The organism is Azohydromonas caseinilytica, assembly GCF_012927045.1.
Taxonomy (GTDB): Bacteria; Pseudomonadota; Gammaproteobacteria; order Burkholderiales; family Burkholderiaceae_C; genus Azohydromonas; species Azohydromonas caseinilytica.
Genome location: NZ_JABBFW010000008.1, coordinates 1 through 115,343, shown reverse-complemented (window position 1 = coordinate 115,343; position 115,343 = coordinate 1). Strand labels below are relative to the sequence as shown.

At 70.0% G+C, this 115,343-nt stretch carries 91 protein-coding genes, 1 CRISPR repeat array and 1 riboswitch (1 of these 93 running past the window's edge); of the genes, 39 read left to right on the top strand and 52 right to left on the bottom strand.

What is annotated here, in order from left to right:
* The 16 genes from cobJ to HHL10_RS13525 form a co-directional block, all read right to left on the bottom strand.
* On the bottom strand, positions 1–909 hold the 5' portion of the coding sequence (gene cobJ / locus HHL10_RS13600) for a precorrin-3B C(17)-methyltransferase (RefSeq protein WP_169160912.1). It extends 120 nt beyond the left edge of the window; the window shows 909 of its 1,029 coding nt (coding positions 1–909); its start codon is at positions 907–909; its stop codon lies off the left edge, out of view.
* Between the two features lie 10 nt (positions 910–919).
* Positions 920–1,318 (bottom strand): cobalamin biosynthesis protein, encoded by a 399-nt coding sequence (locus tag HHL10_RS13595; protein WP_169160911.1) that lies wholly within the window; start codon positions 1,316–1,318, stop codon positions 920–922.
* Positions 1,315–2,064: a cobalamin biosynthesis central domain-containing protein gene (locus HHL10_RS13590; protein WP_169160910.1), complete on the bottom strand. Its 750-nt coding sequence runs from the start codon at positions 2,062–2,064 to the stop codon at positions 1,315–1,317. The genes HHL10_RS13595 and HHL10_RS13590 overlap by 4 nt, the downstream gene beginning before the upstream one ends.
* On the bottom strand, positions 2,061–2,885 hold the full coding sequence (cobI, locus tag HHL10_RS13585; RefSeq protein ID WP_169160909.1) for a precorrin-2 C(20)-methyltransferase: 825 nt from the start codon (positions 2,883–2,885) through the stop codon (positions 2,061–2,063). The genes HHL10_RS13590 and cobI overlap by 4 nt, the downstream gene beginning before the upstream one ends.
* Positions 2,882–4,195 (bottom strand): precorrin-6y C5,15-methyltransferase (decarboxylating) subunit CbiE, encoded by a 1,314-nt coding sequence (cbiE, locus tag HHL10_RS13580; protein WP_169160908.1) that lies wholly within the window; start codon positions 4,193–4,195, stop codon positions 2,882–2,884. The genes cobI and cbiE overlap by 4 nt, the downstream gene beginning before the upstream one ends.
* Positions 4,185–5,294, bottom strand: a complete 1,110-nt coding sequence (locus HHL10_RS13575; protein ID WP_169160907.1) for a cobalt-precorrin-5B (C(1))-methyltransferase — start codon at positions 5,292–5,294, stop codon at positions 4,185–4,187. Before HHL10_RS13575 ends, cbiE begins: the two co-directional genes overlap by 11 nt.
* A 247-nt stretch (positions 5,295–5,541) precedes the next feature.
* The gene (locus tag HHL10_RS13570) at positions 5,542–6,225 is read right to left on the bottom strand and encodes a precorrin-8X methylmutase (RefSeq protein ID WP_169160906.1); all 684 of its coding nucleotides are present in this window, start codon (positions 6,223–6,225) and stop codon (positions 5,542–5,544) included.
* Entirely contained in the window at positions 6,222–7,184 is a 963-nt protein-coding gene (locus HHL10_RS13565) for a sirohydrochlorin chelatase (protein WP_169160905.1), read from the bottom strand. The genes HHL10_RS13570 and HHL10_RS13565 overlap by 4 nt, the downstream gene beginning before the upstream one ends.
* The gene (cobM, locus tag HHL10_RS13560) at positions 7,181–7,987 is read right to left on the bottom strand and encodes a precorrin-4 C(11)-methyltransferase (RefSeq protein WP_169160904.1); all 807 of its coding nucleotides are present in this window, start codon (positions 7,985–7,987) and stop codon (positions 7,181–7,183) included. The genes HHL10_RS13565 and cobM overlap by 4 nt, the downstream gene beginning before the upstream one ends.
* Before the next feature lie 28 nt (positions 7,988–8,015).
* Complete coding sequence (locus tag HHL10_RS13555; protein WP_169160903.1) at positions 8,016–8,648, bottom strand: energy-coupling factor ABC transporter permease; 633 nt, start codon at positions 8,646–8,648, stop codon at positions 8,016–8,018.
* A 41-nt stretch (positions 8,649–8,689) separates the two neighbouring features.
* Positions 8,690–9,979 (bottom strand): cobyrinic acid a,c-diamide synthase CobB, encoded by a 1,290-nt coding sequence (locus tag HHL10_RS13550; RefSeq protein WP_310734593.1) that lies wholly within the window; start codon positions 9,977–9,979, stop codon positions 8,690–8,692.
* A 179-nt stretch (positions 9,980–10,158) separates the two neighbouring features.
* A complete protein-coding gene (locus HHL10_RS13545; RefSeq protein ID WP_169160901.1) occupies positions 10,159–11,016 on the bottom strand; it encodes an ABC transporter ATP-binding protein in 858 nt (285 codons plus the stop codon).
* Complete coding sequence (locus HHL10_RS13540; protein ID WP_310734592.1) at positions 11,013–11,966, bottom strand: FecCD family ABC transporter permease; 954 nt, start codon at positions 11,964–11,966, stop codon at positions 11,013–11,015. Before HHL10_RS13540 ends, HHL10_RS13545 begins: the two co-directional genes overlap by 4 nt.
* Positions 11,963–12,865, bottom strand: a complete 903-nt coding sequence (locus tag HHL10_RS13535; protein ID WP_169160900.1) for an ABC transporter substrate-binding protein — start codon at positions 12,863–12,865, stop codon at positions 11,963–11,965. The genes HHL10_RS13540 and HHL10_RS13535 overlap by 4 nt, the downstream gene beginning before the upstream one ends.
* A complete protein-coding gene (cobU, locus tag HHL10_RS13530) occupies positions 12,862–13,416 on the bottom strand; it encodes a bifunctional adenosylcobinamide kinase/adenosylcobinamide-phosphate guanylyltransferase (protein ID WP_169160899.1) in 555 nt (184 codons plus the stop codon). Before cobU ends, HHL10_RS13535 begins: the two co-directional genes overlap by 4 nt.
* Positions 13,417–13,624: 208 nt before the next feature.
* A riboswitch (cobalamin riboswitch) is annotated at positions 13,625–13,862 on the bottom strand.
* A 255-nt stretch (positions 13,863–14,117) separates the two neighbouring features.
* Positions 14,118–15,620, bottom strand: coding sequence for a methyl-accepting chemotaxis protein (locus tag HHL10_RS13525; protein ID WP_235971439.1), 1,503 nt, complete (start codon positions 15,618–15,620; stop codon positions 14,118–14,120).
* A 911-nt stretch (positions 15,621–16,531) separates the two neighbouring features.
* Here HHL10_RS13525 and HHL10_RS13520 point away from each other — a divergent pair.
* The 3 genes from HHL10_RS13520 to HHL10_RS13510 all read left to right on the top strand — a co-directional run bounded on the left by HHL10_RS13520 (position 16,532) and on the right by HHL10_RS13510 (position 20,475).
* Positions 16,532–17,179 (top strand): pentapeptide repeat-containing protein, encoded by a 648-nt coding sequence (locus tag HHL10_RS13520; protein ID WP_169160897.1) that lies wholly within the window; start codon positions 16,532–16,534, stop codon positions 17,177–17,179.
* A 104-nt stretch (positions 17,180–17,283) separates the two neighbouring features.
* Entirely contained in the window at positions 17,284–18,561 is a 1,278-nt protein-coding gene (locus HHL10_RS13515; RefSeq protein WP_169160896.1) for a phospholipase D-like domain-containing protein, read from the top strand.
* A gap of 105 nt (positions 18,562–18,666) precedes the next feature.
* Positions 18,667–20,475 carry a site-specific integrase gene (locus tag HHL10_RS13510; RefSeq protein WP_169160895.1) on the top strand — a complete coding sequence of 603 codons (1,809 nt, stop codon included), beginning with the start codon at positions 18,667–18,669 and terminating at the stop codon, positions 20,473–20,475.
* 1,381 nt (positions 20,476–21,856) lie between these two features.
* Here the strand turns inward: HHL10_RS13510 and HHL10_RS13505 are convergent.
* Positions 21,857–22,858 carry a ParB/RepB/Spo0J family partition protein gene (locus HHL10_RS13505; RefSeq protein ID WP_169160894.1) on the bottom strand — a complete coding sequence of 334 codons (1,002 nt, stop codon included), beginning with the start codon at positions 22,856–22,858 and terminating at the stop codon, positions 21,857–21,859.
* Between the two features lie 71 nt (positions 22,859–22,929).
* Positions 22,930–24,123 carry an AAA family ATPase gene (locus HHL10_RS13500; RefSeq protein WP_310734590.1) on the bottom strand — a complete coding sequence of 398 codons (1,194 nt, stop codon included), beginning with the start codon at positions 24,121–24,123 and terminating at the stop codon, positions 22,930–22,932.
* A gap of 654 nt (positions 24,124–24,777) precedes the next feature.
* Between HHL10_RS13500 and HHL10_RS13495 the strand changes: the two genes are divergently transcribed.
* From HHL10_RS13495 to HHL10_RS13470, 6 genes are all read left to right on the top strand, one after another.
* A complete protein-coding gene (locus tag HHL10_RS13495; RefSeq protein WP_169160893.1) occupies positions 24,778–26,160 on the top strand; it encodes a replication initiation protein in 1,383 nt (460 codons plus the stop codon).
* A 214-nt stretch (positions 26,161–26,374) separates the two neighbouring features.
* The gene (locus tag HHL10_RS13490; protein ID WP_169160892.1) at positions 26,375–26,989 is read left to right on the top strand and encodes a PEP-CTERM sorting domain-containing protein; all 615 of its coding nucleotides are present in this window, start codon (positions 26,375–26,377) and stop codon (positions 26,987–26,989) included.
* Positions 26,990–27,126: 137 nt separating this feature from the next.
* Positions 27,127–28,386: an MFS transporter gene (locus tag HHL10_RS13485; RefSeq protein ID WP_169160891.1), complete on the top strand. Its 1,260-nt coding sequence runs from the start codon at positions 27,127–27,129 to the stop codon at positions 28,384–28,386.
* Positions 28,383–29,429 carry a TolB-like translocation protein gene (locus tag HHL10_RS13480; RefSeq protein ID WP_169160890.1) on the top strand — a complete coding sequence of 349 codons (1,047 nt, stop codon included), beginning with the start codon at positions 28,383–28,385 and terminating at the stop codon, positions 29,427–29,429. Before HHL10_RS13485 ends, HHL10_RS13480 begins: the two co-directional genes overlap by 4 nt.
* Before the next feature lie 130 nt (positions 29,430–29,559).
* The gene (ocd, locus tag HHL10_RS13475) at positions 29,560–30,642 is read left to right on the top strand and encodes an ornithine cyclodeaminase (protein WP_169160889.1); all 1,083 of its coding nucleotides are present in this window, start codon (positions 29,560–29,562) and stop codon (positions 30,640–30,642) included.
* Between the two features lie 79 nt (positions 30,643–30,721).
* On the top strand, positions 30,722–31,150 hold the full coding sequence (locus HHL10_RS13470; RefSeq protein WP_169160888.1) for an Xre family toxin-antitoxin system antitoxin: 429 nt from the start codon (positions 30,722–30,724) through the stop codon (positions 31,148–31,150).
* A gap of 424 nt (positions 31,151–31,574) precedes the next feature.
* On the opposite strand, the gene HHL10_RS13465 is transcribed toward HHL10_RS13470, so the two are convergent.
* The gene (locus HHL10_RS13465; protein ID WP_169160887.1) at positions 31,575–33,218 is read right to left on the bottom strand and encodes an acyl-CoA synthetase; all 1,644 of its coding nucleotides are present in this window, start codon (positions 33,216–33,218) and stop codon (positions 31,575–31,577) included.
* A gap of 299 nt (positions 33,219–33,517) precedes the next feature.
* On the opposite strand from HHL10_RS13465, the gene hcp reads away from it, so the two are divergent.
* Together hcp and HHL10_RS13455 are read left to right on the top strand one after the other, a co-directional pair.
* Entirely contained in the window at positions 33,518–35,188 is a 1,671-nt protein-coding gene (gene hcp, locus HHL10_RS13460; RefSeq protein ID WP_169160886.1) for a hydroxylamine reductase, read from the top strand.
* Positions 35,189–35,202: 14 nt separating this feature from the next.
* Positions 35,203–36,237, top strand: a complete 1,035-nt coding sequence (locus HHL10_RS13455) for a 2Fe-2S iron-sulfur cluster-binding protein (protein WP_169160885.1) — start codon at positions 35,203–35,205, stop codon at positions 36,235–36,237.
* Between the two features lie 607 nt (positions 36,238–36,844).
* On the opposite strand, the gene HHL10_RS13450 is transcribed toward HHL10_RS13455, so the two are convergent.
* Positions 36,845–37,876, bottom strand: a complete 1,032-nt coding sequence (locus tag HHL10_RS13450) for an NAD-dependent epimerase/dehydratase family protein (RefSeq protein ID WP_169160884.1) — start codon at positions 37,874–37,876, stop codon at positions 36,845–36,847.
* A gap of 104 nt (positions 37,877–37,980) precedes the next feature.
* On the opposite strand from HHL10_RS13450, the gene HHL10_RS13445 reads away from it, so the two are divergent.
* The 8 genes from HHL10_RS13445 (at position 37,981) to cas6f (ending at position 48,739) form a co-directional block, all read left to right on the top strand.
* Positions 37,981–38,925, top strand: a complete 945-nt coding sequence (locus HHL10_RS13445) for a LysR family transcriptional regulator (protein WP_235971437.1) — start codon at positions 37,981–37,983, stop codon at positions 38,923–38,925.
* A 138-nt stretch (positions 38,926–39,063) separates the two neighbouring features.
* Positions 39,064–39,849 (top strand): enoyl-CoA hydratase/isomerase family protein, encoded by a 786-nt coding sequence (locus tag HHL10_RS13440; protein ID WP_169160883.1) that lies wholly within the window; start codon positions 39,064–39,066, stop codon positions 39,847–39,849.
* Between the two features lie 105 nt (positions 39,850–39,954).
* Complete coding sequence (cas1f, locus tag HHL10_RS13435) at positions 39,955–40,962, top strand: type I-F CRISPR-associated endonuclease Cas1f (protein ID WP_169160882.1); 1,008 nt, start codon at positions 39,955–39,957, stop codon at positions 40,960–40,962.
* On the top strand, positions 40,959–44,390 hold the full coding sequence (cas3f, locus tag HHL10_RS13430) for a type I-F CRISPR-associated helicase Cas3f (RefSeq protein ID WP_169160881.1): 3,432 nt from the start codon (positions 40,959–40,961) through the stop codon (positions 44,388–44,390). Before cas1f ends, cas3f begins: the two co-directional genes overlap by 4 nt.
* Before the next feature lie 400 nt (positions 44,391–44,790).
* Positions 44,791–46,080 (top strand): type I-F CRISPR-associated protein Csy1, encoded by a 1,290-nt coding sequence (gene csy1, locus HHL10_RS13425; RefSeq protein ID WP_169160880.1) that lies wholly within the window; start codon positions 44,791–44,793, stop codon positions 46,078–46,080.
* Positions 46,070–47,104 (top strand): type I-F CRISPR-associated protein Csy2, encoded by a 1,035-nt coding sequence (csy2, locus tag HHL10_RS13420; RefSeq protein WP_169160879.1) that lies wholly within the window; start codon positions 46,070–46,072, stop codon positions 47,102–47,104. Before csy1 ends, csy2 begins: the two co-directional genes overlap by 11 nt.
* 25 nt (positions 47,105–47,129) lie before the next feature.
* Positions 47,130–48,170, top strand: a complete 1,041-nt coding sequence (gene csy3, locus HHL10_RS13415) for a type I-F CRISPR-associated protein Csy3 (RefSeq protein WP_169160878.1) — start codon at positions 47,130–47,132, stop codon at positions 48,168–48,170.
* Between the two features lie 5 nt (positions 48,171–48,175).
* Positions 48,176–48,739, top strand: a complete 564-nt coding sequence (cas6f, locus tag HHL10_RS13410; protein ID WP_169160877.1) for a type I-F CRISPR-associated endoribonuclease Cas6/Csy4 — start codon at positions 48,176–48,178, stop codon at positions 48,737–48,739.
* 130 nt (positions 48,740–48,869) lie between these two features.
* Positions 48,870–57,686: direct repeats of the CRISPR family, unit length 28 nt; unit sequence GTTCACTGCCGAATAGGCAGCTGAGAAA.
* A gap of 62 nt (positions 57,687–57,748) precedes the next feature.
* On the opposite strand, the gene HHL10_RS13405 is transcribed toward cas6f, so the two are convergent.
* The 5 genes from HHL10_RS13405 to lhpI form a co-directional block, all read right to left on the bottom strand.
* Positions 57,749–58,033, bottom strand: a complete 285-nt coding sequence (locus HHL10_RS13405) for a YdcA family protein (RefSeq protein ID WP_169160876.1) — start codon at positions 58,031–58,033, stop codon at positions 57,749–57,751.
* 124 nt (positions 58,034–58,157) lie between these two features.
* Complete coding sequence (locus HHL10_RS13400; protein ID WP_169160875.1) at positions 58,158–60,764, bottom strand: bifunctional diguanylate cyclase/phosphodiesterase; 2,607 nt, start codon at positions 60,762–60,764, stop codon at positions 58,158–58,160.
* A gap of 154 nt (positions 60,765–60,918) precedes the next feature.
* Positions 60,919–61,326 (bottom strand): DUF2784 domain-containing protein, encoded by a 408-nt coding sequence (locus HHL10_RS13395; RefSeq protein WP_310734589.1) that lies wholly within the window; start codon positions 61,324–61,326, stop codon positions 60,919–60,921.
* Between the two features lie 30 nt (positions 61,327–61,356).
* Positions 61,357–62,505, bottom strand: coding sequence for a CaiB/BaiF CoA transferase family protein (locus tag HHL10_RS13390; RefSeq protein ID WP_205833030.1), 1,149 nt, complete (start codon positions 62,503–62,505; stop codon positions 61,357–61,359).
* 44 nt (positions 62,506–62,549) lie between these two features.
* The gene (lhpI, locus tag HHL10_RS13385) at positions 62,550–63,488 is read right to left on the bottom strand and encodes a bifunctional Delta(1)-pyrroline-2-carboxylate/Delta(1)-piperideine-2-carboxylate reductase (protein WP_169160874.1); all 939 of its coding nucleotides are present in this window, start codon (positions 63,486–63,488) and stop codon (positions 62,550–62,552) included.
* Between the two features lie 95 nt (positions 63,489–63,583).
* Between lhpI and HHL10_RS13380 the strand changes: the two genes are divergently transcribed.
* Positions 63,584–63,790: a hypothetical protein gene (locus HHL10_RS13380; protein ID WP_169160873.1), complete on the top strand. Its 207-nt coding sequence runs from the start codon at positions 63,584–63,586 to the stop codon at positions 63,788–63,790.
* Positions 63,791–63,851: 61 nt separating this feature from the next.
* Here the strand turns inward: HHL10_RS13380 and HHL10_RS13375 are convergent, their stop codons facing one another.
* On the bottom strand, positions 63,852–64,127 hold the full coding sequence (locus HHL10_RS13375) for a type II toxin-antitoxin system HicA family toxin (protein WP_169160872.1): 276 nt from the start codon (positions 64,125–64,127) through the stop codon (positions 63,852–63,854).
* Between the two features lie 119 nt (positions 64,128–64,246).
* Entirely contained in the window at positions 64,247–64,843 is a 597-nt protein-coding gene (locus HHL10_RS13370) for a M48 family metallopeptidase (protein ID WP_169160871.1), read from the bottom strand.
* A 144-nt stretch (positions 64,844–64,987) separates the two neighbouring features.
* Here HHL10_RS13370 and HHL10_RS13365 point away from each other — a divergent pair, with 144 nt between their 5' ends.
* Together HHL10_RS13365 and HHL10_RS13360 are read left to right on the top strand one after the other, a co-directional pair.
* Positions 64,988–65,665 carry a hypothetical protein gene (locus HHL10_RS13365; protein WP_169160870.1) on the top strand — a complete coding sequence of 226 codons (678 nt, stop codon included), beginning with the start codon at positions 64,988–64,990 and terminating at the stop codon, positions 65,663–65,665.
* The gene (locus HHL10_RS13360) at positions 65,662–66,309 is read left to right on the top strand and encodes an RES family NAD+ phosphorylase (protein ID WP_169160869.1); all 648 of its coding nucleotides are present in this window, start codon (positions 65,662–65,664) and stop codon (positions 66,307–66,309) included. The genes HHL10_RS13365 and HHL10_RS13360 overlap by 4 nt, the downstream gene beginning before the upstream one ends.
* Positions 66,310–66,316: 7 nt before the next feature.
* Here HHL10_RS13360 and HHL10_RS13355 read toward each other — a convergent pair whose 3' ends face one another.
* The 3 genes from HHL10_RS13355 to HHL10_RS13345 form a co-directional block, all read right to left on the bottom strand.
* A complete protein-coding gene (locus HHL10_RS13355; RefSeq protein WP_169160868.1) occupies positions 66,317–67,525 on the bottom strand; it encodes a pyridoxal-phosphate-dependent aminotransferase family protein in 1,209 nt (402 codons plus the stop codon).
* Positions 67,526–67,601: 76 nt separating this feature from the next.
* Positions 67,602–70,484 carry a sensor domain-containing protein gene (locus tag HHL10_RS13350; protein ID WP_169160867.1) on the bottom strand — a complete coding sequence of 961 codons (2,883 nt, stop codon included), beginning with the start codon at positions 70,482–70,484 and terminating at the stop codon, positions 67,602–67,604.
* Between the two features lie 225 nt (positions 70,485–70,709).
* Positions 70,710–71,723 carry a TRAP transporter substrate-binding protein gene (locus HHL10_RS13345; RefSeq protein WP_169160866.1) on the bottom strand — a complete coding sequence of 338 codons (1,014 nt, stop codon included), beginning with the start codon at positions 71,721–71,723 and terminating at the stop codon, positions 70,710–70,712.
* Between the two features lie 335 nt (positions 71,724–72,058).
* Between HHL10_RS13345 and HHL10_RS13340 the strand changes: the two genes are divergently transcribed.
* Positions 72,059–75,694 (top strand): hydantoinase B/oxoprolinase family protein, encoded by a 3,636-nt coding sequence (locus tag HHL10_RS13340; protein WP_169160865.1) that lies wholly within the window; start codon positions 72,059–72,061, stop codon positions 75,692–75,694.
* Positions 75,695–75,772: 78 nt separating this feature from the next.
* Entirely contained in the window at positions 75,773–76,648 is an 876-nt protein-coding gene (locus HHL10_RS13335; protein ID WP_169160864.1) for a phytanoyl-CoA dioxygenase family protein, read from the top strand.
* A 7-nt stretch (positions 76,649–76,655) separates the two neighbouring features.
* Here HHL10_RS13335 and HHL10_RS13330 read toward each other — a convergent pair whose 3' ends face one another.
* The 4 genes from HHL10_RS13330 to HHL10_RS13315 form a co-directional block, all read right to left on the bottom strand.
* On the bottom strand, positions 76,656–77,726 hold the full coding sequence (locus HHL10_RS13330; protein ID WP_169160863.1) for a polysaccharide deacetylase family protein: 1,071 nt from the start codon (positions 77,724–77,726) through the stop codon (positions 76,656–76,658).
* 231 nt (positions 77,727–77,957) lie between these two features.
* Positions 77,958–79,478 (bottom strand): DUF3482 domain-containing protein, encoded by a 1,521-nt coding sequence (locus HHL10_RS13325; RefSeq protein WP_235971434.1) that lies wholly within the window; start codon positions 79,476–79,478, stop codon positions 77,958–77,960.
* Position 79,479: 1 nt separating this feature from the next.
* Complete coding sequence (locus tag HHL10_RS13320; RefSeq protein WP_169160862.1) at positions 79,480–80,898, bottom strand: DUF2868 domain-containing protein; 1,419 nt, start codon at positions 80,896–80,898, stop codon at positions 79,480–79,482.
* A 132-nt stretch (positions 80,899–81,030) separates the two neighbouring features.
* Positions 81,031–81,723 carry an SGNH/GDSL hydrolase family protein gene (locus HHL10_RS13315; RefSeq protein ID WP_169160861.1) on the bottom strand — a complete coding sequence of 231 codons (693 nt, stop codon included), beginning with the start codon at positions 81,721–81,723 and terminating at the stop codon, positions 81,031–81,033.
* Between the two features lie 118 nt (positions 81,724–81,841).
* Between HHL10_RS13315 and HHL10_RS13310 the strand changes: the two genes are divergently transcribed.
* The gene (locus tag HHL10_RS13310) at positions 81,842–82,765 is read left to right on the top strand and encodes an oxygenase MpaB family protein (RefSeq protein WP_169160860.1); all 924 of its coding nucleotides are present in this window, start codon (positions 81,842–81,844) and stop codon (positions 82,763–82,765) included.
* A 49-nt stretch (positions 82,766–82,814) separates the two neighbouring features.
* Here HHL10_RS13310 and HHL10_RS13305 read toward each other — a convergent pair whose 3' ends face one another.
* The 10 genes from HHL10_RS13305 to HHL10_RS13260 form a co-directional block, all read right to left on the bottom strand.
* Positions 82,815–83,351, bottom strand: coding sequence for a DUF3617 domain-containing protein (locus HHL10_RS13305; RefSeq protein WP_169160859.1), 537 nt, complete (start codon positions 83,349–83,351; stop codon positions 82,815–82,817).
* A gap of 26 nt (positions 83,352–83,377) precedes the next feature.
* Complete coding sequence (locus HHL10_RS13300; RefSeq protein ID WP_169160858.1) at positions 83,378–83,620, bottom strand: hypothetical protein; 243 nt, start codon at positions 83,618–83,620, stop codon at positions 83,378–83,380.
* 73 nt (positions 83,621–83,693) lie between these two features.
* The gene (locus HHL10_RS13295; protein WP_169160857.1) at positions 83,694–83,921 is read right to left on the bottom strand and encodes a DUF7661 family protein; all 228 of its coding nucleotides are present in this window, start codon (positions 83,919–83,921) and stop codon (positions 83,694–83,696) included.
* A gap of 87 nt (positions 83,922–84,008) precedes the next feature.
* Positions 84,009–84,287 (bottom strand): hypothetical protein, encoded by a 279-nt coding sequence (locus HHL10_RS13290; protein WP_169160856.1) that lies wholly within the window; start codon positions 84,285–84,287, stop codon positions 84,009–84,011.
* A gap of 200 nt (positions 84,288–84,487) precedes the next feature.
* On the bottom strand, positions 84,488–84,862 hold the full coding sequence (locus tag HHL10_RS13285; protein ID WP_169160855.1) for a hypothetical protein: 375 nt from the start codon (positions 84,860–84,862) through the stop codon (positions 84,488–84,490).
* Positions 84,823–85,395, bottom strand: a complete 573-nt coding sequence (locus HHL10_RS13280) for a tlde1 domain-containing protein (protein WP_235971428.1) — start codon at positions 85,393–85,395, stop codon at positions 84,823–84,825. Before HHL10_RS13280 ends, HHL10_RS13285 begins: the two co-directional genes overlap by 40 nt.
* A 98-nt stretch (positions 85,396–85,493) precedes the next feature.
* Positions 85,494–86,114 carry a DJ-1/PfpI family protein gene (locus HHL10_RS13275; protein ID WP_169160854.1) on the bottom strand — a complete coding sequence of 207 codons (621 nt, stop codon included), beginning with the start codon at positions 86,112–86,114 and terminating at the stop codon, positions 85,494–85,496.
* 6 nt (positions 86,115–86,120) lie between these two features.
* Positions 86,121–86,729 (bottom strand): alpha/beta fold hydrolase, encoded by a 609-nt coding sequence (locus tag HHL10_RS13270; protein ID WP_169160853.1) that lies wholly within the window; start codon positions 86,727–86,729, stop codon positions 86,121–86,123.
* Between the two features lie 55 nt (positions 86,730–86,784).
* Positions 86,785–87,186 carry a hypothetical protein gene (locus HHL10_RS13265; RefSeq protein ID WP_169160852.1) on the bottom strand — a complete coding sequence of 134 codons (402 nt, stop codon included), beginning with the start codon at positions 87,184–87,186 and terminating at the stop codon, positions 86,785–86,787.
* Positions 87,187–87,216: 30 nt separating this feature from the next.
* On the bottom strand, positions 87,217–89,241 hold the full coding sequence (locus HHL10_RS13260; protein ID WP_169160851.1) for an NAD(+) synthase: 2,025 nt from the start codon (positions 89,239–89,241) through the stop codon (positions 87,217–87,219).
* A gap of 271 nt (positions 89,242–89,512) precedes the next feature.
* On the opposite strand from HHL10_RS13260, the gene HHL10_RS13255 reads away from it, so the two are divergent.
* The 3 genes from HHL10_RS13255 to argP all read left to right on the top strand — a co-directional run bounded on the left by HHL10_RS13255 (position 89,513) and on the right by argP (position 92,065).
* Positions 89,513–90,172, top strand: a complete 660-nt coding sequence (locus tag HHL10_RS13255) for a hypothetical protein (RefSeq protein WP_169160850.1) — start codon at positions 89,513–89,515, stop codon at positions 90,170–90,172.
* A 97-nt stretch (positions 90,173–90,269) separates the two neighbouring features.
* Positions 90,270–90,866, top strand: a complete 597-nt coding sequence (locus tag HHL10_RS13250; protein WP_169160849.1) for a DedA family protein — start codon at positions 90,270–90,272, stop codon at positions 90,864–90,866.
* Between the two features lie 191 nt (positions 90,867–91,057).
* Positions 91,058–92,065 (top strand): HTH-type transcriptional regulator ArgP, encoded by a 1,008-nt coding sequence (gene argP, locus HHL10_RS13245; RefSeq protein WP_169160848.1) that lies wholly within the window; start codon positions 91,058–91,060, stop codon positions 92,063–92,065.
* A gap of 89 nt (positions 92,066–92,154) precedes the next feature.
* Here argP and HHL10_RS13240 read toward each other — a convergent pair whose 3' ends face one another.
* From HHL10_RS13240 to HHL10_RS13230, 3 genes are all read right to left on the bottom strand, one after another.
* Entirely contained in the window at positions 92,155–92,784 is a 630-nt protein-coding gene (locus HHL10_RS13240; protein ID WP_169160847.1) for a LysE family transporter, read from the bottom strand.
* On the bottom strand, positions 92,781–93,527 hold the full coding sequence (locus HHL10_RS13235) for a HalD/BesD family halogenase (RefSeq protein ID WP_169160846.1): 747 nt from the start codon (positions 93,525–93,527) through the stop codon (positions 92,781–92,783). The genes HHL10_RS13240 and HHL10_RS13235 overlap by 4 nt, the downstream gene beginning before the upstream one ends.
* A 181-nt stretch (positions 93,528–93,708) precedes the next feature.
* On the bottom strand, positions 93,709–94,701 hold the full coding sequence (locus tag HHL10_RS13230) for a fatty acid desaturase (RefSeq protein WP_235971426.1): 993 nt from the start codon (positions 94,699–94,701) through the stop codon (positions 93,709–93,711).
* 403 nt (positions 94,702–95,104) lie between these two features.
* On the opposite strand from HHL10_RS13230, the gene HHL10_RS13225 reads away from it, so the two are divergent.
* Positions 95,105–96,466 (top strand): MBL fold metallo-hydrolase, encoded by a 1,362-nt coding sequence (locus tag HHL10_RS13225; RefSeq protein ID WP_169160845.1) that lies wholly within the window; start codon positions 95,105–95,107, stop codon positions 96,464–96,466.
* Positions 96,467–96,471: 5 nt separating this feature from the next.
* A complete protein-coding gene (locus HHL10_RS13220; RefSeq protein WP_169161074.1) occupies positions 96,472–97,992 on the top strand; it encodes a thymidine phosphorylase family protein in 1,521 nt (506 codons plus the stop codon).
* A gap of 291 nt (positions 97,993–98,283) precedes the next feature.
* On the opposite strand, the gene HHL10_RS13215 is transcribed toward HHL10_RS13220, so the two are convergent.
* The 3 genes from HHL10_RS13215 to HHL10_RS13205 are packed head-to-tail and all read right to left on the bottom strand — an operon-like array spanning position 98,284 to position 101,234.
* Entirely contained in the window at positions 98,284–99,237 is a 954-nt protein-coding gene (locus tag HHL10_RS13215) for a 2-hydroxyacid dehydrogenase (RefSeq protein WP_169160844.1), read from the bottom strand.
* Between the two features lie 16 nt (positions 99,238–99,253).
* Positions 99,254–100,228: a tripartite tricarboxylate transporter substrate binding protein gene (locus tag HHL10_RS13210; RefSeq protein WP_169160843.1), complete on the bottom strand. Its 975-nt coding sequence runs from the start codon at positions 100,226–100,228 to the stop codon at positions 99,254–99,256.
* A gap of 22 nt (positions 100,229–100,250) precedes the next feature.
* Entirely contained in the window at positions 100,251–101,234 is a 984-nt protein-coding gene (locus HHL10_RS13205) for a Bug family tripartite tricarboxylate transporter substrate binding protein (protein WP_169160842.1), read from the bottom strand.
* A 158-nt stretch (positions 101,235–101,392) separates the two neighbouring features.
* On the opposite strand from HHL10_RS13205, the gene HHL10_RS13200 reads away from it, so the two are divergent.
* From HHL10_RS13200 to HHL10_RS13165, 8 genes are all read left to right on the top strand, one after another.
* Positions 101,393–102,295 (top strand): LysR family transcriptional regulator, encoded by a 903-nt coding sequence (locus HHL10_RS13200; protein WP_375138952.1) that lies wholly within the window; start codon positions 101,393–101,395, stop codon positions 102,293–102,295.
* A 267-nt stretch (positions 102,296–102,562) separates the two neighbouring features.
* A complete protein-coding gene (gene kdgD, locus HHL10_RS13195) occupies positions 102,563–103,474 on the top strand; it encodes a 5-dehydro-4-deoxyglucarate dehydratase (protein ID WP_169160840.1) in 912 nt (303 codons plus the stop codon).
* Between the two features lie 155 nt (positions 103,475–103,629).
* Positions 103,630–104,961: a glucarate dehydratase gene (gene gudD / locus HHL10_RS13190; RefSeq protein WP_169160839.1), complete on the top strand. Its 1,332-nt coding sequence runs from the start codon at positions 103,630–103,632 to the stop codon at positions 104,959–104,961.
* 33 nt (positions 104,962–104,994) lie between these two features.
* Complete coding sequence (locus HHL10_RS13185) at positions 104,995–106,434, top strand: aldehyde dehydrogenase family protein (protein WP_169160838.1); 1,440 nt, start codon at positions 104,995–104,997, stop codon at positions 106,432–106,434.
* Positions 106,435–106,566: 132 nt separating this feature from the next.
* Entirely contained in the window at positions 106,567–107,985 is a 1,419-nt protein-coding gene (pyk, locus tag HHL10_RS13180) for a pyruvate kinase (RefSeq protein ID WP_169160837.1), read from the top strand.
* 92 nt (positions 107,986–108,077) lie between these two features.
* Positions 108,078–109,181: an SMP-30/gluconolactonase/LRE family protein gene (locus tag HHL10_RS13175; protein WP_169160836.1), complete on the top strand. Its 1,104-nt coding sequence runs from the start codon at positions 108,078–108,080 to the stop codon at positions 109,179–109,181.
* 215 nt (positions 109,182–109,396) lie between these two features.
* Complete coding sequence (locus tag HHL10_RS13170) at positions 109,397–110,125, top strand: FadR/GntR family transcriptional regulator (RefSeq protein ID WP_310734588.1); 729 nt, start codon at positions 109,397–109,399, stop codon at positions 110,123–110,125.
* Between the two features lie 99 nt (positions 110,126–110,224).
* Positions 110,225–110,620 carry a DUF305 domain-containing protein gene (locus HHL10_RS13165; RefSeq protein WP_235971422.1) on the top strand — a complete coding sequence of 132 codons (396 nt, stop codon included), beginning with the start codon at positions 110,225–110,227 and terminating at the stop codon, positions 110,618–110,620.
* 32 nt (positions 110,621–110,652) lie between these two features.
* Here HHL10_RS13165 and cueR read toward each other — a convergent pair whose 3' ends face one another.
* Together cueR and HHL10_RS13155 are read right to left on the bottom strand one after the other, a co-directional pair.
* Positions 110,653–111,075, bottom strand: a complete 423-nt coding sequence (gene cueR, locus HHL10_RS13160) for a Cu(I)-responsive transcriptional regulator (RefSeq protein WP_169160834.1) — start codon at positions 111,073–111,075, stop codon at positions 110,653–110,655.
* Positions 111,076–111,118: 43 nt separating this feature from the next.
* Positions 111,119–113,539: a heavy metal translocating P-type ATPase gene (locus HHL10_RS13155; protein ID WP_169160833.1), complete on the bottom strand. Its 2,421-nt coding sequence runs from the start codon at positions 113,537–113,539 to the stop codon at positions 111,119–111,121.
* Between the two features lie 607 nt (positions 113,540–114,146).
* Here HHL10_RS13155 and HHL10_RS13150 point away from each other — a divergent pair.
* Positions 114,147–115,220 (top strand): YsnF/AvaK domain-containing protein, encoded by a 1,074-nt coding sequence (locus HHL10_RS13150; protein ID WP_169160832.1) that lies wholly within the window; start codon positions 114,147–114,149, stop codon positions 115,218–115,220.
* Positions 115,221–115,343 lie beyond the last annotated feature (123 nt).

Here is a 115,343-nt window from a genome sequence, read left to right as displayed (position 1 = left end):
GTGGCCCTCGGTGTGTTGCGCCTGCAAGGTCTCCAGCCAGCCCAGCAGGCCGGTACTCAGCGAGCGCCCGGCCTTCTCGCCGTCGCGGGTCTCGAAGCCCTGCTCCACGTCGTACTTGTTGGCGTAGCCGCGCGGCGTGACCATCAGCCCGTCGCGCACGAAAGTGCTGCTGTTGCCGATGAGCACCGTGCTGAGCATGCCGATGTCGCTGTCGGTCATCTTGTCCAGCGTGGTGAACTCGATGTGCTGCCGGCGCCGGTACGCGCTCTTGACGATGGCCACCGGCGTGTCCGGGCGGCGGTGGCGCAGGAACAAGCGCTGCGCCTCCACGATCTGGCGCGTGCGCCGGCCGCTCTTGGGGTTGTAGAGGGCGACCACGAAGTCGGCATAGGCCACGGCATCGAGCCGGCGCGCGATCACGGGCCAGGGCGTGAGCAGGTCGCTCAGCGAGATGGCACAGAAGTCGTGCGTCAGCGGCGCGCCCACCAGCGCGGCGCAGGCATTGAGCGCCGAGGCGCCGGGAACGATCTCCAGCTGCACCGGGTCGTCGGGCGTCCAGCCGGCCTGGAACAGCACCTCGTAGGTCGGGCCCGCCATGCCGTAGACGCCGGCGTCGCCCGAGGAAATCAAGGCCACTTTCTTGCCCGCGCGCGCGGCTTCCAGGGCGTGGACGGCGCGGTCCAGCTCCTCGGTCATGCCCTTGCGCACGACTTCCTTGCCGTCGAGCAGGTCGGCCACGAGCTTGATGTAGGTGACGTAGCCCACCACCACGTCGGCCTCGGCGATGGCGTCGCGCGCGCGCTGCGTCATGTGCTCCACGCTGCCCGGGCCGATGCCCACCAGCATGATCTTGCCCACGGGGCTCGCTTCGGCTTCAGCAGCGGCAACGCCGGTGTCGATCTCGCTCATTCCTTGTCCTTCACTGATGGATGCGTGCCACCGACACGGTGGCGTTGCGGCCGTCCGGGCCGCGGTACTTGTGTTTCTCGACCAGCAGCGCCGTCATGTCCGCGCCGGCCGCCAGCAGCGCCGCGGCCTCGCTCACCGAGGGCGTGCCGGTGTAGCGGCGCACGGTCTCCGAGGGGTTCGGCACCGCCACCCCCGCCAGCTCGGCCGCGGCGTAGAAGCGCAGCGGCCAGCCGTGGCGCCGGGCCAGGCCCAGCAATCCCACCTCGTCGGCCTTGAGGTCGATGCTGGCCGCCGCGGCGACCGCCTCCAGCCCCACGCCGGCCTGCGCCAGCGCCTGCGTCACGGCGTCTTCAATGGTTTCCAGCGGCGTGCCGCGGTCGCAGCCCAGCCCCAGCGCGACACGGGTCATGCCGCGGCGCCTTCCAGCGGCGGGCGGTACACCACCAGGCGCTCGTTCAGCTGCTCCCAGGTGTCGGCGCCGATGTCGCGCTGCGTCACCCACAGCACGGCGCGGAAGCGCGCCAGGTCCACGTCCTCGAAGCGGCTGAAGCGGTGGATGTTCTCGGGCAGCGGCGTCGGCCGTGTCCACCAGTGCGGGCTGCCCGCCTCCTGCACGAAGGCGATGGGCTCGCCGTTGACGACATGAGCCGACACGCGCGTCACGTTGAGCTTGGGCGCCTCCACGCGCCAGCCGAGCTCGCGGCCGAGGATGTCCACGGGAATGGTCTTGACCACGTCCGACGCGGTCGTCACCACCGGCGTGGCGCCCAGCAGCGCCGCCACTGCCTCGGCGCAGGCGTTGGCGCCGCCCACGTGACCGGACAGCACCGGGATGACGAAGCGGCCGGCGTCGTCCACCACCGTAACGCCCGGGTCCTCGTCCTTGGATTTGAGGTGCGGCGCGATCAGGCGCACCACCGCGCCCAGCGACACGAAGAACACGAGCTGGTCGAAGCCCTCGAACAGCGCGCCGATCTCGTCGCGCAGCGCGCCGCCGTAGGCCCGCACCGGGTTGGACAGCCCGGCAAAGGTGGATGCGAACTTCTCGCTGGTCACGACCTGCGCCTGCGGCAGCTTCGAGGCCAGCTCGGCCGCCTGCTGCGCGCCATGCCTGGTGATGGCGACGATCGCCAGCCGGGGGTCATTGCTGCTCATTCCTCGATCTCCGCGGGTTGGGCTTCAGGCGCCGGACTGTTCTTCTTGAGGCAGCCGCGCACGCGTTCGCCGCGGATGCGGTGCGGGTTGTGCACCAGCATCAGCGACAGGTAGCTCACCTTCTGGCCGCACAGGCTCAGGATCTGCTCGCCGCGCAGCACGCGCTCATCCGGCGCGCCGCAACGCTCGATGAAGGCCGTGCCGGCCAGCAGCCCGCGCCGCTCCAGCCAGTCCAGCAGGTCCTCCATCAGCGGCTTGACCTTCAGCAGCACCAGGGTGTCGAAGTCCTTGAGCAGCCGGTCCACGGCCGCGACGCCATAGGCGGCGGGCACCACGGCGATGGTGTCGTCCTGCTCCGACAGCGGCCGGCCCAGCGTGGCGGCCGCCGCCACGAAGGCGTTGACGCCGGCGATGGTTTCGACTTCAACCGCCGGCTCCAGCGCCCGCAGCGTGCGGGCGAGGTGGCCGAAGGTGGCGTAGGTGCTGGCGTCGCCCTCGACCAGGAACAGCACGTCGCGCCCGGCGCGCAGCACGGGCAGCACGGTGTCGGCGGCGCGCTGCCAGCTGCGCAGCAGCTTTTCCTCGTCATGCGTCATCGGGAACAGCAGCGCCTGGTGGCCTTCCGGCGGCTCCAGCCCGGCGCGCTGCACGATGTCGAAGGCGTAGCTCGGCGTCTTGGTGCTGCGCTGCGGGTAGGTCCACAGCGCGTCGCGGCGCTGCAGCTGGGCCCAGGAGGCGCGCGTGATCAGCCCCGGATCGCCCGGGCCCAGGCTTACGCCGATGAGGCGGCCCATGGGAAACGTCTTGGTCTTGTCGTTCATGCGGCTTCTCCGCGTTGGGCGCACACGATCCACACCGGGTTCTCGGCCGCCATGCGGTGCATCTGCAGGATGGGCTTGCTGCGCGAGGCCTGCAGCATCACCACGTCCCAGGCGGCGCCGGCGGCGCGCAGGGTTTCGGTGGCCAGCGCCAGGTTCTCCAGCGTCACGAAGTTCATCACCAGCGTGCCGCCGGGTTTCAACCGGCGCAGGCACAGCGCGATCAGCTCGGCCAGCTCGCCGCCGGAGCCGCCGATGAACACCGCGTCCGGGTCCAGCCAGCCGTCCAGCCCCTCGGGCGCCTTGCCGTGCACCAGCGTGTGGTTCGAAAGGCCGAAGGCGCGTTGGTTGCGCCCGGCAATGGCGAAGTCGTCGGCGTTCTTCTCGATGGCATAGACATGCCCGGCCGGACACAGCCGCGCCGCTTCCAGGCCCACCGAGCCGGAGCCGGCGCCGATGTCCCAGACGATGCTGTCCTCGCGCAACTGCAGCCGCGCCAGCGACACCGCCCGCACCTCGTGCTTGGTGATCAATCCCTTCTCGGGCTGGCGCTGCTCGAAGGAGGCATCGGGCAGCCCGAAGCGCACCGCGGCCGGCTTCGGCGCCGTGCGCCACAGCAGCAGCACGTTCGGGTCGGCAAAGCGCTGCTCGGCGGCTTGCGCCACGCTCAGCCCGGTGACGATGCGCTCCCCGGCCTGCAGCAGCCGCTCGGCCACGGCGAGCTGGAAGTCATCACCCAGGCCTTCGGCCAGCAGCAGCCGCGCGACGCGGTCGGGCGTGTTGTCCGGGCTGGTCAGCACCGCCAGGCGCTCGTGCCGGCGCAGCGCCTGCGCCAGCGCGTACAGGCCGTGGCGCGGGTCGGCGCCCACAGTCCACTCGCCCGCGTCCTTGGCGTGGATGCTGGCGATCTTGAGCTCCTGCCACACCAGGCCCACGCGCGCGCAGGCGAGCTGGATGGTGGAGAGATTGGGCAGCACCTCGATGGCCTCCAGGCACAGCCGCGTGGCCAGGTAGCCGGCAATGCCGTGGCACAGCGGGTCGCCGGTGGCCAGCACCACGCAGCGCTGGCCGGCGGCCTGCGCCGCGCGCACGTCCTCCACCACGGCCGACAGCGCGCCCAGCTCGCGCCGCTCCGCCTCCGGGTTGAGCCGCGCCTCCAGCAGCGCCAGCGTGCGCTTCGCGCCGATCACCAGGTCCGCATCCGCCAGGGCCTTCAGCGCCTGCGCGCCCAGGCTTGATGGTCCGTCGTCGAGCACGCCGACGATGCGGCAGCGCGGCGGGCGCTGGCCGTGTTCGTTCCCTTCATCCTGCATGGGACGATGCCTCCGCAATCTTCTTGCCGTCGAAATCGCAGACCAGCACGTCGAGCCTGAACTGGCCCGGGTAGCGCCCGGTCACGGTCTGCACCACCCTGCGCGCCAGGGCGGTATGAAAAGCTTCCAGCAGCCCCAGCGCCTGCATGCGCTCGGCCGCGAAGCGCGCGGTCTCGGCTGCGGCGATGGCGGCGCATTCCTCGGCCGGCGCGCCGATGCCCGCGGCCAGCTCCGCCAGCAGCGCGGTGTCCACCTCGGCGCGGTTGGCGTGGGTGATGGTTTCGCCCTGCGCGATCTTGGTGAGCTTGCCCACCATGCCGCCGATGACCACGCGCGTCAGGCCCACGGCCACGGCCGTGTCCAGCGCGTAGCGCAGGAAGTCGCCCATCTGCACGAAGCAGGCCTCGGGCAGTTCCGGCAACTCGGCGAAGGCGAATTTCTCGGTGCGCCCGCCCGTGGTCAGCACCACGGTGCCGGCGCCGGTGGTGGCGGCCACCTCCACGCCCTGCACCACGCTGGCACGGTAGGCCGCGGTGCTGTAGGGCTTGACGATGCCGGTGGTGCCCAGGATCGAGATGCCGCCCAGGATGCCGAGCCGGGCATTGAGCGTCTTCTTGGCCATCTCCTCGCCCTGCGGCACCGAGATGGCCACGGCCAGGCCGTCGCGCCGCAGCAGCTCGCCGGCAGCCTCGCGCACGTTGTCCTCGATGTTGCGGCGGGGGACGGGGTTGATGGCGGGCCCGCCCACTTCCAGGCCCAGGCCCGGCAGCGTGACGGTGCCCACGCCCACGCCGCCACGCAGCTCGAAGCGGCCGGCCGCGCCGGGCAGCCGCTGCACGTCGGCGGTGAGGTGCGCGCCGTCGGTGCAGTCCGGGTCGTCGCCGGCGAACTTCACCACCATCGCATGCGCGTGCGTGCCGTCGCAGCGCCCGTCGTGCACGGCGAAGCGCACGCGCTGGCCGTTGGGCAGCAGCGACTCCATCTCCGCCGGCACCTGGCCCGTGACCAGGCCTTCCACCGCCGCGCGCGCGGCGGCGGCGGCGCAGGCGCCTGTAGTGAAGCCGGTGCGGGTGCCGCGCTTGACGGTCTTTTCCATCATGGCTGGGCTCCTGGGAGTCGGGTCATGCGGGCACTCCGTCGGCAAACCGCCGTGCAGCGCCGTCAGCCACTCCGTCGTCATGCCCGCGTACGCGGGCATCCATGTTGGGCCGTCCGCCAGGACGGCGGCTTTCGGCTGGCGCTGCGTCAGGCTGCAGAACTTGGATGCCCGCGTGCGCGGGCATGACGACGTTTCTTCTGCGGCCTGCGTGAAGGTTCAACGGAAACGACATCACCCGCCCCTTCCCTTACCCCACCTGCCCCGCGCGCTGCCGCGCCTCGGCCAGCGACAGCAGCGCGTGGATGGCGGCCACCACCAGCGTGGAGCCGCCCTTGCGCCCGCGGATCACGATCCAGGGCACCTCGTTCACCTCGGCCATCAGGTCCTTGGACTCGGCCGCCGAGACGAAGCCCACCGGCATGCCCACCACCAGCGCCGGCCGCACGCCCTCCTCGCGGATCAGGCGCACCAGCTCGATCAGCGCCGTGGGCGCGTTGCCGATGCCCACGATGGCGCCCCGCAGCAGGCCCAGCCGCGCCGCCTTGCGCATGGCCTGCACCGCGCGGGTGGTGTCCTCGGCCTTGGCGGCCTCGATCACGTCGGGGTCGCTGATGAACTGGTGCGTGCGCACGCCGAAGTGCGCCAGCCGCGGCTGCGACAGGCCCGAGCAGATCATCTCCACGTCGGCCACCACGGCGCTGCCGCCGCGCAGCAGGGCCTGGATGCCGGCCTCCACCGCGTCGGGATGGAAGTCCGTCAGGCCGTTGAACTCGAAGTCGGCGTTGGCGTGGATCATGCGCCGCACGATCGGCCACTGCTCCGGCGCGTAGCCATGCGGGCCGACCTCGGCGTCGATGATGGCGAAACTGTCGTGCTCGATGGCCTGCCCGGCGCGGGTGAGCTGCTCGGTGACGGTGTTCACGCTGCTCATGCGCTCACCTGCTCGTGATGGTGCTCGTGGCCGTGAGCGTGGTCATGGCCGTGGTGATGGCCGTGTACGTGCACCACCTGCCCGTGCGCGTGCTCCTGCGCCGGCGCGGCATGGTGCGCATGCGTGTGCTCGTGCGAGTGGCCGTGGCCCAGCTCGTGCGCGATCTCGCGGAAGCGGCAGCCGTCACAGGGCAGCTTCGCCTCGGCCACGCCGCCGCGCAGGTCCGCCACGCGCTGCTCCAGCAATTCGAAGATTTCCTTCTCGAAGCCGAAGTGCGTGGTGCAGGTGAAGCGCATCTGCGGGTACTGCACGCGCAGGTGCTCGACCTGGCGGTGGATGCGCTGCATCAGCGTGCCGGTGTAGAGGTAGTAGGGCAGCACCACGACCTGGCGCATGCCCAGTAGCACCTGGCGCTGCACCACGCGTTCCAGGCGCGGCCAGGTGATGCCGGTGAAGGCGAGGTCCACCAGCTCGTGGTCGCCCTCCTCCATCAGCCAGCGCGCCATCTTGGCCATGTCGCCGTTGGCGGCGCGATCAGACGAGCCGCGGCCCAGCAGCACCACGCCGGTGGTGGTGGGGTCGGGCATGTCCAGCGCGGCCATGGCCTTGCGCAGGCGGCGCTTGAGGATGGCCAGGATCGGGTCGCACGCCGTCAGGTGCGGCCCGTACAGGAATTCGGTGCCGGGGCAGTGTTCGCGCGCGTGCTCGATGGCCTCGGGAATCTCCATCTTCACGTGGCCCGCGGCATTGAGGATCAGCGGCAGCACCAGCACGCGGGAGGAACCTTTGGCTGCAGTGAGCAGGCCGTCGTGCAGCGAGGGCGGCGCGAACTCGATGAAGCAGACCTCGATGCGCCAGCCCGGCTGGCGCGCGCGCCAGAGCTCGACGAACTCGCGGATCTCCTGGTTGCCGCTGTCTTCGCGCGAGCCGTGGCCCACGAGCAGGATGGTGTCGGTCATGGGGCCTCCGGGGCCGGCGTGCCGGGCACGCTGGCCCGGCGGAAACGGTGGGTGAAACTGGGGTCGTACAGCCGCGAGCGCGTGAGCTCGGGCCAGTGCCGCGAGCCCAGCGTGGGGCTGACGATGACCATGGACTGGCTGACGATGCCGGCGTCGCGGCACTGCCGCTTGATGGTGGCCAGCGTGCCGCGCAGGATGCGCTCCTCGCCCGGCCAGCTGGCCTTGTGGACCACCACGACGGGCGCGTCCTCGGGCCAGCCCGCCGCGCGCAGCTCGGTTTCCACCTTGTGCAGCAGCGTGATCGACAAAAAGATGCACAGGGTGCAGCGGTGCGCCGCCAGCTCGCGCAGCGACTCGCCTTCGGGCATGGGCGTGCGCCCTTCCACCCGGGTGAAGATCGTTGTCTGCGTGACTTCCGGCAAGGTGAAACTTTCCACCGCGGCGGCAGCGGAAGCCATGGCCGAGGACACGCCCGGCACCACCGCCACCGGGATGCCGGCGGCGTCCAGCGGCTGCACCATCTCGATGAGCGTGCCGTAGAGCGCCGGGTCGCCGGTCTGCAGCCGCACCACGGTGGCGTGGCGGGCGGCGCGCTCGATGAGCCAGGCGGCCATCTGTTCCAGCGTCATGTCCTTGCTGTCGGCGATCTCGCAGCCCGCGGGCGCCCAGCGCGTGGCCGCCTCGTTGACCAGCGATCCGGCAAACAGGATCGCCCCGGCCCGCTCGATCAGCGAGCGGCCCTTGACGGTGATGAGCTCGGGGTCGCCCGGACCGGCGCCCACGAACCAGACGGTGCCGCGCATCGTTGCTGCTCCCTGTGCGTCAGTGGAATCAGGCCGAGGCCGTCAGGCGCTCGTCCAGGCAGGCGCGGGCCCAGGCCTGGTCCCGCACGGTGGCCACCCCGCGCACCAGGGCGAAGGTGAACACCGGCTCCAGCGCGGCCACGCTCAGGTACGAGGCAGCGAACACGGCCCAGTCGGACAGCGCCGTGGCCTGCTCGCCCAGGGCCAGCCAGAAGCCCACCATCAGCGTCACGCCGGCGTAGTACACGGCGTCCAGGCGCACGATGCGGCGCAGGCTGCCGTCGGCGGCGCGGCCCAGCGTGTGGTGCACCACCATCAGCGGCACGATCAGCGACAGCGCGTTGACGGCCAGGTGCATCAGGTCCTGCGGCTCGAACACCAGCCCTTGCAGCAGCAGCCCGGCCACGAAGCCGAACATCGTGGGCAGGAAGCCCAGCAGCAGGTACATCGGCATCGCGCCGATGAGGTGCAGCTCCGAGGGGCCGACAGGCATGTGGAAGCTCTGCATCAGCACCGAGAAGAACAGTGCGGCGATGGCGGTGCGCAGCCACAGCGCGGGGCGGCGCAGCAGCGCCGGCGCGTGGGCGGCCAGCACGGCCACGGCCGCGACGTTGGCGAACATGAGCTTGCCCTGGGCCAGCAGGCCGGGTTCGATGTGCATGGAAGATCTCCTGAAGTTTGGGTTGAGGGGCCGGTGGCGGTTCAAGGACCCAGCACCCGGGCCACCGCGCCGGGGTTGGACGGGAAATAGGCGTGGAAGTAGCTGGCCGTGAGTCGGCCCACGCGGTACACGGCCTCGGCCGCGCGTCCGCCCGTGGGCGAGACGCCGCGCGCCACGGGCTGCAGCGGCGTGTCAAAGCTGGAGTAGTGAAAGCTGTGGCCGCGCAGCAGGCCTTCGGGCAGGGCCACCGACTGCATGCCCAACGCCTGCAGCCGCGGCTTCATCGTGGCGGTGCCGGGCAGCAGGCCGGCCATGGCGTGGCGCCCGCCCTGCACATCCACCAGCGCCTCGGCCAGCACCAGCATCCCGCCGCACTCGGCCCACAGTGGCTTGCCGGCGGCGTGGTGGGCGCGCAGCGCGTCCAGGAAAGCGGTGTTGGCCGACAGCGCCGCGGCATGCAGCTCCGGGTAGCCGCCGGGCAGCCAGAGCGCGTCGCAATCCGGCAGCGGCTCGCCGGCCAGGGGCGAGAAGAAGAGGACTTCCGCGCCCAGCTCGCGCAGCGTCTGCAGGTTCGCCGGGTACATGAAGGAGAAGGCGTCATCGCGCGCCACGGCAACACGTTGCCCACGCAACAGCGGCGCCGGTGGCTCCATGCCCGCTTGGGGCTCGAAACGCACCACGGGCGCCTGGTAATCGGCGCCGCCGGCCTCGGCCCAGGCCTGGGCCCAGCGGTCCAGCCGCGCTTCCAGGTCCGGCACCTCGGCGGCCTGCACCAGGCCCAGGTGCCGCTCCGGCAAGGCCAGCTCCTCATGGCGCCGCAGCGCCGCGACCAGCGGCCATTGCGACGGCAACGACTCGCGCAGCATCGCCGCGTGGCCGGGGCTGCCCACGCCGTTGGCGATGACGCCGGCGAGTTGCAGTCCGGGGCGGTAGGTGGCCAGGCCCTGCGCCACGGCGCCGAAGGTCTGCGCCATGCCGCCGGCGTCGATCACGGCCAGCACCGGCAGCCCGAAGGCCTGGGCCAGGTCGGCGCTGCTGGGGTTGCCGTCGTAGAGGCCCATCACGCCCTCGACCAGCACCAGGTCGGCCTCGGCCGCGGCGGCGTGCAGCAGCGCGCGGCAGTGCTCCAGCCCGCCCATGAACAGGTCGAGCTGCTGCACCGGCGCGCCGCTGGCGCGCGCCAGCAGCATCGGGTCGATGAAGTCCGGCCCGGTCTTGAACACGCGCACGCGCCGGCCCTGGCGCAGGGCATGGCGCGCAATGGCGGCCGTGACGCTGGTCTTGCCCTGGCCCGAGGCCGGGGCGCTGATCAGGACAGCGGGGCAGTCCACGGGGGATTTAGACAAATCCCAAGACGGTTCTGAACCCGTATTCCGTTCGTCCTGAGGTATCGAAGGATGAACGGCCCTCACCATGGTGCCGCCATCGCAGCCTGTCGGATTCGTACTTCGATACCTCAGTACGAACGGATCGGGGTTCAAAAGCTTGGTGCGAGGCGGGTGGGACTTCGTCATCGCGGGTTCTCCTGAGCCGAGCCATCGGCCCGGCCCTCATCGGGCAGGACGCCGCGCGGCAGCGCGATCCAGCGCCCGCGCAGGTTGAGGATGTCCAGCCGGTGGTTGAAAGCCTGCTGCAGCGCCCGCTGCGTGGCGGCCTCGCCCGGCGCGCCCTGGTGCAGCAGCCGCCCGCCGGCCAGCACGATCAGCTCGTCGGCCTGCAGCGCGATGGACAGCTCGTGCAGCACGCTCGCCACCGCCGTGCCCTGCGTCCGCAGCGCGCGCACCAGCTCGACCCAGTCGGCCTGGTGCGGCGGGTCCAGGTGCGCCAGCGGCTCGTCCATCAGCAGCACCACGGCCTGCACTGCCAGCGCCCGCGCCAGCAGCACGCGCTGGCGCTCGCCGCCGGAGAGCGCCGACAGGCGCCGCTCGCGCCAGGCCCAGCAGCCGGTGGCCTCCATCGCCTGGCGCACGGCGGCGTGGTCCGCCGCCGAGGCCGGCGCCAGCCAGGCGCGGTGCGGGGCGCGGCCCAGCATCACCACGTCGCCGGCGCGCAGCTCGCCGGTCGGCGCCTCGTTCTGTCCCAGCCAGGCCAGCGCGCGGGCGCGCTCGCGCGCCGGCCACTGCGCCAGGAGCCGGCCCTGCAGCCGGACTTCGCCCTCACAGGCCTGCAGCCCGGCCAGCGCGCGCAGCAGCGTGGACTTGCCCGCGCCGTTGGGGCCGACGATGGCGGTCCAGCAGCCGGGGCGCAGGCGCAGGTGGAGGTCCTCCAGCACCAGCCGCGCGCCCAGCGCGAGCTGCGCGATGTGGGCCTCCAGCGCGGCATCGGCCTGGGGCCGGTCGCGGCCGGGGTGGAAGGGAATCACTGTCATGCCACCGCTCCCCGGTGCATGCGCCACAGCAGGTAGGAGCCGCCCAGCAGCGCGGTGAGCACGCCCACGGGCAGTTCCTGCGGCGCCATCAGGCCGCGCGCCAGCAAATCGGCGCCCAGCAGCAGCGCGCCGCCGGCCAGGGCCGACAACGCCAGCAGCGCGCCATGGCCGCGGGCATTGCGGCGCACCAGGTGCGGTGCCACCAGCCCGACGAAGGCGATCAGCCCGGCCTGCGCCACGGCCGCGCCGGTGGCCAGCGCCAGCGTCAGCACCAGCGCCACGCGCAGCAGCGCCAGGCGCAGGCCCAGGCTGGCGGCGGTGGCCTCGCCCAGGGTGAGCAGGTCCAGCGCGCGGCTGCAGGCCAGGGCCAGCGGCGCGCACAGGGCCAGCACCCCGGCCAGCACCGCCACGCTGCGCCAGCCCAGGTAGCCCGTGCTGCCCAGCAGGAAGGACTGCATCGCCTGCAGGATGTCGGGCGACAGCAGCAGCACCAGCGCCGTGACGGCGCCCAGCACCACGCCCACCACCACGCCCGCCAGCAGCAGCCGCAGGGTTTCACTGACACCGCCGGAGAGCAGCAGCGTCAGCGCCACCGCGCCCGTGGCGCCGACGAAGGCGGCGCCGGTGAGGCCCAGGCGCAGGCTCCAGGCGGCGGTGGCGGGCGACAGGCCCAGGCCGGCCAGCAGCAGTGCCACGCCCAGCGCCGCGCCGGCGGAGCTGCCCAGCAGGTAGGGATCGGCCAGCGGATTGCGGAACAGCCCCTGCGCCACCGCGCCGGCCAGGCCCAGCAGCGCGCCGGTGAGCCAGGCGCCCAGCGAGCGCGGCAGGCGGATCTCCCAGGTGATCCAGGCGTCCTCGCCGCCGCTGAACCCCCAGCCGCCGCTGCCCACGGCCAGGCCGGCCAGCGCGAGCAGCGCGCCGGCGGCGAGCAGCAGCAGCACCGTCCTCACCGGGCTTTCTCCGGCGCGGCGGCGGCCTGCGCCAGGCAGCGCGCCATGATCCGCGCCGCCTCGCCCATGCGCGGGCCCGGGCGCATCAGCAGGTCGCCCTGCGCAGCGTCGAAAGCGCAGACCCGCCCATGGCGCAGCGCGTCGATGCGCGCCCAGCCCGGGCGCTCGGCCAAGGTTGGTGCGTTGCGTGCCGACACGATCACCAGCTGCGGATCGGCGCGGACGACGAACTCGGGATTGAGTTTCGGAAAAGGCCCCAGCGTGGCCGGCACCGCGTTGCGCGCGCCCAGCCGCGCCAGCGTCTGGCCGATGAAGGAGCTTTCACCCGCGGCGAAGGGCGCGCTGTCCACCTCGAAATAGACGCGCAAGCCGCGCCCGGCCGGCGGCACGGACCGCGCGGCGGCGTCCACGTCGGCCTGCATCTGCCGCCACAGGCGCTGCGCCTGGCCGGCCGAATCAGAGGCGCCCAGCAGCTGCGCCAGCGTGCGCGCCACGCGCTGCATGTCCTCCCAGTCGCGCGGCTCCAGCGCCACCACCTTCAGGCCCAGCGCCTCCAGGCGTTCGATCGCTGGCGAGGACAGTGCCACCAGCACCACGTCGGGCCGCAGCCGGGCGATGGCTTCCACGGAGGCGTCGCGCATCCCGCCCACCCTGGGCAGCGCCTGCACGGCGGGGGGGAAACTGGAATGGCGGTCGATGCCCACCAGCCGCGCGCAGCCGTCAAGCGCGCACAGCGTCTCGGTGAGCGAGGGCAGCAGGCTGACGATGCGCTGCGGCGGCGCGGTCCATTCGCGGCGCTGGCCGCGGTCGTCGGTGACGGCGGTCTGGGCTTGCAGGGCGGAGCACAGCAGCCCCGCAGTCACGGCGACCAGCGCTCGGCGGACGACCTTCAACCTCACGCCGCCCCCTCCTCCACGTCCCGCGTCCACGCCTGCCCCGCCACCATCAGCGTCAGGCGCGCGCAGCGGCGGGCGATGTCCTGGTTGAGGCGGCCCAGCTCGTCGATGAAGTGCCGCACCTCGCGCGACAGCGGGCTCACGCCCCAGCCGACCTCGTTGGAGACGAACACCACCGGGCCCGGCAAGGCGGGCAGCGCCGCCAGCAGCGCGGCGCGCTCGACGGCCCAGGCGGCGGCGTCGGGCTCGCCCTGCGCGGGCATGAGCCAGTTGGTCAGCCACAGCGTCAGGCAGTCCACCAGCAGCAGCCGCTGCGGCGTGGAGGCGGCCCGCAGCGCCTGGGTGAGGAGCAGCGGCTCCTCCAGCGTGTCGAAGCCCGCCGGGCGGTCCGCCTGGTGGCGGGCGATGCGCGCGCGCATCTCGTCGTCCCAGGCCTGGGCCGTCGCTACGACCGTGACACCATGCGCCGCGTCGCGCCGCAGCCAGGCCTGTGCCAGCGCTTCCGCATGGCGCGACTTGCCGCTGCGCTGGCCGCCGACGACGAGGTGGTGCATGGCGCGCGCCGTCCCGCTCACAGGCACGGACCACGGTGCCGAAGGCACGTGGACGGGTGCCGGCGGGCCGAGGCAGCCGCCTTCAGGACGACACGAGCGCACCGGGCGCGCTGCGCAGACTGGAACATGGGAACACGAAGACGTCGGGCGCCAGGACCGGCTTCCCCGCGGGTCCCAAGCTCACATGCCGCGTCCGACCCTGACGATCGAGCGCGGCGCCTCGTTGGCCGGTATCCGGGCTGGCGGCACGACCCGCGTTCCCTTCCCAGAAGGCAAGCCTTCCAGTGGGCGTGAAGCGGGTGGAGCTTGCGGTTGAGCAGGCTCCGGCCGGTGACCGTTGCGGGGGCAGCTCAGGCTCGGATGCCGCGGCGCGGCCTTCCTTCCTGATTCCCGTTTAACCGGGCCGGCAGAGCGCCGACCCGAGCACCAACGGCGTGGATTCTAAATGCGGCGCGCCGCGGCCCCCCTTCGGAAGCCGACCCGCAGCGTCCTGGGCTGCGCGGCATGGAGACATTCGATGTCGTTGAGGCGGTGGACCAGGACATCGAAGACGGCGTGCGGATGAGCTTGAAGAGGGGGCGCGGCCGGCAAGTCGGCTGACGGGCCTGTCCGGAAGGCAGGCTCCATCAGGCAGGAAGTGGGTAGAGGTTGCGCATGAAACTTCTTCCCGCTGACCATTGCGGGCTTGGTACCTGCCCGCGTCAGCGCGCGACGCGGAACACGTGGATGGCCTCGACCAGGCGCTGGGTGCGGTTGTTGAGCGCCGAGGCGGCCGAGGCGCTCTGCTCGACCAGGGCCGCGTTCTGCTGCGTGGTGCTGTCGAGCTCGGAGATGGCCTGGTGCACCTGCTCCACGCCGCGGCCCTGCTGGGCGGAAGCCTCGGAGATGTCGGACACCAGCGAGGCCACCTTGCGCACCTGCTCGATGATGCGCTCGATGGTGGCGCCGGCCTGCTCCACATGCCGGCTGCCCACGTCCACGCGCTGCACCGACTCCTCGATCAGCGACTTGATCTCGCGCGCCGCCGTGGCCGAGCGCTGCGCCAGCGAGCGCACCTCGCTGGCCACCACCGCGAAGCCCCGGCCCTGCTCGCCCGCGCGCGCGGCTTCCACCGCGGCGTTGAGCGCCAGGATGTTGGTCTGGAAGGCGATGCTGTCGATCACGCCGCTGATGTCGGAGATGCGCGCGCTGTGGTGCTGGATGTCGCCCATCTGGGTGCGCACCTGCTGCATCGCCGCGCCGCCGTTGGCGGCCACGTCGGAGGCCTGCTCCGCCAGCGAGCGGGCCTCGCTCGACGTGGCCGAGTTCTGCTGGATGGTCTGCGTGATCTGCTCCATCGAGGCGGCGGTCTGCTGCAGGTTGGCCGCCGTCTGCTCGGTGCGGCCGGCGAGGTCGTCGCTGCCCGAGGCGATCTGCGCGCTGGCGGTGGCCAGGCCGCCGACCTGCTCGGCCACGTCGTCCACCAGCGAGCGCAGGTTCAGCCCGGCCTGGTTGACCGCGCGCATCAGCAGGCCGATCTCGTCGGCGCGGTTGAGGCCCGGCACCGGCTCGACGTCGCCGCTGGCGACCTGGTTGGCGTGGTCGAGGATGGCGCGCACCGGCGTCACCACCTGCTGGCCCAGGAACAGGCTGCCCAGCAGCACGCCGCCCAGCCAGGCGCCAGCCACCGTCAGCATCTGCGGCAGCGTGGCCGCGGCCAGCAGCGCCGGCACGGCGGCGACCGCGCCGGCCAGGCCCAGGCCCAGCGCCAGGCGCAGGCGCAGCGACATCAGCTGGAACAGCGACAGCGGCGTGCGCCAGCCCGTGCGCACCACCAGGCCGCGGTAGAGGCGCCGGCCATTGGCGCGGCCCTCGCGCAGGTCCGCGTAGAGCTTCTCGGCCTCCTGCACCTGCCGCGGGTCGGCCGCGGTGCGCACCGACATGTAGCCCACCAGCTGGCCGTTGCGCCGCATCGGCGTGGCATTGGCCTGCACCCAGTAGTGGTCGCCGTTCTTGCGCCGGTTCTTGACCAGCGCCGTCCAGGACAAGCCCGACTTGAGCGTGGCCCACATGTCGGCGAAGGCCGCGGGCGGCATGTCCGGGTGCCGCACCATGTTGTGCGGCTGGCCCATCAGGTCGTCGTGAGCGAACCCGCTGGCGTGCGTGAAGGCAGCGTTGGCGTAGGTGATGTGACCGCTCGGGTCCGTGGTGGACATCAGCGTCATACCGGCAGGAATTTTGAATTCACGGCCGGTGACTGGCAGGTTTGTTCTCATCGAGTAATTCGTCAACAGACTGTTCAACTGCTCGTCCCGGCGGGCGCGTGTCGGATTCATCACGCCGAGCCGCTGGAGGGCCAGAACGCTTCAGACAGCGCGCTCGCAATATTCAGACCATCGGCCTGAAAGACGTCCACCCTGTGACTTTCGTGCCATCAGCCATGTTGCGGGTTGAGGCGCGACAGAAAAAGGCCGACCGGAAACGCTGTGCAGGCTGCATCAGCTCAAATTCGCTCCAGAAACCGGACGCCCGCCATTTACGTACCGCTCGAATTCCCGTTGTTCATCCGGTGTGCCGCGCATCCCGCTCCCGGCTGCTCGCCCGTGCGCCTGGCATGCGAGGGCATCAGGCAAACGATGCTTGATCTGGATAAATACGAGTGAAGCAGTTTTCTGTTATTGGCAATTCAGCTGGTTAATTGATGTAATGCACTATAGAGGGGCGTTTGGAAGCGGGCAATGGGACGACGCTTGGTGAAATCCCGGACCGACTTGCGGCTGTTTGTCGGAAATCAAACATTGGCGCCGTAAACCACGGCATGCAAACTGCCGCATCCTGTGATGTAAATTTTTTGTCTTTCGCGATAAATTTTTTGTCAGCCTGCGGTTATTGAGCACCATTCTCAGCCGGAACAAGCTGACATATTCATGACAACGTATTGAGCCCGGCGACGCTCCGGGCAGGCGCCGTCCATGGCGCCATTCCCGCTTGGTGCGCCGCCTCGCAGGACGGTCAAGCTGGCGCCCCAACGCGGGGCGGGTGGCGGCCGCCCAGGAAGCGCCGCAGCGGTGCGCGCGGGCGAAGGCACAGCGCTTGCAGCCGCAAGGGGCCAGTTTCAACGTCCCGGAGAAGCCCGATGAAGCCCCTGTTCTCCCGCATCGCCGCCACCATCCTGGGCGCATGGAGCCTGGCCGGCGCGCCGGCGCTGGCGGCCGACCCGGTCGTCAACGGCTGTCCGATCGCCGCTGCCACGCTGTGCCCCGACGCCCACTTGGCGGGCGCGCAGCTGCGCGAGGCCAAGTTGAACCACTCGAACTTCTTCAGTGCCGACCTCAGCGGCGCGGACCTTTCCGGTTCCCTGCTGCAGGAGTCCCGGTTCAACCAGGCCACGCTGCAGGATGCCAAGCTCGACGCCGCCGCCCTCGACGGGGCCAGTTTCCGCGCCGCAGCCATGACGCGGGCCCGGATGCCGGCGTCCAGGCTCACGGGCGCAAGTTTCCAGGACGCCCGGCTCGATGGCGCCAACCTGTCGCAGGCCAGCGCCCAGGGGGCCAGCTTCAACGGCGCGAACCTGCGCGGCGCCGACCTGCAGCGCGCCGACCTGCGCCGCGTGGACTTCAGCAGCGCGGAGCTGCAGCAGGCACGGCTGCAGGGCGCGGACCTGCGCGGCGCCAACTTCGAGGGTGCCAACCTCTCGGGCGCCGACCTGACCGGGGCCACGGTGGACGGCAGCACGCTGTGGCGCGGCGCCTCGCTGGACGGCTGCAAGGGCTGCCCGCGCTGAGCCGCCACCCCGGATCGCGCCCAGCGGCAGGCCTGCCGCCGGCCGGCTGCTGAGGGGGATGGCCGGCGCCGCGCCGCGCGCGTCGGCATGGTCGAATCGCCGGCATGGAGTCAACCGACACGCTGTGGAAGGTGGTGCTGGGGCTGCTGGCGCTGGTCGTGCTGCTGGGCATTGCCATCTGGTCGATCAAGCGCCACCGCGACCCCGAGCTGTCGCTGGATTGCGACCAGCCGCTGGACCGGATGCTGCCCTCGGTGAGCGGGCTCACGCATGCCTCGATGATCGAAGGCAACGCCGTCGAGCTGCTGGAAAACGGCGCCTTCTTCGACGCGCTGTTCGAGGAAATCGCCGCGGCGCGGTACTCGCTGCACTTCGAGACCTTCCTGTGGAAGGAAGGCCGCCTGGGCGCGCGGCTGGCCGCGGCGCTGGCCGAGCGCGCCCGCGCCGGCGTGCAGGTGCGCGTGCTGCTGGACGCGCGCGGCTGCAGCAAGATGGGCGAGGCCGCGACGCGCCAGATGAAGGACGCCGGCTGCCGGCTTGTTCACTACCACGCGCCGCGGCTGCGCAACCTGGGCGTGCTCAACCGGCGCGACCACCGCAAGGTGTGCGTGGCCGACGGGCGCGTGGCGCTGGTGGGCGGCCACTGCATCGTCGATCAGTGGCTGTACGAGGGCATGAAGGGCAAGGAGCCTTTCCACGACCTGGGCCTGCGCCTGCGCGGGCCTGGCGTGCACGCGGTGCAATCGGCTTTCAGCGAGAACTGGGTGGCCGAGTGCGGCGAGCTGTTCGTGGGTGAGGACGTGTTCCCGAAGCTGGAGCCCGCGGGCGAGGTCACGCTGCACATTGCCCGCGCCAAGCCCGAGCGCGCGGCGCCGGCGGTGAAGATCCTGCACCACCTGGTGCTGTGCATGGCGCGGCGGCGGCTGTGGATACAGAACCCCTACTTCCTGCCGCAGGACCGCGCCCTGCGGGCCCTGGCCGCGGCGGTGGAGCGCGGCGTGGACGTGCGGGTGATGGTGCCTTCGGCCGACGCTTCCGACATGCCCGTCGTGCAGCACGCCGCGCACCACAACTTCGAGCGGCTGCTGGCCGCGGGCGTGCGCGTGTTCGAGTACCCCAAGACCCTCACGCACCAGAAGGTGATGACCATCGACGGCATCTGGTGCGCCATCGGCTCCAGCAACTTCGACGACCGCTCCTTCGAGATCAACGACGAGATCACCCTGGGCGTGGTGGACCGCGCGCTGGCGCGGCAGCTCGAAGAAATCTTCGAGCGCGACATGCGCGACTGCCAGGAGCTGGACCTCGCCGGCTGGCGCCGCCGCAGCACCGCGCACAAGCTGCTGGACCGGGCGCTTTACCTGCTCAAAGAGCAGCTTTGAGTCGCGGCTCCATCGTCGAGGCCGGCATGGCACGCGGACCACGCCGGCACGTTCAGCACGCTTTTGCGGCTCGGATAACGGCAATAATCTGAGCCCTAAATTTTCATGCCGATTCCGGCCGCTTCCGACACGATGTCCGCCAAGTCCGACGCCACAAGCACTTACCTGCGCCGCATGGGGCCACACCATTTCGCGCACTTGCGGGCGGTGGCCGACGGGCTGTCGATCCACGCCTCGGCGCAGCGCTACCTGGGCATCGAGCACGGCAATGCCGCGCTGGCGGCCCATCGCGCGGTGGTGGAGCTGCTGCGCTCGATGGCGCGCCGAGCCGGCGACGCGCGCTGGCGGCTGGTGGGCCTGGTGATCCGCGGCGCGGACGGCGACGGCCGCCCTGCCCTGGCCGACTGGGCCGCCGCCAACGGGCTGGAGGGCTGGAGCGAGGCCGAGCTGCAGGAGCTCTACCGGCAGGCCTTTCCCCACGAGCGGCGCACGGCGCGCAACCAGCGGCTGCGCCAGCGCCAGATCGAGGCGCTGCGCGCGCTGGAGCAGCTGGCATGCGAGGCGCCACGGCCTACGGACGCGATTGCCGTCTGGTTCGACCCGCAGCTGGCGCAGCGGCTGCACGCCAACGGCTTGCTGCTGCTGCAGGACCTGCAGCGCGCGGTGGAGCGCGGCGGCCGCTGGTGGCGCTCGATCCCGGCCATCGGCCTCACCAAGGCCCGGCGCATCGAGAGCCATCTGCGCCAGCTGCTGCCGGCGCCCGGGTCGGCCCTGGCGGCGCCGATGGCGGCCAGCCTGGCCCTGGCGGCGGGGGTGGAACGCCGGCCTCGCTTCGACCTCGTGCCGCAGCCGCCGCCGGGACCGAACCGCGCCGCCGTCACCGGGGCCGCGATTTCGGCAACCAGCGACGCGCAGGCGATCGAGCAATGGGTCGCGGCCCGCGCCGGCAGCCAGACCACAGCGCGCGCCTACCAGCGCGAGGCGCACCGGCTGCACCTGTGGGCGGCGATCGAGCGCCACAAGTCCTTTTCCGCGCTGACGGCCGAGGACTGCCTGGCATACATGACCTTCCTGGAGCATGTGCCGGAACGCTGGATCTCGCGCCGCCGCGCCGCGCCGATGCAGCCGGGCTGGGCCCCGTTCGCCGGCCAGCTCACGCTGGCGAGCCGCCGCCAGGCCGTCGTCATCGTGGCCAGCCTCTTCGCCTGGCTGGTCAAGGGCGGCTACCTGGTGCACAACCCCTGGGACCTGGTGAACCGGCGCACGGGCGACGATGTGGCGACGCATGCGCTGGACTCACGCGCCTTCGAGCCGGCAGTGTGGGCCGCCATGCTGGCCTGGATCGAATCACAACCAACCTCACCTTCACGCGAGCGCGTCCTGTTCCTGCTGCGCTTCACCGAGGCCACGGGCCTGCGCGCCAGCGAGCTGGTGTCGGCGCGGCTGTCGGACCTGCGGCCGGTGGGCGGACGCTGGGCCATGCAGGTGCAGGGCAAGGGCGCGCGCAAGCGCATCGCCGCCGTGCCCACGCAAGCGTTGCGCGCGCTGCACGCCTACCTGCTGGTGCGCGGCCTGCCGCCGCTGGAGCGAGCGCCCGAGGATGCGCCGCTGGTGGCCAGTGTCACCGATGCGGCGGCTCCGATCGGCTACCAGGCGCTGTACGAGACGGTGCGCTCCTGGCTGCGGCGCGCGCTGCGCTGGGCACCCCTGACGGAGCCGCAGCGCCGCGGCGCCCAGAAATCCTCGGTGCACTGGCTGCGCCACACCTGCGGCACGCGCGCGCTGGAGCGCGGTGCACCGCTGGAAGTGGTGCAGGCGCAACTCGGCCATGCCGACCCGCGCACCACCATGCGCTACGCCAAGGCCCAACTGCAGCGCCTGCAGGACGGGATGGAAAAGGCGTTTGGGGAATAACGGCGGCTGCGAACCCGGGGCGACTGGAAACCAGATTTCCAGCAGGCTGCGGCCAGATACACGGACAGAGGCCGGCTTTGCCGTCACAGAGATCAGGCGCCTTCGCCCTGCACCGGGACGCTTGTCGGCGCTGCCAGGGGACGTGCAGGTGCACAGTGGCATCAATGCAGGTCGGGTGCCGGCTTTTCCGCGCGCAGGCCGGTTGACGCCGCCAGGCACGGTGTCACCCTCCACTCAGCTGCCTCGCAGGCGACGATCTGGGGTAAGGGTCCACCCGCCTGGGCATGAGCGCTCGTGGCCGAGCACCCGAGCCTGTCACACCTGGGCTGTGGCCTGCAGTCCATACCGATGTGCGGGCGGTGAGCAGCGCAATGGCTCTCGGCCTCATTGAAGGCTGCTCCCGACACACGCGGCGGCGCAGCCTTCTGGCGTAACTCCAGTCCTCGTCAATCCGAGACGACGCCTCATATCGCTAGCGGTGGGACCAGTACCGACCAGTCGCATGCCCCTCCCGTTGAGTGGCGCCTCTTGGGACGGCCTCGGTCGCGAACGTCCAATGGCGCGTCCCGGGCCCCCGATCCTGGCCGCCCCGAATCACAAACGCTCTCACAATAAGCGGGAATACGCGCCCGGCGGCCCGCACAACACGCCGCGCAGGCAATTCGTGCCGACGATGCGAACCCGGGCCGGCGTAAAGGAACGGTCTCGCATGGGGGGAATAGGCACCGACGGGCCCGCCTTCCATAACGGCAACACAGGTGTGGCGAGCCGGTACGAAGCCACGGCGCAGAGCGGCGTCGGCTCGAACGCGGTCACAGCCCTACTCACATCGGCGAAGAATTACTGCTGCTCGACGCTGCGGCCCACGAGCGAGGCGCCCGTCCGCTGACGAACCGGTGCAGGAGAAGGGCTGGGTAACGGCCATTTCGTCCGGGAACTGCCGCCGTGGCCAGCCGGTGCACCGCGCCCGTGGAAACTTGGTTTCCACGGCCGGGCTGGAGATTGAAAGGGGCACCCATGACGGGCCGCGGGGAAGTGGACGACCGAATGCCGCCGTCGGCCTCCGGGCTCTTGGAACCATTGGGTCAAGTCGGGCGCGTCGGTCGCCGTCGAGCCTGTCTTGTCCAGCCACGGGCCGGCCCTTCGGCGTGCACGGTGACTGCACGGGAAAGATGCCGATCGGAACCGTCCGGTCGCAGCGCAGCGTTCAGAGGCTTTCTACTTCGGGTGTGCAGCAACTGCGGGGAGCAAGCCACCGTACCGGGCAGAGCGTGGTCCCCGGGCCACTCACCGGACTGGAAACCAGGTTTCCAGTCCGGATGACGCTTCTGGGAGTGCGGGTCGGCACGGAGCCCGGTGGAGGCCCCGCACGCCCTGGAAACTAGGTTTCCAGCTTGCGCAGCAGCTTGACCAGCGCGTCTGACAACTCGGCCATGAAGGCATCGTTCGCCACATGCGCCTCCAGCGTCAGCACCGCGCGGCCGCGGTTGTCGCGCTTCCAGCCGCCGGCCAGGCGCCCACCGACGTGGAACTTCTCGGGGACGGATTTCTCGGTGGCGCGCCCCACCAGCTGCGCCACGATCTGCCCCGGGCTGGGACGGCGGCTCATGCGGCGCACGTTCTCGGCACGGCGCAGCACGGTCTTGCGGTCCTGGTCCAGCGCCTGCTGGAGTTCCTCGGCATGGCGCGGCTGGATATCCAGCGGCGTGGCAAAGGTCTCGACGATGGCGGCGGGCAGCTGCGCCACCAGCGTGGCCTTGCGCACCCAGGTGTGGCTCACGCCGATGGCTTCCGCCAGCCGGCGCTGCGACGGAAACAGTCCCGCGTCCAGCGCAGCCAGGTAGGTAATGCCCTGCTCGTAGGCCGAAGGGTCCTCACGCTCGCGGTTCTCGCGGTCCATGGACAGGAACAGGTCCAGATCCGGCATCGGCCCGTCCCACACCACCGCCAGCACCGGCAGGGCCAGCTCCAGGCAGGCGCGGTGGCGGCGGTGGCCGAACACGATCTCGTAGCGCGCGCCGTCCTCGGTGCGGCGCACCAGGATCGGCTGCGCGTTGCCGCCGGCGAGCTCGATGCTGGACTTGAGCCGCGCGAAGGCGGCGGTGGTGAAGGCCGAAGGGTGGCGGTTGGCCCAGCGCGTGGCGTCGATCAGCGCCGGATCGATCCTGACGGTGGGCAACGAGCCGTCGAAGGCCTTGAGCTTCTCGCGCAGCGCCTGCAGCTCCGTCTGCATCGCCAGCATCTCGCTGCGCGCGGCCAGCATCTGGCCCGGCGCGGTGCGCGGCAGCGGGGCCTTGCCGGCCTCGCCCTGGGCGGACCGGGCCTCGATGGATGCGGCCAAGTCCGCGGTGGTGGCAAGAAGCCGCTTGCCGATGCTGCTCATGTGGCGCTCCTGGTTCGATCAATGCTCATGGGATTCGTCATGGTCGGAGTGGAAACCTGGTTTCCACGGCTTCAGGCGGTAGCGGGCGCTGCCGCGACACCGGCGGCGGCGCGGCCGCGCCAGGCCTCGACCACCGACTGCTCCACCAGTTCCACCACGCGGTCATAGGCTTCGGAAGCGCGCTTGTAGGTCTTGGCCGAGCCCTCGTACTTCTGCACGTCGTACACGGTGCCGAACTCGGCCGCCTTGGACGAGGTCACCGTGGTCTTGGGCACCTCCACCGGGAGCAGGTACTCGCCGTAGGTGGCCTGAATCCACTGCCGCACCGCCGGCGCGGCCACGTCGGACTGGTCCACGCGCGACAGCAGCACGTGCAGGAAGTCGAAGGTCTTGCCGCGCTTGGAGGCCTGGTCGAGGTTGCTGCCCAGGTCGGCGAACAGGCTCCAGAACTGCGCCGACGACGCGAAGTCCAGCGCCGAGGGCGGCACCGGCACGAGGATGCCATCGGCGGCCATGAAGGCGTTGATGGTTACGTAGGACAGCGAGGGCGGCGTGTCGATGATGATCACGTCGTACTCCTGGCGCACGCCCTCCAGGCTGGCGTTGAGCACGTCCCAGAAGCGTGCCGTCGGGTCGTTCATCTGCATCGCCGGCAGGCTGAACTCGGCCTGGAACAGCAGCGGCGCCGCCGGCACCAGGTCGATGCCCGGCCAGTAGGTGGGCTGGATGGCGTAGCGGATGTCGTCGGCCTCGCCGCGGCAGATGGGCACGATGGTCATGTCTTCCTCCACCTCCGTCTCGGGCAGGATGCCGAACAGCGTGGAGAAGGAGCCCTGCGGATCGACGTCGATGGCCAGCACGCGGTGCCCGCGCATGCTCAGGCCCTGGGCCAGGATCATCGCGGTCGTGGTCTTGGAGACACCGCCCTTGAAGTTGCCCACCGCGATGGTGATGGCCTGCTGGCCGGCCGGGCGCATGGCCGTGCGGCGGTACTCGCGCGTCCAGCGCCGCACCTCGTCCAGGGTGAACTCGCGCCGCCCGCCGGTGGGCGTGAGCTGCCCGGCGGGCAGGTCGCCCTTGGTGATGCGGTAGGCCACATGCGCCTTGTCCACGCCGCACAGCGCTGCCAGCTGCGTGGCCGTGAAGTTGGGTGCGATCTTGCGCGCCTCGGGCGCCAGCAGCCGCCCGCGGATACCTTCCACCATCCCCGAGGCCCGCGTCGCCAGGCTCGTGATGCGCGCCATGTCGATGACGGGGCGGTTCACCGCCGTGGGCGCCGTGGAAACCAGGTTTCCAGTCCCTTCCGGAACAGTTTGTTCGTTCTTCATCTCTCTGCCGAGTCAACAAAAACAGCGGCAGTTTATGAAAAAGCGTTGAGTCCCCGGAAGAATTTCAGAAGCTGTAGCCATCCTCCCACAGCCGGGAAACGCGCAAGCTCAAATGTGAGAACGCTTGGGATACAGCCGAGCAGGACGCGCGCTGCAATGTGAGCCTGCTTGGGCTTCAGGGTCGGTGGCGGCAGCGCAGACGTGAGCTGTTATGGGATTCAAGCCTCCAAAGGCTTGGTGAAGACCCGCAGCCGGGTGGTTTCCTGCGCGACCGATCCGGCCTCGAAGCAGTTCCAAAAATCGGAAAACGCCGCTGGTTGTGGCCGAAACCCATATCCACTCACAGCGAAGACCAGCCGGGCTCACGCATGGACACCGTAGAACCCCATGTCCACTCACATTGAAGACCAGAAGAGCTCACATCGAATCCCAACTCCACTCACATGAAGCGCGCCAAGTGACTGTCACACATGGCATTTTCGGTACATCAACGTATTTCAAGCTTTTCAACGGAGTTCTTTCAATAACTTCAACGCGCGTTCGTGTGAGATGTGAATTGATCGAATCACAACCCTCGGGCATGATGGCCGGATGGACATCACCGGCGACGACAACGACCCAGCGCATCCCGACATGGCACGTGAAGCCGCGCCAGCCACCGATCGGCGGCGACCGGCGCCGCGTCGCGACGATGCGATGGTCCAGAAGGCCAACGAGTCCATCGCCATCCGGCCCAAGAAGGGGCGGCTGACGCTGCTGTCGCGCCGCATCTACAACGCGCTGCTCTACCACGCGCAACAGCAGGGTGTGGAGGAACACCAGTACAGCCTGCCGCTGGCCACGCTCATCGGCGACGCCCACTTCAACTCGCGCAACGTGGCCCTGCTCAAGGACCACATCCGCGAGATGCAGACCACGCTCATCGAATGGAACTCGGTGGGCGCGGGCGAGCAGCGCTGGACCTCCTCGCAGCTGCTGGGCGCGGTGGAGATCGCCGAGCGCGGCTCGGGCTACCCGGTGATCATCAGCTGGAGCTACCCCGACAAGGTGCGCGAGCGCCTGCTCAAACCCAGCCGCTACACGCGCATCCTGCTGGAGGTGGGCGCGCAGATGCGCTCCTACGCCACGGCGGTGCTGTTCGAGCTGGGCATGCAGTACCTGACCTCGCCCTCGCGGCTGACCATGCGCGAGGACCTGTACTGGTGGGCCTCGGTGCTCACGGGCCGCAGCGACATCGAGAAGGTGGACTACCGCTACTTCAAGCGCGACGTGCTGCGGCCGGCGCTGGCCGAGGTCGATGCGCTGCAGCAAGACTTCGTGCTGGAGCTCATCGAGCACAAGGAAGGGCGCCGGGTGGCGGAGCTGCAGTTCCGCGTGCTGCGTCGCAGTCCGGCGGCGCCGGAAGTGGCGCAGTCCGCCACCTTCGACCTGGAGCTGGTGGAGCGGCTGCGCCAGCTCGGCCTCAAGGACGAGGAGGCCGACCTGCTCTACAACCGCAGCGACGAGGCGCTGCTGCGCGCGACCGTCGAGCATGTGGAGCAGCGCCTGCGCAACACCGCGCTGCCGCCGCTGACCTCTCCTGCGGCCTACCTGCGCGACGCGCTCAAGAAGGGCTACGCCGGCGTCGCGCCGGCGCCCGCCCTGGCCCCGGCCGAGCCGCCGCCCTCGATGGTGCAGGCCTCGGTGCAGGGCATCCGCGACGAGTGGGAGCGCGCCCAGGCGCGCGACTGCGAGGCCCGCTTCGGGGCGCTGCCGGCCGAGGAGCAGCTGCTGCTGCGCCAGGCCTTCGAGGACGAGGCACTGCCTGGCCTGATGGCGCCCATCGTGCGCGCCTGGGAGCGCGACGGCCCGGCCAGCCGCGTCGCCGGGCCGTTGTTCCTGCGCTGGCTGGCTCGGCGCTGGCTCAGCGCCGAACCCACCGAGAAGGACCTGCTGGAGTTCGCCATCGCCCGCGGCATGCTGCAGCTGGGCTGAGCCCCGCCCGGTTGCCATGCCAAGCCGTGGAAGCTGCGCTGGAAACCAAGTTTCCAGCGGCGTGGCGCCGGCCGCCGCATGGCTCGCCGCCGGGTCCTCGGACCCGTGGACCGGGGCTTGGCTGACAGCGGGTTGCAACTGAAGGACGCGAAGGATGGATTTGCGCGGACCGTGTCCACACGATGCGGTCCCCTTGCTCCCAAAGGAGCCGTCCATGCGCATGTTCCTGATCGCGGCCGCAAGCGCCGCCTTGCTGTGCCCGGGCCTGACGCAAGCCGACATTGCCTGGCGCGACGACGCCGCCGGCGTGCTGAAGCTCCAAGAGCGCATCACCCGCACCGGCAACGGCCTCTATGCCTACCACTACACCTTCTCGAACCTGAGCGAGCAGCTCCCGATCTGGTGGCTGGTGCTCTACACCGATGCCACGGCCTTGTCGAGCGCGCGGCCGCTGCGCGACGCCGACCATCCCGGCTGGCAGGCCGCGGTCGTGCCCAACAATCCTGGCCTCGACGTCTACCTGCAGGGTTACCGCAGCGTGGTGTGGACCTACTCCGCGTCGGACCCCTGGCCCGGCCAGACGCCGCGCGGCGTGTACGCCGGGCAGACCGTGGCGGGCTTTTCGTTCGAGTCAGCGTTCCTGGACCGCTCGGTCAAGCACTTCGTGGCTGACCGGCAGGGCGAGTGGGCCGACCCGCGCACGCCCTCGGGCCACCAGAGCTTCAGCTACGGCGGCTTCACCGTGCCGGTGGTGCCCGAGCCCGCGAGCGTGCCGATGTGGTTGCTGGGCCTGGGCGCCCTCGGCTGGGCCGCGCGCCGCCGCCACTGAAGCTCCACCCTCACCAAGCCGGCCGCGAGCCGGCTTTTTCATCCCTTTCAAGCATCCATTCGGATGGGGGATGACGTTGGGCCGCCCTTGCGTCCTTCCGTAACAGTCAAGGGCTGAACACGGGAGCAGGGGAACTCATGTACAGGTTCGATTGGTTCGAGCAGGTCAAGCTCGGCCAGGCGTCGCGTGTCGACGCCGCCGCCGCCGTGCGCGTCAGCCCGGTGGTATGGGGACTGGGCTTCACCAGCCTGCTCACCGACATCTCGTCGGAGATGGTCAACAGCACGCTGCCGGTGTACCTGGTGCTGCACCTGCGGTTGAGCCCGGCGCAGTACGGGCTCATCGACGGCATCTACAACGGCTTCGCCATCGCGCTGCTGGCGCTGCTGGCCGGCTGGCTGGCCGACCGCCACGCGCGGCAGAAGGAGCTGGCGCTGGCGGGCTATGGGCTGTCCACGCTGTGCAAGCTGGTCCTGCTGGTGGCCAGCTCGTGGAGCGCGCTGCTGTGGGTCGTGGGGCTGGACCGCGCCGGCAAGGGACTGCGCAGCGCGCCGCGCGACGCGCTCATCTCGCTCAACACGCCCGCCGGCCAGTACGCCGGCGCCTTCGCCGTGCACCGCGCGCTGGACGCCTGCGGCTCGCTGCTCGGCCCGGTGGTGGGTTTCATCCTGCTGGCCCAGCTGCCCGGCGCCTTTGACGCGGTGTGGGTGACCAGTTTCGTCTTCGGGCTGCTGGGCGTGGCGGTGCTGTGGTTCTTCGTGCCGCGGCCCGCCCCGGCCATGACGGCCTCGCCCGTGCCGGCGCCGGCGCTGGCCCAGGACCTCGCCGGCCGCGGCTGGATCACGCGCCGCTTCCTGGTGCTGGCGGGCTGCGGCGCGCTGCTGGCGCTGGCGACCATCAGCGACGGCTTCCTGTACCTGATGCTGCAGCAGCGCCATCCGGCGGCCACCGGCTACTTCCCGCTCTTCTACGTCGCCACGGCGGCGGTCTACATGCTGATGTCGGTGCCTGCCGGCCGGGTGGCGGACCGGCTGGGCCGCGCGCGCATTTTCCTGGGCGGCTACGCCGTGCTGGGGCTGCTCTACGGCGTGCTCCTGGTTTCCGGCCCGATGAGCGTGCCGGCGCTGCTGGGCTGCCTGGCGCTGCTGGGCCTGTTCAACGCCGGCACCGAGGGCGTGCTCATGGCCATGGCCAGCGCCGAGGTGCCGGCGGCAAGGCGCACCACCGGCATCGCGCTCATCGCCACCGCCATCGGCCTGTCGAAACTGCTGTCCTCCGTGCTGTTCGGCGCGCTGTGGCAGGCCTGGGGCACGCAGGTGGCGGTGTCCGTGTTCATCGCGGCGCTGGCCCTGGCGCTGCTGGCGGCCCACTGGGGCCTGGGGAGGATCTCCAAGTGAAGAACAAGCGCGTATTCGCCTTTTCCGCCCTGTGCGTGGCCGCCGCCGCGGCACTGGGCGGCTACCTGTTCCATGCCAAGCAGCGCCTGGCCGCGCCTGCGTCGGCACCGGCGCTGGTGCAGCAGCCGGTGGCGCCGGTGGCCACGGTGGCGTCCGGCCGCGTCTTCTTCCGCCACACCGGCGTGGACGCGCATTACGGCCAGCTCGCCTGGCGCGAGGCGGCCGGCGAGGGCGGCACGCGCTTCGTCGAGCAGATGAGCTGCGAGGTGGTGCATGTTTCCGGCGGCCGGGGCATGTGCCTCACCGCCGACCGTGGCGTGGTCACCACCTACGACGCCAAGCTCTTCGATGCCGCCACCTTCGCCGTCACCGGCAGCCTCAAGCTGCAGGGCATTCCCAGCCGCACCCGCATGTCGCGCGACGGGCGCCTGGCGGCCTACACCGTGTTCACCGCCGGCCATGGCTACGCCAACCTGGACTTCTCGACGCAGACGCAGATCGTGGACGCCGCCCGCGGCAAGGTCGTCGCCGACCTGGAGAGCTTCGCCATCACCAAGGACGGCCAGCCCTTCAAGCAGCAGGATTTCAATTTCTGGGGCGTCACCTTCACGCCCGACACCAAGGGCTTCTTCGCCACGCTCTCCAGCGGCGGCCGGCATTACCTGATCCGGGGCGACATCGCCTCGCGCAGTGCGCGCGTGCTGCACGACAACGTCGAGTGCCCGTCGCTCTCGCCCGACGCCAGGCGCGTGGCCTACAAGAAGCGCTTCATCGTGGACGGGCGCATCGTCTGGCAGTTCCACGTGCTGGACCTCGCTTCCGGCGTGGAAACCCCGTTGCCCGAGAAGCGCAACGTGGACGACCAGATCGAGTGGCTGGACGACGCGCATGTGCTCTACGCCATGACCTCGCCCGACGCCGGCGCCAGCACCGACGTCTGGACCGTCGCCGCCGACGGCCGCTCCGAGCCGGTGCCGTACCTGCGCAACGCCTACTCGCCGGCGGTGGAGCGCGCCGTGGAGGGCGCCAAGGCCACGCCTTGAGCCACTGAGCAAAACGGCAATCGCGCCTGCCGTTTCGCCAGCGGATGCAGCGTCATGCTGCATTCCTGGCGCTTCCGGCTGGCGTGGGGCTTGGGGAGACTCTTGTCATTCATCAAACGGGAGACAAGAGATGTTGGACCAGCCCCCTTCTACCGCCATTCACACCGCCACCCAGACGCTGTACGTCGGCACGCGCGACATGGTGCGGCTGGTGCAGCGCAAGGGCTTGCCAGCCTGCATTGCCGGCGTGGCCGAACAGCTCCGGCGCGACTTCCTGCGCTGGAACGAGTTCGAGAAGACCGCGCGCGTGGCCAGCCACTCGCGCGATGGCGTGATCGAGCTCATGCCCGTGGCCGATGCCGCGCGCTTCGCCTTCAAGTACGTCAACGGCCATCCCAAGAACACCCGCGAGGGCCTGCCCACCGTGATGGCCTTCGGCGTGCTGGCCGACGTCGCCACCGGCGCGCCGCGGCTGCTCAGTGAGCTGACGCTGGCCACCGCCATTCGCACCGCCGCCATGTCCGCCGTCGCCGCCCAGGCGCTGGCGCGGCCCGACAGTCGCACCATGGCGCTGATCGGCAACGGCGCGCAAAGCGAGTTCCAGGCCCTGGCTTTCCGCGACCTGCTGGGCATCCGCGAGCTGCGTCTCTTCGACGTGGACCCGGCCGCCACCGCCAAGCTCGTCGCCAACCTGGACGGGCAGGGTTTCAGCCTCACCGTCTGCGCCAGCACCGCCGAGGCCGTGCGCGGCGCCGACATCGTCACCACCGTCACGGCCGACAAGACCAACGCCACGATCCTGACGTCGGAGCTGGTCGAGCCCGGCATGCACCTCAACGCCGTGGGCGGCGACTGCCCCGGCAAGACGGAGCTGCACCGCGGTGTGCTGGAGCGTGCCTCGGTGTTCGTGGAGTTCGAGGCGCAGACACGCATCGAGGGCGAGATCCAGCAGATGCCGGCTGACTTCCCGGTCACGGAGCTGTGGCAGGTGCTGGCCGGCACGCGGCCCGGGCGCTGCTCGGCCGACGCGGTCACCGTCTTCGACTCGGTGGGCTTCGCGCTGGAGGACTACTCGGCGCTGAGCTTCGTGCACGACACCGCCCTGGCCCTGGGCCTGGGCCAGCGCATCGACCTGATGCCCCTGCAGGACGACCCGAAGGATCTGTTCGGGCTGCTGCGGGAGGAGAGGGCGGCGGCGGCCGTTATGGTCTGAAACACCGCTTTGGCGGCAAGCAGTGACAGCACATTCGGTTGCGCCACACTGAAGGTTCTGCTTGAGCACGGAGCCCGTGATGCTGCTTGCCTTACCTGAAGCCATCGGCGCCGTACTGGCGCTGACGCCGTTGCCTCAATCCCTGGCGGAGCTGGAGTCGCACGTCACTATCGGGCTGCCGCGGGAAGCGCTCCAGTCCTGCATCGGACAGGTCACGCCGAGCCCTGAAGAGCAGCGACGGCTGCGGCAGCAGATCGTGCCGGATGCGGCAGAGAGGCAAGGACAGGAACGGTTGAGCGTGCGGGCCTCGCAGCGGCTGGAACGGCTGGCGCGCGTGTATGCCACCGCCTTGGCGGTCTGGAATGACGACGAAAGCGCAAGGGCGTTTCTGAAGGCGCCACATCCGATGCTGGAGGGCAGGGCGCCGCTGGATGTCGCGCTTTCGGAGTTGGGTGCCCGGAGGGTCGAGATGCTGTTGGGGCGGCTCTATTGGGGTGTTGCCGCCTGACGCTACACAAGCCGGCCTTGCCGGCTGGCAGCGGCGATGTCGTCATTCCGGCTCAAAGCCATTGCTGCCCATAAAAAATTGTTGGCCATTGGCCGCAAGCCGATGCAGTCCACTGACTACTTCGTCATCCCCGCGCAGGCGGGGACCCAGGCGGTCCCTAGGCCGGCCGCAAGCAGGCTGGCAGGCAAGCGGCCGTGAACTTCGGTCTCGTAGCGCTGCGCCTTGACTCGCGCTCTGCCGTGGGACCGCCTGGGCGCTCGCCAAAGGTGGGCGACTTCGCGGGAACGACGAGGTAGAAGGCGTCGCGTCTCAGCCTTCGAGTCATTCCAACGAAAAAGCGCGCCCCCAGAGCGCTTTTCTCATTGCGGGCCGCTCAACCCGTTGCGTCCCGAACCTTCGGGCGCAACCCGCGGCCCGCTCTCGCTCACCCGATCGCACTGGCCGACTTCAGCGCCTGGCGCAGCACGTACTTCTGGATCTTGCCGGTGGAGGTCTTGGGCAGCTCGCCGAAGACGATGCGCTTGGGCGCCTTGAAGCGCGCGAGCTGGCCGCGGCAGAACTCGATGAGCTCGTCCTCGGTCGCGCCGCTGCCGGGCTTGAGCTCGACGAAGGCGCAGGGCACCTCGCCCCACTTCGGATCGGGCTGCGCCACCACCGCGGCCAGCATCACGTCCGGATGCCGGTGCAGCACGTCCTCCACCTCCAGCGAGCTGATGTTCTCGCCGCCGGAGATGATCACGTCCTTGCTGCGGTCGGTGATCTTGACGTAGCCGTCGGGGTGCAGCACCGCCAGGTCGCCGGTGCGGAACCAGCCGCCCTCGAAGGCCTCCTGCGTGGCCGTGGGGTTCTTGAGGTAGCCCTTCATCACCACGTTGCCGCGGAAGCACACCTCGCCCAGCGTCTGGCCGTCGGCGGGCACGGGCCGCATCGTCTCGGTGTCGAGCACCGTCACGCCCTGCTGCAGCGGGTAGGCCACGCCCTGGCGCGCGTTGAGCCGCGCGCGCTCGGGCAGCGGCAGCCCGGCCCACTCGGGCTGCTGCGCGCACAGCGCCGCCGGGCCGTAGACCTCGGTCAGGCCGTACACGTGGGTGATGGCGATGCCGACGCGCTCGCAGCCCTCGATCACCGCCGCCGGCGGCGCTGCGCCCGCGATCAGGCCCTTCACTTCATGCCCGATGCCCTCGCGCAGCGCCGCCGGGGCGTTGATCAGCATGGCGTAGACGATGGGCGCGCCGCACAGGTGCGTCACGCGCTGCTCGCGGATCAGCGGCCAGACCAGCGCCGGATCGACCTTGCGCAGGCACACGCTGGTGCCGGCGACGAGCGCCATGGTCCAGGGGAAGCACCAGCCGTTGCAGTGGAACATCGGCAGCGTCCACAGGTACACCGGGTGGTGCGGCAGCGTCCAGGCGATGGCGTTGTTGGCGGCGTTGAGATAGGCGCCGCGGTGGTGCGTGACCACGCCCTTGGGGTTGCCGGTGGTGCCGGAGGTGTAGTTCAGCGCGATGGCGTCCCACTCGTCCTGGGGCAGCGTCCACGGCGCGGCCGGGTCGCCCTCGGCCAGCAGCTCTTCATAGGTGATCGCGCCCAGGCGCTGTCCGGGCGGGGCCAGCTCGTCCTCGACCTCGACCACCAGCGGGCGCCGCTCGCCCAGCAGCGCCAGCGCCTTGGCGATCACGGGCGCGAACTCGCGGTCGGTGAGCAGCACCCTGGCCTCGCCGTGCTGCAGCATGAAGGCGATGGACTCGGCGTCCAGCCGCGTGTTGAGCGTGTTGAGCACCGCGCCGGCGGCGGGCACGCCGAAGTGGGCCTCGACCATCGCCGGCACGTTGGGCAGCATCGCCGCCACCGTGTCGCCACGGCCCACGCCGCGCCGCTGCAGCGCGCTGGCCAGGCGGCGGCAGCGCTCGAAGGTCTCGCCCCAGGTCTGGCGCAGCGCGCCATGCACCAGCGCCACGCGCTGCGGATACACGTAGGCCGCGCGCTCGATGTAGCTCAGCGGTGAGAGCGCAACGAAGTTGGCCTCGTTCTTGTCCAGTCCGATCTCGTAGGGGTTGACGCGCGTCATCGGTGCTTCTCCTCTGGCAGCGGGCCCGCCGGCCCGAAAACAACCAGGAAGCATGGCGCAGCAGACTTACACAAGCTGGCAAGCGTCCACGGCCCGTGGGGTGAAGGCCGCGGCCCGCACCGGGCGCGCCGTGCAGGCCTTCGCTGCCATTGACCCAGCGCAACCCGGCGCCGATGGGCCCGCCGAGTCCCGCGAGGCTTGCGGGCCGTCAACGCGGCGCCGGAGCGGCCGTGCCTACCCTGCGCGCCGCGCGGCCCCCGGGCGGCGCGGCTCACTCATCACAAACAGGGAGACAGCGCATGTTCTGCTACCAGTGCGAACAGACTTACCGTTCCGGCGACGCCGTTGGCTGCGCCACGCAGCGCGGCAACTGCGGCAAGGACACCACCACCGCCGACCTGCAGGACCTGCTGGTCCATGCCGCCAAGGGCCTGGCGCAGTACGCCAAGCGGGCGCGCGCCCTGGGCGCGCCCGACCGCGAGGCCGATGCCTTCATCCTCCACGCGCTGTTCACGACGCTGACCAACGTGAACTTCAACGCCGCGCGCTTCGTCGGCCTGCTGCAGGAGGCGGCGCGGCTGCGCGACGCCGCCCGAGCGCGCTACGAGGCGGCGGCCCGCGCCGCCGGCCAGGAGCCGGAAACGCTCGCCAACGCCGCCGCCACCTGGCAGCCCGCGCCCGACCAGAACGGCCTGCTGCGCCAGGCCGCCGGCGTGGGCGTGGATGCCGGCATCGACAGCGTGGGCGCGGACGTCACCGGGCTGCGCTCGCTGCTGCTCTACGGCATCAAGGGCGTGTGCGCCTACGCGCACCATGCCCATGTGCTGGGGCAGGACCGCGAGGACGTGTTTGCCGGCATCGAGCGTGCGCTGGACTTCCTGGCGCAGGACCCGGCCGACGTGCCCGCGCTGCTCGACGAGGCGCTGGCCCTGGGCACGCTCAACCTGTCGGTGATGGAGATGCTCGACGCCGCCAACACCGGCGCCTTCGGTGCGCAGCAGCCCACCGCCGTGCGCGTCAGGCCCATCCAGGGCAAGGCCATCCTGGTGTCGGGCCATGACCTGGGCGACCTGGCCGCGCTGCTGGAGCAGACCAGGGACAGCGGCATCCAGGTCTACACCCATGGCGAGATGCTGCCCGCCCACGCCTACCCCAAGCTCAAGGCCTACCCGCACCTGGCGGGCAACTACGGCGGCGCCTGGCAGGACCAGCAGCTGGACTTCGCCAACTTCCCCGGCCCGATCCTGATGACCAGCAACTGCATCATCGAGCCGCTGCCCGCCTACCGTCAGCGCATCTTCACCACCGGCCCCGTGGGATGGCCCGGCGTGCGCCACCTGGAGAGCCACCAGTTCGCCCCGCTGATCCAGGCCGCCAAGGCGCTGCCCGGCTTCAAGGCCGACGAGCCCGGGAAGACCATCACCGTGGGCTTCGGCCGCCATGCCGTGCTGGGCGTGGCCGGCGCCGTGATCGAGGCCGTCAAGAGCGGCGCCATCAGGCACTTCTTCCTCGTCGGCGGCTGCGACGGCGCCGCGCCCGGGCGCGACTACTACAGCGACTTCGCCACGCAGGCGCCGCGCGACACCGTGGTGCTCACGCTGGGCTGCACCAAGTACCGCTTCAACCAGCATGACTTCGGCGACATCGGCGGCATCCCGCGCCTGCTCGACATCGGCCAGTGCAACGACGCCTACTCCGCTATCCGTATCGCCACGGCCCTGGCCGAGGCTTTCGAATGCGGCGTCAACGAGCTGCCGCTGTCGCTGGTCGTGTCCTGGTTCGAGCAGAAGGCCGCCGCGGTGCTGCTGACGCTGCTGGCGCTGGGCATCCGCAACATCCGCCTGGGCCCCACGCTGCCGGCCTTCCTCACGCCCAACCTGGTGCAGGTGCTGGTGGAGCGCTTCGGCCTGAAGCCCATCGGCGAGGCGCACGCGGACATCCGCGAGGCGCTGCGGCTCGAAGCGGCCTGAAGGGAAGGCCCGCGATGGACCAAGCCGTCAAAGCCTGGTCCGTCGAGCTGCGCACGCTCGACGGCCAGTCCCTCACCCTCGACAGCCCGCCGTGGCAGACGGTGCTCGAAGCCGCCGAGGCCGCGCGCTGGCGCCTGCCGTCGCAATGCCGCCAGGGCGGCTGCGGCGCCTGCCGGGCACAGGTGCTCAGCGGCGAGTACAGCCTGGGCCCGCACAACCCCGCGGCGCTGCCCGCCGACCCGCCCGGCAGCGTGCTGCTGTGCCGCACCACCGCCTGCAGCGATCTCAGCATCGCCCTGCCTTACGAGCGCGCCCGCATCGCCGGCGGCCCGATGCCGCGGCGCGAGGCCGAGCTCATCGAGCTGGAGCGCGACGGCGCCAGCACGGTGCGGCTGGCGCTGCGCCTGCTGCCCGATGCCGACGGCGTCGCCGTGGCCGAGTTCGAGCCGGGCCAGTTCGTGGAGCTGGAAGTGCCCGGCCACGAGCTGCGGCGCGCCTACTCCATGGCCAACACCGGCAACTGGGACGGACACCTGGAGTTCCTGATCCGGCTGCAGCCGCGGGGCCGCTTCTCGGCCTGGCTGCGCGAGGAGGCTGCGCCGGGGCAGCGGCTGGTGGTGCACGGCCCGCAGGGCGCCTTCGGGCTGCGCGAGAACGGGCTGCGCCCGCGCTGGTTCGTGGCCGGCGGCACCGGGCTGGCGCCACTGCTGTCCATGCTGCGGCGCATGGCCGAGTTCCAGGAGCCGCAGCCCACGCGGCTGTTCCTGGGCGTCACGCGCGAAGCCGACCTGTTCGCCGGCGCCGCGCTGGCCGAGCTGCCCGGGCTGCAGCTCACCGTGTGTGTGTGGCGGCCCGAGGGCGACTGGCGCGGCGAGGCCGGCACCCCGGCCGAGGCGCTGCGCCGCGCGCTGGCGGCCTGCGCGCCGCAGGCGTGGCCCGACCTGTACCTGTGCGGCCCCGCCGCGCTGGTCGAAGCGGCCGAGGCCGCGGCCCGGGACGCCGGCGTGCCGGCCACCCAGGTGTACAGCGAGCGCTTCGTCGCGGGCTGAGGGCGGGCGCGGGCACGCTTCTTCCCACAGCGTGGCACCGCGCCCCCACGGGCGCGGGCCGGCTGCCGGGCTTGGCAGGCCATTTGCAATAGAGGCGCAACGCAACAGCTTTCGCGCCGGCCTTATTCAGGCGGCGCCAAGCCCGCAAATGCCTCTGGGACAACGCTTTCAAATATCCACCCGGCCCGCGGCGAATAGCGCCGCAACTGCCCTTGCCGGGCTGGATGAATCAGTTTCTCCCGCCCGGATTTACAGGCTGGCCTGTCGAATCTACCGGGCGGCGAGGGTGGAATCCCGTTGCGCGTGAGCGAGTTGCCAATGCCCTGAACCTGCCGGCCCGCACCGTGGGCCAGGCAAACCCGCCTGAGGAGCCCTCCATGACTGACATCACCTGCAACGAAGCCTGGGACCGCTCGGAAAAGCGCTGCACCCGCATCCTGGCCTGGACCTGCGGGTCCATGCTGGCGGTGAATCTGCTGCTCGTGATTCTTTTGTGACGCGGTATTTCCAATTTTCGAATTTCAAGGCGCCGTCGTCGCCTCAATCCCACCTGCCGGTAAAAACCTGCCGCTGACGGAAACCCGTTCCGTCCATCAGGGCGGCGGTTTCAGGTACGCGTGGCCGCGCCCGCTGGGGCAGCCGGCTGGCACGACGAAGGCGACGGGCGCACCGCCGAGCCGGCCAGCCCGCGCAGCGTGTCCTCCAGGGCCAGGTCCAGCGGGGTGCCGGGCAAGTGGCCCGGCAGTGCGCGCAGCCGGGTGTCGTCCAGCCCATGCGGCAGGCGCCAGAGGTAGGACATGGACGCCAGCGCGCGCAGCGTCGGCGCCACCAGTCCCAGCACGCGGATCAGGCCCCAGGGCACTCCGCCGCGCCTGAAGCCCTGGGCCGGACGCAGGCCCAGCTGCGCCGCCGCGCGCTCGATGCCGTCCAGCAGTTGCGTCCCGGTGAGCGTGTGGCCGGCGTGGTGGTAACGCGCGAAGGCGGGCAAATCGTCCCTGGCCGCCAGCTGCACGAAGCTGCGGGCCAGGTCGGGCAGGTAGGCCCAGGCGTGGGGCACGTCCAGCGGGCCGGGATAGACCAGCTTGCCTTGCGCCATCGACTTGAGGATGGCCTGGTCGAACCAGGTGCCGTGGCCGGCGCCGAAGAAGTCGCCCGCCGTCAGCACCGTGGCCCGCAGCTGCCCGGCGCGGCAGCGGCGCTCGATCTCCGCCTCCATCGCCACGCGGATGCGGCCGTGCACCGTGTGCGGCTGCTGCGGCGCGTCCTCGGGCGTGGACAGGCTCAGCGCCGTGCCGTAGTTGTAGACGTTGCCCGGCAGCATCAGCCGCGCGTCCAGTGCCTGCGCCAGGTCCAGCCCGGCACGCAGCAGCGGCAGGGCGTCGCGCTCCCACCGGCCGTATTGCGTGGGATTGAGCGCGTGCAGCACCACGCGCGCGCCGGCGGCCTGGGCCGCCAGCGCGGCGGTGTCGGTGACGGGCGTGCGCAGCACGCGGGCGCTGGCCGGCATGCCGGGCGCGGCCTCGCGCCGCACCTGCGCCAGCACCTGCCAGCCGGCCGCGGCGAAGGCCTGCGCGGCGGCCAGGCCCAGGCGGCCGTTGGCGCCCAGGATCAGGGCGGTGGAGGGGGCGGGCGTGCTCATGCGGGGCTCCTTGCGGTCGGTATCGTGTACGGATACGGCAAGTGTGGCGACCGCCGCGTCATCCGAAAATCGCCGACCTCCGCAAGCCAGCCATACATTTGCGCATGACCCAGGACCTTTCCTCGCCCATGCCGGCCGCCGATGCGCCGGCCGGTGAGAACTTCGACTGGCGCCTGGTGCGCAGCTTCCTGGCGGTGCTGGACGCCGGCAGCCTGATGGGCGCGGCGCGGCGGTTGCGCGCGCAGCAGCCCACGCTGTCGCGCCACGTGGCGGAGCTGGAGGCGCAGTTGGGCGTGCCGCTGTTCGAGCGCACCGGGCGCGGTGTCACGCCCACCGCGGCGGCGCTGGCCATTGCCGAGGCGGCGCGGCGCATGGAGGCCGGGGCCGGCGAGCTGATGCGCGCGCTGGTGGCCGCGCGCGATGCCGAGCGCGGCACCGTGCGGCTGACGGCCAGCCGCGTGGCCGCCACCTGGCTGCTGCCGCCGGTGCTGGCGCGGCTGCAGGAGGCCGAGCCCGGCATCGAGGTGGAGCTGGTGGCCTCGGACCAGGTCAGCAACCTGCTGCGGCGCGAGGCCGACATCGCGCTGCGCATGGTGCGCCCCGAGCAGGGCTCGCTGGTGGCGCGCAGGATCGCCGAGGTGCCGCTCACCGCCGCCGCGCACGAGCGCTACCTGGCGCGCGCGGGCACACCCATGCGGGCCGAGGAGCTGGCAGCGCACCGGCTCATCGGCTACGACCGCGACGACACCATCGTGCAGGGCTTTGCCGCCATGGGCGTGCCGATGACGCGCGGGCATTTCCAGCTGCGCACCGACGACCAGGTGGCTTACGGGCAGCTCGTGGCGGCGGGCGCGGGCATCGGCTTCGTGGCGCGCTACCAGCTGCGGCAGTGGCCGGGCGTGGTGGCGTTGCTGCCGCAACTCGGCATCCCGCCCATGCCCTGCTGGCTGGCGGTGCACCGCGAGGTCCACGGCAACCGCTTGGTGCGGCGCGTGTTCGACTTCCTGGCCGAGGAGGTGCCGCGGGCGCTGGCGGCGGGCGAGGGCTGAAGCGGCGCGGGCGCTGCGTATCATCCCCGCCGCCCGCGGCGCGGCCGGGCGCCTGGGGCGTCCCGGCCCGTTCCCATTCCCATTCCCTTCCTGACTGATGCCTCGTCCCGGCCGCGGCCGCATCGAGCTGACCGAACCATGACCACGCAAGACCGCAACAGCAACGCCGGGCTGCCGCCCGAGCTTCACATCGACGGCGCCATCGCCACCATCACGCTGCGCCGCCCGGCGGTGGCCAACCGGCTGGAGCTGTCGGACCTGGAGGTGTTGCAGGCGCAACTGGCCGAGGTCGAGTCGCGCCAGGAGGTGCTGGTGCTGCGGCTGCAGGGGCAGGGCCGGCATTTCTGCAGCGGCTTCAACTTGGGCGACGCGGGCGAGAACATCGCCACGGCCGCGGAGCGTTTCGAGGCCTTGGCGGCGGTGCTGGAGCGGGCACGGCCGGTGACGGTGGCGGTGATCAACGGCGGGCTGTACGGCGGCGCCACGGACCTGGCTCTGGCCTGCGACTTCCGCATCGGCACCACGGCCGCGGAGATGTTCGTGCCCGCGGCGCAGCTGGGGCTGCTGTTCTACCGCGGCGGCATGGAGCGCTTCGTGGCGCGGCTGGGCCTGCCGGTGGCGCGGCGCATCCTGCTGGCGGCGGAGAAGCTGGATGCGCAGCAGATGCACGCGCTGGGCTACCTGGACCGCATGGTCGAGCCCGAAGCGCTGGTGCAGGCGGGCCAGGACTGGTGCGCGCGGCTGGCCGGCATGGCGCCGCTGGCGCTGCTGGGCATGAAGCGGCACCTGGACGCCATCGCGCGCGGCGCGCTGGACGCGCAAGCCCTGGCCGCCGACATCGCCCGCGTCAACGCCTCGGAAGACCTGCGCGAGGGCGTGCGGGCGTGGCAGGAGAAGCGGCCGGCGGTGTTCAGGGGGCGGTGAGGGGCGGGCGAGCCTCACCGCACGGAATCGGACTTGTCTTGCGCTGGCTCACCTGGTGAGCCACCCGGCCCCGCATGATGGCGGCGCAAGGGAGGCCCGACCACCATGGAAGACATCGCCGCCGGCGACCTGAAGACGATCCTGCATTCCAAGCGCGCCAACATCTACTACCTGGAGCACTGCCGCGTGCTCGTCAACGGCGGGCGCGTCGAGTACGTGACGGAGAAGGGCAAGCAGTCGCTCTACTGGAACATTCCCATCGCCAACACCACCACGGTGCTGCTGGGCACGGGCACCTCCATCACCCAGGCGGCGGTGCGCGAGCTGGCCAAGGCCGGCGTGATGCTGGGCTTCTGCGGCGGGGGCGGCACGCCGCTGTTCGCCGGCACGGAGTTCGAGCAGGAGGTGGCGTGGTTCCCGGGGCAGAGCGAGTACCGGCCCACCGAGTACCTGCAGCGCTGGGTGCGCTTCTGGTTCGACGAGCCCTGGCGTCTGGCCGCGGCCAAGCTGTTCCAGCTGGCGCGGCTGGAGCGGGTGTCGCAGCACTGGACGCGCAGCAGGAACCTCAAGGACCAGGGTTTCACGGTCGATCCGGCCCAGCTGCAGGCGCTGCTCGATGCCTCGCGGCCGGCCATCGAGGCCGCGCGCGACAACACCGCGCTGCTGACCGAGGAGGCGCGGCTGACCAGGCAGCTCTACCGGCTCGCCGCCCAGGCCACGAACCACGGCGAGTTCACACGCGCCAAGCGGGGAGAGGGCACCGACGCGGCCAACGGCTTCCTTGATCACGGCAACTACCTGGCCTACGGGCTGGGTGCCACGGCCACGTGGGTGCTGGGCCTGCCGCATGGGCTGGCCGTGCTGCACGGCAAGACGCGCAAGGGCGGGCTGGTGTTCGACGTGGCCGACCTGGTGAAGGACGCCGCCATCCTGCCGCAGGCCTTCGTCTCGGCCATGCGCGGGCACACCGAGCAGGAGTTCCGCCAAGCCTGCATCGAGGCCCTGACGCGCAGCGGGGCACTGGATTTCATGATCGAGGTGCTGAAGGAGACGGCGCAGCGCATCGGGCTGGCGGCCGAGAGCGCGGCGGCGCAGCGCGGGGTGGGCGCATGAACGTGCTGCTCATCTCCCAGTGCGAGAAGAAGGCGCTGACCGAGACGCGCCGCATCCTGGACCAGTTCGCCGAGCGCCGCGGCGACCGCAGCTGGCAGACCGCCATCACGCAGGAGGGGCTGGACACGCTGCGGCGCCTGCTGCGCAAGACCGCGCGCAAGAACACCGCCGTGGCCTGCCACTGGATTCGCGGCCTGGACCACAGCGAGCTGCTGTGGACCGTGGGCGACGCGCGGCGCTTCAACGCGCAGGGCGCCGTGCCCACCAACACCACCACCAGCAACGTGCTGCGCACGCAGGACGAGAACGACTGGCACAGCGGCGAGGACATCGACCTGCTCGCCGCCCTGGCCGCGCTGCTGCACGACCTGGGCAAGGCCTGCGTGGCGTTCCAGAAGCGGCTGGACGGCAAGTGGGAGGGCAAGAACGACTACCGGCACGAGTGGGTGTCGCTGCGGCTGTTCGAGGCTTTCGTCGGGCAGGACAACGATGTGGCGTGGCTGACGCGCTTGTGCGGACCCGAGGCGGGGCGGCTGGAGGCCTGGATCGGCAAGGAACGTTTTCAACGCGACCAGCCCGGCCAGCCCTTGCCGTCGCCTTTCAAGTCCATGGTCAACGCGCCACTGGCGCAGGCGGTCGGCTGGCTGGTGGTCACTCATCACCGCCTGCCGGTCATGCCGAGGAAAAGGGACGACGGCAGCGGCTACCTGCCGCTGGGTGCGCGGGTTCCAGGGGCAGGCGTGACGGACCTCAAGGACGTGCTGCTTCAAAGGCTCCAGGCCGACTGGAACGAACTGCCCGACAGCACCGACCCGAAGCGGCTCAAGCGCTACTGGGAGTTCGAGCAGGGCCTGCCCGTCACCACCGAGCACTGGCAGCGCCAGGCCCGGCGCATTGCCCAGCGGCTGCTGCAGCTGGTGCAGCGCCCGGACCGCACGGACTGCCAGTGGCTGAGCCAGCCCTACGTGATACACCTGGCGCGGCTGGCGCTGATGCTGGCCGACCACCACTACTCCAGCCTGGAAGGCAAGCATGCCGAGCGCGTGAAGGCGGATGAGCACTACCCGCTGTTCGCCAACACGGACAAGGACGGCCAACCGAACCAGAGGCTCGACGAGCACCTCATCGGCGTCGCCAAGGTCAGCCGCGAGCTGGCGCATGCGCTGCCGCGCTTCGCGCAGGCCCTGCCGCGCCTGGGCAAGTGCGCGGCGCTGCGCCGTCGCGCCGGCAACGAGCGCTTCCGCTGGCAGGACAAGGCCGCCGACCTCGCCGCCGGCCTGCGCGAGCGCAGCCGCCGGCAGGGCGCCTTCATCGTCAACATGGCTTCCACCGGTTGCGGCAAGACCGTCGCCAACGCCCGGGTGATGTACGCGCTGGCCGACCCGGAGCTGGGCCTGCGCTGCGCCTTCGCCATGGGGCTGCGCACGCTGACGCTGCAGACCGGGCGCGAGCTGCGCGCCAAGCTGGGCGTCGGCGACGACGAGCTGGCCATCCGCGTCGGCGGCACCGCCAGCCGCGAGCTGTTCGAGCTGCACGAGGCGCAGGCCGAGAAGAGCGGTTCCGCCTCGCGGCAGGCGCTGCTGGACGAGGACAGCCCCGAGGTGGACTTCCTGGAAGGCCGCGACGGCGATCCGCTGCTGCGCCGCGTCTTCCGCGACCCCAACGCGCGCAAGCTGCTGGAGGCGCCGCTGCTGGTGTGCACCATCGACCACCTCACGCCCGCGACCGAGAGCCAGCGCGGCGGGCGCCAGATCGCCCCCATGCTGCGCCTGCTCGGCGGCGACCTGGTGCTGGACGAGCCCGACGATTTCGGCCTGGAGGATCTGCCGGCGCTGACGCGCCTGGTGCACTGGGCCGGGCTGCTGGGCAGCCGCGTGCTGCTGTCCTCGGCAACGCTGCCCCCTTCGCTGGTGCAGGGGCTGTTCGAGGCCTACCGCCACGGGCGCGCGCAATTCAACCGGCATCGCAGCGACCGGCCTTCGGGTACGGACGCACCGGCCGAGGTCTGCTGCGCCTGGATCGACGAGTTCGACCGCGAGCAGGCCGACTGCGCTTCGGCCGAGGCGTTCAAGCAGGCGCACGAGAAGTTCACGCGGGGCCGTGTCCAGCAGCTGGCGAAGCTGGCGGCCGAGGCGCGGCGGCGGGTCGAGCTGGTGCCGCTGGACCTGTCCACGGCGCGTGACGACCGGGAGCGCCACGAAGGCTTCGCCCAGGCGGTGAGAAAGTCCGCCCAGGCCCTGCACCGAGCGCACTGCAACGTGGACCCGAAGAGCGGCAAGCGCGTGAGTTTTGGATTGGTGCGCATGGCCAACATCGAGCCGCTGTATGAGGTGGCGCTGGCGCTGTACCGGTTGGGCGCGCCGGAAGGCGTGCGGATTCACCTGTGCATCTACCACTCGCAGTTCCCGCTGCTGCTGCGCTCGGCCATCGAGCAGCGGCTGGACGCGGCGTTGAAGCGAGACAAGCCCGACAAGGTGTTCGGCCTGCCCGACGTGCGGGAGCACATCGACCGGCACCCGGAGGCGGACCACCTCTTCATCGTGCTGGGCTCGCCCGTGACCGAGGTGGGGCGCGACCACGATTACGACTGGGCCGTGGTCGAGCCTTCGTCGCTGCGCTCGCTCATCCAGCTGCTGGGCCGGGTGCGCCGGCACCGACCTGGGCCGGTCGGCGCGGTGAACGTGCACGTGTTCAGCCGCAACCTACGCAGCTTCAAGCCGGGCGACCATGCTGCCTTTTGCCGGCCGGGCTACGAGGAGGACAGCGGGCCGTTCCGCCTGAAGGAGCGCGATCTGCGTGAGCTGCTGGATGGGTTGGACGTCAAGTGCCTGGACGCCCGGCCGCGCATCGTGGAGCCGGCGGAGATGAAGCCTCAGGCGCGGCTGGCGGACCTGGAGCACGCGCGCACCAAGGCGCAGGTGCTGCCGCAACTGGAGACACCGGTCCCGGCCAGCGGCGGGCGGCGGGCCAGGGCCTCGGCGCTGGCGCCGCAGCGGGTGCTCAACGCCGCCAGCTGGTGGCGTGAAGCACCCCAGGACGCTCTGACCACGGCTTTCCTGCCGCAGCAGCAGCGCTTCCGGGATGACAGCGGGCAACACGAGGTTGAGCTGGTGTTGAAGCTCAATGACGACGGCGACGCGCCTGAGTTGGCCGAGGTCGCTGACGAGCGCGTCCGCCGTGCCGGCGGACCGCTTTGGAGGGTGGTCGAGAGGGCCAGGCACAAGCCCGTGCCGGACGACGCCGTGCAGGGCCCCGGCATCACGCCCTGGGGTGCCACCAACTACATGGAGGAGCTGGACCGGCTGGCGCAGGCGCTCGACAAGCCGCCGGCGTTCTGCGCCCTGCGCTACGGCGCGGTGACGGTGCGCAGGAACGACAAGGGCTGGAGATTTCATCCAGCCCTTGGGTTCACGCGGGCAAAGGAATGAACGGCCTGCGCAACGGCTGCCTATGCGGCAGTGAAACTGGCCCAGAGAGCCACAAGCCTTGTTTGCTCAGCTGCCTATGCGGCAGAGGGCGGGATCGTACCGACTCTTGATCGGCGTTCTCAACGCAGGGGTCAGCAGCCACAAGACTAGTTGTTCTGTAAAACATGTTCTGGTTAAGATGCATCGAGTTACAAGCAGGCAAGTCCTGCGGTACCACAGCCAGCACAGGCCAAGCATCAACCACTACGACCAGTGACTTGAGGAGAAAAGCCATGCCACTCCAGACCTGACCGTTGCATGTGGGCCGGACATCAATGAAGGCCCCAACCGGTGCTCCGAGAAGTTGCAGCGGAGCCCATTTCTCGCGGCCCCAGGCCGCTTCACTGACGAACTGGACTCCATGCCAACGCCACCTTCCGCGCGTCAGGCAGAGCTGGCCGCGCTCGTCTCGGGCTGGTTGACCGACCGGCTCAACGACAAGCTCGAAAAGCTCTCTCCCGACGATCCCAAGCGCGCCGAGCTGCGCCAGCAGTACGAGCCGGGAAACTGGCTTCCCGACGCGGCGCGCCGCGTCGCGCAACTGCAGGCGGTGACGCACTCGCTCAAGCCGCTGCACCCGGACGCCAAGGGCACCAGCCTCCACGCCGATCCTTCGACGCTGCCGGCGCTGGACGTCGTGGGCAGCCACTGCCTGGGCAGCCGCTTCGACAACGACGTGGTCGGCAACGCCGCCGCGCTCGACGTCAACAAGTTCCTCAATCAACGCTTCGAGGGCCGCACGCTGCTGATGCTGTCGCAGGCGCGCGATCCGGACTGGGCCGCCGTGCTCAGCGACGAACCGGAGGCTGCGGCGTCGATGATGGCCGCCTTCGCCGGCCTCACCGAGCCGCGCGACGGCCTGGCCTCCCACACCCATGCCAAGCAGGTGTACTGGCTGGTGGGTGACGACCCCTGCGACGACGCCAGCTACCACCTGCTGGCCCCGCTGCATCCCACCTCGCTGATCCACCGCTTCTACGCGCAACTGCAGGACGACCGTTTCGGCGAGGCCACCAAGGCCGCGCGCGAGGCCAAACGCCAGGGCCAGTTCAGCGAGCACCCCCTGCACGGCTACCCCAACCTGGCCGTGCGCAAGCTGGGAGGGTCTAAGCCATGGAATATCAGCGTGCTTAACAACGAGCGCCGCGGCGAGAACCTGCTGCTGGCCTCGCTGCCGCCGGTGTGGAACAGCGAGCCCGTGCGCCCGCTGCACCGGGTTGACGACCTGTTCAAGGTCTTCGGCTACCGCGAGCAGGTGCGCCGGCTGGTGCCGCGGCTGCGCGGCTTCTTGGAGACCGATTCCACCGCCAACAAGGACACGCGCGACCGCCGCGCCGAGCTGGTGGACGCGCTGGTGGACGAATTCATCCAGTTCACCGCCGAGCTGCGCGGCCTGCCCGAGGGCTGGAGCCGCGAGGCGGAATGCCGGCTCGGCGAGGCCGAGAAATGCTGGCTGGACCCGCTGGCCGCCCCGGCGGATGGCCTGACACCCGACGAAATCATGGAGCGCATCGCCGAGCAGTTCGCCAACTGGCTCAACGAGCAGCTGCGCGGCAAGTTGCTGTTTGGCGACCCCGAGTTCCTGGCCTGGCGCAAGCGCGTGCTGGAGGAAGTGAAGGCCTATGACTGGGAGGTGACCGATGAGCGCTGAGGACCTGCAAGGCGCCCCCGTCTGGCGCCGCGCCGTGCTGCTGCTGCCGCGGCTGCGCATCCAGAACGCCAACGCCGTCTCCAGCCCGATGACCTGGGGCTGGCCGGCCATGACGGCGTTCCTGGGCGCGATGACCGCCGCCGAGCGCAGGCTTGGCCGCGATGCGGGCATCAAGTTCTATGGGGTGGGCATGGTCTGCCACGGCTTCGAGCCGCAGGTCACGCGCGGCGGCTACACGCGCAGCTTCCATCTCACGCGCAATCCCGTCCTGCCCAACGGCGCCACCGCGGCCATCGTCGAGGAGGGCAGGGCGCACCTGGACCTGACGCTCGTGTTCGACGTGGAGGTGACCGAAGGGCAGGACGGCGAGGCCGAGCGTCAGGCGCTGGCGCAGCGCGTCGCGCAGCTGGTGCAGGGCATGCGCATCGCCGGCGGCAGCGTGATGCCGGCGCTGCCCGGTAACCGGCGCCCGCCCCGGCCGCTGCTGGAGCTGCTGCCGGTCGGCCATGCGGACGACGAGCGCAAGCAGTTCCGCCGCCTCATGCGCCGCTGCCTGCCCGGCTTCGCGCTGGTGTCGCGCGACGACCTGCTGCAAGCCCGCCTGGAGGCGCTGCGCCAAGCCGACGTGGACGCCAGCCCGCTCGATGCCTGGCTGGACCTGTCGCGCCTGACCTCGCGCGCCCACAAGGTGTCGCGCCAGAAGGCCGACGGCACGGTGGAGGAGTCCGCCGAGTGGCGTTACGACAGCCGTGAGGGCTGGATCGTGCCCATCCCGGTCGGCTTCGCCGGCCTGTCCGGACTGCACCCGGCCGGCAGCGTCGCGGGCGCCCGTGACGCCGCCACGCCGCTGCGCTTCGTCGAGGGCGTGTACTCCATCGGGCAGTGGATCAGCCCGCACCGGCTGCGCGGCTGGTCCGACCTGTTCTGGTGGGCCGAGCACGACGAGGCCTCGCGCCTGTACCGCTGCCGCAACGATTACGCCCCCCTGCCCACGACGGCCGAAGCCGCCGCCACCGAATCCTGAAATCCCCCGCAAGGAGCCTCAAACCATGGCCACCAAGACCGCCGACGCCGACCTCAAGACCGCTTCCGTCCTGGCCTTCGAGCGCAAGCTCGATCCGTCCGACGCCCTGTTCAGCGCCGGGCGCTGGGACGAGCGCGACGACCCGGCCCGCTGGGCCCCCGTGCCGGTGCGCGAGAAGTCCGTGCGCGGCACGATCTCCAACCGCCTCAAGGCCAAGGACCAGGACCCGGCCAAGCTCGACGCCCAGATCGACAAGCCCAACCTGCAGACCGTGGACGTGGCCGCGCTGCCGGCCGATGCCGACACGCTGAAAGTCGCCTTCACGCTGCGCGTGCTGCAGGGCGCGGGCTCGCCGTCGGCCTGCAACAACGCCGCCTACCAGGCCAAGCTGCGCCAGACCGTGGAGGGCTACGTCAAGGCCCACGGCTTCATCGAGCTGGCGCGCCGCTACGCCCACAACCTGGCCAACGGCCGCTGGCTGTGGCGCAACCGCACCGGCGCCGAGGAGGTGGAGGTGCGCGTCCAGCACCTGGTGCAGGGCGCGCCGGCCACGACCTGGCGCTTCGACGCCCTGAAACTCTCGCTGCGCCACTTCGACGCCCCGGGCGAGATGACGGAAACCCTGGACGAGGTGGCGCAGCTCATCGCCCGGGGCCTGTCGGGCGAGTCGCACGTGCTGCTGGGGGTGAGCGCCTTCGTGCGCGTGGGCGCGGGGCAGGAGGTGTTTCCGTCGCAGGAGCTGATCCTGGACCGCGACTCCACCAAGAAGAGCAAGACGCTCTACACCGTGGCCGACGTGGCGGGCATGCACTCGCAGAAGCTGGGCAACGCGCTGCGCACCATCGACACCTGGCATCCCGAGGCGGCGACGCTGGGCCCCATTGCCGTGGAGCCCTACGGCTCCGTGACCACGCTGGGCAAGGCCTGCCGCCAACCCAAGGAGAAGCAGGACTTCTACAACCTGCTCGACGGCTGGCTGCTCAAGGACCGGGTGCCGGCGCCGGAGCAGCAGCACTTCGTGATGGCCACGCTCATTCGCGGCGGCGTGTTCGGCGACGGGGAGTGAGGGCGATGTCGCACTTCCTGGACATCGCGCTGCTGCCCGACCCGGAGTTCCCGGCGCACCAGCTGATGGCGGCGCTGTACGCCAAGCTGCACCGGGCGCTGGCGCAGGGCGGGCACCGTGCCGTTGGCGTGTGCTTTCCCGGCTATGACGAGCGCGCGCGCACGCTGGGCGACCGGCTGCGGCTGGTGGGGCCCGAGGGCGAGCTGGCGCGGCTGATGGCGCAGGACTGGCTGCGGGGCATGCGCGACCACGGCGAGGTCTTCGGCATCGCCGCGGTACCGGCCGGGGCGCGGCACCGCACGCTGCGCCGGGTGCAGGCCAAGAGCAGCCCGGAGCGGCTGCGGCGGCGGCTGATGCGGCGGCTCGAGCTGAGCGCGGAGGAAGCGCTGGCGCGCATCCCGGACAGCTTGGCCGAGCGGCTGGCGCTGCCCTTCGTGGCGCTGGCCAGCCAGAGCACGGGGCAGCAGTTCCGGCTGTTCCTGCGCCAGGGCCCGCTGCTGCCCAAGCCGCAGGCGGGCGAGTTCAACGCCTACGGCCTGAGCAGCACGGCCACCGTGCCGCACTTCTGACCCTTTTTCCGGCGCCGCGCGCAAGTGCTTGATGCATCAGGCACTTGCGCGCGCCCGTTGCGGAAGGGTCCGGAGCGCACTTCGCGCGGAAAGCTCTTTAACAACGGGCACTTACAATCGCCGGGCTCTAGTTCACTGCCGAATAGGCAGCTGAGAAAACGCCGCAGGTTCGTCGCCTATTTCGCCCGGAGTTCACTGCCGAATAGGCAGCTGAGAAAAGCGTGCTGTCGGCCTTGGGCATCAGCGACTCGTTCACTGCCGAATAGGCAGCTGAGAAAAGGCGCTGCACCATTTCCCGCGCCCAGTCCGGGTTCACTGCCGAATAGGCAGCTGAGAAATAGCGGTAGTCGCTGCCCGCTTGGCCGGGCTCGTTCACTGCCGAATAGGCAGCTGAGAAACTGGCGGCGGCGTGAGCGGCGCGCTGCGTTCATGTTCACTGCCGAATAGGCAGCTGAGAAATTGGCCGCCTCGTCCAGCGGCTCGGCCCAGCCGTTCACTGCCGAATAGGCAGCTGAGAAAAGCATGACCTCAGTGGCCGGCGGGCAGTTGCCGTTCACTGCCGAATAGGCAGCTGAGAAATGCACGGAAGGCGGCCCGGTAGCGTGCGGCCCGTTCACTGCCGAATAGGCAGCTGAGAAAAATGTCCCTGATGGTTTGCGCCGGCTGGCTCGGTTCACTGCCGAATAGGCAGCTGAGAAAACCACGCCGGCCTGGGGGACCAGCTTGTTCCGCGTTCACTGCCGAATAGGCAGCTGAGAAACGGCAATTACGCGGGCCAGGGGCAAAGGAGCCGTTCACTGCCGAATAGGCAGCTGAGAAAAGGTGTGAGCACGGATATCCGAGTCGCGGCGGGTTCACTGCCGAATAGGCAGCTGAGAAATCGACGCGCCGCGCGTCCACGCGCCCGGAATTGTTCACTGCCGAATAGGCAGCTGAGAAATGCGGGGAGTGCGGTGGCGCAGCGGTTCGGGAGTTCACTGCCGAATAGGCAGCTGAGAAATTCCACGTGCCCACGGTCGACCGCAAGGCGTCGTTCACTGCCGAATAGGCAGCTGAGAAAAGCCAGCGCCACGGGTGGATCGCTCACGGTCAAGTTCACTGCCGAATAGGCAGCTGAGAAAACACCGAGCCGACGACGGTGCTGATGAGCCCCGTTCACTGCCGAATAGGCAGCTGAGAAATCGTTGTAGACCGGGATGTCGGTCAGCACGACGTTCACTGCCGAATAGGCAGCTGAGAAAACACCGGCTGCAGCAGAGCAGCACGGGGCATGGTTCACTGCCGAATAGGCAGCTGAGAAACCCCACCCCCCCTTGAGGACAACCTTGGCGGGGTTCACTGCCGAATAGGCAGCTGAGAAATGGAGCAGATCGACGCGCTGCTGGAGCGCTTCGTTCACTGCCGAATAGGCAGCTGAGAAAATCCCGGAAGACGACAAGTGGATCGCGAGGGCGTTCACTGCCGAATAGGCAGCTGAGAAACGCCCCGTGGAGGGCGGCGTCGAGCAGGGCCCGTTCACTGCCGAATAGGCAGCTGAGAAAAACAGGTGCAGCGCGTCGAGCAGATCCTGGTTCACTGCCGAATAGGCAGCTGAGAAACGCTCCCTCATTTCCCGCGTGCTCGGTGCCCCGTTCACTGCCGAATAGGCAGCTGAGAAATCATCCAAAACGAGGCCGGATTCGTAGGGCAGGTTCACTGCCGAATAGGCAGCTGAGAAACGGCATCGGGCAACGCAGAAAAGCCCCTTCGGGTTCACTGCCGAATAGGCAGCTGAGAAATACGTGGACCGCCTGGTGGAGATTCAAAGCGTGTTCACTGCCGAATAGGCAGCTGAGAAAACGCGGCCGTCGTGGGCCACGCGGCCCCACTCCGTTCACTGCCGAATAGGCAGCTGAGAAAGGTGAAGTCGGTCGCCGGGCTCTGGACGATGTGTTCACTGCCGAATAGGCAGCTGAGAAATGGCCAGCGTTCGCGTACGGGGCCAGCAGCTTGTTCACTGCCGAATAGGCAGCTGAGAAATGCGCGGCAGCGGCGACCATGGCTGCGCTCAGGTTCACTGCCGAATAGGCAGCTGAGAAAACCAACACCGCCGCCGCGCCGGCCTTCGAGCCGTTCACTGCCGAATAGGCAGCTGAGAAATGGTAGCCGTAGCGGCCAGGCGCGAGCACGGTGTTCACTGCCGAATAGGCAGCTGAGAAAAAACGAGCCCGGCAGTGGTGAGCGGCGAGCTGGTTCACTGCCGAATAGGCAGCTGAGAAAACGCCGCCCTTGCTGCCGTAGGCCGCGCCGCCGTTCACTGCCGAATAGGCAGCTGAGAAACGCATGTCGCAAGAGTGGGGGGCGGAGCAGTGGTTCACTGCCGAATAGGCAGCTGAGAAAAGCTGCGGCGATGGCTTCGCTCGTGGCCTGCTGTTCACTGCCGAATAGGCAGCTGAGAAATGCCCAGGTGCTCGGCTCGCTGAGTCGTTGAAGTTCACTGCCGAATAGGCAGCTGAGAAAAGGCCTTCAGCGTGGCGGGCCTGCGCGAGTCCCGTTCACTGCCGAATAGGCAGCTGAGAAAAACCGCCCGGTGTGCGCGAGCACCTGCATGGCGTTCACTGCCGAATAGGCAGCTGAGAAAATGCACAGGGACCACATGACGCACGATTCCAGGTTCACTGCCGAATAGGCAGCTGAGAAAATGTAGAAGATCGCGCCGCTTTCGATCTCGACGTTCACTGCCGAATAGGCAGCTGAGAAAACGGGGCTTTCCTTGTATCCGGCGGTGTTGCTGTTCACTGCCGAATAGGCAGCTGAGAAATCACCGGGCCAAGCCGGGGATCTGGAACAGATGTTCACTGCCGAATAGGCAGCTGAGAAATTGAAGCCGACCCGGTAGCGGTGGCCGCAGCCGTTCACTGCCGAATAGGCAGCTGAGAAATTGGCGGGGCCCCACGTAAAAAGGCCCCGTTGGGTTCACTGCCGAATAGGCAGCTGAGAAATTGGCGGCGCCTGCGGTGGCCTTGGTCAGGGCGTTCACTGCCGAATAGGCAGCTGAGAAATCTGGATGCGCGCCGTGCCCACGCGCCGCCCGGTTCACTGCCGAATAGGCAGCTGAGAAATGTGTCCATCTATCGGTTCCCCTCAGTATTACGTTCACTGCCGAATAGGCAGCTGAGAAAGCTCGATATAGAGGCCTTCTGAGGTCTCACCGGTTCACTGCCGAATAGGCAGCTGAGAAACTGTCGGGCGCGATGGGCAGCGACCTGTCCATGTTCACTGCCGAATAGGCAGCTGAGAAACGCCAGCAGTTCGCGTTGCGCCCCTCGCGGCGGTTCACTGCCGAATAGGCAGCTGAGAAATGTGGTTTTTGTGCGTGATTAGCAGGGGCTTAGTTCACTGCCGAATAGGCAGCTGAGAAAATGCTGTCGGCCGTGTGCAGGAGCGAAGTCACGTTCACTGCCGAATAGGCAGCTGAGAAAGTGCCCAGCGCCGCTTTCGCGGCCAGGACGCTGTTCACTGCCGAATAGGCAGCTGAGAAACGCGTAAAACCGCGTGCCCAGCTCGGTCAGGTGTTCACTGCCGAATAGGCAGCTGAGAAATTCAGGGCGCGGTCACGGATTCGCATCAGGTCGTTCACTGCCGAATAGGCAGCTGAGAAAATCGTCTGAATCGCATCGGTCGGGACGCTCCAGTTCACTGCCGAATAGGCAGCTGAGAAATGAATGGGTAGCACTGGCAGGGCTTGCCGTGGAGTTCACTGCCGAATAGGCAGCTGAGAAATCGTGGAACTGGCGGCCGAGGAATTCAATGACGTTCACTGCCGAATAGGCAGCTGAGAAAACCACCTCGGGCCGCGGGCCAAGTGCGGCGATGTTCACTGCCGAATAGGCAGCTGAGAAAACGGGAGGCGCGCATGGCTAAGCAATACCCGCGTTCACTGCCGAATAGGCAGCTGAGAAAATTCCAGGGCCGCCATCGGCGCCGCGTAGGCCGTTCACTGCCGAATAGGCAGCTGAGAAAATGTCGGTCCTCTTGCTGTTCCCGCCCCCGGTGTTCACTGCCGAATAGGCAGCTGAGAAAACCGTCAGCAGGTAGTTACTGCCGGAAATGCCGTTCACTGCCGAATAGGCAGCTGAGAAAACGGAGCGCGGGTTGGTGGAGGCCTGCGTGATGTTCACTGCCGAATAGGCAGCTGAGAAAACGCCGCCCTTCTGTCCCCCGATCACCAGAATGTTCACTGCCGAATAGGCAGCTGAGAAACGCTCACTTCCATGCGGTAGAGCTTCAGGCCCGTTCACTGCCGAATAGGCAGCTGAGAAAATGAGCCAAGACACGAAGGAAAACGGCGCCCCGTTCACTGCCGAATAGGCAGCTGAGAAAGACCTGCAGGCTATCCACCCCAGCCGCGGCGCCGTTCACTGCCGAATAGGCAGCTGAGAAAATTGACGGTACGCTGGATCAAGTTCATGACGCGTTCACTGCCGAATAGGCAGCTGAGAAAACCAGGGCGCGGCACGTCGCCTGGGCGTCACCGTTCACTGCCGAATAGGCAGCTGAGAAATGCACGGCGTCCCGGTAAGACACGCTCCAGCAGTTCACTGCCGAATAGGCAGCTGAGAAAAGTTCGCGCCGTCGTCGCTGAGCTCGATGCGCGTTCACTGCCGAATAGGCAGCTGAGAAAAAGCGGGCAGCGACTACCGCTGACCCGCTAGGGTTCACTGCCGAATAGGCAGCTGAGAAAACCGTGACTGCCAGCGCGGCATTCGGGGTTTGGTTCACTGCCGAATAGGCAGCTGAGAAACCGGTGCTGAAAACGGTGGAGTTTTACCGCGAGGTTCACTGCCGAATAGGCAGCTGAGAAAAAAGAAACCTGGTTTCACGCATTCCCAGGATTGTTCACTGCCGAATAGGCAGCTGAGAAATCCCAGGCCGCAAGGTCCAGCACGATGCAGAGGTTCACTGCCGAATAGGCAGCTGAGAAAAGGCGGGCTGGATCACCGCCACGCCCGGAAACGTTCACTGCCGAATAGGCAGCTGAGAAAACCATGGCCAACGTGCGCGCCGAGGCATGCGCCGTTCACTGCCGAATAGGCAGCTGAGAAATTCGAGCACCGCGGCCTGCATCGCCATGTAGGGTTCACTGCCGAATAGGCAGCTGAGAAAACCAGCGAACGCCGCAGGCGGCGAGGGCCAGCGTTCACTGCCGAATAGGCAGCTGAGAAATTGCGCACGCCGGCCGCGATGGCATCACCAACGTTCACTGCCGAATAGGCAGCTGAGAAAAGCAGCCCGGCGTTCATCGACCTCATCAACTGCGTTCACTGCCGAATAGGCAGCTGAGAAAACGATCGGCGAGCGCTACGCCCGCGCGACCGAAGTTCACTGCCGAATAGGCAGCTGAGAAAATCCGCACCTCGGCGCGGCGCTCTTTGGCATCGTTCACTGCCGAATAGGCAGCTGAGAAAAGCGTCACCACCAAGAACTCGCCGCTGTGGAAGTTCACTGCCGAATAGGCAGCTGAGAAAAACACCGACACGCAGCTGCGCACCAAGACATCGTTCACTGCCGAATAGGCAGCTGAGAAAACGCGCGCCGGTTTCCGCTGCCGGCTGACCGAGTTCACTGCCGAATAGGCAGCTGAGAAAAGCGCTTGATCGACGGCCGCGTCGCTGCCCTTGTTCACTGCCGAATAGGCAGCTGAGAAATCAACGCGCTCGAAATATCCGTCCTCGCCCAAGTTCACTGCCGAATAGGCAGCTGAGAAATTGAAGGCGTCGTCGCCCTCCTTCTCCTGCAGGTTCACTGCCGAATAGGCAGCTGAGAAAAGTACAGCAGCACCTGGTTGTCGATGACTTGCGTTCACTGCCGAATAGGCAGCTGAGAAACTTGCGCGCCTTGTGTGGCTTCTCCGCAGCCGGTTCACTGCCGAATAGGCAGCTGAGAAACTGAGCCGGCCCACCGTTGCCTGCCGTACCCGAGTTCACTGCCGAATAGGCAGCTGAGAAATGGTTCGTTTGCGCCGTGAGCCTGTTGTTCGGGTTCACTGCCGAATAGGCAGCTGAGAAATGGCCGAAGTCGGCCGCCATGCTGCCCAGCAGGTTCACTGCCGAATAGGCAGCTGAGAAAGACACGGGCGCGAGCACCGGGAACTGCCGGTGGTTCACTGCCGAATAGGCAGCTGAGAAAACCGAGCTGCAGACGCTGGTCGACGACCTGGCGTTCACTGCCGAATAGGCAGCTGAGAAAAGGTCGCGCCGCCGTCGTCGCTCCACTGCAGCGTTCACTGCCGAATAGGCAGCTGAGAAAACGCTGAAGGAGCTGCGAACAGCATCAGCAGCGTTCACTGCCGAATAGGCAGCTGAGAAACAGAATGGGCCTCCGGCGCGACGTACGCCGTAGTTCACTGCCGAATAGGCAGCTGAGAAATAGCTGGCATGCGCAATGACAGCGCGCCGAGGGTTCACTGCCGAATAGGCAGCTGAGAAAACCACCACACTGAATCTGCCCACGCTGCCGCAGTTCACTGCCGAATAGGCAGCTGAGAAATCGTCGCTGATGCCGTCACCGTCACGATGAGGGTTCACTGCCGAATAGGCAGCTGAGAAAAAAGTCAGATCATTGAGCCGCCGGGCCTGGAAGTTCACTGCCGAATAGGCAGCTGAGAAATTACCCATCGCCGTCCGTTCTTTGCCCGCACGGTTCACTGCCGAATAGGCAGCTGAGAAATACAAGCTCCGACTGGAGCTGTCGGGCGGTGCGACGGTTCACTGCCGAATAGGCAGCTGAGAAATTCTGCAGTAGCGTTTCGCTCACGGCTTGACCGTTCACTGCCGAATAGGCAGCTGAGAAAAAGTCGGCATAGAAGGGGTCGCGGTAGGACTTGTTCACTGCCGAATAGGCAGCTGAGAAAAGGTTCACCAGTGCATTGATTGCCCACTCGGCGTTCACTGCCGAATAGGCAGCTGAGAAATCATGGCCCGGGGCTTCGTGGTCAAAGAGGGCGTTCACTGCCGAATAGGCAGCTGAGAAAAGCTGCAGCGGAAGCCCCAGCGCCTGGCGCCCGTTCACTGCCGAATAGGCAGCTGAGAAAACATAGAAGCGAGTGCCTTTCACTTCAATTCCGTTCACTGCCGAATAGGCAGCTGAGAAACGCCGCCCCGAGTGACCCCCGCGCGCAATTGGTGTTCACTGCCGAATAGGCAGTTGAGAAATTCCCGTCAGCCCGCAGCGGCGTTGCCGTGGGGTTCACTGCCGAATAGGCAGCTGAGAAATTGGGAAAAGCTGGGCGCAGGCCTGCGCGCGCGTTCACTGCCGAATAGGCAGCTGAGAAATGCTGCGCCGGCGCAAAGCCGAGGCCGCGCTGGTTCACTGCCGAATAGGCAGCTGAGAAAATATCCCGAAACCCGCGTCGATCCGCGAGCTGGTTCACTGCCGAATAGGCAGCTGAGAAAATAGCAATCATCCTTGGCGCCCTGTCGCTGCGGTTCACTGCCGAATAGGCAGCTGAGAAAAATGCCTGCGGCACGCCGCGTCGATTGCGTCGGTTCACTGCCGAATAGGCAGCTGAGAAAAAAGCGAGCGGATCAATTCAACCTTGATCGGCGTTCACTGCCGAATAGGCAGCTGAGAAACGCGCTCACCGGCCGCGAATGCCGCAGCACTGGGTTCACTGCCGAATAGGCAGCTGAGAAATCGTGCCCATTGCTGGCGTCGCGCCGACTATGATTCACTGCCGAATAGGCAGCTGAGAAAAATCTCCGGCCGCGATCCGCTTGCGCAGCGTGGTTCACTGCCGAATAGGCAGCTGAGAAAAGCCGCAAATCGCGGGGCGTGCCGTAGAGCACGTTCACTGCCGAATAGGCAGCTGAGAAATGCCGGCGACGAATGCCGCGGGCCACGTGGAGGTTCACTGCCGAATAGGCAGCTGAGAAACACGCGCGCGGCGAGCTCGGCCAGGTCGCCGGGTTCACTGCCGAATAGGCAGCTGAGAAAAGCACCGCTGGTCGCCTGGTTGAGGCCTAGCAGTTCACTGCCGAATAGGCAGCTGAGAAAACGTCGGGGTTCCCGCGACATGAAGCGGTTTTGGTTCACTGCCGAATAGGCAGCTGAGAAACGGGGCCCTTAGGTGCCCCCTGCTTACGCCCCGTTCACTGCCGAATAGGCAGCTGAGAAAACGACCGCTTTCGTGCTGGGCCAGGCGGGCACGTTCACTGCCGAATAGGCAGCTGAGAAAATGCCAGTTGCAGCGCGGTAAAGGTCTTTCCGGTTCACTGCCGAATAGGCAGCTGAGAAAACTCCTTGACGCTCTCCGCGTGGCTCTGCGCGGTTCACTGCCGAATAGGCAGCTGAGAAAATTGACTCCGCGCCCGACAACGGCACGAACATGTTCACTGCCGGTTCACTGCCGAATAGGCAGCTGAGAAAAAGCAACGATGAAGCCGTGACGGCCGCCGCAGGTTCACTGCCGAATAGGCAGCTGAGAAACTGGAAGGCAAGCTGCGCGAGGTACTGGCCACGTTCACTGCCGAATAGGCAGCTGAGAAATTGCAGAGATCGACCGCCCAGCGGTGTTGAATGTTCACTGCCGAATAGGCAGCTGAGAAAACGCGCCAGGCGTCGCTGGGGTCTGTCTTAGCGTTCACTGCCGAATAGGCAGCTGAGAAATCGAAGGGCATGCCGTAGACGATGCCCATGGGGTTCACTGCCAAATAGGCAGCTGAGAAATCGTCCAGCAGTAACAGGCGCGTGGCGCCCTTGTTCACTGCCGAATAGGCAGCTGAGAAAATGTCGAATGGCTCGCGGCCAACCGCGACGAGGTTCACTGCCGAATAGGCAGCTGAGAAATTGCCGCCGCGCCAATAAGTCGCGCCCATAGGGTTCACTGCCGAATAGGCAGCTGAGAAATTGTTGTCAAGAGCGACGAGGGGGAAGAGTGGGTTTCACTGCCGCGCAGGCAGCTGAGAAAGGTCCGTCCCCGCTCGCGCGGGACATACCCCGCTGAACTGCCGCACAGGCAGCCCAAGGAAATTACCGGCGCCGCCCCCCGCGCCGGCGCGGCGAACTGCCGCCGCCATCACCTGCGTACGGCGTCGCGCCGCTGCCTGCATTGGCCGAGCAGACTTTCTTGCTCGCGCTGTAAGAGCCGTCGTTGCAGACGAAGCGCGCGCCGTCGCAACGCGCCACGCCGCCCTTGGCGCCGGAGCACGGCCGGTTCGCCGCCGCGGCGCCGAACGCCACCATCAGCCCGCACAGCGCGAGCGCACCCGCCCGCAGGCCCTTCGAGGTACTTCCCACTTCTCTTCTTTTTTCCACGGCGCCTCGGTGCCGCCCGCCGTGGACTGCCCTCCCTGGCCGGACGCCTGTTGCACGACGCGTGCCGCCGCCCGGTCGGCAGCGCCCGCGCTCCACGGCTGCCCGGCACGCGAAAAACCCCGCCTCACTCCGCCACCGCCTCCGGCTCGCAGCTGCGCCGCAGCAGCGCCGTCGCCTCGGCCTCCGGCAGCGCCGGGCTGAACAGCCAGCCCTGGTAGGCCTCGCAGCGCAGCGCGCGCAGCCGCTCCAGCTGCTCGCCGTGCTCCACGCCCTCGGCCACGATGCTGCAGCCCAGCGTGTGCCCCAGCCCCACCACCGCCCGCACGATCGCCTCGTCGTTGGCGTCGCGCACCATGTCGCGCACGAAGGAGCGGTCGATCTTGATCGTGGCAATCGGGAAGGCCTTCAGCCACGCCAGCGAGGAATGCCCGGTGCCGAAGTCGTCCAGGTGCACCTCCACCCCCAGCTCCACCAGCGCCCGCAACTGCTCCGCCACCGCGGGGAAGTCGTCGATCACCGCCGATTCGGTGATCTCCACCGCCAGGCACTCCCCGGGCAGCCCGTGCCGCGCCAGCTCCCGCGCAATGCGCGCCACCAGCCCCGGATGCCGGAACTCCCACGGCGAGAGGTTGACCGCCACGCGCGTGTGCAACCCCGCCTCGCGCCACGCCCGCAACTGCCGGCAGGCGCGGCGCAGCACCGCCTCGCCCAGCGCCCCGATCAGCCCGGCGTTCTCGGCAATCGGAATGAACACCGCCGGCGCCACCTCGCCCAGCTCCGGGTCGGTCCAGCGCACCAGCGCCTCGAAGCCCTGCACCCGGCCGCTGGCCACCTCCACCTGCGGCTGGTAGTGCGGCACGAGCGCGTCCTCCTGCAGCGCCGCCTGCAGCCGCGCCCGCACGCGCAGCGCCTGCTGCGCACGCCGGCCCAGCCCGGCATCGAAGGCCACCACCTGCGCGCGCCCGCGCTGCTTGGCCTCGTCCAGCGCCACGTCGGCACAGCGCAGCAGCTGCTCGGCGTCCCGCGCATCGGCCGGGTACGACGCCAGCCCCATCGCCGCCGCCCCCGGCCACTCCACCGCGCCGGCGCGCACGCCCGGCGCCAGCGCGGCGGCGAGCCGCTGCGCCAGCGCCGCCAGCGGCGCCCCCGGGCCCACGCCGCGCGCGACCACGCCGAACACGTCGCCCCCCAGCCGCGCCAGGAAGGCCGGCGGCGCGGCCGCCACCAGCGCGCGCGCCACCTCCTGCAGCAGCGCGTCGGCCACGGCATGGCCATGGCGCTCGTTGGCCTGCTTGAAGCCGGCCAGGTCCAGCACCACCACGCCCAGCACCTCGTCCGCGCCGGCGGCCTGCGCCACGGCGCGGCGCAGCTCCTCCGTGAAGCGCCAGCGGTTGGGCAGCCCGGTGAGCAGGTCGTGCGTGGCCCGGTGCTCCAGCGCGGCCTCGTGCGCGCGCCGGTGCGACACGTCGCTGACGCAGGCGGTCAGCCGCCAGCCCTCGGCACGATGGGTCTTCTCGATCGAGATTTCGACGTCGAGCAGCGTGCCGTCCTTGCGCTGGCCCTGCAGCCCGCCGCGCAGCCGCACACCGGGCAGGCCGGCGGCGATCCAGCCGCCGCGGTGGCCCTGGTGCGCCTGGCGCAGCCCTTCGGGCAGCAGCACCTCCACGGACTGGCCCACCAGCTCGCCCCGGGTGTGGCCGAACATGGCTTCCAGCGCGCGGTTGGCCAGGCAGATGCGCCCCTGCGCGTCCGTCACCACCACGCCCACGGGCGCCAGCTCCAGCAGCTCCTCGTACTCGGCGCTGCGCTGCTCCACCTCGCGCTGCGCATGCCGCAGCCGCAGGTACGGGCGCCGCACCCGGTGCAGGAACACGCTGCGGTACAGGCAGCCGTAGGCCAGCACCTTGTAGACATGGCCCAGCAGGTTGGCGCCGGTGGTGACCTGCTCGCCATAGAGCACGAAGAAGACCTCGCCCAGCAGCAGCAGCAGGATGGCGTCGCGCACCGGCTCCTCGTCGGCGCGCTCCCGGCCGCGCAGCCCGGCCATGCGCTTGAGCTGGCCCGCCAGCGCCAGGCCCAGCAGCAGCATCACCATGCCCTCGGCCGCCTGCTTCAGCGGCGTGAGCCCGAGGCCGGGCTCGAAGGTGCTGGGAAAGGCCTCGGGCCGCCACACCGCCAGCGTGCCCAGCAGCACGCTGATGGCCGCCCCGGCCATGGTCAGCAGCGCCGCGGCGCGCGCGCCCACGAAGCCCGGCGGCCACGGAAAGCACCACACCAGCAACGCCCCGGCCGCCACGCCCCGCGCCAGCAGCCACAGCACGATCGCCTTGTGCGAGGTGTTGGGCGACACCAGGTCGGGCATGCCGGCGTAGGAGACCATGTGCAGCAGGTCCACGCCGGCCACCACCATGAACGCCACCGTCATGGCCCGGCCCAGCGGTCGCTCGCGCTCGTCGAGCACGTACGCGGCGGTCAGCGCCACCATCATGCTGACCACCACCGCCGTCACTTCCAGCAGGTTGTGCAGCGCCAGGAACGCCGGCCGCGGCAGCACCAGGTCCAGCATCCCGCCGGGCCAGGCCATCACGTACAGCACCGGCGTGAGCAGCAGCACGGCCGCCACCCAGCCGCGCGGCTGCCACACCGGCAGCAGATCGGCGGCGTCGCCATCGGCACGCGGCATCGGGGCGCCGGGCCCGGGGCTCGGCAGGTCGGGGGCTTGGAGCGGCATCACGGGCGGCAGGTGTCACGGCGCTCCACGACCGCCCTCCAGGACGCGCCGCGAGCGCCGCAACCCTGAATACGTCCTCGGTCGGAAGGCGGGAATTCGAACGGGTGCTACAAGGAATTATCTAAATGTTACTGAGATCCGGCGCTGGAGGATTTCACATCCCGGGGCGGCTTGTCCGGGAAGTTGGCGTTCCCGCCCTGCGCCGGCGCCACCAGCGCGCGTACAGCAGCAGGTTGACGAGCACCACCAGCAGCGCCAGCGCACCCTGCGTCCCGCGCGTGAGCCCCGCCGGGTACAGCAGCGGCAGCAGGTAGTGCTCGACGAAGCCGCCGGCGTAGCCCTGCGCGCCGGCCAGCGCGCGCAGCCGGTTCTCCAGCGGCGTGAGCGGGCAGGCCGCGCCCGCGGCCTCCACCCAGATGCCCCACAGCAGCGCCGGCCCATGCAGCCACACCAGCCGCGGCCAGCGCGGCAGCAGCGCCGCGCCGGCGACCACGAAGGCGATGAACAGCAGGTGCAGCAGCACCACGCCATCGGCGGCCCAGGCCAGCAGGGTGGCGCTCACCGGTGTCTTCGTGCGCGCCCGCACTTGCCCTCAGCCGCAGGCCCCGGCCGCGCGCAGCCGGGCCACGTCTTCCACGCCGTAGCCCAGCTCGCGCAGCAGCGCCTCGGTGTGCTCGCCGCGGCGCGGCGCGGCCCCGGGCGCGCGCGCGGGCGTGCGCGACAGGCGCGGCGCCGGCGCGGGCTGCACCTCGCCCCCGACCCTCACGTACGTGCCGCGCGCGGCGTGGTGCGGGTGCGCGGCGGCCTCGTCCAGGTCCAGCACCGGCGCGAAGCAGGCGTCGCTGCCTTCGAGCAGCGCGCACCAGTGGGCGCGCGGCTGCGTCTTCAACACGGCCGCGATGCGCGCCTTGAGCGCCGGCCAGCGCGCGTGCTCGTGCTGGTGCGCCGGGTCCTCGTCGTGCAGCCCCAGGCGGCGCAGCAGCTCGGCGTAGAAGGGCGGCTCGATGGCGCCCAGGGTCACGAACTGCCCGTCGCCGCACTCGTAGACCTCGTAGAAGGGCGCGCTGCCCAGCAGCACGTTGTGGCGCGGCTCCTCGGGCCACCAGGGGCTGCCGCGCATGTGGCGCACCAGGGCCGCGAGCGCGGCCACGCCGTCCACCATCGCGGCGTCCACCACCTGGCCCCGGCCCGAGCGCTGCGCCTCCAGCAGCGCGCACACCACGCCGAAGGCCAGGAACATCGCGCCGCCGGCCATGTCGCCGATCAGCGTGGGCGGGATCACCGGCGCGGCCTCGTCGCGGCGTGACAGCGACAGCGCCCCGGTGAGCGCCACGTAGTTGAGGTCGTGGCCGGCCGCCTGCGCCAGCGGCCCGTCCTGGCCCCAGCCGGTGACGCGGCCGTACACCAGGCGCGGCCGGCGCCGCAGCGCCTCCTCCGGCCCCAGGCCCAGGCGCTCCATCACGCCGGGGCGGAAACCCTCGATCAGCGCGTCGGCCGACTCCACCAGCCGCCACGCCGCCGCCAGCCCCTCGGCCTGCTTGAGGTCCAGCACGACCGAGCGCTTGTTGCGGTCGGTGGCGATGCGCTCCAGGCCGGCGCCGCCGCCGGCGGCGCGCTCGACCACGATCACGTCGGCGCCCATGTCGGCCAGCAGCATGCCGGCGAAGGGGCAGGGGCCCAGGCCGGCGAATTCGACGATGCGCAGGCCGGCCAGGGGGCCGGGGGAGGAATGTGGGGACATGGGAGGTCTCCTGGGGTTGTCGTGAATGTCTGGGAAAGGGTGGCTCAGCCGCCCGCCTGCACCAGCATCGCCGCCGCCAAATCTTCCAGCGCGGTGCCGACCGACTTGAAGACGGTGCGCTCCATCGCCGTGCGGCGCCCCGGTGCCGTGCGGCGGCACAGGTCGGCCAGGGTGGCGCGCAGGTCGGCCGGCGTGATCACGCCGCGCGCCAGCGGGCCCAGCAGGTCGCCGCTCTTGCGCAGCGCCTCCTCGGTGTCCACGAACAGCTCGGTGTTCCTGAAGCAGTCGTCGTCGGCCTCGCGCATCTCGGGCGTGAAGCTGCCGATGAGGTCCAGGTGGCTGGCCGGCGCCAGCCAGGCGCCCTGCACCAGCGGCTCGCGCGCCAGGGTGGCGCAGCTCACGACATGGGCCCAGGCCACGGCGGCGGCCAGGTCGGGCGCGGCCTCGGCGGCGAAGCCCTGGGCGCGCAGCGATTCGGCCAGCGCCTGCGCCTTGTCCGGCGAGCGGGCCCACACCCGCACTTCCTCGATGGGCCGCACGGCGGCGTAGGCCGCGGGCAGCAGGCTGGCGACGCGGCCGGTGCCCAGCACCAGCAGCCACCGCGCGTCGGGCCGCGCCAGGTAGGTGGCGGCCAGGGCCGAGGCCGCGGCGGTGCGGCGCGAGGTGATCTCGTCGCCGTCCATCAGCGCCAGCGGCACGCCGGTGACGGCATCGAACAGCAGGTAGGCGCCGTGCAGCCCGGGCAGGCCGCGCGCGGCGTTGCCCGGGGCGATGTTGACGATCTTGACGCCGTAGCAGCGCCCGGGCAGCCAGGCCGGCATCAGCAGCGAGGTCAGCGGCGGGCCGCCGTCGGGCGCGGCGATCTCGTGCACATGGCGCGCGGGCACCTGGCAGGCCGGGTCGGCGAAGAGCGCACTCAGCGCGGGGATGAGCCGCTCGAAGGGCAGCTGGGCGGCGGTGGCCGCGGCGTCGAAGGTCTTCATGCCCCGATTCTGAGCGGCGCGGCCGGCGGCACGGCGGTTGCCGCGTCCGGCGGGCGGACGCGATGGTCCGCGGCACAACCCTGGAAGGACACCCCATGCCTGATGCCAAGAGCCCCGCCGGTCCCGGCAAATCCACCACCGAGCGCCGGGAGGCCGCCACCGAGGCCGAGGAAATACAGGAGTTGCTGACTCCGGACGACGACGAGAGCGTGGAAGATCCCACCCGCGCCCCGCGCACCGCCGAGCGCGACGCGCATGTCAGCGGCGGCAACCAGGGCTCGGTGCCCAAGGGCGGGCGCTAGGCCCGGGCCCGCGACATTCCCCGGACAACCGCCATGCCGGCTTCACCGGCATGGCGGCGCGCTACTCCCTGCTCTCGTACTGCGACGGCGTCACGCCCGCGCGCGCCAGGAACTGGCGCACGTGCAGCAGCCCGCTGGCATCGAGCACGTTGCTGTGGTGCGGGCGGTGCAGGATGCCCTCCATGTGCCCGATGCGCGCCCGTATGCGCGCGCCCGACAGCGGCTCCAGCGTCGCGCCCACGTGCTTGAGCAGCGACTCGACGTCGCGCCAGTGCACGTTGCCGCTGGGCGGGTCGTGGTAGATGGTGCGCAGCAGGTTGGCAACCTTGTGGCTCATGGTCTTCTCCCCGGCATCCGGCGCGCGGGCCCCGGCGCCCGCACCGCAGCCATGATGCGCGCGCCGGACGGCCCCGGCGGCGCCAGGGATCAAGCCTGAACCGGCGCCCCGGCCGCGGCTCAGCCCGAAAGCCGCCCCTCCAGCGCCAGCTGCGTCAGGTACAGCCGCAGGTCGAATTCCAGCTGGTGGTAGTCGGGCTCCATGTGGGTGCACAGCTGGTAGAAGGCCTTGTCGTGCTCCAGATGGCGCAGGTGCGCCAGCTCATGCACGGTGATCATGCGCAGGAACGGCGCCGGCGCCTCGCGGAACAGGCTGGCGATGCGGATCTCGCGCTTGGCCTTGAGCCGCCCGCCCTGCACGCGCGAGACCATGCGGTGCGTGCCCAGCGCCTGCTGCAGCAGCCGCACCTGCGGGTCGTACTGCACCTTGGACAGCGGCGCGCTGCTGCGCAGGTACTGCGCCTTGAGTTCCTGCACGTAGTCCCACAGCGCGCGGTCGGTGCGCACGGCGTGGGCTTCCGGGTAGCGCCGCGCCAGCATCGCGGCGAGCCTGTCCTGCGCGATGAGCGAGCGCACCTGCTCCAGCAGCGGCTCGGGGTAGCCGGCAAGGTACTTCAAGGGCAGGCCGGCGGGATCGGCGTCGGCCGGGCTGAAGAGGGTGGAGGAAGCAGCGGGCCGCCGCGCGGCGGCCGGGCGGCGGGAGGGCGCGTCGGACATGGGGCGCGATGCTAGCGGGCCGGCCCCGCCAGGGCGGCGGCAGGGCCGTTCGCCGCAGTGCCGCAACGCCGCTCCGGTGACCGGTATGATTGATGAGTTGACGAGCTGAACCAATATGTCGTCAATCTCATCAAAGGAAGCGCCATGGATGAATTCGCGGATGCCGGCGTCCTGTCCTTGCAGCCCTGGCCGGCCGAGCCCTCGGCGGGTGTGCCCGCGGCGGCCGGGCCGGCCCCACGGGCCTACCGGATCGAGGTCGCCGACCAGTCGCTCTCGCCGGTGCTGGAGGCGGTGGTGCCGGTGCTGGGCCGGCTGCTGCAGGAGAAGACGGCGCAGGTGCGGGCGCGCAAGCTGGAACAGCTCGTGGAACTGATGACCACGCAGATGGTCGTGCCCAGCCCGGTCGAGGTGCAGATGGCCGGGCGCATCGCGGTACGGCATGCGGAGCTGCTCAACGAGTTCGGCTTCGCCACCGCCGAGCAGCTGGCGGACATGAACCAGTCGCGCGCCGCCAACCGCCATGCGCTGGCCGACAACTGGAAGAAGCGCCGCCAGGTGTTCGCCGTGCGGCACCGCGACGAGGCCGGGCGCACGCGCGAGGTCTATCCGCTGTTCCAGTTCCGTGACGGCAGGCCGCTGAAGGCGGTGCAGCCGGTCATCGAGGCCTTCGGCGAGGGCAAGGACCCGTGGAAGCTGGCGCTGTGGTTCACCTCCAACAACGGCTGGCTGCCGCAGCAGGCCCGCCCGGTGGACCTGCTGGACACCGCGCCGGAGTCCGTGGTGGAGGCGGCGCACCGGGATGCGGGCGGGAGCGCGGCTTGAGCTGCCGCGCGCCGACGCCGCCGCTGGACGCGCTCATCGACCTCTGGCCCGCGGGACGGGTCATCCACGTCATTCACGACACCGCCTTCGCACCCGAGAGCTTCAACCCGGGCATCGACGCCGCCGGGGTCCTGCGCAAGCCCACGCGCTTTGCGCCCATCCGCGACCGCGACGAGCGCGTCGTGCCTTACCTGTACGGTGGCTCCTCGCTGGAATGCGCCATCTTCGAAACCGTCTTCCACAACGTGCCCATGGACGCGGCGCGCAAGTTCGTCGACCTCGACGACTTCGCCGACCGCGGCCACGGCCGGCTCACGCCCGCGCGCGACCTGCGCCTGGTGAACCTGACCACCGATGGGCTGCACCGGCTGAAGGTGCCCAAGACCGAGCTGATTGCCAGCGCACCCATCGACTACCCCGACACGGCGCGCTGGGCCCAGGCGCTGCATCGGCAGTACCCGGACATCGACGGGCTGTTCTGGATGTCGCGCCAGCGCGACCCGGACCAGGCGCTGGTGCTGTTCGGCGACCGCGTCGGCGCGGCGCTGTCGGGCCAGCGCGTGGGGGGGCCGCTGCGCCTCAACGACACCCTGCGCCAGGCGGTGATCGCGCTGGCGCTGCGCGCCGGGATCGAGGCCGCCTGAGCGCCGCTCACGCCACCGTCACGCTCTCCTGCGCCAGCCCCTTCTCCAGCTCGGCGATGCCCGCGGGCAGGTCCAGCGCCGCGCCGGCGTGCTGCACGCTCGATCCCAGCGCGTGCAGCGTGCGGAACAGGTTGTGCGCGCGGCTTTGCTCGCCCATCTGGCCGATGCGCACGATCTCCAGCCCGAAGGAGCCCGAGATCTCCACCCGGTGCACGCGCGACATGTGCTCGCGCACCGCGTCGGCCGACACGCCCTGCGGAATGGAGATGCCGATGACGGAGTTCAGCCGCGCCGCCTCGGGCACCAGCAGCTTCAGCCCCATGGCCTCGATGCCGCGCTGCAGCGCCTTGGAGCACACCAGGTGGCGCTCGAAGCGCCGCGGCAGCGTCTCGTCGCACACCAGGCGCAGCGCCTCGTGGATGGCCAGCACGCCCGACACCGGCGCGGTGTAGTGGTAGGACTTCTTGTTCCAGAAGTTGTCGGCCAGCAGCGCGTCCAGGCACCAGTGCGCCATCGGGTGCTTGCGGTTCTCGATCTTGCGCCAGGCCTTCTCCGACAGCGCCAGCAGCGACACGCCGGGGATCGAGGACAGCCCCTTCTGCCCGCCCGTGATCACCGCGTCCACGTTCCACGCCTCCATCTCCAGCGGCATGGTGCTGAGCGTGCACACCGCGTCCACGATCACCACGCAGCCGCGCTCATGGGCCAGCTGCGCGATGGCCTGCAGGTCGCGGTTGAACACGGTGTTGGAGGTCTCGCCCTGCACGATGGTGAGCACCTTGTAGTCGCCGGCCTTGAGCGCCGCCTCCACGCGCTCGACGCCGGCGTACTCGAAGTTGGGCACCTCCAGCACCGTCACCTGGCCGCCCACGCGCGTGGCCATCTCGGCCATGCGGCGGCTGAAGTAGCCATTGCACACCGACAGCACGCGCTCGCCCGGCGCGGTGAGGTTGGCGATGGCCATCTCCATGGCCGCCGAGCCCGGACCGGCCACGCCCAGCACCTGCGCCGAGGCGCTCTGGAACACGTAGCGGCCCATGGCCTTCACCTGCTCGATCACCTTGTTCATCGTCTCGCCCAGGTGGTTGATGACGATGGAGTTGGCGTAGGACACCTTGTGCGGGATCGGGACCGGGCCCGCGCCCATCATCAGCAGGGGTTCCTGGGGAAGGATGTCGTCCAGCGACTCGACGCTGGGAGGCGGCAGCGAATGCATGAGGGGAGTTCCTGGGAGAAGGGTGGACGGGCAGCCGGTGCCGCCCGGCCCCACATTGTGGCGCCCGCGCGCCCCTTCACCCTGTCATGCCGCAAGCCGCCTGCTCCAGGCTGCCGCGCAGGAAGGCCTCGAACTCCCGCGGCGGCAGCGGGCGGCAGAAGAAGTAGCCCTGGGCCTCGTCGCAGCCGGCGTCCTTGAGGAAGTCGAACACCTCGCGCGTCTCCACGCCCTCGGCCACCACGCGCAGGCTCAGCGTGTGAGCCAGGTGCAGAATGGCCTGCGCCAGCGTGCTGAAGCTCGCGCCCTCGGCCACCTCGGTGAGGCCGGGCAGGAAGGTGCGGTCCAGCTTGAGCACGTCCACCGGGAAGCGCCGCAGGTACGACAGCGAGGAATGGCCCGTGCCGAAGTCGTCCACCGCCAGGCGCAGCCCCAGCGCCTTGAGCCGCCCCAGCGTGCGCTCGGCGGTGTGCGGGTCCTGCGCCAGCGAGCCCTCGGTGAGCTCCAGCTCCAGCAACTGCGCGGGCAGGCCCGACTCGCGCAGCGCCTGGCGCACCTTGGCGACGAGCTGCTGATCATGCAGCTGGCGCGGCGAGAGGTTGACCGAGACGCGCAGCGGCCGCCCCAGTGCCTGCACCCACCGCCGGCTGTGGCGGCAGGCCTGCTGCAGCACCCACTCGCCGATGGTGCCGATGAGGCCCGTCTCCTCGGCCAGCGGGATGAACTGCGCCGGCGGCACGCGGCCGAGCTGGGGATGGTTCCAGCGCAGCAGCGCCTCCATGCCCACGACCTGCAGCGTGGCCACGTCCAGCCGCGGCTGGTAGTGCACCTCCAGCTCCTGGCGCTCCAGCGCCCGGCGCAGCGCGCTCTCCATCGTCAGCCGCGCGCGCGCCTTCTCGTGCATCTCGGGCGTGAAGAAGCGGTAGCTGTTGCCCTTGATGGCCTTGGCGCGGTACATCGCGCTGTCGGCGCTCTGGAACAGCACCTCCTTGGTCTCGCCGTCGCGCGGATACAGCGCGATGCCGATGGACGCGCCCACGAACACCTCCTGGCCGCTCACCAGCATGGGCTCGTCGAACTGCGCCAGCAGCTTCTGCGCCACCGCCGAGGCCGAGGCCACGCCATGCGCGCAGGGCAGCACCACCACGAACTCGTCGCCGCCCAGCCGCGCCACCAGGTCGTCCGGGCGCAGGTTGGCGCGCAGCCGCTGCGCCACCTGCTGCAGCAGCACGTCGCCGGCCTCGTGGCCCATGGAGTCGTTGACCTCCTTGAAGCGGTCCAGGTCCAGGAACATCACCGCCAGCGACTCGGGCTCGCGCCCGGCCAGCGCGATCCTGGCGTCGGTGTGCTCGTTGAGCCGCGCGCGGTTGGGCAGCAGCGTGAGCGTGTCGCAGGTGGCGAGCTGGCGCAGCCGCCGCTCGGCCTGCTTGCGCTGCGTGATGTCGCGCGCGGTGACGTAGATCACCCGCTGCTCGGCCACCCACTTGGCCGACCAGGCCAGGCACACCTCGCCGCCGCTCTTGGTGCGCCAGCGGTTCTCGAAGTCGTGCAGCTCGCCGTTGCCGTCGCCGTGGGTGAAGGTGTCGCGATAGACGGCCAGCGTGTGCTCGTAGTCCTCCGGGTGCACGAACTCGTGCCAGCGCCGGCCCACGATCTCGCCGGCCTGGTAGCCGGTGATGCGGCAGCCCGCCGGATTGATGCGCAGGAAACGGCCCTCGGTGTCGAAGGTGCACACCATGTCCAGCGAGTTCTCGATGAGGTTGCGGTTCTCGTTGCTCAGCGCCTGCAGCCGCTCCTCGATGCGGCGCTGCTCGGTGATGTTGCGCGACATGCCGCGGTAGCCGGTGAACAGCCCGTCGCGGAACATCGGCTCGCCGGCGATGGAGAGGTAATAGGGTGCCGCGCCCTGCGGCGGCCTCACGCCGTACTGCAGGTCGCGGAAGGGTTCGCGCCGCGCGAAGCTGCGCAGATAGGCCTGCAGCCCGGGCTCGGTGGGGTCCAGCGCGATGTCCTGCCGCCGCTTGCCCAGCAGCCGGCTCGCCGCCGTGCCCAGCCAGGGCGTGGCCTCGTCGCCCACCACGGTGAAGCGCCCCTCCGTGTCGGTCTCCCAGTAGCAGTCCGACAGCAGCGAGGTGAGGCTGCGGTAGCGCTCCTCGCGCTCGGCCAGCTGCTGGCGCATGAGCTTCTCGGCGCTGATGTCGCGCGACACCGCCACGGTGCCCGTCATCGCGCTGGTACCGGCATCAACCATCACGCGCGTGGCCGTGGCCACCCAGACGTACTGGCCGTCGCGCCGGCGCAACCGCAGCTCGATCTGCGCGGGCCGGCGCCCGTGGCGCTGCTGGGCCTCGACCTCGGCGCGCACGGCCGGCGCGTCCTCCGGATGGATGATCTCGTTGGGGTGGCGGCCCAGCAGCTCCTCCTGCGCGTAGCCCAGCAGGTGCTGGCACGCCGGCGAGACGTAGATGTAGCGGCCCACGGCGTCATGGCGCGTGATCAGGTCGCTGGCGTTCTCGGTGAGCAGCCGGTACTCGGCCTCGCTGCGCGCGAGCTGCTCCTGCATGTCATGGGCGGCCGTGACGTCGGTGGCGGTACCGGTGTAGCCGCAGTAGCGGCCCTGCGCGTCGAAGCAGGCCGCGCCCACGCCCGACATCCAGCGCAGGCTGCCGTCGCTGCGCACGATGCGGTAGCCGATCTGGTAATCCGCACGCAGCTCGATGGCGCGCGCCACCGTGGCGCGCACCTGCGGCAGGTCTTCCGGGTGGATGAAGCCGCGCCAGGCGCGAAAGGAGAACTCGTCCGGGCTGCGGAAATAGGCCCGCGCCTGGTGGTTGAGCTGGATGCAGCGGCCGTTCTCGTCCACGGTCCACACCAGGACCGTGATCTCGTCGGCCAGCCTGCGCAGCGCGGCGGCCGACTCCGCCGCGGTGGGGCTGCGCTGTCCTTGGTATGTGCTCGTCACGATCGGGCTCCCCGGCATGGCCTGTGGTGTCGCCCGATTTACGGCCGCGCCTGCCCGAGCTTGAGAGGCGTGTGATCCGGAATTGCGCTCGGCCCGCTCACGGGACGCCCATGGAGCGTTCACTGTAGAGCCGGGCTCCGCGGCTGCGGCTCAAGCCGGGGCCGGGCGTGAAGTCCTCACATCAGGACATTCCTGAGGCGGCCCGCGCACGTCCTTTGAGCTGGCTCAACGACGGTAGTCGTCGATGATCAGCTTGCCTTCGGGGCCGGTGCGCTGCAGCCACTCGTCGAGCAGCGGCTCGCCCACCGTCTTCAGCAGCCCGGTGCGCAGCGGCTCGGGCGGCTCGACCACGTCCATGCCCATGTCGCGCAACCCGCCCAGGAAGCGCCGGTGCCGCGCCTCGGACTGCTGCCAGCCGCGCTGCTCGGCCGCCACCGCCGCCTTGATGACGGCCTTGCGCAGCGGCATGTCCAGCTGCTCGAAGGCCTGCAGGTTCATCAGCACCCCATGGCGCGGCAGCCAGGCCTGCAGGTCCAGGAACACCTCCATGGACTCGAAGGCATCGGCGTTGAAGCCGTCGGCCGACACCAGCGCCGCGTCCACCTCGCCCTGCGTCACCGCCTGCGCCACATGCGCCTCGGGCATCGCCACCGCCTTGGCGCCCAGCAGCTTCGCCATGCGCTCGGTGGCAGGGCTGTAGGCGGCCCACTTGAGCTGGCGCAGGTCGCCGAGCTGCTTCACCGGCTTGCGCAGGAACAGCCCCGGCGGCGCCGAGGGCACCGAGTACAGCATCACCATGCTCTGGCCCGCGAAGCGCTTGCCCAGCGGCACGCGCTGCGCCTGGTAGAGCTTGCGCGCCTGGGCATAGCCGCTGGCCAGGAAGGGGATGCTGTCCAGGCCGAAGGTCTGCCACTCGGACTGCACATCGGCGAGCTGGATCTCGGCCATCTGCACCTGGCCGTTCTGCACCGCGCGCTTGGCCTCGGCCGCCTTCAGTGCGGCATCGGGCTTCACGACGATCTTGATCCGGCCTTGCGATGCGCGCTCAACCTCCTGCGCGAACTGCATCAGGTTCTCGGTGTGCAGGCTGGTCTCGGGAAAGGGCGTGGCGACCTGCCAGCGGATGGTTTCGGCCTGGGCCTTGGCCGGGGCCGAGGCGGAAGGGCTTTGCGGGGCGGCCTGGGCCGGGACGAATGCGGCGCTGCTCAGCGCCAGCGCGGCCAGCAAGGGTTTCAGCATCTAAGCTCCTTGAGAAGTATCCCGTTCGTCCTGAGGTATCGAAGGATGAACGGCCCCGGCTGTGCAGCAGGCCGCAAGAGCCTCACGGATTCGCCCTTCGATACCTCAGGGCGAACGGGTCAGCCGGCCCTCTTTTCATGGCCGGCAGACCAGCCTGGCGGATTCGTCCTTCGATACCTCAGGACGAACGGGCCGTTTCACAGCCAAAGTGAAATCCGAACTGGGGATTGTGCGAAGGTGCCGCAGCCTTCCCGGCGGGGCCGGGCCGCCCGCCTGGGGGGCCTTGGGAATGCCGCTATGCTGGCTCGGGCACCTTGAACGATGAGGAAGCACACATGGCCGAAGCACAGCGCTGGGAGTTCTGGATCGACCGCGGCGGCACCTTCACCGACATCGTGGCCCGGCGCCCCGACGGCAGCCTGGCCACCGCCAAGCTGCTCTCCGACAACCCCGAGCAGTACCGCGACGCGGCGGTCGAGGGCATCCGCCGCCTGCTGGGCCTGGCCCCCGGCGCGCTCATCCCGGCCGACCAGGTGGCCTGCGTGAAGATGGGCACCACCGTGGCGACCAACGCGCTGCTGGAACGCAAGGGCGAGCGCACGCTGCTGGTCACCACGCGCGGCTTCCGCGACGCGCTGCGCATCGCCTACCAGAACCGCCCGCGCCTCTTCGACCGCCGCATCGTGCTGCCGGAGCTGCTGTACGAGCGCGTGGCCGAGGCCCAGGAGCGGCTGGACGCGCAAGGCGCGGTGGTGCAGCCGCTGGACCTCGCGGCGCTGCGCCCGGCGCTGCAGGAGGCCTTCGACGCCGGGCTGCGTGCCTGCGCCATCGTGTTCATGCACGCCTGGCGCCATCCGGCGCACGAGGCGCAGGCCGCGGCGCTGGCGCGCGAGATCGGCTTCACGCAGGTGTCGGCCTCGCACGAGGTCAGCCCGCTCATGAAATTCGTGTCGCGCGGCGACACCACGGTGGTGGACGCCTACCTGTCGCCGATCCTGCGCCGCTACGTCGAGCAGGTCGCGGCCGAGATGCCAGGCGTGCCGCTGTACTTCATGCAGTCCTCGGGCGGGCTCACGCGCGCCGAGCGCTTCAACGGCAAGGACGCCATCCTCTCCGGCCCGGCCGGCGGCATCGTGGGCATGGCGCGCACGGCGCTCTCGGGCGGGCAGCACAAGGTCATCGGCTTCGACATGGGCGGCACCTCCACCGACGTGTCGCACTTCGCCGGCGAGTTCGAGCGCGCGTTCGAGACGCAGGTGGCCGGCGTGCGCATGCGCGCGCCGATGATGAGCATCCACACCGTGGCCGCCGGCGGCGGCTCGGTCCTGCACTTCGACGGCGCGCGGCTGCGCGTGGGCCCCGACTCCGCCGGCGCCAACCCCGGCCCGGCCTGCTACCGCCGCGGCGGCCCGCTGGCCACCACCGACGCCAACGTGATGCTGGGCCGGCTGCAGCCGCAGTGGTTTCCGCAGGTGTTCGGCCCGCGCGGCGACGAGCCGCTGGACCGCGCCGTGGTGCAGCGCCGCTTCGCCGAGCTGGCGGCGGAGGTGTCGCGCGGCGGCGGACGCAAGGTCGCGGCCGACGAGCTGGCCGCGGGCTTCCTGCAGATCGCGGTGGCCAACATGGCCAACGCCGTCAAGAAGATCTCCGTGGCGCGCGGCTACGACGTCACGCAGTACACGCTGCAGTGCTTCGGCGGCGCCGGCGGGCAGCATGCCTGCGCCGTGGCCGACGCGCTGGGCATGACGCGCGTGTTCGTGCACCCGCTCGCCGGCGTGCTCTCGGCCTACGGCATGGGCCTGGCCGACCAGCTCGCGCTGCGCGAGGCCACCGTCGAGCAGCCGCTCGATGATTCCGGCCTGGCCCGCGCCGACGCGCTGCTGCAGCGCCTGGGTGCGGAGGCGACGGCGGAGATCGCGGCCCAGGGCTTCGCGCCGCAAGACATCCGCCTGCTGCGGCGCCTGCACGTGCGCTACCAAGGCACGGACACGGCGCTGGAAGTGCCCTTCGGCCCTGTCGATGCCGTGCGCGCCGCCTTCGAGGCCGCGTACCGGCAGCGCTTCGCCTTCCTGATGCCCTCGCGCGCGCTGGTGATCGAGAGCGCCGCCGTGGAGGCCGTGGGCCCGGGCGCCCAGCCGCAACAGCAGGAGCACCCGGCGCACGAGCACCGGCCGCTGTCGCAGGCGCAGGTGCGCATGCATGCCGACGGCCACTGGCGCGACGCCAACCTGTACCGGCGCGAGCAGCTGAAACCCGGCGCGGTGATCGATGGCCCGGCCATCATCGCCGAGGCCAACGCCACCACCGTGGTCGAGCCCGGCTGGCAGGCACGGCTCACCGGGCTGGAGCACCTGCTGCTCACGCGCGTGCAGCCGCGCGCGCAGCGCCACGCGGTGGGCACCGCGGTCGATCCGGTGATGCTGGAGGTGTTCAACAACCTGTTCATGAACATCGCCGAGCAGATGGGGCTGCGGCTGCAGAACACGGCCTACTCGGTGAACATCAAGGAGCGCCTGGATTTCTCGTGCGCGCTCTTCGACGGCGAGGGCAACCTCATCGCCAACGCGCCGCACATGCCGGTGCACCTGGGCTCGATGAGCGAGTCGATCAAGACCGTCATCGCCCGCAACCCCGGCATGCGGCCGGGCGATGTGTTCGTGCTCAACGACCCGTACCACGGCGGCACGCACCTGCCCGACGTGACGGTGGTGACGCCGGTGTGGAATGAGCAGCAAACCGGCGTGCTGTTCTACGTGGCCTCGCGCGGCCACCATGCCGACATCGGCGGCATCACGCCGGGCTCGATGCCGCCGTTCTCGCGCCGCATCGAGGAGGAGGGCGTGCTCATCGACAACATGCTGCTGGTCGAGGGCGGGCGGCTGCGCGAGGCCGAGCTGATGGCGCTGCTCACCGGCGGTCCCTACCCCGCGCGCAACCCGCAGCAGAACGTGGCGGATCTGCGCGCGCAGATCGCCGCCAACGAGAAGGGCGTGCAGGAGCTGCACGCCATGGTGGCGCAGTTCGGGCTGGACACCGTGCAGGCCTACATGCGCCACGTGCAGGACAACGCCGAGGAGAGCGTGCGCATGGCCATCGCGCGGCTGGACCCGGCGCTCACGCGCGACGGCCGTTTCACCTTGCCGCTGGACAACGGCGCGAAGATCGAGGTGGCGCTGCGCATCGACCGCGAGGCGCGCTCGGCGGTGGTGGACTTCACCGGCACCTCGGCGCAGCGCCAGGACAACTTCAACGCGCCCAAGGCCGTGTCCATGGCCGCCGTGCTCTACGTGTTCCGCACGCTGGTGGACGACGACATTCCGCTCAACGCCGGCTGCCTGAAGCCCATCGAGGTGATCGTGCCCGAGGGCTCCATGCTGAATCCGGCGCCACCGGCGGCGGTGGTGGCGGGCAACGTGGAGGTGTCCACCTGCGTCACCAACGCGCTCTACGGCGCGCTGGGCGTGCTGGCCGGGGCGCAGCCGACCATGAACAACTTCACCTTCGGCAACGAGAAGCACCAGTACTACGAGACGGTGTCCGGCGGCTCCGGGGCGGGCGTGGCGCTGGGCGGCGAGGGCGAAGGCGGCTTCGACGGCACGTCGGTGGTGCAGACGCACATGACCAACTCGCGGCTGACCGACCCGGAGGTGCTGGAGTACCGCTTCCCGGTGCGGCTGGAGAGCTATGCCATCCGGGCCGGGTCGGGCGGCGCCGGGCGCTGGCGCGGCGGGGACGGCGGCACGCGCGTGCTGCGCTTCCTGGAGCCGATGACGGCGGCGATCCTTTCCAACGGCCGCATCCACCCGGCCTTCGGCCTCGCCGGCGGCAGCCCCGGCGCGCCGGGACGCAACGCGGTGCTGCGTGCCGACGGGCGCGTGGAGGAACTGGGGCACATCGGCTCGGTGCGGATGGAGGCGGGCGACTGTTTCGTGATCGAGACGCCGGGCGGCGGGGGCTACGGGGCGGCTTGAGCGGGCCCGGAACCTGCCCCGACCGAGAAACCACGCGCCGTCCGTGCGCGCTTCTTTCGGTCAGCAGGAGACTCCCGCATGAACACTGCATCGGCCCCGGGCGGCGACATGCCGCAGGGCTATGACGTCGCCCGGATCATGGGCGGCCTCTATGGCGACGGCATCATCGCCCTGCGCGGCGCCTTCGAGCGCGCCTGGGGGCAGCGGCTGCGCGAGGACATCGACACGCTCTTCGCCGAGGCCCGGCAGCGCCCGCGTGGCGCGCTGCCGCGCGGGCCGCAGCGCTGGTACGTCGAGGTGCACCCGCAACGGCTGCGCGGCTTCGTGGACATCGTCACGCACCCCTGGTTCGTCACCGTGTGCCGCGCCGTGCTGGGACCGGACTACAAGGTGGTGGAAGTCGGCTTCGACGTGCCCGGCCCCGGCGCGCAGGACCAGCCCTGGCACCGCGACTTCCCCATGCCCGAGGAGACGCGGCTGGGCCGGCGCCTGAACTCGCTGGCCTTCAACCTCAGCGCCGTGGACACCACGCCGGAGATGGGGCCCTTCGAGGTGGCGCCGGGCACGCAGTGGGACGAGTTCGGGCTCGATGCCGAGGCCACCGGCCGGCGCGAGCTGGGCATGTTTCCGCCGCGCGAGCTGTTCCCGCGCTACGAGGCACGCAAGCAGGCGCGCCTGGCGCAGATGGGCGACATCTCCGCGCGTTCGGCGCTGACCATCCACCGCGGCACCGCCAACCACTCCGACCAATGGCGCCCGGTGCTGGTGGTGGGCGTGGACGCGCCCGATGCGCGCAACGGCGAGCGCCACGACATCCAGCTCACGCCCGACTATCACGCCGCGCTGCCCGAGGAGGTGCGTCGCCACTTGGCCGGGCGCGTGGTGGACCAGCTGCAGTACATCGAGCAGGTCCACTCCATCGAGGGGCTGCTGGCCGGCGACAGCAACTACTGATCGGGTATCAGGCCTGCGCCGCCACCACGCCGGCCTGGCGCGCGTCCAGCAGCCGCTGCGCCTGCAGCTTGGCGTGGAGCGCCTCTACGCTCATGAACACGCCGCCGAGCTCGTCGCGGAACCACAGGCACAGCTCCTTGATCGCGGCGACGAAGCGGCGCAGGTCGTCCGGGCTGCGCACGTAGGGCGTGTGCCCGGGCGCCAGGGACGGGCTGTGGTAGGTCAGCGAGAACACCTGGCAGCCGGCGCGGGCCAGGGTGGCGGCCAGGCGCTTCATCTCGGCGGCGGTGCAGCCCTCGGGCGTCAGGCGGATGCGCTCCAGCAGCCGGGTGCGCGCCGCGATGCCGCCGGCATGCAGCGCCTTCAGAGGCGCCGACTGCAGCAGCGGATACAGCGCCGTGCCGAAAGCGCGCAGCGCGCCGCAATAGCCGGTGGTGACGGGCAATTCCAGCAGCGGCGCCTGCGCATGGCCGAGCCAGAAGGGCTGCTCCGAATAGCGGGAGAAATCCGGGCCGCCGTCATCCTCGAAGGAGGTGCGGGGCACGAAACTGGCGTCGATCCTGTAGCCCAGCGCGGCAATGGCCTCCAGGGTATGCGCGCCCACCCCGTAGCGCCCGGCCTTGAAGGTGATCGGCGCCCGGCCGAAATTCTCGGTGATGGCCTGCGTCAGCTGCCGGAGTTTCTCGAACTCCAATTCCCGGGGCAGATTGCATCCGTAGGAATTGAAGTTGTTGACAATTTCCGTGTAGGGTGGAGATACCCAGGGTTGCAGGTGGGTGCCAATTTCGCAACGGCCGCTGGAAAGCAATGAGCCCAGTACCGCGACGGCGGCCGGCGTGGTCGCCACCGGCCAGTCCACCGCGTAGGTCGGCACGATGCCCAGCGCGTCGAAAACCTGGTCGTGCGCCAGGTGCTGGGCCGCAATGGCCGTCGTGCCGGTGCTGTGGCGAGAGAAGGGCTGGGTCCAGTCGAATTCCTCCTCGGTGTCGACGACCACGACCAGCACGGGCGCATGGCCCTTCGGCAACCGGGCAGGGATATTCTGGCTGTTGGCGATCATGGGATCGTTGTTATTCATGTCGCACCGGGTCCGGGGCCGTTCAGTAATGGAGTGATATTCAAGGGCCCGAGAAACCGGTAATCCGTCCCAATGCCGTTTTTTCCAGAGCAAAGAGGCTAGTGTAAACAAAGGCCTTGCAGTTTCCGGGCACGCCGGACGGGCGAAGTTCACACGGGCCGCAGCAGCGTGCGCGGGCCCGGCCGCCGGGGTCCGCCGCGGCCGGGCCTGGCCCAGCCCAGGGTGCGAGCCTCAGGCCGGCACCGGCGTTTGCATGGCCGCCCGCACGCGGTCGATGTCGGCTTCCGGGTACAGCCAGGCCAGCAGCTCCAGCGCCAGCGTGGCGGCCAGGGCCTGGAGCTGGGCGCGGGCGCCGTCCGCGTCCAGGTCGCCGATGCGCAGCGCCGCGAACAGCGCGTCCAGCTCGGTGCCGGCGCCATCCACGCGCAGCCGGGCCTGCTCCACCCAGGCTGCCGGCAGCTCGTCATGCTCGAACTGGCCCCGGCCGCGCCCGAAATGCGCCACCGCCAGGTATTTCAACAGCGCGTCCTGCAGCAGGCCGCGCAGCGCGGCGTCGCTCAGGCGCAGCGTCTCCTCCTTGACGCCCCGGGCGCGGTTGAAACCCTCGGCGCCCGCGACGAAGGCCACCGCCCCCGCCAGCGCGCCCAGCAGCGCCCCGGTGCCCAGCGTCAGCCCACCGGTGGCGGCGTCGGCGGCCAGCCCGGTGGCCGCGCCCGAGGCGATGGCCCCGCCCAGGCCGGCCCGCACCGGGTCCAGCGGCGCGCGCGAGATCAGGTCGCCCTGGTCCAGCCGCTTCAGGAAGGGGTGCTCCGCCCGGCCCAGCAGCCCGTGCAGGCGCAGCAGTTCGCGCGTGGTGTTAGCGCGGCCCTGTTCCACGCGGCGCTGCAGCGCCTGCTGGCCGCGCTCGCGCCGCGTGTCGGCGCCCGTGCCGGCCAGGCGGGCCAGCAGCCCCGGCTGGGCCTGGGCGGCTTCGATGCCCTGCTCCAGCCCGGCCGCCGCCACCAGCTGCGCAGCGATGGCGTGCATCGAGGCCTCGAAGCACTGCACGTTGCGCCGCTGCCAGGCCCGCTGCAGCCGCTCATAGCCGGCCTGCTTGGGGGCCGGGACCAGCGTGCCCAGCGTGTCGAAGAAAGCCTGCTCGTGCACCCAGCAGCGGGCGAAGGCGTCCAGCGCCAGCACGCCGCCCACCGCCTCCACACCGCGCAGGTGCTGCTGCCAGCGGCGCAGCTCGTCGTCGGCCGCGCCACTGCCGGCGGGGGCCAGGCCGGTCTGGTTGAGCAGCACCAGCACCGGCCGCTCCATCCAGGCCAGCAGCTTCAGCTCCGGCTCCAGGTAGCCCGCCTCGGCCGGCGCCTCGGTGGCGTTGACCGGGTAGAGCACCACGTCGGCATGGTCGCGCGTGGCGCGCATGGCCTGCTGGCTGAGGAAGAAGGGCCGGTCCGTCCAGCGGTCCCACACCTGCGACAGGAACCAGCCGATGGGGTTGGCGGCGCGGCTCAGGCGCCGGTACAGGCGCGCGGAGTCGCCCAGGCCCGGCGTGTCCCACAGCACCAGCGCGTCGCCCTCGGGGGTGGCGAGCAGCGCGTGCGACTGCGCCTCCTGCGTCACGTGCGCCGCGTCGCGCACCTCGCCCACGTCCTGGCCCAGCAGCGTGCGCGCCAGCGTGGTCTTGCCCACGTTGGTGTGGGAGACGAGGCAAAGCTCGATGCGGGTGCCCATGCCGGCGGCGGTGTCCTGTGCCGTGTCCGCCATGTCAGCCTCCCAGCTCCACCACCTGCACCCGCGTGAACCCGTAGGGCCGCACAAATTCGTTCCACAGCGTCTCGCGCTCCTTGAGCCGCTCGCCGCGGCCCAGGCGGGCGGCGAAGGCGCCGCTGTCGAGCAGCACCAGCGCCTGCGGCGCCAGCTGCGCCACGCGCCGCAGGAAGGCGCCATGCGTCTCGGCTTCGGGCGTGGCCGACAGCGACAGCAGCGCCGCGCATTCCAGCACCTCGCCCTCGGCCGGCGCGGGGCGGCGCGCCACGGCTTCCACCGCGTCGCCGTAGGCCAGCGCCGGCTGCGCGCTCACCTCGGCCTCCACGCCCAGCACGGCCGGCGCCTGCCGCTGCAGCGCCGCCGCGCGCGCCGCGTCCAGCGTCAGCCCGTAGGGCCACACCACCAGGCGCAGGCGCTGGCCGGTGCCCTCGGCCAGCAGCCTGGCGAAGTAGGGATCGGTCAGGTCCAGCGGGAAGTGGCGCGTGTAGCGCCGCGCGCGCCGGGACTGGATCAGCCACAGCAGCAGCCGCGGCAGCACGATGGACACCAGCAGCAGCGCCGTCACCAGCTGCAGCCAGCGGTCGGCCAGCGCCGGGCTGGTCTGCCCCCAGTGGTGCATGGCCGTCACTTCCTCCAGCGTGAAGGGCGCCACGCCGGCGACGCCGGGCAGCAGCGTCACCGGCCAGAACAGGATCTGCAGCAGCCGGTGCACGCCTTCGGGCGTCTTGATGAGCTGGCTTTCCCAGCCGACGCTGAACTCGTTGGGCAGCGCGCGCGCGCCGATGTAGGCGACGAGTCCCAGCGCCACCGCCACGGCGCCCAGGTGCAGCGCGGCGCGCACGCGCGCCTGCCACAGCGGCGCCGCGGCCCGGGCCCAGGCGCGGCTGAAGCGGCTGGCGACGGCAAAGCCGCCGCGCCGCCAGCGCCCCGGCCAGGCCGCCAGGCCTGCCAGCCAGCCCGGCGCGCGCGGCGCGACGCGACGCCGGCGCAGGAACAGCCGCGACAGCAGCCACAGCAACGCCAGGCCCCAGTTCCACAGCACCACGCCCAGCAGCGGCGCCGACAGCAGGTTGATGCGCTCAGGATTGACCAGCGCGTCCGAGGCGAAGCCGGCCGCGAAGCCCGCCACCACGACCAGCGCCTGCACCAGTGGCCAGAAGCCGCCGCCGCCCTCGATGAAGCCGCGCAGCGCCGGGCGCCGCGCCGCCGCGTCCTGCAGCAGCCGCTGCGCGCGCTGCACCAGGAAGCGCTCGGACCAGTCCTGGGACTTGAGGGTGCGCCCGGGCTTGGGCAGCCCGGCGCGCACCACCTCCGAGGCCTCGCGGCTCTGCGCCGGCGTGAGCAGCCGTCCCTCGGCCTCGGCGCCGCTTTCCAGCGCCTGGATCAGCAACACAGTGCGGGCTTCGGATTCGTTCAAGGCGGCATCTCCCGGGGAGTGAGGGTGGTGTCGCGCTCACTGGTGCAGCGGACATGCCCGCGCGGGCGCGACCCGGGGAGTGTGGCGCCGAAGCGCGGGCCCGGGCGGCACGGCCCGAGCGGCGGGCAAGCTTCAGCGCAACACGGGCGCGATCAGCTCGCGCCAGAGCGCGTAGCCCCGGGCATTGAGGTGCAGCGCGTCCGGCTGGAACAGCTGCGGCCGCGGCTGGCCGTCGGGGCCGAGCATGGGCGTGAAGACGTCGATGTAGGCCAGCCGCGCATCGCCGGCGGCGTGGTGGCGGACCAGCATGTTGGCCTGGCGCACCCGGTGCAGCAGCCGCGCGCGCGAGGGGCTGGGCTTGATGGCGATGAAGGCGATGCGGGTTGCGGGCAGCGCGCGGTGCACGCCGTCCACGAAGGCGAGGTAGCTGTTGAGCACCTGCCGCGGCGTGTCGCCGGCGGCGAGGTCGTTGTCGCCGGCGTAGAGCACCACCAGGCGCGGGCGGTAGGGCAGCACCAGGCGGTCCAGGTGGCGGGCGCACTCGGCCAGCGTGGAGCCGCCGAAGCCGCGATTCAGGGGCGGCGGGCTCAGGTCGAACTGAGTTTCCAGGTTCTCCCAGCCGCGGATGCTGGAGCTGCCCACGAACACCACGCCGCCCGGCGCCACCGGCCGGGCCCGGTCCGCGGCTTCAAACGCGGCGAAGCTCGCGCGCCAACGCGGCGCCACGCTGCTGAGCGGTGCCTCATCGGCCCAGGCTGGCAGGACGGTGCCCAGGAGCGCGAAGGTGGTGAAGCGGCGGCGGGAGCGGGAGTAGGGGGATGTCACGGAAGGCGATTGTCCGTGCCGTGCCGGGCCAGGACGCCGTGACGAATTCCCGCTTCCTTGGCAAGCCCGTGGCCCAGCCCGGCCGCGCGCTGCGGGCGGTAATGCCACGCTGTGCGGCATGACAGCCATCGTGTTGCCGGCGCCGTTGCAGCGGCGCGTCGAAGTCGTGGTGCGGGCCATGCTGGAGCCGGCCGGGCTGCCGGCGGACCTGTTCGCCTCCCCTCGCGGCGAGCCTGCGCTCAGTGCGCCCGACTCCCTGGCGTGGCAGTTGTTCAAGAACCCGGCGGCGCTGTTCATCGGGGGCGTCGCGGCCGTGCTGCTGGAGCTGGCGGAGCCCCGGGTACGCACGGGCGTGTGGGAGCACACGCGCTTTCGCGAGCAGCCGGTGCAGCGGCTGCAGCGCACCGGGCTGGCCGCGATGCTGACCGTCTATGGCCCGCGCAGCCGCACCGAGGCGATGATCGCCGCGGTGTCGCGCCGGCACATGGCCATTGCCGGCAGTACGCCGACCGGCGAGGCTTACCGGGCCAGCGACCCGGAGCTGCTGGAGTGGGTGCATGCCACCGCCAGCTTCGGCATCGTCGAGGCCACCCATGCCTACGTGCGGCCGCTGTCGGTCGCCGAACGCGACCGCTACTTCTTCGAGAGCCGCACCGCGGCGCGGCTCTATGGCGCGCCGGGGGTGCCGGCGTCGCAGGCCGAGCTCGACGCGCTGCTGGCCGCGATGGCGCCCCGGCTCGAAGGCTCCGCGACCGTGTTCGAGTTCCTGCACATCCTGGCGCGGGCGCCGGCACTGCCTGCGCCCTTGCGGCCGCTGCAGGGGCTGCTGGTCCGCGCCGGGGTGGAGATCGTGCCGGGCTGGCTGCGCGAGCGGCTGGGCCTGGGCACCCGCTGGGGCTTGCGGCCCTGGGAGCGCGGCCTCGTCATCCTGCTGGCGCGTGGCGCCGACCGCGTGCTGCTGCGCTCCAGCCCGCCGGTACAGGCCTGCCGGCGGTTGGGGCTGCCCGACGATTACCTGTATTCGCGCCCGCCCCGCCCTTGAGCGCGCGGCTCGGGTTCGGCGCCATGGCGGTCAAGGCGCGAGCCCGCATTCATGGCCGCGTGGCCGGCGTGCAGTCGCCCAGGCGCGTCATGCGGATCTGGATGCGCGACCGCACGGTGCGGCTCGCGTCGCCCGCGGGCACGTCGGTGGCGAGCGTGACCGAGGAGAAAGTGGTGGGCGCGCTGGCGCTTTCGTGGCGCACTTCCCGGCGCGTGCCGTCGCTGTCCTGGCAGGCCACGGCCCAGGTGGAAGCCGTGGCGCCGCGCTGCTCGCTCAGCAGCCGGCAGCTGCTGCCTTGCTGCCGGTTGCGCTGCATGAAGGTGGCCGCATCCATGTCCGGGCCTTGCTTCAGGGACGCCTCGCTCAGGCAGTCCTGGCGCTGCTCGACGGACATGGAGCGGTAGGCGCCGCTGTCCGGGTCCAGCGTGCCGCCGTCGAAGTGCTTCTCCCACAGGCCCGGCTGCAGCACCGGCTGGGCCAGGGCCGCGCCGCACAGGCTGAGCAGCAGGGCCGGGAGCGCATGGCGGGACCGGGTGGCGCACCGGGCGGGGCTGGCGGACGAATGGGCGTGGGCGGAGGGCGGCATGGGCATCGCGAAGGGCTTGGAGGGGCTTAGGAATACACGAGCGTGATGACCGTGAAGATCAGCGCGACCAGGATGAGGAAAACCAGCTCGATCCGGTCCACATAGCGCTTGGCGTTCTGGCCGGCCCAGGCCGCACAGTCATCGACGCGCTTGCGCAGCCAGTGGCCGGGGGGATGCACGACGCGCACCACGAATAGCAGCAAGGCACCTCCCACGAGCACCAACAACAGAAAGGCCAGCGACATGAGCATCAGCGGCTGTGCGGTCATGGAAAGCAGCAGGTTTCTCGTCGAATGGGGCGCGTCAGCGTCGGACGCGAGCAGTTTCTCGAGTATCCCGGGTTCAATCGAGCCTGAACACCGATCCATTCGTCGGCGTGGCCGATTCGTGGAACAGGTCGAACAGATATTGCTCCATGTCGTCCTCGGTCACGAAATCCGGCACGATGAAATCCGCCGGCCGGCGCTTGCCGTCGGCGCCGAGCAGCCAGGCCGTCCAGTTTCCCGGCGCGCCGGTGATCTGGACGAGCTGGCCGAAGACGTTGAAGCGCAGGCTGGGCCTGTGGGTCATGGACAGTTTCCTGAAAAAGCTGTCAATACGAGGTATGGCGGCTCCAGCCAGGCAAATCACTCGACTTGTCCGTGCTTCCCGGAACCATCATGCTGGTTTGCTTTTTGCTTCGAATTCGATCCCGCCGACGTAGGGGTAAATGAAGTTGTACAGCGCGCAACCGGCAATCACGGAGAGATAAGTAAGGGCCAGATACAGCAGCGGCATGAAAACGATCATGAGCACGGGCGTTCGGGATTCGGCGGGCGCCAGGACCGAAAGCAACAGGAAGATGGGCGTGATGAAAATCAGCGAGGTGACGGCCGTGAGGACGGCGAATACCTTGGCATTCTGGTGAGGTGACAGACGGGCGACTTGCTGTTTCATGGTGGGGCGCCTCCTCGCGCCGCGCTGGCTTCGAGTTGAAGTGATCTTCCCTACCGCTTCCTGGACCACGATTCCATGATGGGCGCCAGTCCAGTCCTGACAAATCGTGAAATACGGCGGATATGACAGTGCTGATCGGGCGTCACGGAAGCTGAAGCCATGTTATTGGGCGCAGTGCGCGCCAGCAACCAAGCCAGCCGTCACGTTTCCCTGCGCCGTCGGTTCAGGCGCCAGCCCAGGATCACGCCGGACACAAACAGGCCCAAGGATAGATAAGCCTGAACGTAATACAGAGGGCCTTGCTCGGCATACAAATGCGGACCGACATCCGGTGAGTGAATCTCCACCAAGAGGCTGACGAACCAGAAAGCGGGTAAGGCGGCAAGAACAGGAGCAAGCCAGCGGCGGTAACGAACGCCAGCGAAACAGAGAAGGGCAGCCAAGAAACCCACCAGCCATATATGCGCGGTGGAAGGCTCCTTGTCGCTGACTTCGGCCCAGGTGGCCAGGGGCAAGGTAAGGAAGAGAGCGGCTGTTACTTTGAGGGATACCGCACGCTCAAGGGAATGTAGCATTCGGGTAGTCCTTCCAGTTCGGTCCTGAGTTGCTTGACGAATTTATCGATGCCCAGCGTAAGATCGATGCAGCCTGCACTTCCAGGCACGGAGCCGCCATGAATGAAAAATCCACCTCTCCCGTGAGTTTGAGTGCCGGGATAGGGATGAATGGTCAGGCGAAAATTTCCCCATGCTGAGCGAGGCGTGCGAATCAAGCTCTTAAACCAATTATTTTCCCACAGCTGCGAGGGTTGTATCCAATATTCCCCCTCAGGGATCGGTCCTTTATTGCGGACTTTCTGTCGCTCGGGGGAGTAGTCAAATTTTCCGTGATCGTTACGCTTGCCTGAAACTGCGGGAAACATCAACGGTTGCTTGGTGCCCGTAGCGCGCAAAAACGAGCCGTCGAATACCAGGGATATGCGAGATCTTGCACAGGCGGGCATTTTGGGCTCAGTGCGTTCCTCGGCATAGTGCTCCTCCGTGGGTGAACCGCAGAAAAGCCCATGCTGCGCCGAAACTTCTTCAGCTTGGCAGGTGCATAAAGTCATTTGACTTCATGCTATTTTGCCAATTCTGGCGCTGAGTGCGTCCGGGCACGCTCCATGCCAGCGCTGGTATCAATATGCCACTGCTGGCCTACAGTAAGTCAAAGCGTCGATGATTTTTCGGGTTGCAAATAGGGTCTGATCGCCGTCAAGGCCCGCTCCACATATACTTCTTTTTCCCCCACCGGTGCCACATAATGCAGCGCCTCACGCGCGGCCGTTTCGTCCTCGGTGCGCGCCAGCACCCAGGCCGCGAGATATTGAGACGCCAGGCAGCCGCCGGCCGTGGCCACGTTGCCGCGCGCGAAAAAGGGCTGGTTCAGCACCTCGACGCCCGCCTCCTGCACCCATGGCTTGGTGATCAGGTCGGTGCAGGCGGGAATATCCTGCAGCACGCCCAATTTCGCCAGGATCAGCGTGCCGGAGCATTGGGCGCCGATGAGTTGTCGGGACGGGTCGAGTTTCAATTGGCCGATCAGGGCCGGGTCGTTCACGAATTCCCGGGTTTTCATGCCGCTACCGACCAGCACCACGTCCGCCGCATTGGCCTCGGCGAGGCGGATTTGCGCCTGCACCACCACGCCGTTCATCGAGGTCAGAGTTTCATCCGGCCCGCAGATGGAAGCCCGCCAACCGGGGCGTTTCACGCGATTGAGGATGCCCAGGGCGATGAAGGAATCGAGCTCGTTGAATCCCTGGGCGGTGAGAATGGCGATGTGCATGGCAGGTCAGGTGGTTTTGCGCAGGTGCGCGTCGATGAGCGGTGCAACGTCAGCGGCGAATGTATTGGCCAAATCGTGGTCTCCACCCGAAAAGACATGCAATTCCGCTTTCGGCAGCAATGCTGACAGACGCTGGCCCACGGCCACCGGGCTGATCGGGTCGGCACCGCCCCACAGCAACAGCGTGGGAATGCGGATGTCGGGAAGCCGGGCCGACAAATCCTCGTGGTGCTCGGCAAACCAGCGCGGCAGATTGGGATTGTTCTTAAGAAAAGACGGACGCCAATCCTCGGCGCCAAGGCTGTTCACATCCAGTCCACCCGAGGTGACGCTCAGCACCAAATGCGTGACGAGGTCCGGTTTCTCCAGTGCCGTCCGCAGGGCAATGACGCCGCCCATGGATTGGGCAATCAGCGCGGTGGGCTCATCGATTTGCGCCACCACCCGGGTCACCAGATCGTCAAAACTCCGCACCGCCGAATCTGGCGGCGTGGGGCCGAAGCCGGGCCAGCCGAGATGGATTTTCCGGGCCGGATGCGTGAGCAGGCCAGAAACCGGCTGCCACAAGGCGGTATTGCCGGTGGCGCCGGGGAGGAAAAGGAGTTTGGAAGGCATGAGGGCAGGGTTTGTGACGGTTGGGGAATTAAGCCGTCCTTCTTGAATCCCGCCCTCAATTCACGCGCTGGTATCGGTATCCCTTGCCCTGCATGCACAGTTGCAGCAGGTCGGAGCGGTCCTTGGTGGGAACCTTGTTCAGGCGCATCTCATATTGGCATCGGGACAAGGCGGTCGTCCGGTCCGATTCGGTGGCGCCGTCCTTGACCCAGGCGGAGCGGGGAGGGGTGGTGCAGGCGGCGAGAATGGGGAGCAGGACAACCGCTGTCAGAAGCATTTTCATGGACCGGTGCTTTATGGGCTTTTTGTTGAACGTATGAGGCGCCGCCACTATAAAGCGACCATCAGCAGGTCCGACGCTGGAAAAGAGCAGAAAAATTCCCCTATACAGGCTCAGGCTGGGCGAGCGGCAAGGCTGCGGGCTGGCGCCTTGCAAATAAAAGGCTGCTTTTTCCAAGGCAGCCTTTTCAAGCCTGACGAGCCCGCATCACTCCTCCGGCACATTCCTCTCCAACTCCGCCAGCCAAGCATTCGCCGACGCATCACTCGGCGCCCGCCAATCCCCGCGCGGCGACAGCGAGCCGCCCGAGCCGACTTTCGGCGAATTCGGCACGCAGGTGCGCTTGAACTGGTTGGCGAAGAAGCGGCGCAGGAAGGTATTCAAGTGCTTGCGCACGTCGGCCAGGGAATATTTGGCGTGGTCGCCCGAGCACCAGGCCTGGTAGGCCAGGAACGCGACCTTCGACGGGTCGTAGCCGTAGCGCAGGATGTGGAACAGGTTGAAATCCTGCAGCTCGTAGGGGCCGATGGCGCTTTCGGTCGATTGCGCCGGCTGCTCTCCCTCGGCGCCGCCGGGCACCAGCTCCGGGCTGATCTCGGTGCCCAGGATGTCCAGCAGCACCTGGCTGCCCTGCTCGCCCACTTGGCCCGTCTCCGCCACCCAGCGCACCAGGTACTGCATCAGCGTCTTGGGCACGCTGGCGTTCACGCCGTAGTGCGACATGTGGTCGCCCACGCCGTAGGTGCACCAGCCCAGCGCCAGTTCGCTCAGGTCGCCGGTGCCGATGACGATGCCGCCGTGCAGGTTGGCCAGGCGGAACAGGTGGCTCGTCCGCTCGCCGGCCTGCACGTTCTCGAAGGTCACGTCGTACACCGCCTCGCCGCTGCCGGCCGGGTGGCCCAGGTCCTTGAGCATCTGCAGGCAGCTGGGGCGGATGTCGATCTGCTCGGCCGAGCAGCCAATGGCTGCCATCAGGCGCAGCGCCTGGTCCAGCGTGCGTCCGCTGGTGGCAAAGCCCGGCATGGTGTAGCCCAGGATGTTCGATCGCGGCAGCCCCATCAGGTCCACCGCCTTGGCGCACACCAGCAGCGCGTGCGTGGAGTCCAGCCCGCCCGACACGCCGATGACGAGCTTGGTGATGCCCGCGGCGCGCAGCCGCTGCACCAGCGCCTGCACCTGGATGTTGAACACCTCGCGGCAGCGCTCGTCGCGCTGCGCCGGGTTGGCCGGCACGTAGGGCATGCGCGGCACGTAGCGCTGCAGCGGCAGCCGCTCCTCGGCGGGCAGCTCGGCCTGGTAGAGCACGGTGCGCCAGTTCGCCAGCGCCGCCTTGTGCTGGCCCACGGTGGCGCCGAAGGTGGTCATGCGCATGCGCTCGTGCAGCAGCCGCTCCAGGTCGATGTCGGCGGTGATGAGCTGGCTGTCCTGCTTGAAGCGCTCGGTCTCGGCCAGCAGCACGCCGTTCTCGTAGGCCAGGCCGTGGCCGTCCCAGGCCATGTCGTTGGTGGACTCGCCCGGCCCCGAGGCGCTGTAGAGGTAGGCGCCCAGGCAGCGCGCCGAGTGCAGGCCCACCAGCTCATGCCGGTAGCCGGACTTGCCGATGGTGATGTTGGAGGCCGAGAGATTGAGCATCACCGTGGCGCCGGCCAGCGCGGCGTAGGTGGAGGGCGGGATCGGCACCCAGGCGTCCTCGCAGATCTCCACGTGCAGCTTGAGCAGCGGGTGGTTCTCGGCCTGGAACAGCAGCTGCGTGCCGAAGGGCACGGTCTGGCCGGCCAGCGTCACCAGGTCGGAGACGGCGTTGACGGCGCTGTTGAACTGGCGCGCCTCGTAGAACTCGCCGTAGTTGGGCAGGTACGTCTTGGGCACCACGCCCAGGATGCGCCCGCGGTGGAACACCACGGCGCAGTTGAACAGGCGCTCGTCCACGCGCAGCGGGATGCCCACCACGCCCAGCACCGGGATGCCGGCGGCGTCCTGCACCAGCCGCGCCAGTGCCAGCTCGGCCTCGTCCAGCAGCACGCGCTGGTGGAACAGGTCGTCGCAGGTGTAGCCCACCAGGCCCAGCTCCGGGAACAGCGCCACCACGGCGCGCTTGTCGTGGGCGGCGCGCAGCAGCGAGAGCGTCTCCTGCGCGTTGTGCTGCGGGTCGGCCAGCCGGATGCGCGGCACGCAGACGGCAGTGCGGATGAAACCGTGGGTGTAGAGGCTGTGGAAGCGGTCCTTGCTCATGTCGGTGTCTCGGTTTCTTGGTCGGTGCCTTGGTTGTGTGGGGGACGATTGTCCGCGCCGGCGCCGGGTGTCCCGCGCCGGGGCCGGCTGCGCCGCGACAGGGCCGCGTAGGCCTGGGCGGGCAGGATGCCGGGCGACGGCAGGGGCCTGGTCCGCAGCTCGCCAGCGAGCGGCATGCCCAGGCGCGTCGGCGCGCGGCGTGCCGCCCCCGCGGCGGGCCGTCCGGACACACGTGAGCGGCTGCTCCAGGCCGCCTTGGAGGGAGAGAAGCATGAGCAACGAACCGAGGGCGGCCCTGGCCGCGATGCCCCGCCGCGCGGGGCTGGCACTCCTGGCACTGGCCGCCCTGGCGGGCTGTGCCACCGCGCCCACCGACCCGCTGGGGCTGCCGGCGTCGCTGCAGGGCCGCGCCGAGGTGCTGCGCCTGGACGACCCGGACTACGAGCGTGCCGCCGCCTGGAGCGCGCTCAAGGCGCCGGGCCAGGGCGGCGTGCTGGGCGTGGCGGTGGTGCGCATCCGGGAAGACCTGCCGGTGTACCGGCTGTGGAACGGCCCGGCCGTCCGGGACGCGCGCGGCAACACCAACCGCCTGGGCGGCTGGTGGTCGGCCGATGCGCCCAGCGGCACGGTGGCGCAGTACCGCAGCGACTACGAGGTCTGCCAGACCTGGAACCAGCTCACCTGGCTGGCGCGCTGCACGCTGCGCCGCGGCGCGGTGGTGGCGGTGGGGCCGGGCCAGTCGGTGTCGGCCCAGACCTGCGGCGACGCCAGCGGCCAGGAGAGCTATCCGCCCAACCGCCAGGGCTGGCAGATCTACATCGACCAGCCCTGGCAGCGCCCGCAGGAGCTGTCCTGCCCGGCCGACACCCAGGACATCGAGGTGAACCCCGGCGACGTCGGCAAGCCCAAGGCGGCGGTCGCGGGGCGGTAGGCCCGCGCCGCGCAGGCCTCGCCGCGCCGTCCGTCCGGCCCGTGGGCCCGGTGCATGCTCCAGGGCGCGGCATGTCCCTGGACCAAGGAGCGCGGGCGTGGCGGAATGGGTGATCGGCGTGATCCAGCAGTACGGCTACCTCGGCATCGCGCTGCTGATGCTGGCGGAGAACCTGTTTCCGCCGCTGCCTTCCGAATTGATCATGCCTTTCGCCGGCTTCCTGGCCGCTTCGGGCCAGGGCCACGCGGCGCTGGTCGTGGCGGCCGGAGCGCTGGGGTCGCTGCTGGGGTCGCTGCCGTGGTATGCGGCGGGCCGGCTGCTGGGCTGCGCCCGGCTCAAGCGCCTGGCGGACCGGCATGGCCGCTGGCTGGCGGTGTCGCCCCAGGAGATCGAGCGCGCCGAGGGCTGGTTCCGGCGGCGTGGCCCGGTGGTGCTGGTGCTGGGCCGGCTGGTGCCCGCGCTGCGCACGGTGGTGGCGCTGCCGGCCGGCCTGGTGGCCATGCCGCTGGGCCGCTTCATGGCTTGGACGCTGCTGGGCTCGGCGCTGTGGTGCGGCCTGCTGGTGGCCGCGGGCTACCTGATGCAGCAGCAGTACGAGCGCATCGCGGCCTGGATGAACCCGGTGACCACCGGCCTGTTCCTGCTCATCGCCATGGGCTACGTGCTGCGGGTGCTGCGCTGGCGTCGGCGCTGACGGCCCGGGCGCGGCGCCACCCGTACCGTCCTGCAAGCGGCGATGTCAAATTCCTGTAACTCCCTGTCATTCCGGCGCGGGGAAATTACTGGGGTGATCCCTTATATTCAATCAATGTTGTCCCCGTAATTTCGGGGCGCCCCGAGATTTTTCAGCGCGGGCCTGTGCGGCCCGCGGCACGAACGGCTTTCATGTTTGACCGGCAGCAGCTCCATACCCTGGCCACCATTGTTGAGGAAGGCAGTTTCGAACGCGCCGCGGCGGTCATGAATCTGACGCGGGGGGCAATTTCGCAGCGCATCAAGCTGCTGGAGGAATCGGTGTCGGCCATTTTGCTGGTCCGGCAGAAACCGGTTGTTCCCACGCCCGCCGGTGAAATCCTGCTGCGCCATGTCAAGGCCTTGCGGCTGCTGGAGGAGTCCACGCTGCGGCAGCTGGAGCCGGCGCCGGGCACCAGCGGGCGCTTGCCGCTGACCATCGCCGTCAATGCCGATTCGCTGGCGACCTGGTTCGCGCGGGTGCTGTGGACGCCGCTGGTGCAGTCGCGCGTCGCGCTGGAAGTGATCGCCGAGGACCAGGCCCACACGCTGGAGCGGCTGGCGCGCGGCGACGTCATCGGCTGCGTGTCCAGCCTGGAGCGGGCGCCCGCGGGCTTCGTGGCCGATGCCCTGGGGGCCATGGAGTACCGCTGCATGGCCAGCCGGGCGCTGGCCGAGCGTTTCTTTCCGGACGGCCTCACGCTCAAGGCGGTGCTGGAGGCGCCGGCGGTGCTGTTCAACCGCCGGGACGGTCTGCACAACGAGTTCCTGGCCGGGCGTTTCGGCATGCGCATCGAGCGCTACCCCCGGCATTACCTGCCCGCGCCCGGTGCGCTGCTGGAGGCGGTGCATTCGGGTTGCGGCTACGGCCTGGTGCCGGCGCTGCAGCTGCAGGCGGACCCGGCGCGCCACGACCTGGTGGACCTGGCGCCGAAGCATCCGGTGCCCGTGGCGCTGTACTGGCACCACTGGCAGGTCGAGCCGCCGCTGTCGCAGGAGCTGAGCGCCACGGTGCGAGCCGTCGCCAAGGCCATGCTGCAGCCGCTGCCGGGCGAGCGGCCGGCCCCGTCCGCGGCCGAGGCCCGGTCCTGGCCGGTCCGTGACGAAGCCGAGTCCGGCAACGCCGACGGTTCCGGCGCCGCGCTGGTCCGGGCCGCCTGAGACGCGCAAGCCCCGCCGCACGAACCCGCCTCGTGCGGGCAGCCGGTGCAGCACCGGGGCACCGCGCCGGCCAGCAGCGGCATTTCCGATCAGCCCAGCAGCAGCACGTCCCGCACGGTGGCCGCGGCGAGGCCGATCAGCGCAATGCCGCACAGGGCATTGATGAGCCGGGTGAACAGCGGCGGCAGCGCGCGGTGCAGCACGTGGATCAACCCGGCGCAGACGAAGCACCAGATCAGCGACGAGGCCATGAAGCCCAGGAAGAACACGGTGTAGTGCTCCAAGGCCGGGTTCTCCACGCCCAGCCCGCCCAGCACGCTGCCCAGCGCTGCCCAGTAGAAGACGTTGGCCGGGTTGGTCAGCGACAGCGAGGCGCCGCTGGCCAGGGCGCCCTGGCGGGCCCGGCCATCGACCGGCGCGGCTGCGGCGGCCGGCGCAGCGTTCATGTCCCTGAAGCACTGCACGCCCAGGTAGGCCAGGTACAGCGCGCCGACGATGGCCACGGGCGCGCGCACCGCCGGCAGGGCGAAGATCACGCCGGCCCCGGCCAGCCCGAGCACGGCCCATGTCGCGTCGCCGACCAGCGATCCGAATTGAACGTACAACGCTTGGTGATAGCCCCCGGAAATGCCGCGCCGGAAGGATTCCGCGAACACGGCACCCGGTGAGGCGTTGAAAATCAATCCCAGGCCGAAAGCGGAAACGAACAACCAGGTCACGCGAAAATTTCCTCCATGGTGTCGTGCGTGGTGACGGTCTGCACCTCTTCGGGCGTGGACCACACCATATTCACGATGATGCGGCGCGAGCCGGCATTGATGGGGCTCACGCGATGCAGGCCGGTATCGGTGCGCAGGATATAGACGTCGCCCGGCTCCAGGCGGAAGGACAGGATCTGGTTGGAAAACAGCACTTCCTCGACGCTGGGGCGCTCCCGGTTCCAGGAAGTATTGGGCACCAGTTGCACGTAACCGCCCGATTCCTTGTCCGGAGTTTCCACCGCGATATTCACGCCGTACTTGTAGTCATCCCAGTGCCAGCCGTGCGTGTGGCCGGATTTGAACAGCGCGTTGACGATGTACTGCTCCGGCTCGTAGGGGCACTCGACGAAGGTCTCGCGCGTGATGACCTCGAACAGGCGCCGGAATGCCACCGACTGGTAGAGCGCCGGGATGAGCCGGCCCTGGCTCCTGATCTCCTCGCACCGCACGTTGACCATCCGGCGCGGGGTATTGGCCGTCTGGCGCATGAGAAAGTCCCGCTCCACGCCGCTGGATTCCAGCAGGTTCCAGCATTCGCCGCGCAATTCATCAAGCAATTCAGGCTTGATCATGTTGCGCAGAATGGCATAGCCGCGCTCCTGCATGGAGGCGCGCAATTCGACGAGGTCCGCGCGCCCGAGAAAGTCGACGACCATTTCAAAAAACCGACGATCCAGCGCTGACGAGTCGTTCGTATTCATTTCGTTCAAGAGTTAAACCCCGGATGGCTGATGCTGTGCCCCGCCCTGAATGGTGCGGCCGCGATGCGGGTCCGGCCTTGATAAAGCCCGTCTGCCGTGCCGGCTCCATTTGCGGGGGCTGACGCGCCTTGCGCGCGCAGCATCCATATTGTCGGAGCGCAGGGATTCACGGGGCGCGGATTCAAAATATTTGGCCCATGGCCGGTTTCATTGAACCGGGGGCAGCGGCCTGCCAGGCCCTGGCGACGGCGCCGTCGCCGAAGAAGTAGGCACGGCACTGCTGCGCCCGTGCCCGGTACATGGGCAGCTGCTGGAACAGGGCGTGGGCTTGCCGCAGGCGGTAGTAGGGCACCGCGGGCAGGAGGTGGTGGGTGAGGTGGTAGCCGTTGTTGCGCGGATGGACCACGAGGCGGGCCAGGCCGGTGCAGGACATGTCCCTGGAGAAGGAGAACACTTCGCCGGGCTGCAGGCCGTAGTGGTCGCACATCTCGCGCAGCATCGTCAGCAGGTGGAACACCGTGGCGCGGGCCAGCAGGGTCAGCCCCAGCAGCGCGCCCGCGTACGCCGCGCCTCCCCAGGCGCCCGCCAGCGCCAGCACGCCGGCCCACCAGGCCAGGATGCAGAGCCTGTTTGCCGGGCGCACACCCGCGTCGGCGAGGTGCCCGGCCAGCGACGCCAGCCAGAGCCGCCGCATCGTCACGAGGCGCAGGTAGCTCTGCAGCCAGTGCCGCACCGGTGTGGCCGGCGGCGGCAGGAAGTCGGGGTCCACGCCGGCACGGCCCAGGGCCCGGTGATGCAGGAAATGCGTGTTCCGGTAGTGCTCCAGGTCGGCGAACAGCATCGGTGCCACCAGCAGCCGCGTGACCCAGTCGTTGAGCCGTGGCTGGCGCCACAGGCTGCGGTGCCCGGCGTCGTGCAGCAGGTTGCCCAGCGCCCGCTGCCGGTGTCCGATCAGGCACAGCGCCACCGGCGTGAGCCAGGGGCTCCAGAACACGACAAAGGCCACGCTGCCCAAGATCACGGCCCAGTCGAAGGCGATGTCCCGCGCCGCCCGCGCGGGTGCAAGCCTGAGCAGCTCCTGGTATTCAGGGCAGTGCCTGCGCAACTGGGATAAGAATTCGATGACATCCTTGTGAACACCGGCCTGCAACTCCATGACTCCATTTCTTTTCATGCCGTCTGCAATAACCCGCGGGCAATTCCTGACCTGGGCAAACTACCGCCTCGCCCTTGCAAACAAACAGGCACGGTAGCAGCGCGGGTAGCGTCCGGGCGTTGATTCAGGAAATTTGTTCCAGACTCAAATTCGCTAAATTGCCAGCTCCGTATTTTCCGTGCGGCTGGAGCCGGGCCTTGGCGACGCCGCGCGGAAAATGCCGGGACGCCGCCGCAACCGACGGCAGGGCCCCGGCCATGCGGCGGGCCGTTGCGGGAATTGATCCAGCTCATGCCGGCAGCAGGGCGCCTGCCTATGCTGCGCGCACCAGCCGGCGTCCGGGAGCGCCGGGCTTGACAACGCACAGGAGGCTTCTCATGCAGCACGCCTTCGCGCCGGCCCCGCGCTTGTGGAGCCCGCCATGAGGCTCGGCTTCCACGGCGGCGCCGGCACCGTCACCGGCTCCAAGTACCTCGTCGAGCACGACGGCCGCAGGCTGCTGGTCGATTGCGGACTGTTCCAGGGCTGGAAGTCGCTGCGCGAGCTCAACTGGGAGCCGCTGCCCTTCGAGCCGCGCACGGTGGACGCGGTGCTGCTCACCCATGCGCACCTGGACCACTCCGGCGCGCTGCCGCTGCTCGTGCGCCAGGGCTTCACCGGGCCGGTTCTGGCCACGCCGGCCACCGCCGACGTGTGCCGGCTGCTGCTGCCCGACAGCGCCCGCATCCAGGAGGAGGACGCCGCCTTCGCCAACCGCCACCACACCTCCAGGCACCAGCCGGCCCAGCCGCTCTACACCGAGGAGGACGCGCAGCGCGCGCTGCGCCATTTCGAGCCGCTGCCGCTGCATGCGCGCACCGAGGTGCTGCCCGGCCTGTTCGCCACCTTCCGCCGCGCCGGCCACATCCTGGGCGCCGCCTCGCTGCTGCTGGAGGCCGACGGCCGCACGCTGCTGTTCTCGGGCGACCTGGGGCGCCCGGACGACCCGCTCATGCACGCGCCCGATCCGGCGCCGGTCGCGGACTGGGTCGTCATCGAGTCCACTTACGGCGACCGGCTGCATGGTGGCGAGGACGCGCAGGCCGCGCTGGGCGAAATCATCACGCGCACGGCAGCGCGCGGCGGCACGGTGCTGGTGCCGGCCTTCGCCGTGGGCCGCACCCAGTTGCTGCTGCTGCTGATCCACCGGCTGAAGGCGCAGGGCGCGATCCCGGACCTGCCCGTGTTCCTGGACAGCCCGATGGCGATCGACATGACCGAGCTCTACCGCCACCACCACGGCGAGCACCGCCTGAGCCCTGCGGAGAACGCCGGCATGTGTGGCGTGGCGCAGATGGCGCGCACGCCGGCCGAGTCGCGCGCGCTGAGCCAGGCGCGCTTCCCGGCGGTGGTGGTGTCGGCCAGCGGCATGGCCACCGGCGGGCGCGTGCTGCACCACCTGCAGGCCCGGCTGCCCGACCACCGCAACACCGTGGTGCTGGTGGGCTACCAGGCCGGCGGCACGCGCGGCGCGCGGCTGCAGGCCGGGGAGCGCTTCCTGCGCATCTTTGGCCAGGACGTACCGGTGAAGGCCGAGGTGCTGTCGCTGGGCGGGCTGTCGGCGCATGCCGACGCGGCGCAGCTGGTGCAGTGGCTGCGCGGCATGCCGCGGGCGCCGCGGCAGGTCTTCGTCACCCATGGCGAGCCCGGTCCGGCGGACGCGCTGCGCCAGCGCATCGGGCGCGAGCTGGGCTGGCCGGCAACGGCGCCGCTGCTGGGCCGCACGGTGGAGCTGCACGCATGAGCTGCATGCTGCAAGGCGCGCCGGCGCCCGCGCCCTTGCTGCGCGTGGCGCGCATCGGCATCGAGACGTCCCAGGAGTTCGTGGTCTACATGCACCGCGACTGCCCGGTGTGCCGCGCCGAGGGTTTCCAGGCGCAGACGCGGGTGGAGCTGCGGCTGCGCGGGCGCACGCTGATTGCCACGCTCAACGTAGTCGATCCGGGCCTGCTGTCGCTGGGCGAGGCCGGCCTGAGCAACAGCGCCTGGCGCGCGCTGGACGCGCGCCCCGGCGACCACGTCAGCATCGCGCACGCGCCGCTGCTGGAGTCGATGAGCGCCGTGCGCGCCAAGCTCTACGGCCACCGGCTGGACCCGGCGGCACTGCGCGCCATCGTGGGCGACCTGGCCGCCGGCCGCTACCCGGACACCCACATCGCCGCCTTCCTGGCCGCCTGCGCGGGCGGGCACATGGACGTGCAGGAAACCACCGATCTCACCGCCGCCATGGTGGACGCGGGCGAGCGGCTGTCCTGGGGCTTCGGCCCCATCGGCGACAAGCACTGCGTCGGCGGCCTGCCGGGCAACCGCACCACGCCGATCGTGGTGGCCATTGCCGTGGCGGCCGGGCTGGTGGTGCCCAAGACCTCCTCGCGCGCCATCACCTCGCCGGCGGGCACGGCCGACGTGATGGAGACGCTGACCACCGTGGCGCTGGACGGCACGGCCATGCGCCGCGTCGTGGCGCGCGAGGGCGGCTGCCTGGTGTGGGGCGGCGCGCTCACGCTCAGCCCGGCCGACGACGTGCTCATCCGCGTCGAGCGCCCGCTGGACCTGGACAGCGACGCGCAGCTGGTGGCCTCGGTGCTGTCCAAGAAGATCGCCGCCGGCGCCACGCACGCGCTCATCGACGTGCCGGTGGGCCCCACCGCCAAGGTGCGTAGCGAGGTGGACTACCTGCGCCTGAAGTCGCTGCTGGAGCGGGTGGCCCAGGCCCATGGCCTGCGGCTGCAGGTGTTGCGCACCGACGGCAGTCAGCCCGTGGGCCGCGGCGTGGGCCCGGCGCTGGAAGCCTGGGACGTGCTGGCCGTGCTGCAGGGCGCGCCCGATGCGCCCGCAGACCTGCGCGCCAAGGCCGTGCGGCTGGCCGCGGCGCTGCTGGAGTTCAGCGGCCGGGTGCCGGCCGGCGAGGGCGCGCTGGTGGCCGGGCAGGTGCTGGCCGGCGGCGCGGCGTGGTCGAAGTTCCAGGCCATCTGCGAGGCCCAGGGTGGGCTGCGTGAACCGCCGCGCGCGCTGCTGCGCGAGCCGGCGCTGGCGCGGCGTGCCGGGCGCGTCACCGCCATCGACAGCCGCCGCCTGGCGCGCCTGGCCCGGCTGGCCGGCGCGCCCAACGTGCCAGCGGCCGGGCTGGAGCTGCACGTGCGGCTGGGCGACGTGGTGGAACCCGGCCAGCCGCTGCTGACCCTGCACGCCCAGGCCCGCGGCGAGCTGGAGTACGCGCGGCAGTACCTGGAGCGCAACGAGGTGATTGGGGTGGAGGAGGAGGGATGAAGAGTGTCGAGGCAGTGGCAGGCACTGCTGTACGGGGAAAGTTGTGACCCTGCGTTGCTCCGGAGGCTCAGGCGCCACGTCCTCTGCCTCGTCATTCCCGCGAAGGCGAGAACCCAGGCGGTCCCCAAGCAGGCCGCGAGCTGCTTGCCAGGCATGCCAAGGTTTTTGTTCGGCCGCGTGATGCCTGCATGGACTTCAATGGCCGACGTGGGACCGCCTGGGTCCCCGCCTTCGCGGGGATGACGGAGTAGTAAACGGGGCAGCGCAGCTCATGGCGAACGCCTCAAATCCTCACTGCACCGGCGCCTGCATCCTCACCTCTCCCCGCTCGAAGAAGCTCCGCAGGTTCTCCAGCACCAGGTCGGCCATGGCCTGGCGCGTCTCGTGGGTGCCGCTGGCGACATGGGGCGTGAGCACCACGTTGTCCAGCGCCAGCAGCGCCTCGGGCACGCGCGGCTCGTCCAGGAACACGTCCAGGCCGGCACCGGCGATGCGCTTGTCCTGCAGCGCGCGCACCAGCGCGGCCTCGTCCACCAGCGTGCCGCGCGCGATGTTGACCAGGAAACCCTGCGGCCCCAGCGCCTGCAGCACCTCGGCCGAGATCAGCCCGCGGCTGCCGGGGCCGCCGGCCGCGGCCACCACCAGGAACTCCGCCCAGCGCGCCAGCGCCGGCAGGCTCGCCTCGTGGCCGTAGGGCACGTCCGAGACGACGTTGCGGTCGTGGTAGCGGATCTCCATGTCGAAGCCCGAGGCGCGCTTGGCCACCGTGCGGCCGATGCGCCCCATCCCCACGATGCCCAGCCGCTTGCCGCTCACGCGCGTGGCCAGCGGAAATTTCTCCTGCAGCCAGCCGCCGCGGCGCACGAAGCGGTCCGCCTCCGAGGCGCGGCGCGCCACGTCCAGCAGCAGGGTGAAAGCGATGTCGGCCACGCAGTCGTTGAGCACGTTGGGCGTGTAGCCCACGGCCACGCCGCGGCGCGCGGCCGCCGCCAGGTCGATCCGGTCCAGGCCGACGCCGAAGCTCGACACCACCCGCACCTCGGGCAGCGCCTCCAGCAGGGCGGCATCGATGCCCACCGGCGCGGAAGTCACCGCCTCAACGAACTCGCGGCCCCGCGCGGCCAGGAAGGCGCGCGGGTCGGCCTGCTGCGCCAGCAGGGTCACGTCATAGTCGGCGGCCAGTCGCGCTTCCAGCGCGGGCAGCAGGCGGCCCAGTTGCAGGACGCGGGGTTTCATCAGGGTCATGGTGTGAGGTTCCTGGTCAATCGGGCTGGATGCCCGCGCTCTTGGCCACCTTGGCCCAGCGCGCGATCTCGGACTGGATGAAGTCGCCGAACTGCTGCGGCGTGCCGCCCGCAGGCTCGATGCCGGCCGCCGCCAGCTTCTCGCGCAGCTCGGGCGTCGCCAGCGCCTTGTTGGCCTCGGCATTGAGCTTGGCGATCACGTCCTTGGGCGTGCCCGCCGGCGCAAGCAGCCCGCCCCAGGTGCTGGTCTCGTAGCCCTTGAGCCCGGCCTCGGCCATGGTCGGCAGCTCCGGGAACAGGCTGGAGCGCCTGGGCGTGGTCACGGCCAGCGCGCGCACCTTGTCGCCCTTGACCTGCGGCGCCACGGCGGCGACGGTGTCGAACATCAGCGCCGTGCGGCCGGCAATGAGGTCAGGGTGCGCGGCGGTGCTGCCCTTGTAGGGCACATGCGCGATGTCCACGCCGGCCACGCTCCTGAACAGCTCGGCCGACATGTGCGGCGCGCCGCCGTTGCCGCTGGAGGCGTAGCTGACCTGGCCCGGATGGCCCTTCAGGTAGCTCACCAGCTCGGTGACGTTCCTGGCCGGGATGTCCTTGTTCACCACCAGCATCAGCGGCACCACGTGCGTCTGCACCACCGGCTCGAAGCTCTTCACCGTGTCGAAGGGCAGCTTCTTGTACATGCTGGGGTTGATGGCGTGGCTGCTGGCCACCAGTGCCAGCGTGTGGCCGTCGGGCGCGGCCTTGGCCACGAAGTCCGAGCCCAGCATGCCGGCGGCGCCGCCCTTGTTCTCGATGGTCACCGGCTGGCCCCAGGCCGCGGTGAAGCGCGCGCCGATGAGCCGCGCTGCGATGTCGATGGCCCCGCCCGGCGAGGCCGGCACGACGATGGTGATGGGCTTGCTGGGAAAGTTGGCTTGTGCCTGGGCGCCGGCCGCCAGGGCGAGCGCACCCGCCGCGGCCAGGCCGCGCCCGATGGTCTTGAGCTGCATGGGAATCTCCGCGCTTGGTTGCTTACTCGACCGTGATCTTGCGGTCCTGGATGATCTGGGCGTAGCGCTTGCGGTCGTCGTCGATCAGCTTGCCGAAGGCCGCCGGCGTGCCGGCCGCAGGCACGGCGCCGAGGTCGGAGAATTTCTTCTTCACCTCGTCCTGCGCCATCACGGCGCGCACGTCGGCGGCGATCTTGTCGGTGACCTCCTGCGGCGTGCCCGCGGGCGCCAGCAGCCCGATCCAGGAAATGCTGTTGAAGCCAGGCACGCCGGCCTCGGCCAGCGTGGGCACCTCGGGCAGCGCGGGCACGCGCTTGTCGCTGGTCACGGCCAGCGCGCGCAGCTTGCCGGCCTTGATGTGGCCGCTGGCCTCGAACACCGTCATGAACGAGAGCTGCACATGGCCGGCGATGAGGTCCGACACTGCCGGCCCGCCGCCGCGGTAGGGCACGTGCACGATGAAGGCGCCGGTGCTGTCCTTGAACATCTCGGCCGCCAGGTGCGGCCCGCCGCCGGCGCCGGAGCTGCTGTAGCTGAGCTGCCCGGGCTTGGCCTTGGCGTAGGTGACGAAGTCCTTGACGGTCTTGGCCGGCACGTTGGGGTTGACCATCATCGCCAGCGGCAGCTCGGCCACCAGCGACACCGGCGCGAAGGCCTTGTTGGCGTCGTAGGGCAGCTTCTTGTAGAGCGCCGGGTTGATGGCCTGGGTGCCGATATTGCCCATCAGCAGCGTGTGGCCGTCGGGCTTGGCCTTGGCCACCATGTCCGCGCCGATCTGGCCGGCGGCGCCGCCCTTGTTCTCGACCACCACGGTCTGGCCCCAGCGGCGGCTGAGCTGCTCGGCCACGATGCGCGCGCCGGTGTCGGTGCCGCCGCCGGGCGGAAAGGGCACCACGATGGTCACCGGCCGGCTCGGCCAGCTGCCGGGCTGCGCCGCCGCGGGCGCCGTGGCGACGGCAGACACCGCCACCGCGAGCAGCGGCAGCACGAAATGGGGCTTCAACATCTTGTCTCCTGTCTGGATGCCGCGAGGGCGGGTCGCGCTCTGTGCGGGTCCGGCGGGCAGGGCGCGCCGCGGACCCCGGCGTCTGAAAACCAGTCTAGGAAGACGATCTATAAAGGTCCAAGCTTAAATTTGGATCATTCGATGCAACTCTTGGATTGATGATGGACCTGTTCCAGTTGCGCTGCTTCGTGGCCGTGTCGGAGGAGCTGCACTTCGGCAAGGCAGCCACGCGGCTGCACATGACCCAGCCGCCGCTGAGCCGCCAGATCCAGCTGCTGGAGGAGTCGGTGGGCGCGCGGCTGCTGGAGCGCACCAGCCGCAGCGTGCGCCTGACCTCGGCCGGGGCGGCGCTGTACCCCGACGCGCTGAAGATCCTGCGGCTGGCCGATGACGCTGCAACGGCCGCGCGGCTCACGGCCCGGGGCGACACCGGCCGGGTCGTGGTCGGCTACACCGCGGTGGCCGGCTACGTGCTCATCCCGACCCTGCTGAAGCTCGCGCGCGAGGCGCTGCCGGGCATCGACATCGTGCTGGAGGAGATGGTGTCGGCGGAGCAGTTCCGCGCGCTGGCCGCCGAGGCGCTGGACCTGGCTTTCGTGCGACCCATGCACTCGGAGGCCGAGCTGGACTACCACTGCGTGGTGCGCGAGCCCATGCAGCTGGCCCTGCCCGCGGACCACCCGCTGGCGCGCCGGCGCCGCATCGCGCTGGACGACCTGGCCGGGCAGCCGCTGGTGATGTACTCCGAGAAGGAGGGCAAGTACTTCCACGACAAGATCAAGTCGCTGTTCGTGGCCACGGGCGTGCAGCCGCACTACGTGCACCACATCGGGCAGACGCACACGATCATGGCCCTGGTGCAGGCCGGCATCGGCCTCGCCATCGTGCCGGCCTCGGCGAAGCACGTGCGCTTCGAGAACGTGACGTTCCGCGACCTCTGGCGCCAGGACGTCGTGGCCGAGATCTACCTGGCGTGGCGCCGTGCCGGGCGCAACCCGGCGCAGCAGCGGCTGCGCGAGTTCATCGTCGAGCACCTGACCGGCGCGGCGGCCAGCGGCTGAGCGGATGACATGCGGGCCATCAGTGCCCCAGTCATCGTACAACTTCGTTCATATTGATCCATCTCGGACCGCTGCTCTCAGCTTGACTGAGGTATGGACCGGAGGGTCGAATGCCATGCCACAGAGCTGATTCGGGCAAGCTGGATACGTATGCACCGGTGCGTCTACGTGTTTTCCGTAGCAAACCGGCATTGCATGTTGTACGATGACATACAACGCAGCTGAACAATGCGTTCTGGCACTCGAACCAAGCCCACCGGAGAACCCATGTCCCCGCAAGAACTCAAGTCCGCCCTGCAATCCGGCCTGCTGTCCTTCCCGCTGACCGACTTCGACAGCGAGCTGCGCTTTGATGCCCGCAGCTATGCCGCACGCCTGGAGTGGCTCATGCCCTATGGCGCCACGGTGCTGTTTGCCGCCGGCGGCACGGGCGAGTTCTTCTCGCTGGAGCCGGGCGAGTTCTTCGACGTGGTCAAGGTGGCTGCCGACACCTGCCGTGGCCGCGTGCCCATCATTGCCGGCGCCGGCGGCGGCACCACGCTGGCGGTGCAGTACGCGCAGGCGGCCGAGCGAGCCGGCGCGCAGGGCATCCTGTTGCTGCCGCACTACCTCACCGAGGCCACCCAGGAAGGCCTGGTCAAGCATGTCGAGGCCGTGTGCAAGAGCGTCAAGATCGGCGTGGTGGTCTACAACCGCGGCAGCTGCCGCTACAGCGCCGAGACGCTGCTCAAGCTGGCCGAGCGCTGCCCGAACCTGATCGGCTTCAAGGACGGTATCGGCGACATCGAGGCCTTCGTGACCGTGCGCCAGAAGCTGGGTGACCGCTTCGCCTACCTGGGCGGCCTGCCCACGGCCGAAGTGTTCGCCGGTGCCTACAAGGCCATGGGCTGCCCGGTGTACTCCTCGGCGGTGTTCAACTTCATCCCGCGCACGGCCATCGAGTTCTACAACGCGCATGCCGCGGGCGACACCGCCACCACCGGTCGCCTGATCAACGAGTTCTTCCTGCCCCTGGTGGAGCTGCGCAACCGCGGCAACGGCTACGCGGTGAGCCTGGTCAAGGCCGGCGCCACCATCGTCGGACACAGCGCCGGCCCCGTGCGCCCGCCGCTGTCCGAGCTCAAGCCGGCGGAATTCGATCAGCTGCAGGCGCTCATCGCCCGCCTGGGCCCGCAGTAAGGGCCCGCGGCCGCCGTGGCGCCCCCGGGGAGCCCGGCAGCCGGGCCAGCGGTCCCGATCCAGGCCCGCATGATCACGGCGGACTGACCCCCGCACTTTCTGCCTCTTCGGCCCTCTCCCTTGCGGCCGGGGAGGGTGCCAGCCCCTTCTTCGCCATGTCCATCTCCACCCCCACCGTCACTTCCCTGCGGGCCATTCCCGTCGCCGGTCGCGACAGCATGCTGCTCAACCTCAGCGGCGCGCATGCCCCGTACTTCACGCGCAACCTGCTCGTGCTCACCGACAGCGCCGGGCGCACCGGCGTGGGCGAGGTCCCCGGCGGCGAGGCCATCCGCCAGACGCTCGAAGACGCGCGCGAGCTGGTCGTGGGCCGCAAGCTCGGCGACTGGCAGGCCGTGCTCACCGAGATCCGCACCCGCTTCGCCGACCGCGACGCCGGCGGGCGGGGGCTGCAGACCTTCGATTTGCGCACCACCATCCACGCCGTCACGGCCGTGGAGTCGGCGCTGCTGGACCTGCTGGGCCAGGAGCTGGAAGTGCCGGTGTGCGCGCTGCTGGGCGAGGGCCAGCAGCGCGACGCGGTGCCGATGCTGGGCTACCTGTTCTACATCGGCGACCGCAACAAGACCGATCTGCCCTACGACAGCGCGCCCGACGCCGACGACGAGTGGCTGCGCATCCGCCACGAGGCGGCGATGACGCCCGAAGCCGTGGTGAAGCTGGCCGAGGCCGCGCAGGCGCGCTACGGCTTCCAGGACTTCAAGCTCAAGGGCGGCGTGCTGCGCGGCGAGGAGGAGGTCGAGGCCATCAAGGCGCTCAAGGCGCGCTTTCCGGATGCGCGCATCACGCTCGACCCCAACGGCGGCTGGCTGCTGAAAGACGCGATCCGCCTCATGCGCGACATGCACGGCGTGCTGGCCTATGCCGAGGACCCCTGCGGCGCCGAGGGCGGCTTCTCCGGCCGCGAGGTGATGGCCGAGTTCCGCCGCGCCACCGGGCTGCCCACGGCCACCAACATGATCGCCACCGACTGGCGCCAGTTCGTGCACTCGCTGGTGCTGCAGTCGGTGGACATCCCGCTGGCCGACCCGCACTTCTGGACCATGCAGGGCGCCGTGCGCGTGGGCCAGACCTGCCGCGATTTCGGCCTGACCTGGGGCTCGCACTCCAACAACCACTTCGACGTCTCGCTGGCGATGTTCACGCACGCCGCCGCCGCGGTGCCGGGCCGGGTGACGGCCATCGACACGCACTGGATCTGGCAGGACGGGCAGTTCCTGACCAAGCAGCCGCTGCGCATCGTCGGCGGCGAGGTGGCGGTGCCGAAGAAGCCGGGCCTGGGCGTGGAGCTGGACATGGACGCCGTGATGAAGGCCAACGCGCTGTACCAGCAGCACGGGCTGGGCGCGCGCGACGACGCCATCGCCATGCAGTACCTGATCCCGGGCTGGACCTTCGACAACAAGCGGCCCTGCCTGGTGCGCTGAGACTCCGGCCAGACAAACATCCAAGGAGAAAGCATGTTCAAGAACCTCATCGGGGGCGAGTGGGTAGACGGCGCCGCTGTCAGCCGCAACATCAACCCGTCGGACACGCGCGACGTGGTGGGCGAGTACGCGCAGGCCGACGCCGCGCAGGCGCGCCAGGCCATCGCCGCCGCACATGCCGCCGCGCCGGCCTGGGGCCTGTCCACGCCGCAGCAGCGCTTCGACATCCTCGACGCCGCCGGCAGCGAGATCCTGGCCCGCAAGGCCGAGCTGGGCGACCTGCTGGCGCGCGAAGAGGGCAAGACGCTGCCCGAGGCCATCGGTGAAGTCGTTCGCGCCGGCAACATCTTCAAGTTCTTCGCGGGCGAGGCGCTGCGGGCCTCGGGCGACGTGGTCGCTTCCGTGCGGCCCGGTGTGGGCGTGGAGGTGACGCGCGAGCCCGTCGGCGTGGTGGGTTTGATCACGCCCTGGAACTTCCCGATCGCGATTCCCGCCTGGAAGATCGCCCCGGCGCTGGCCTTCGGCAACAGCGTGGTGCTCAAGCCGGCCGACCTGGTACCGGGCTCGGCCTGGGCGCTGGCCGACATCCTGCATCGCGCCGGGCTGCCGGCGGGCGCGTTCAACCTGGTGATGGGCCGCGGCTCCGTGGTGGGCCAGGCGCTGCTGGACGACGCGCGCGTCAACGCCATCAGCTTCACCGGCTCCGTGGGCACGGGCAGGCAGGTGGCGGCCGCTTGCGTGGCGCGCATGGCGAAATTCCAGCTGGAGATGGGCGGCAAGAACCCGTTCATCGTGCTGGACGACGCCGACCTGGACGTGGCCGTGAGTTGCGCCGTCAACAGCGGCTTCTTCTCCACCGGCCAGCGCTGCACGGCGTCGAGCCGCGTCATCGTCACCGAAGGCATCCACGACCGCTTCGTGGCCGCCATGGTCGAGAAGATGAAGGGCATCAAGGTCGGCGACGCCCGCAAGCAGGGCACCGACATCGGCCCCGTGGTCGACGAGAAGCAGCTGGCGCAGGATCTGGAGTACGTGGCCATCGGCAAGGCCGAGGGCGCGCGGCTGGCCGCCGGCGGCGAGGCCCTGGGCCGCAACGCCGACGGCGCCCCGGGCTTCTACATGACGCCCGCGTTGTTCACCGACACGGCGCCGCAGATGCGCATCAACACCGAGGAGATCTTCGGCCCGGTGGTGAGCGTCAGCCGCGTCAAGGACTACGACGCGGCGCTGGCCCTGGCCAACGACACGCCCTTCGGCCTGGCCTCGGGGCTGTGCACCACCAGCCTCAAGCACGCCACGCACTTCAAGCGCCACGCGCAGGCCGGCATGACCATGGTGAACCTGCCCACCGCGGGTGTGGACTACCACGTGCCCTTCGGCGGCCGCAAGGGCTCCAGCTACGGCCCGCGTGAGCAGGGCCGCTACGCGGCGGAGTTCTTCACCACGGTGAAGACCTCGTACACGCAAGCCTGATCCGTTTGGCCGCGCCACGCCGGGGGATGCCTCCCGGTGCGGCGCGGTGTTTGTCTGCTGCCGGTTCCACGCCGGCCCAAGCGAACGACCGCCAGGCTGTCGGCATCGACGGGCCGGGCATGGAGCTGCCCGATGCAACGCCACTGCAACGCCAAGATCGTCGCCACGCTGGGCCCATCCAGCGCGGATCGCGCCACCATCGAGGCGCTGGTGCACGCCGGAGCCGATGTGTTCCGGCTCAACTTCAGCCACGGCACGCATGAGGACCACCGGCAGCGCCTGGACCTCATCCGCGCCATCGAGCGCGACGTGGGCCGGCCCATCGGCGTGCTGCTGGACCTGCAAGGGCCCAAGCTGCGCATCGGCACGCTGGCGAACGGCCCGGTCGAGCTCGTCGAGGGGGCCGCCTTCCGGCTGGACCTGGAGCGTGAGCGCCCGGGCGACGCTACCCGCGTGCCCCTGCCGCATCCCGAGATCTTTGCCGCCCTGGCCGAGGGCGCCGAGCTGCTGATCGACGACGGCCGCCTGCGCCTGAAGGTGGTGACGCTGGGCGAGGGCTTTGCCGACACCGTGGTGCTCAACGGCGGCAAGCTGTCGGACCGCAAGGGCGTCAACGTGCCCGGCGTGGTGCTGCCGCTGTCGGCCCTGACCGAGAAGGACCATGCCGACCTGGAGTTCGGCCTGACGCTGGGCGTGGACTGGATCGCGCTGTCCTTCGTGCAGCGCGCCGAGGACATCGCGGAGATCAAGGCCATCGTGCAGGGCCGCGCCGGCATCGTCGCCAAGATCGAGAAGCCCGCGGCGCTGGAGTGCTTCGATGCCATCCTGGCGCAGACCGACGCGGTGATGGTCGCGCGCGGCGACCTGGGTGTGGAGATGCCCGCCGAAGCCGTGCCCGCCATCCAGAAGCGCCTGGTGCACGCCTGCCGCCGCGCGGGCAAGCCGGTGATCGTGGCGACGCAGATGCTGGAGTCGATGGTCGGCGCCCCGGTGCCCACGCGCGCCGAGGCCTCGGACGTGGCCACCGCCATCTATGACGGCGCCGATGCGGTGATGCTCTCGGCCGAGTCCGCCTCGGGCCGCTACCCGGTGGAGTCGGTGGCGATGATGGACCGCATCATCGCCCGCACCGAGGCCGACCCGCAGTACCGCCAGCTCATCGACGCCTCGCACACGCCGCCGCGCGCCAACACGGCCGAGGCCATCGGCTGGGCCGCTCGCTCGGTGGCCGGGCTGCTCGACGTGGCGGCGGTCGTCGCCTACACCAGCTCCGGCCCCTCGGCCTTGCGCATGGCGCGCGAGCGGCCGCGCGCGCCCATCGTCGGCATGACGCCGCGGCGTGCCACCGCGCGGCGGCTGGCGCTGGTGTGGGGTGTGCACGCCGTGCTGTGCCACGACGTGATGGACGTGCCCGAGATGACCGAAACGGCCGTGGCCACCGTCAAGGAGCTGGGCCTGGCCGCGGCGGGGCAGACCATCGTCATCGCCGCCGGCATGCCCTTCGGCAAGGCCGGCACCACCAACCTGCTGCGCATCGCGCTGGTGGAGTGACGTTGAGGGCGCACTTTCGCCGCTGCCGAATGACAACCCACCGCGCGGCCGCAGCCGCATTCCACGAACGACAACAGCAGGAGACAACAACCATGTTCGAACAGCACACCGCACGCCGCCGAGGCTTCCTGAAGACCCTGGCCGGCACCGGCCTGGCGACGCTGGGCGGCGGCGCGCTGGCGCAGGCCATTCCCTTCACGCCCAACGCCCGCTACCCCGACCCGGCGGTGCAGATCCTCGACCCGAGCTTCGCCAAATACCGCATCTACAGCAGCAGCGTGGAGCAGGTGGCCACGGGCCTGCGCTGGGCGGAGGGGCCGGCGTACTTCCCGGAAGGCGGCTACCTGCTGTTCAGCGACATCCCGAACAACCGGATCATGAAGTTCGACGAGAAGACGGGCACCACCACCGTCTTCCGCAACAACGTCAACTACACCAACGGCAACGCGCGCGACCGGCAGGGGCGCCTGCTGTCCTGCGAGCATTCGGTGACACGCCGCGTGGTGCGCACCGAGAAGAACGGCAAGCTCAGCGTGCTGGCCGACAGCTTCGAGGGCAAGAAGCTCAACGCGCCCAACGACATCGTGGTCAAGTCCGACGACAGCATCTGGTTCACCGACCCGCTGTTCGGCATCAACGGCGAGTGGGAAGGCTTCAAGGCGCAGCGCGAGCAGGCCAACACCAACGTGTTCCGCATCGGCCCGGACGGCCGGCTCACGGCCGTCATCACCGACCTGGTCAACCCCAACGGCCTGGCCTTCTCGCCCGACGAGAAGAAGCTCTACGTGGTGGAGTGGAAGGGCTCGCCCAACCGCAGCATCTGGAGCTATGACGTGGGCGCGGACGGCGTGAGCCTGTCCAACAAGACCAAGCTCATCGACGCCGCCGACCAGGGCGCGCTGGACGGCTTCAAGGTGGACCGCGACGGCAACCTGTGGTGCGGCTGGGGCAGCAACGGCGCCCTCGATGCCGAGCCCACCGACGCGGGCGGGCGCAAGGTCTACCAGCTCAAGGGCCGCTCCGAGGACCTGGACGGCGTGATGGTGTTCAGCCCGCAGGGCAAGCCGCTGGCGTTCATCCGGCTGCCCGAGCGCTGCGCCAATCTCGCCTTCGGCGGGCCGAAGAACAACCGGCTCTACATGGCCAGCTGCCACTCGGTCTACGCGCTGTACGTGGAGGCGCACGGCGCCGTCTGACGCCGCAGTGACGCCGGGAACGCAAAGGCACCGGCGCTATGGGTGGTACGCATTCACCACATGCTCCGTTCCGGGCAAGGCTCTAGGCTTCGGCCCAGCATGAGCCGACGTCTGCTGCCGGAACCGCCATGGACACTGCACCCCTTGCCACCTCACTGCCGCACCTTCTCGACGTTGGAACCCATGGCGGTTCCCGGGCCCGCCATGGGGCGGTCGTGCCCTCCGCGACCGTGGCCGACGAGCGGCTGCAGGACCCGGAGGCGGGCACGCTGGCCGACCAGATCCATGCCCGCATGGTGGAGGCGATCCTGTGCGGCGACTTTCCGCGCGGCAGCCGGCTGCCCACCGAGTGGGAGCTGGCCAGCCGCTTCGGCGTGGCGCGCTCCACGGTGCGCGAGGCGCTGTCGCGCCTGCGCTCGGACGGGATCATCGAGACGCGGCGCGGCTCGGGCAGCCACGTGGTGGGGGCGCCGGCCGCCGCCGGCGTGACCACGCCGCCGATCCACAGCCTGGCTGACGTCGAGCGCTTCTACGCTTTCCGCAGCTGCGTCGAGGCCGGCGCCGCGGCGGCGGCGGCCGAGTGCTGTTGCCCCGAGGAGCTGGGTGCGATCCGCGCCGGCCTGGAGGCCCTGCGCCAGGCCATGGAGCGCGGCCGGCCCAGCGCCGAGGCGGACACGCAGTTCCACGTCGCCATCGCGCGGGCCTCGCACAACCCCTTCTTCATCACCACGCTCACCACCGTGGTGCCGGTGCGGCAGTTCGTGGACGTGTTCAGCACCGCCATCGACAAGCGCACCCCCGGCCACCTGCGCACCACCCATGCCGAGCATGAGGCGGTCTTCAACGCCATCGCGCGGCGCTCGCCCGCCGAAGCCGAGCAGGCCATGCGCGTGCACGTGCTCAATACCAAGGTCCGCCTGCTGGAGAGCATGCGCCTGCCCTGAGGCCGCATCCCCCGGCCACGGGCGCGAACCGTGCCCGGCTGGCCGACGGGAACGCGCCTTGCCCGCGCCCCGGCTCCCATCACTCTGCGGGAGACCGTCATGGCGCAGCGCTCGAACCTTCGTCGTCACTTGGGTGCCCTGGCCCTGTGCAGCCTGTGCGCCCTGGGGCTGGGCATGGCCCATGCGCAGCAGGGCACGGGCTCGGGCGGCATGGGCCCTGGCGGCGGGCCGGGTGGCATGCACGGCGGCGCCGGCGACATGCACGGCGCCATGGCACGTGGCATGGAGGAGATGCGGCAGATGCAGCCCACCGGCGACGCCGACCGGGACTTCGCCACCATGATGAAGATGCACCATCAACAGGCGGTGGACATGTCCCAGGCCTATCTGAAGGAGGCCAAGTCGCCCGAGATGAGGAAGATGGCCGAGAAGATCATCCGCGACCAGAAGCGCGAGATCGCGCAGTTCGACAAGTGGCTGCAGGCGAACAAGTGAAGTGAGGTCAGTGAACTTTTTCGGCACTGGCCTCAATGCCCCAGGTCATCCAGGATCGGGCAGTCCGGCCGGTGGTCGCCGTGGCAGCAGGCCACGAGCTGCTGCAGCGTCTGCTTCATGGCCGTCATCTCGGCGATGCGGCGCTCCAGGTCGGCCACGTGGGCCTGGGCGATGCGCTTGACCTCGGCGCTGCTGCGGCGGCGGTTCTGCCACAGCCGCAGCAGCTCGGCGATCTCGGCCATGCCGAAGCCCAGGTCGCGCGCGCGGCGGATGAAGCGCAGCGTGTGCACCTCGCTCTCGCCGTACTGCCGGTAGCCGGACTCCGTGCGCCGCACCTTGGGCAGCAGGCCCAGCGACTCGTAATGCCGCACCATCTTGGCCGACACGCCGGAGCGGGCGGCGGCTTCGCCGATGTTGAGGTTCTTCAAATCGGCGGTTGCAGTGGCAGTGTCCATGGCAGCTCTTGAGTGTGAGAAGTCGTTGAGGCCGTGACGGCGTTCAGGCCGCGCCCTTCCAGCGCCGCAGCAGCAGCGCGTTGCTCACCACGCTGACGCTGCTGAAGGCCATGGCCGCGCCGGCCACGACCGGGTTGAGCAGCCCCAGCGCCGCCAGCGGGATGCCGACCACGTTGTAGACGAAGGCCCAGAACAGGTTCTGGCGGATCTTGGCGTAGGTGCGGCGCGAGATGTCCAGCGCGTCGGCCACCAGCGCCGGGTTGCCGCGCATGAGCGTGATGCCCGCGGCATGCATGGCCACGTCGGTGCCCGTGCCCATGGCGATGCCCACGTCGGCCGCGGCCAGCGCCGGCGCGTCGTTGATGCCGTCACCGACCATCGCCACGCGCCCCCCGGCCTGCTGCAGCTCGCCCACGATCTGTGCCTTGTGCTCGGGCAGCACCTCGGCGCGCACCTCCTCGATACCCAGCGCCCGCGCCGCGGCCTGCGCGCTGCCGGCGTTGTCGCCGCTGACCAGCACGGTGCGCACGCCCAGCGCGTGCAGCGCCTGGATCGCGCCCTGCGCGGTGGCCTTGGGCCGGTCGCCGAAGGCCAGCAGCCCGATCAGGCGCGGCATGTCGGTCACGTCGGCGAGCCAGGACACGGTGCGCCCTTCGGCGGCCAGCGCCTGCGCGCGCTGCGCCAGCGCTTGGGTTTCCACCTTCAGCTCCTGCATGAAGCGCCCGCTGCCCAGGCGCAGCTCGCGTTCGTCCACGCTCGCGGCCATGCCGCGGCCGGCCACGGCGCGCACCTGCGCGGCGGCGGGTACCTCGATGCCCTCACGCTCGGCCGCGGCCGTCACGGCGTGCGCCAGCGGGTGCTCGCTGTGGGCCTGCATCGCGGCGCTGAGCGCCAGCAGGCGGCGCGCGTCGCCGTCGGCCGCCTCATGCGCCACCAGCTCGGGCTTGCCCTCGGTGAGCGTGCCAGTCTTGTCGAAGGCCACGGTGCGCACCGCGTGCGCCACCTCCAGCGCCTCGGCGTCCTTGATCAGGATGCCGTGGCGCGCGGCCACGCCGGTGCCGGCCATCAGCGCCGTGGGCGTGGCCAAGCCCAGCGCGCAGGGGCAGGCGATCACGAGCACCGCCACGGCGTTGAGGATGGCGGCCTGCCAGTCGCCCGTGCCCAGGCCCCAGGCCAGCGCCGTCACCAGCGCGATGGCGATGACGGCGGGCACGAACACGGCGCTGACGCGGTCCACCAGGCGCTGGATGGGCGCCTTGCGCGCCTGGGCGGACTCGACCAGCCGGATGATGCGCGCCAGCGTGGACTCGGCCCCCAGCGCCGTGGTGCGCACCAGCAGCAGGCCTTCGCCGTTGACGGCGCCGCCGGTGACCTTGTCGCCCTCGTGGCGCGCCACGGGCAGGCTCTCGCCGGTGATCAGCGATTCGTCCACCTGGCTGGCGCCTTCGAGCACCAGGCCGTCCACCGGGATGCGCTCGCCCGGGCGGATCACGACCACGTCGTCCAGCCGCACCTGCGCCAGCGGCAGCTCCTGGTCACGGCCGTCGCGGCGCACGCGGGCGGTGTCGGGACGCAGCGCGTTGAGGGCGCGGATGGCCTCGGTGGTCTGGCGCTTGGCGCGCGCCTCCAGCCACTTGCCCAGCAGCACCAGCGTGATCACCACTGCCGAGGCCTCGAAGTAGAGATGCGGCGCGCCATGGCCGGGATGGGCGTTGAGCAGCTGCCACACGCTCAGGCCGTAGCCGGCCGAGGTGCCCAGGGCCACGAGCAGGTCCATGTTGCCGCTGCCCGCGCGCAGCGCCTTCCAGCCGGCGCGGTAGAAGCGCGCGCCCAGCCAGAACTGCACCGGGGTGGCCAGCGCCCACTGCAGCCAGCCCGGCAGCATCCAGTGCGCGCCCACCAGCAGGCCCAGCATCGGCAGCACCAGCGGCAGGGACAGCACCGCGGCCACCGCCACCGGCCACCACTCGGGCAGCGTGCGCGCCGCGGCGCCGGCCTCGGGCGCGGCGGCGTCCGCCGGGCGTGCGGCGTAGCCGGCCTTCTCGATGGCGGCAATGAGCGCGGCGGCGTCGGCCTCGCGCGCGGCGACGCTGACGGTGGCCACCTCGGTGGCGAGGTTCACTTCAGCCTCCAGCACGCCCGGCACGCGGCGCAGCGCCCGTTCCACGCGCGCGACGCAGGAGGCGCAGGTCATGCCCTCGATGCGCAGCGACAGCGTCTGGTGCGCGACCTCGTAGCCCGCACGCTCCACGGCCTCCCGCAGCGCCTGCAGCGGCACCGAGGCCTCGGCCTGCACGCTGGCGGTCTCGGTGGCGAGGTTGACACTGGCCTGCGCCACGCCGGGCACGCGCTGCAGCGCGCGCTCGACCCGCGCCACGCAGGAGGCGCAGGTCATGCCCTCGATGGGCAGTGTCCGGGGCGCGGCGGCGGTGGCGGCCGGGGAAGGGGTGACGACGGCGTTCATGGCGGGATTCTCTTGATCGATGCCTGCAGTCTGGACCTTGCCATGATGGGAAGGTCAAGCAGGGTCTTTGGCGTGCGGCGCTGAATGTCTGGCTGCCGCGGTTGCAAGCGGAGCAGGCCCTCACCCCAGCTCCTCTCCCGCGCAAGCGGGCGAGGAGAATGTGGCGGCGTCGGAGCTCGGGAGCGTTTCCGCGCGCCGACAGCGTGAGAACTGACGTCTTGATAGCTCGGGTAGCGCGCAGCCGCGTAGCGCCAATCCCGTCAGCCTCCCCTTGCCCGCATCGCGGGAGAGGGGCAGGGGTGAGGGCTGTCGCCCAGTGCACAACGCTGCGCGCCAGCACTCCAGCCGTCTCCTCCTGGAGCCCGCCATCACGCCCTAACGAATTGCCATGCCCTTCACCGCCGCTGAAAAACCCTGATGCATCCGATACGCCGGCCTCCCCGGTAGCCCGGTACCGCCGGATGCAGCTGTCAGCAAAGTAGCTTTCGGACGACGAAAGGCCATGGCCGATGCGAACGGGAACACCGCGGCGGAACGGCCCTTGCCCATAGGAGCTTGTACCTCCCGTGCTCGTCACGGGGTCCCGCAACCTCAGCAGGAGATCAAGATGAAGCAAACCGTCGTTGGAGTGTTCCTTTCGGAAGTGGACGCGCAGCGCGCCATGCAGACGCTGGCCCAGAGCGAGGTCGATCCCTCCCATGTGCGCACCACCCATGCCGACGGCACGGTGACCCATCCCGACACCGGCGTCATGGGGCGCGTGCGCAACTTCTTTTCCGACATGTTCGAAGGGGACGATGACCGCGAGCTGGGCCATTACGCCGAGGCCGTGCGGCGCGGCGGTGCCGTGGTGCGCGTGGACATCGACGATGACGACACGGCCACGCTCGAACGGGTGCGCCATGTGCTGCAGGACGCCGGGGCCGTGGACCTGGACGAGCGCGTCGATGCCTGGCGCGCGGAAGGCGAGACCCGCTACGTGGACAGCGCTGCCGGCGCGACGACGGCGCCCGTCGGGACCGGCGTCACGGGCACGCGTCTGGGCACGGCCGACCGCACCGAGGACGTGATCCCGGTGGTGCAGGAAGAGCTGGCGGTGGGCAAGCGCGCGGTGAGCACCGGCGGCGTGCGCGTCTATGCGCGCACGGTCGAAACCCCGGTGAGCGAGAGCGTGCAACTGCGCGCCGAGCGCGCCGAGGTGGAGCGCCGGCCGGTGGACCGGCCCGCCACGGCAGCCGACCTGGCGGACCTGAAGGACCGCACCATCGAGGTCCGCGAAACCGCCGAGCAGCCCGTGGTGCAGAAGACCGCGCGGGTGGTGGAAGAGGTGCGCGTGGGCAAGACGGTGGAGCAGCGCACCGAGCAGATCCGCGACACGGTGCGCAGCACCGAGGTCGAGGTCGAGCACATTCCCGGCAGCACCACCACGGGCGCCTTCAACAGCGACGATTACCGCAACGACTACACCACGCGTTTCGGTTCGCTGGGCGGCCGCTACGAGGACTACGAGCCGGCCTACCGCTACGGCCACTCGCTGCGCAGCGACCCGCGCTACGCCGGCCGCAGCTGGGATCAGCTCGAACCCGATGTGCGCCGCGACTGGGAAGCCCGCAACCCCGGCGGCACCTGGGAGCGCATGAAGGGCGCGGTGCGCCACGCCTGGGAACGCGTGAAGCACTGAGAAGCTGTGAACGATTTGCCTGCACCGAGCATGTTGAGCGGTACTGACGCGGCCAGCCGTGACGGTGCACGGGTGGGCCGTGGACGGCTGCAAGGCGCTCGCCGGGGCCGCCATGCCCGGCAT

Bases quoted from the DNA above. Each gene is read 5' to 3' on its own strand.
- HHL10_RS13225 (WP_169160845.1), top strand. From the start codon at position 95,105: ATGAGGCTCGGCTTCCACGGCGGCGCCGGCACCGTCACCGGCTCCAAG.
- HHL10_RS13445 (WP_235971437.1), top strand. From the start codon at position 37,981: ATGACCCAGGACCTTTCCTCGCCCATGCCGGCCGCCGATGCGCCGGCC.
- HHL10_RS13275 (WP_169160854.1), bottom strand. From the start codon at position 86,114: ATGCACATCGCCATTCTCACCGCCCAGGGATTCAACGAGCTCGATTCC.
- HHL10_RS13465 (WP_169160887.1), bottom strand. From the start codon at position 33,218: ATGACGCGCGTCAACCCCTACGAGATCGGACTGGACAAGAACGAGGCC.
- HHL10_RS13255 (WP_169160850.1), top strand. From the start codon at position 89,513: ATGAGCAACGAACCGAGGGCGGCCCTGGCCGCGATGCCCCGCCGCGCG.
- HHL10_RS13450 (WP_169160884.1), bottom strand. From the start codon at position 37,876: ATGAGCACGCCCGCCCCCTCCACCGCCCTGATCCTGGGCGCCAACGGC.
- HHL10_RS13185 (WP_169160838.1), top strand. From the start codon at position 104,995: ATGTTCAAGAACCTCATCGGGGGCGAGTGGGTAGACGGCGCCGCTGTC.
- HHL10_RS13330 (WP_169160863.1), bottom strand. From the start codon at position 77,726: ATGAATAACAACGATCCCATGATCGCCAACAGCCAGAATATCCCTGCC.
- csy2 (WP_169160879.1), top strand. From the start codon at position 46,070: ATGAGCGCTGAGGACCTGCAAGGCGCCCCCGTCTGGCGCCGCGCCGTG.
- cas1f (WP_169160882.1), top strand. From the start codon at position 39,955: ATGGAAGACATCGCCGCCGGCGACCTGAAGACGATCCTGCATTCCAAG.
- HHL10_RS13375 (WP_169160872.1), bottom strand. From the start codon at position 64,127: ATGAGCCACAAGGTTGCCAACCTGCTGCGCACCATCTACCACGACCCG.
- argP (WP_169160848.1), top strand. From the start codon at position 91,058: ATGTTTGACCGGCAGCAGCTCCATACCCTGGCCACCATTGTTGAGGAA.
- HHL10_RS13525 (WP_235971439.1), bottom strand. From the start codon at position 15,620: ATGACGCTGATGTCCACCACGGACCCGAGCGGTCACATCACCTACGCC.
- HHL10_RS13220 (WP_169161074.1), top strand. From the start codon at position 96,472: ATGCTGCAAGGCGCGCCGGCGCCCGCGCCCTTGCTGCGCGTGGCGCGC.
- cobI (WP_169160909.1), bottom strand. From the start codon at position 2,885: ATGAACGACAAGACCAAGACGTTTCCCATGGGCCGCCTCATCGGCGTA.
- HHL10_RS13520 (WP_169160897.1), top strand. From the start codon at position 16,532: ATGAAGCCCCTGTTCTCCCGCATCGCCGCCACCATCCTGGGCGCATGG.
- csy1 (WP_169160880.1), top strand. From the start codon at position 44,791: ATGCCAACGCCACCTTCCGCGCGTCAGGCAGAGCTGGCCGCGCTCGTC.
- HHL10_RS13505 (WP_169160894.1), bottom strand. From the start codon at position 22,858: ATGAGCAGCATCGGCAAGCGGCTTCTTGCCACCACCGCGGACTTGGCC.
- HHL10_RS13455 (WP_169160885.1), top strand. From the start codon at position 35,203: ATGGACCAAGCCGTCAAAGCCTGGTCCGTCGAGCTGCGCACGCTCGAC.
- cobU (WP_169160899.1), bottom strand. From the start codon at position 13,416: ATGCACCACCTCGTCGTCGGCGGCCAGCGCAGCGGCAAGTCGCGCCAT.
- HHL10_RS13515 (WP_169160896.1), top strand. From the start codon at position 17,284: ATGGAGTCAACCGACACGCTGTGGAAGGTGGTGCTGGGGCTGCTGGCG.
- HHL10_RS13575 (WP_169160907.1), bottom strand. From the start codon at position 5,294: ATGATGGAAAAGACCGTCAAGCGCGGCACCCGCACCGGCTTCACTACA.
- HHL10_RS13380 (WP_169160873.1), top strand. From the start codon at position 63,584: ATGCCTGATGCCAAGAGCCCCGCCGGTCCCGGCAAATCCACCACCGAG.
- HHL10_RS13210 (WP_169160843.1), bottom strand. From the start codon at position 100,228: ATGCAGCTCAAGACCATCGGGCGCGGCCTGGCCGCGGCGGGTGCGCTC.
- HHL10_RS13290 (WP_169160856.1), bottom strand. From the start codon at position 84,287: ATGAAACAGCAAGTCGCCCGTCTGTCACCTCACCAGAATGCCAAGGTA.
- HHL10_RS13260 (WP_169160851.1), bottom strand. From the start codon at position 89,241: ATGAGCAAGGACCGCTTCCACAGCCTCTACACCCACGGTTTCATCCGC.
- HHL10_RS13490 (WP_169160892.1), top strand. From the start codon at position 26,375: ATGCGCATGTTCCTGATCGCGGCCGCAAGCGCCGCCTTGCTGTGCCCG.
- cueR (WP_169160834.1), bottom strand. From the start codon at position 111,075: ATGGACACTGCCACTGCAACCGCCGATTTGAAGAACCTCAACATCGGC.
- HHL10_RS13510 (WP_169160895.1), top strand. From the start codon at position 18,667: ATGCCGATTCCGGCCGCTTCCGACACGATGTCCGCCAAGTCCGACGCC.
- HHL10_RS13400 (WP_169160875.1), bottom strand. From the start codon at position 60,764: ATGCCGCTCCAAGCCCCCGACCTGCCGAGCCCCGGGCCCGGCGCCCCG.
- HHL10_RS13495 (WP_169160893.1), top strand. From the start codon at position 24,778: ATGGACATCACCGGCGACGACAACGACCCAGCGCATCCCGACATGGCA.
- HHL10_RS13390 (WP_205833030.1), bottom strand. From the start codon at position 62,505: ATGTCCCCACATTCCTCCCCCGGCCCCCTGGCCGGCCTGCGCATCGTC.
- HHL10_RS13555 (WP_169160903.1), bottom strand. From the start codon at position 8,648: ATGCACATCGAACCCGGCCTGCTGGCCCAGGGCAAGCTCATGTTCGCC.
- HHL10_RS13590 (WP_169160910.1), bottom strand. From the start codon at position 2,064: ATGAGCAGCAATGACCCCCGGCTGGCGATCGTCGCCATCACCAGGCAT.
- HHL10_RS13300 (WP_169160858.1), bottom strand. From the start codon at position 83,620: ATGACCGCACAGCCGCTGATGCTCATGTCGCTGGCCTTTCTGTTGTTG.
- HHL10_RS13215 (WP_169160844.1), bottom strand. From the start codon at position 99,237: ATGACCCTGATGAAACCCCGCGTCCTGCAACTGGGCCGCCTGCTGCCC.
- HHL10_RS13270 (WP_169160853.1), bottom strand. From the start codon at position 86,729: ATGCCTTCCAAACTCCTTTTCCTCCCCGGCGCCACCGGCAATACCGCC.
- HHL10_RS13570 (WP_169160906.1), bottom strand. From the start codon at position 6,225: ATGAGCAGCGTGAACACCGTCACCGAGCAGCTCACCCGCGCCGGGCAG.
- HHL10_RS13595 (WP_169160911.1), bottom strand. From the start codon at position 1,318: ATGACCCGTGTCGCGCTGGGGCTGGGCTGCGACCGCGGCACGCCGCTG.
- HHL10_RS13205 (WP_169160842.1), bottom strand. From the start codon at position 101,234: ATGTTGAAGCCCCATTTCGTGCTGCCGCTGCTCGCGGTGGCGGTGTCT.
- HHL10_RS13310 (WP_169160860.1), top strand. From the start codon at position 81,842: ATGACAGCCATCGTGTTGCCGGCGCCGTTGCAGCGGCGCGTCGAAGTC.
- HHL10_RS13285 (WP_169160855.1), bottom strand. From the start codon at position 84,862: ATGCTACATTCCCTTGAGCGTGCGGTATCCCTCAAAGTAACAGCCGCT.
- pyk (WP_169160837.1), top strand. From the start codon at position 106,567: ATGCAACGCCACTGCAACGCCAAGATCGTCGCCACGCTGGGCCCATCC.
- gudD (WP_169160839.1), top strand. From the start codon at position 103,630: ATGTCCATCTCCACCCCCACCGTCACTTCCCTGCGGGCCATTCCCGTC.
- cas3f (WP_169160881.1), top strand. From the start codon at position 40,959: ATGAACGTGCTGCTCATCTCCCAGTGCGAGAAGAAGGCGCTGACCGAG.
- HHL10_RS13235 (WP_169160846.1), bottom strand. From the start codon at position 93,527: ATGAATACGAACGACTCGTCAGCGCTGGATCGTCGGTTTTTTGAAATG.
- HHL10_RS13305 (WP_169160859.1), bottom strand. From the start codon at position 83,351: ATGCCGCCCTCCGCCCACGCCCATTCGTCCGCCAGCCCCGCCCGGTGC.
- cbiE (WP_169160908.1), bottom strand. From the start codon at position 4,195: ATGCAGGATGAAGGGAACGAACACGGCCAGCGCCCGCCGCGCTGCCGC.
- HHL10_RS13200 (WP_375138952.1), top strand. From the start codon at position 101,393: ATGATGGACCTGTTCCAGTTGCGCTGCTTCGTGGCCGTGTCGGAGGAG.
- kdgD (WP_169160840.1), top strand. From the start codon at position 102,563: ATGTCCCCGCAAGAACTCAAGTCCGCCCTGCAATCCGGCCTGCTGTCC.
- HHL10_RS13155 (WP_169160833.1), bottom strand. From the start codon at position 113,539: ATGAACGCCGTCGTCACCCCTTCCCCGGCCGCCACCGCCGCCGCGCCC.
- HHL10_RS13325 (WP_235971434.1), bottom strand. From the start codon at position 79,478: ATGGCGGACACGGCACAGGACACCGCCGCCGGCATGGGCACCCGCATC.
- ocd (WP_169160889.1), top strand. From the start codon at position 29,560: ATGTTGGACCAGCCCCCTTCTACCGCCATTCACACCGCCACCCAGACG.
- lhpI (WP_169160874.1), bottom strand. From the start codon at position 63,488: ATGAAGACCTTCGACGCCGCGGCCACCGCCGCCCAGCTGCCCTTCGAG.
- HHL10_RS13295 (WP_169160857.1), bottom strand. From the start codon at position 83,921: ATGACCCACAGGCCCAGCCTGCGCTTCAACGTCTTCGGCCAGCTCGTC.
- HHL10_RS13340 (WP_169160865.1), top strand. From the start codon at position 72,059: ATGGCCGAAGCACAGCGCTGGGAGTTCTGGATCGACCGCGGCGGCACC.
- csy3 (WP_169160878.1), top strand. From the start codon at position 47,130: ATGGCCACCAAGACCGCCGACGCCGACCTCAAGACCGCTTCCGTCCTG.
- HHL10_RS13440 (WP_169160883.1), top strand. From the start codon at position 39,064: ATGACCACGCAAGACCGCAACAGCAACGCCGGGCTGCCGCCCGAGCTT.
- cobM (WP_169160904.1), bottom strand. From the start codon at position 7,987: ATGCGCGGCACCGTCTGGTTCGTGGGCGCCGGTCCGGGCGACCCCGAG.
- HHL10_RS13470 (WP_169160888.1), top strand. From the start codon at position 30,722: ATGCTGCTTGCCTTACCTGAAGCCATCGGCGCCGTACTGGCGCTGACG.
- HHL10_RS13175 (WP_169160836.1), top strand. From the start codon at position 108,078: ATGTTCGAACAGCACACCGCACGCCGCCGAGGCTTCCTGAAGACCCTG.
- HHL10_RS13230 (WP_235971426.1), bottom strand. From the start codon at position 94,701: ATGAAAAGAAATGGAGTCATGGAGTTGCAGGCCGGTGTTCACAAGGAT.
- HHL10_RS13165 (WP_235971422.1), top strand. From the start codon at position 110,225: ATGGCGCAGCGCTCGAACCTTCGTCGTCACTTGGGTGCCCTGGCCCTG.
- HHL10_RS13335 (WP_169160864.1), top strand. From the start codon at position 75,773: ATGAACACTGCATCGGCCCCGGGCGGCGACATGCCGCAGGGCTATGAC.
- HHL10_RS13150 (WP_169160832.1), top strand. From the start codon at position 114,147: ATGAAGCAAACCGTCGTTGGAGTGTTCCTTTCGGAAGTGGACGCGCAG.
- HHL10_RS13365 (WP_169160870.1), top strand. From the start codon at position 64,988: ATGGATGAATTCGCGGATGCCGGCGTCCTGTCCTTGCAGCCCTGGCCG.
- HHL10_RS13280 (WP_235971428.1), bottom strand. From the start codon at position 85,395: ATGACTTTATGCACCTGCCAAGCTGAAGAAGTTTCGGCGCAGCATGGG.
- HHL10_RS13545 (WP_169160901.1), bottom strand. From the start codon at position 11,016: ATGACAGTGATTCCCTTCCACCCCGGCCGCGACCGGCCCCAGGCCGAT.
- hcp (WP_169160886.1), top strand. From the start codon at position 33,518: ATGTTCTGCTACCAGTGCGAACAGACTTACCGTTCCGGCGACGCCGTT.
- HHL10_RS13485 (WP_169160891.1), top strand. From the start codon at position 27,127: ATGTACAGGTTCGATTGGTTCGAGCAGGTCAAGCTCGGCCAGGCGTCG.
- cas6f (WP_169160877.1), top strand. From the start codon at position 48,176: ATGTCGCACTTCCTGGACATCGCGCTGCTGCCCGACCCGGAGTTCCCG.
- HHL10_RS13370 (WP_169160871.1), bottom strand. From the start codon at position 64,843: ATGTCCGACGCGCCCTCCCGCCGCCCGGCCGCCGCGCGGCGGCCCGCT.
- HHL10_RS13345 (WP_169160866.1), bottom strand. From the start codon at position 71,723: ATGCTGAAACCCTTGCTGGCCGCGCTGGCGCTGAGCAGCGCCGCATTC.
- HHL10_RS13355 (WP_169160868.1), bottom strand. From the start codon at position 67,525: ATGCATTCGCTGCCGCCTCCCAGCGTCGAGTCGCTGGACGACATCCTT.
- HHL10_RS13565 (WP_169160905.1), bottom strand. From the start codon at position 7,184: ATGACCGACACCATCCTGCTCGTGGGCCACGGCTCGCGCGAAGACAGC.